Genomic DNA, 91,294 nt, shown 5'->3' with positions numbered 1-91,294 from the left:
TAAAGCTGCAGATGATTGATGCTGGCAACGTATCGCTTGCTTTAAAACAATTAATAGTTGCTTGATCAAACGTCTGCAAGATGGACAATCATCCTTCCTGCAGGCGCCTTCACAAGATACCTGCGCATACTTTCAAAGATCGAGGGAAGTGGCCTCAGCGCCGCTCCCATGTGCTGCGAAGTTTCCTTCGTAGCGAGCCGCCCATTATGCCAGACTTTTTCAGTCCGTCAACACCTTCGTTCGATCATCTCGTTCGGCGGTGGTGGGCGCCCTGTTGTCGCTGAAGCCCCTTGGTGGCGACCCCTGCGACGGGGGAGGAGAAGTATGTCCCTATTCCCATCGTTTGTGAAGGGGGTGTGGCGATTTTTTTCACCGGATGTTGCATCCGTTCATCCGTCGCGCTGCGGGAGGACCGCCCGAAGAGCAGCCAAGCGTGGGCTTGGCTCTACAAGAGCATAAGGAAGGGCCGGCTGCGCCGGCCCTTCCTTTGTCTCAGGCAGCGACCAGGCGTACGCGGGCGAAGGTGCGCTTGCCGACCTGCAACAGGCCTTCGAAGCCCGGCTGCAGCACCTGCTGGCCGTCTTCGACCACCTCACCGTCCACCTTGACCGCGCGCTCCTTGAGCTTGCGGTTGGCTTCGGAGTTGCTCGGGGTCAGGCCGGCCGCGGTCAGCAGCGCAGCAATACGCAGGCCTTCGACCGGGATCGCCACGTCCTGCAGCGGCAGCTGAGTGATATCGCCCTGCCCGGTCACCGCCGCTTCCCAGCCGGCGATCGCCTGCTCGGCCGCTGCGGCGTCGTGGAAGCGGGTCGCCAGTTCACGCGCCAGGCGCAGCTTGACCACGCGCGGGTTCAGGCCGCCATTGGCCACCTGCTCGCGCAGCTGCACGGCTTCGGCCTGGCTGATGTCGAAGGACAGCAGCTCGATCCAGCGCCACATCAGGGTGTCGTCCACCTTCATGGTCTTGGTGACGATGTCGATGGCCGGTTCGCTGATGCCAATGTAGTTGCCCAGCGACTTGGACATCTTGTTGACGCCGTCCAGGCCCTCCAGCAGCGGCATGGTCAGCACCACCTGCGGCTTCTGGCCGTGGTGCTCCTGCAGGCCACGGCCCATCAGCAGGTTGAACTTCTGGTCGGTACCGCCCAGCTCCACGTCGGCCTCCAGGGCCACGGAGTCGTAGCCCTGCACCAGCGGGTACAGGAACTCATGGATGGCGATGGACTGCTGGGCGGCGTAGCGCTTGGCGAAGTCGTCGCGCTCGAGCATGCGTGCCACGGTGTGCTGGCCGGCCAGGCGGATCATGTCGGCCGCGCCCATCTTGCCGAACCACTCCGAGTTGAAGCGGACTTCGGTACGGCTGCGGTCCAGCACCTTGAACACCTGCTCCTCATAGGTACGGGCGTTGGCCAGCACGTCCTCGCGGCTGAGCGGCTTGCGGGTGAGGCTCTTGCCGGACGGGTCGCCGATCATGCCGGTGAAGTCGCCGATCAGGAAAATGACCTGGTGGCCGAGGTCCTGGAACTGGCGCATCTTGTTCAGCAGCACCGTGTGGCCCAGGTGCAGGTCGGGCGCGGTGGGGTCGAAGCCGGCCTTGATCCGCAGCGGGCGGCCCTCCTGCAGGCGCGCACGCAGATCCTCGAGCTTGAGGATCTCGTCGGCACCACGGCCGATCTGGGCAAGGGCTTCTTCAATCGAGGACACGTGACTACTCCCGGCAACGCCGATTCTTGTGTGGGGTGTTAAAGCAAAGTTAACCCGATTGGCTTCACAAAAGCCAATGGGCACAAGGGTTTGACGCGGTTTTCTCAGGTGTCTATGGTAACCGGCGATCAGGCCCCCGCTCCCGGGCCACCAGGAAAAAACCGCCGATGCACAATTCCGAACAAGGGCGCGCACGCAAGCAGCGCTTCCAGGAACGCCTCCACGTCCTGCACGACAACGCCCTGCATCGGAAGCTCAGGCAACATCTTCCCGCCGCCTTCAACGAGCGCTGGACCCGGCGCCATTGGATGCATGCCAGCCTGTTCGCGACCATCGGCGCCCTGGTGGCGACGATCGTGCCGGGCTTCTCGCACACCATCGACGCCCCCTTTGCCGACAGCCATACCAGCCTGGCACTGCCGTTGCCGCCGCTGGCCATGGCCCGCCAGCAGCAGGTGCCCGGTGACAGCTGGCAGGTGCTGCGCGTGGAACGCGGCCAGACCCTGAGCGATCTGTTCGACAAGGCCGGTATCCCGGCGACCACCCTGCACCGGGTACTGGACCACCCGGGCGCGCGCGAGGCGCTGACCAAGCTTCGCCCGGGCGCCGAGATCGCCTTCGACATGCCGCTGTCCGGCGACCTGCGCAGCATCCGCTTCGACCGCGATGCCGACAACCGGGTGGAGCTGAGCCTGGCCGGTGACGACATCAAGGAGAAGGTGACCAAGCGCGAGACCTCCACGCGCACGGTGGTCACCAGTGGCGAGATCACCAGCTCGCTGTATGCCGCGGCCCGCCGCGCCGGGCTGTCGCCGTCGGCGATCGCGACGATGACCGACGACATCTTCAAGTACGACATCGACTTCTCGAAGGACCTGCAGCCGGGCGACCGCTTCAGCGTGGTGATGGATGAAACCTGGCGCGAAGGCGAGAAGGTGGACACCAGCAAGATTCTGGCGGCGACGTTCACCACCGGTGGCAAGACCTATTCCGGCTTCCGCTTCGACCGCAACGGCAAGTCCGAGTACTACGACATCAACGGCCGTTCGCTGAAGAAGAGCTTCATCCGCATGCCGATCCCGTTCGCGCGGCTGAGCTCGACCTTCGGTGCGCGCAAGCACCCCGTGCTGGGCAAGATGCGCATGCACAAGGGCGTGGACTACGCCGCGCGCACCGGCACCCCGATCATGGCCGCCGGCGACGCCCGCGTGCAGTTCGCCGGCGTGCAGCGCGGTTACGGCAACGTGGTGATCCTCGACCACGGCCGTGGCCACACCACCCTGTATGGGCACATGTCGCGCTTTGCGAACATCAAGACCGGCCAGCGGGTGGCCCAGGGCACGGTGATCGGTTATGTCGGCTCGACCGGCCTGGCCACCGGCCCGCACCTGCACTACGAATTCCGCGTCAACGGCGAGCACCGCAACCCGCTGACCGTGACCATGCCGCCGCCGGAGCCGCTGAAGGGCGCCGAGCTGGTCGCCTTCCGCGCGCAGACCGCGCCGGCGATGGCCCGCATCCAGGGCATGGAGAAGCTGATCTACGCCGATGCCAGCCCGGCACCGACCAGCCGCGACGAGGCCGCCCCCGAGGTGGCCAGCGCCAAGGACAAGAGCAGCGCCGGCCGCAAGCGCGGCTGAGCCCCTGCGTTGACGAAGAAGGACGCGGCAGCACAAGCTTGCCGCGTCCTTTTTTTATGCCCGCCATGAACACGACTGCCGACACTGACGCCCCCCTGTACCTTGGCCTGATGTCGGGCACCAGTGCCGACGGCATCGATGCCGCGCTGGTGCAGTTTCCTGCCGGCGGAGGCTGCCGTTTCGTGCACGGCCTGACCGCCCGCTGGGAGCCGGTGCTGCGTGCACGGCTGGTGGCGCTGGGCGAAGGTGGTCCACTGGATTCGCTGGAGGAGCTGGGCGAGCTGGACGCCCGGATCGCGATCAGCTTCGCCGGGGCCGCCAACCAGCTGCTGGCCGAGGCTGGCGTGGACCGCAGCCAGGTGCGCGCGATCGGCTCGCATGGGCAGACCGTGCGTCACCGGCCGCTGGCCGACCCCGCCTTCACCGTGCAGCTGGGCGACGGCAACCGCATCGCCGAGTTGACCGGGATCACCACGGTCTCCGACTTCCGCCGCCGCGACGTGGCGGCCGGGGGCCATGGTGCGCCACTGATGCCGGCCTTCCACCTGACCATGCTGGGCACGGCCGACGAAGACCGCGCCGTGCTCAATCTGGGCGGTATCGCCAACCTGACCCTGATTCCGCGCGAAGGTGCGGTACGTGGCTTCGATACCGGCCCGGCCAATGCGCTGATGGATGCCTGGTGCCAGCGCCACACCGGCCGGACCTTTGATGCCGACGGCGCGTACGCCGCCAGCGGCGCGGTGGACGAGGGCCTGCTGGCGGGCTGGCGCTCGGACCCGTGGTTCGCGCTGCCGCCGCCGAAGAGCACCGGCCGTGAGCAGTTCCACCTGGCCTGGGCCGAGGCGCACATGGCCGAGGGCCAGTACGCGGCGGCCGACGTGCAGGCGACCCTGCTGGAACTGACCGTGGCAACGGTGGCCGATGCGCTGCTGGCGCAGCAGCCGCAGACCCGCCGCCTGCTGGTCTGTGGCGGCGGGGTGCGCAACCGGCAGCTGATGAAGCGCCTGGCGGCGCGGCTGCCGGACGTGCAGGTGGAATCCAGCGCCGTGCACGGGCTGGACCCGGAGTACGTGGAGGCAATGGGCTTCGCATGGCTGGCGCAGCGGACGGTGGACGGGCTGGCCGGCAACCTGCCAAGCGTGACCGGAGCTAAGGGCCCGCGGATCCTGGGTGCGATCCACCTGGCGTGAGGTGGCGCCATCCACGCGTGGCGTGGATCTACCGGGCAGCCGGACGTGGACTCGTCTCTACAGCATTGCGGCGCGGCCGCTAATCGAAGCCCTGCCCTGCGGGCAAGGCCTGCAGGGCGGCAATGGCATCGGACAGGGCATCCACTTCCGGATCGCCGAAGCCGGAGCGGACTTCCAGTTCACTGCTGAACAGGCCCTGCTCCAGCAAGGCGGCACAGGTCTGTTCGTGGGTCAAGCCGCGGGCGACCGCGACGCGTTTGATACGTTCCAGCAGCAGCGGGTCCAGATCCCGCAGCACAACGTCGGCCATGCTCACTTCCCCGTTCGCAAGGCACCGCCCCCTCGGCGCGTCGGGGCGATGATCCCGCAGACCGGGCGGGCAGGCAATCAGGTCGAGCCGGCGGCCTGGCGACGGCGCTGCTGCAGGATCAGCAGGGCGCAGAGGATCACCACCGGGATCGCCACCAGCGCGGTACCGACGAAGAACAGCGCGTAGCCTTCCAGCAGCGTCCGGCCCTGTGCGAGCGTCTGTACCGACCACCCCGAGAGCCCCTTGAGCGCCTTGCCGGGCATCGCGTAGAACGAGCTGAGCAGCGCGTACTGGGTGGCGGTGTATCCGATGCTGGTCAGGCTCGACATATAGGCGATCAGCGCCGTTCCGGCGAAGCCGCTGGCGAAGTTGTCGATCGCCATGGCGACGGCGAAATGGGTTGTGTCCGGGCCGGAATAGGCCAGCCAGGCAAACGCCAGGTTGGAGGCCGGCCCCAGCACAGCGCCTACCATCAGCGCCGCCAGCACCCCCCAGCGGACCGAGACCAGGCCCGCTGCGGCAATACCGACGAAGGTCGCGACCAGCCCGACCGAGCCACGCACCGCGCCCACGGTGTCCTCGTCCAGGCCGAGATCGACGTAGAACGGGTTGGCCATCGGTCCCATGACGAAGTCGGCCATGCGATAGACGCTGATGGCCACCAGGATCAGGATCGCGCCGCTGCGATGCTCGCGGACGAAGGCGATGAACGGTCCCGCTACGGCGTCGAACAATCCGCGCGGTGTCCACAGCGAGGTCGCCTGCGCCTGCACGGCAGCCACTTCCCGCGCGGGTTCGCGGGCCATGACCACGGCCACCACGCCAAGCGCCATCAGCACGGCCATGATCTCGTAGGAAACCTGCCAGCCGACACGGGCCGCGATGATCAGGATCAGCGCATCGGTGACCAGCAATGCAGTGCGGTAGCCCAGTGCCGAGGATGAGGTCAGCAGTCCAAGCTGCTCGCTGTTGTCAGCACTTTCAATGCGCCAGGCATCGATGACGATGTCCTGGGTGGCCGAAGCAAACGCTACGATCACGGCCATCACGCCGAACACGACGATGTGCTGCCAGGCGATACCCAGGAACTGGATCTGGCCCCCCTTGGGCTGGACCAGCGCCATGCCGACCAGGCCCACCACCACGACCAGCTGCGACAGCAGCATCCAGCCACGGCGGCGGCCAAAGCGGCCGAACAGAGGCACGTCGGTCTTGTCGACGATCGGTGCCCACAGGAACTTCATGGTGTAGGCCAGCCCGACCCATGACAGGAAGCCGATCGTACTCAGCTCGATGCCTTCCTTGCGCATCCAGAAGCCGAGCGTGTTGCCCACCAGATAGATCGGCAGGCCGGAACTGAAGCCGAGCAGCAGCATCGCCAGCACCTTGCGCTGGCTCAGGTTGGACAACACCTGCTGCCACGGTCGGCGCGGCTTGGCAGCCTCGGTCACAGGTCGTAGTCCACGGTGAACGGGGCGTGGTCGGAGAAGCGCTCGTCGCGGTAGATCGAGCAGCTTCGCAGGCGGTCACGCAGGCCCGGGGTGATGAACTGGTAGTCGATGCGCCAACCGACATTGTTGGCACGGGCGGCGCCGCGGTTGCTCCACCAGGTGTAGTCCTCTCCGGTGGGGTTGAGCAGGCGGTAGGCATCGGCCCAGCCGCGACCGGCGGCGACATCGGTGGCCTGGCCGTGGTCGGCGCAGAGGGCGTTGAGCCAGTCGCGTTCCTCCGGCAGGCAGCCGGAATTCTTCTGGTTGGACTTCCAGTTCTTGATGTCCAGCGCCGAACGCACGATGTTCCAGTCGCCGCACAGCACGTAGTCGCGGCCGCTGCGCGCCCACTCCTCCAGGATCGGCCGCAGCCATTCCATCACTTCGAACTTGAAGCCCTGGCGCAGGTCGCCCGAGCTGCCGGACGGGATATAGAAGGAGACCACGCTGAGGTTGCCGTAGCGTGCCTCGATGTAGCGGCCTTCGTCGTCGAACGGGGCCCAGCCCAGCGACGTGATGACCTGGTCCGGCTCGCGCTTGCTGTAGATCGCCACGCCGCTGTAGCCCTTCTTGGTAATGGCGTCGCGGTAGAAGCAGTGGTGGCCGTCCGGGCGGAACATCGGGTCGCTCAGCTGGTCTTCCTGGGCCTTGGTTTCCTGGATGCACAGGACATCGGCATCCTGGGCACGGAACCAGTCGAGGAAGCCCTTGGTCGCGGCGGAACGGATGCCATTGGCGTTGAAACTGATGATGCGCATGCGGAAGACCTACGGCGGGAAACCGGGCAAGCATACCGGTTGACTGCAGGGCTGCGCAGTCCGCCGGGTGGGCCCGCCAGCGCCTTCACACGGGGCCGGACGAGCGCGAAACGCCCAGCTGGATTAGGATTTGTGCTCCAAATGAAGATGAATCGAGTTTTGATGAGCGACCACCGCCACCGTTTCCTGCAGTTGGCCCTGACCGCCGACGCCCTTCGCTTCGGCCAGTTCACCCTCAAGTCCGGCCGGCTGAGCCCCTATTTCTTCAACGCCGGGCGCTTCGACTCCGGCTCGCTGCTGTCCCAGCTCGGCGCGTGCTATGCCGATGCCATCGATGCCAGCGGGATCAAGTACGACGTGGTGTTCGGCCCGGCCTACAAGGGCATCCCGCTGGCCACCGCGATGGCCTGCGAGCTGGCCCAGCGCGGCCGCGACCTGCCGCTGTCGTTCAACCGCAAGGAAGCCAAGGACCATGGCGAGGGTGGCCAGCTGATCGGCGCCGACATGCAGGGCAAGCGCGTGCTGATCGTCGACGACGTGATCACCGCCGGTACGGCGATCCGCGAAGCGCTGGGCATCATCCGCGCCGCCGGTGGCACCCCGGCCGGCATCGTGGTGGCACTGGACCGCCAGGAGATCGCTTCGGAGACCGACCGCCGTTCTGCCGCGCAGTCGGTGGCCGAAGAAGCCGGTATCCCGGTGATCGCCGTGGCATCGCTGGCCGATCTGCTTGATTTCGCCTCCGGCAACCCGGAACTTGTGGGTTACCGGCAGCCGCTGGAAGCCTACCGGGCCCAGTACGGCGTTCGTTCGATCCGCTGACCGACCCAGGGGAAAGGTCATGTCCCGAGTTCCTGCTGTCCTCTTCGCCGGCCTGCTGCTGGTCGTGCCGTTCACCGTACCGGCGCAGTCGCGCGACAGCGGCAAGGCGGAAAAGAAGCTGTACTGCTGGAACGAGGGCAAGGAGCGGATCTGCAGTGATTCGCTGCCGGCCGACGCGGTCAACCATGCCCGCGAGGAATTCAATGCGAGCACGGGCCTGCGCAATGCGCAGGTCCAGCGCGCGTTGACCGACGAGGAGCGTGCCGCTGCCAGCACCGCTGCGCAGCAGCAACAGCTGGACCTGATGGCCGAGCAGACCCGCCAGCGCACCGAGCAGGCCATGTTGTCCACCTACGGCAGCGAGGCCGACCTGCGCCGGGTGTTTGCCGAGCGCCAGGAAGTGCTGGACAACAACCTGAAGACAGCCGAGTACAACGTCACCAGCCTGCGTGAGTCGCTGGTGGCGCTGCTGTCGGCGGCGGGAGACCGCGAGCTGGCCGGCGCCAAGGTGGCCGACAAGCAGGCCGAGGCGATCCGCAAGCGGCATGCGCAGCTGCAGGCGCAGCAGCGCCTGCAGGCCGGGCTGGTGCAGCAGCAGCAGGCGTTGAAGGCCGAGATCGACAGCACCCTGCAGCGCTATCGCGAGCTGAAGGGGCTGGTGCCGGCGGACGCTCCGGCGGGCTGACGGCGCTGACTCCGCCGGGCATGGCCCGGCGCTACCCCGGGCCTGGTTACGGGTTGGCCCACGGAATTTATGCACTCTTTACGCGTCGGCCCGGTCCGGCGCGTAGTGCGTTTATGGGGGGTAGGACGACGATGGCGGCCTGAGGTGGAGGGGTTCCACCAGGACGCTATTGCAATGTCCCCCTGGCTGTCGTTGTTGTGTGGCGTGCTGGTGCTGGTTGCCGCCGCCTATCTCCTTTATGTCGTGCTGCGGCCCGAGTCGTTCTGAGCGGAGCCGGCCATGACTGAGATGCTTGTGATTATTGCCGCCAGCCTGCTGCTGGCGTGGCCGCTGGGCCTGTACCTGGCGCGCGTGATGCGCGGCACGCCGATGAAGGTCGACGTGCTGTTCCACTGGATCGAGAAGCCGCTGTACAAGGTGCTTGGCGTCGATCCATCGCGCGCCATGTCCTGGCGCGGCTATGTGCTGGCCTTCGTGCTGAGCAACGTGGTGGTCGCGGTGCTGACCCAGGCGGTGTTCATGACCCAGGCCTGGTTGCCGTTGAACCCGGACCAGATCCCGAACATGCGCTGGGACACCGCGCTGCACACGATGATCTCGTTCCTGACCAACACCAACCAGCAGCACTATTCGGGCCAAGCGCAGCTGTCCTACTTCTCGCAGATGACCGGCATCACCGGCCTGCAGGTGGTGACGCCGATGATGGGCCTGGCGCTGGCGGTGGCGACGCTGCGCGCGTTGTTCTCGCGTGCGCCGCAGGCTGCGGCGGCCACCGGCAGCGGCGATGACCGCCAGGTGGCGGTGGGCAACTACTACGTGGACGTGGTGCGCCTGTGCGTGCGCTTCCTGCTGCCGCTGTGCCTGGTGTGGACGCTGGTGCTGACCAGTCAGGGCGTGCCGTCGACGATGGCCGGTGGGCCACAGGCCACGCCGATCGATGCCAGCGCTGGCATGGCCGAACAGAAACTGCCGTTGGGACCGGTGGCGGCGATGGTCGCGGCCAAGCAGCTGGGCGCCAACGGCGGCGGCTGGTATGGCCCGAACAGCAGCTTCCCGCTGGAGAACCCGACGCCGCTGTCGAACGCGCTGGAGATCGTCGGCATCCTGCTGGTGCCGATGGCGGTGATCTTCATGATCGGCGCGTTCACCGGCCGGCGCCGCTTCGGCGCCCTGGTGTTCAGCTGCATGCTGGGCATGTCGCTGCTGTCCACCGGCGCGATGATGTGGAGCGAAGGGCATAGCGCCAGCGCCGCCACCCCGCTGCTGATGGAAGGCAAGGAAGTGCGCTTCGGCGCCGATGGCACTGCGCTGTGGGCGGCGGTGACCACCCAGGTCTCCAACGGCTCGGTCAACGGCATGCACGATTCGCTGGCGCCGCTGAGTGGCGGCATCGCGATGGTCAACATGCTGGTCAGCGCGATCTGGGGCGGCATCGGTTGTGGCCTGCAGCAGTTCATCGTGTACCTGCTGCTGGGTGTGTTCCTGGCCGGGTTGATGACCGGGCGCACGCCGGAACTGTTCGGCCGCAAGCTGGAGACGCCACAGGTGCGCCTGCTGGCCCTGCTGGTGCTGCTGCAGCCGATCACCCTGCTGGTGTTCACCGCGATCACCCTGGCCGTGCCCGGCCTGGCGGGCACCTCCAATCCCGGCTTCCATGGCATCAGCCAGGTGTTCTACGAGTATGTCTCGGCCTATGCCAACAACGGTTCGGGCTTCGAAGGGCTGGGAGACGCCACGCTGTGGTGGAACCTGAGCTGCTCGCTGGTGCTGCTGCTGGGCCGCTTCCCGCTGCTGATCATCCCGCTGGTGGTGGCTGCACAGCTGGCTGCCAAGCGCCAGGCGCCGGAGTCTGCCGGCAGCCTGCAGATCGAAACGCCGACCTTCGCCCTGACCCTGGTCTCGGTGATCGTCATCCTGACCGTGCTGCAGTTCATGCCGGCGCTGGTACTCGGCCCGATCGCCGACCACCTGAGCCTGGGACTGCACTGAGGACACCGCAATGAGTACCCATGCAAGTTCAACCCGTAGTTCCCTCGCACCGCGCCCTGCCCTGCTGGATGGCGCAGGCCTGCGCCGTGCCCTGGTCGAGGCAGTGCGCAAGCTGTCGCCGATGCATCTGGTGCGCAGCCCGGTGATGGCGGTGGTGATGGCCGGCACGATCGTGGCCGCGATCGTCACCCTGACCGGCAATGCGCCGCTGGGCTTTGGCCTGGCGGTGACCGCGATCCTGCTGGTGACCGTGCTGTTCGGCAATTTCGCCGAAGCCGTGGCCGAAGCACGTGGCCGTGGCCAGGCCGCATCGCTGCGCCGCGCCCGCCAGGACCTGGTGGCGCGCCGCCTGGCCGCACCGCAGCCGGGTGCCGCGGAAACCCAGCTGCCAGCCGCCGAGCTGCGCCCGGGCGACCATGTGATCGTCAGCGCCGGTGAGCTGGTACCGGCCGATGGCGAGATCGTGCAGGGCCTGGCCACCATCAACGAAGCAGCGGTGACCGGCGAATCGGCACCGGTGCTGCGCGAGGCCGGTACCGACCGTTCCGGTGTGATCGGCGGAACCAAGGTGCTGTCCGACCAGATCATCGTGCGGGTGACCGCCGAGCCGGGCCACAGCTTCCTGGACCGGATGATCGCGCTGGTGGAAGGCGCCAACCGGCAGAAGACGCCGAACGAGATCGCACTGACCCTGCTGCTGGCGGCGATGACGCTGACCTTCCTGGTGGTGGTGGCGACGCTGCCGGCCATTGGCGCAGCGGTAGGCGTGCAGGTTGACCCGCTGCTGCTGATCGCGCTTCTGGTCTGCCTGATCCCGACCACCATCGGCGGCCTGCTGCCGGCCATCGGCATCGCCGGCATGAACCGCGCGTTGGCCGCCAACGTGCTGGCCAAGTCGGGCAAGGCGGTGGAAGTCGCGGGAGACGTGGACGTGCTGCTGCTGGACAAGACCGGCACCATCACCTACGGCGACCGCCAGGCCAGCCACTTCCATCCGTTGGCCGGTATCGATGCCAGCCAGCTGCGTGAAGCGGCGCTGTTGTCCTCGCTGGCCGACCCGACCCCGGAAGGCAAGTCGATCGTGCGCCTGGCGCGCGAACAGGGCTGCGCCACCGCCGAACCGGACCACGCCGAGTACCTGGCGTTCAGTGCGCAGACCCGCATGTCCGGCGTGGATCTTGAACATGGGCGGCAGATCCGCAAGGGTGCCGCCGATGCGATCCGTGCCCACGTACAGGCGCTGGGCGGCAATGTACCGGCTGAACTGGCCGGCCGCGTCGAGCAGGTCGCACGCAACGGTGCCACCCCGCTGGTGGTGGCCGAGGGCCGCCACGTGCTGGGCGTGATCGAACTGTCGGACGTGGTCAAGCACGGCATGCGCGAGAAGTTCGCGCAGCTGCGGGCGATGGGCATCCGCACGGTGATGATCACCGGCGACAACCCGCTGACCGCCGCCGCGATCGCTGCCGAAGCCGGTGTCGACGACTACATCGCCGAGGCGCGACCGGAAGACAAGCTGGCGCGCATCCGCCAGGAGCAGGCCGGTGGCCGCCTGGTGGCGATGGTCGGTGACGGTACCAACGACGCCCCGGCACTGGCCCAGGCCGACATCGGCCTGGCGATGAACTCCGGTACGCAGGCGGCGAAAGAGGCCGGCAACATGGTCGACCTCGATTCGGACCCGGCCAAGCTGCTGGCAGTGGTGGAAGTAGGCAAGCAGCAGCTGATCACCCGCGGCGCGCTGACCACCTTCTCGCTGGCAAACGACGTCTCCAAGTACTTCGCGATCCTGCCGGCGCTGTTCGCCGCGGCCGTTCCGACCATGGCTGCCTTGAACGTGATGCAGCTGTCGAGCCCGCGCAATGCGGTGCTGGCGGCGCTGATCTTCAACGCCCTGGTGATTCCCGCCCTGATCCCGCTCGCCCTGCGTGGCGTGCGCTTCCGCCCGGCCACCGCAACGGCGCTGCTGCGCCGGAACATGCTGGTGTACGGCCTCGGCGGCGTGCTGCTGCCGTTCGCAGCGATCAAGGTGATCGACCTCCTTCTTGTCCTGGTATTCGGCGCATGAACCGTTCTGCTTCCACCTCCACTTCCCTGTCCCGCGAACCGAAGGCCGAGGCCCGGGTGGCCAGCCTGCAGGACGGCGCCAGCTGGCGCCCGGCGATCGGCCTGGGCCTGGCCACCCTGCTGCTGGCCGGTGCGGTCTACGCCGGCATCGCCACCGGCTTCGCCGGCCTGGCCTACCCGACCCAGGCCGAGGGCAGCCTGCTGCGCGATGGCAGCGGTCAGGTGCGCGGCTCGGCGTGGCTGTCGCAGCCGTTCGCCGGTGACGGCTACTTCCAGGCACGTCCGTCGGCGGCCAACTACGACCCGATGGCGGCAGCCGGTTCCAACCTGGCGCGCAGCAACCCGGCGCTGGCCGAGCGTGTTGCCGCCAGCACCGCGGCGGTGGCCGCACGCGAAGGCGTTGCCCCGGCGCAGGTTCCTGCGGACCTGGTCACCCAGTCCGCCGGCGGCCTGGATCCTCAGCTGTCACCGGCTGCAGCGCAGTTGCAGGTAGCTCGCGTGGCGCGTGCCCGTGGCCTGCCGGTGGAACGCGTGCAGGCACTGGTGCAGGCGCATACCGAAGGTCGCCAGTGGGGCCTGTTCGGCCAGCCGCGGGTGAACGTGGTGACGCTGAACTTCGCGCTGGACCACGCGGCCAAGGCGCCGTGATGCCGGCCTGCACCGGCTGCGCGCACAATGGCACCCATGACTGATGCGCGTACCCGCCAGGCCGATGCCCTGGTCGAAGGCCTGCAACGCGAAGCCGGCGGCAAGCTGACCGTGTTCCTCGGCGCGGCGCCGGGCGTGGGCAAGACCTACGCCATGCTGACCCGCGCGCAGGAACAGCTGCGTCGCGGCGTCGACCTGGTGGTCGGGTTGGTGGAAACCCATGGCCGTGCCGATACCCAGGCGCTGCTGGAGGGGCTGCCACAGCTGCCGCTGAAGGACGTGGCCTACCACGGCCATGCCCTGCAGGAGATGGACCTGGATGCCGTGCTCGCACGGCATCCGGCCTTGGTGCTGGTGGACGAACTGGCCCATCGCAATGCACCCGGCAGCCGCCACGAACGGCGCTGGCAGGATGTGATGGAGCTGCTGGACGCCGGCATCGACGTCTGGACCACGGTCAACATCCAGCATCTGGAAAGCCTCAATGACGTGGTGATGCGCATCACCGGCGTACGCGTGAGCGAGACCGTGCCGGATGGGGTGCTCGACCGCCTGCACGACATCGTGCTGGTCGACCTGCCGCCGCGCGAGCTGATCGCGCGCCTGCAGCAGGGCAAGGTCTATGTGCCCGAACAGGCCGCGCAGGCGCTGCAGGCGTTCTTCTCGCCGGCCAACCTCACCGCACTGCGCGAGCTGGCCATGCAGGAGGCCGCCGACCGCGTCGACAGCAGCCTGCGTGAAGCGCGCGCCGCGCGCGGCGAGAGCAACCTGCCACTGCGTCGTGGCGTGCTGGTGGCCATTGATGGCGGCGGTCAGAGCGAGTACCTGGTGCGGGTGGCGCGGCGCATCGCCGAACGCCGCGATGCGCCGTGGACGGTGGTGACCGTGCAGGGCCGACGCCAGGACGAGGCGACCCGGCGCGAGATCGATGCTGCGTTCGCCCTGGCACGCCGCCTCGGCGGCGACGCCGAACTGCTGCATGGATCGAGCATCGCCGATGCCCTGCTCGATCACGCCGCGCACAACGGCGTGTCGACCCTGGTGCTCGGCCGGACCCGCGAACGTCCACTGGCGCGGATGTTCAACCGCACCCTGACCCAGCAGCTGATCCAGCGCGGCGCGCATTACGAGATCACCATCATCAGCACCCCGCAGGCACGTGCGCGCTCGCGCCGCGAGGGCCTGCTGCCGCCGATGCGCGGCATCAGCTACGAACCGGTGCAGGCGCTGATCGCCACCGCGCTGGCCTGTGCGGTGGCATGGCTGGCCGAACGCTGGGTCGGCATGGCCGACCTGTCGATGGTGTTCATCGTGGCGGTGGTGCTGGTGGCCGCACGCACGCGCGCCAGCGTGGCGGTGATGGCGGCGATCCTGTGCTTCCTCGCCTACAACTTCCTGTTCATCGCACCGCGCTTCACCTTCGCCATCGGCGCGCGCCAGGGCGTGATCACCGTGTTCCTGTTCCTGGCCGCCGCGCTGGTGGCCGGACGCCTGGCCTCGCGCCTGCGCATGCAGGTGATTGCGCTGCGTGCGGCGAATCGACATGCGCGTGCGCGCCAGCAGCTGGGACGGCAGCTGGCCAGCGCGGCCGGCAACGGCGAGGTGGCGCAGGCGGGTCGGCATGCACTGGAACAGGCCATGGACGTTCCAGCGTGGCTACGGATCGGCGCCGATACCGCAACCGGTGGCCGCAGCCAGCCGGGCGATACCGACTTGGCCGCCGCCGATTGGGCACTGCGCCACGGCCAGCCGAGCGGGCGCTTCACCGACACCCTGGCCGGTGCGCAATGGTGGTTCCTGCCGCTGCTGGATGGCGAAGACCGCGCCATCGGCGTGGCGGGCCTTTACCTGCCCGGCGCACAGGCGCGCCTGCTGCCCGAGCAGCGGCAGCTGGCCGAGGCGATGGTCGATGACATCGCCCAGGCCGCGCTGCGCACGCGGCTGGTGGCCGAACTGGAGCAGGCCCACGTCAGCAACGAGACCGAGCGGCTGCGCTCGGCCCTGCTCTCTTCGGTGTCACACGACCTGCGCTCGCCGCTGGCGGCGATGATCGGTTCGGCCGACAGCCTGGCCAGCTACGGTGCGGCGATGGATACGGCTGATCGCCGTGCCCTGCTGGACACCATTCTGGTCGAAGGCGAGCGGCTGGACCGCTACATCCAGAACCTGCTGGACATGACCCGGCTCGGCCACGAAGGGTTGAAGATCAACCGCGACTGGATCGGCGTGGACGAGCTGATCGGCTCGGCGGCGCGGCGCCTGCAGCGCTACCAGCCCAAGGTGCGGCTGGAGCTGGATATTCCGGCCACGCTCGCGCCGATCTGGGTACACCCGGCGCTGGTTGAACAGGCGGTGTTCAACGTGATGGAAAACGCGGCCAAGTTCTCGCCACCCGATGCCGCCGTGCAGGTGCAGGCGCGCGAACTGGACGGACAGCTGCGCATCGATGTGATCGATGCCGGCCCCGGCATTCCCGATGACGAGCGCGCGCGCATCTTCGACATGTTCTACAGCGTCGAGCGCGGCGACCGTGGCCGCCACGGCACCGGCCTGGGCCTGACCATCTGCCAGGGCATGGTCGGTGCGCATGGCGGCAGCGTGCAGGCGCTGCCCGGACGCGACGGTCGCGGTACCCTGATCCGCATCACCCTGCCCCTGCTCAAGCCAGCCTCCCACGATGAGCCCGACTCCGATTGACGCCAGCGCGCCGGCCCCGCGCGTGCTGGTGATCGATGATGAAACCCAGATCCGCCGGTTCCTGGACATCAGCCTGCGCGCGCAGGGCTACCAGGTGCGGCAGGCGGCCACCGGCCAGGAAGGCCTGCAGCTGGCGGCCAGCGAGGACATGGACCTGGTGATCCTGGACATCGGCCTGCCGGACATGGAAGGCCACGAGGTGCTGGAGCAGCTGCGGCAGTGGAGCCAGGTGCCGGTGATCATGCTGACCGTGCGCGCCGGCGAGGCCGAGAAGGTGCGGGCGCTGGACACCGGCGCCAATGACTACGTGACCAAGCCGTTTGGCACGCAGGAACTGATGGCACGGGTACGTGCGCTGCTGCGCACGCGCAGTGTGCCCAGCGACGGCACACCGCCGGTGTTCGACGACGGCCATCTGCATGTGGATCTGGTGCGCCGTGAAGTGGCACTCGATGGCGAGCCGGTGGCACTGACCCGCAAGGAGTACGCGCTGCTGTCGCTGCTGCTGCGCAATGCCGGGCGGGTGGTGACCCAGCCGCAGATCCTCCAGGAAATCTGGGGCCCGACCCACCAGCACGACACCCATTACCTGCGCATCCTGGTCGGCAAGCTGCGGCACAAGCTGGGCGATTCAGCGCTGGATTCACGCTACCTGTTCACCGAGCCGGGCGTGGGCTTGCGTTTCAAGGGGTAATAGATCCACGCCATGCGTGGATGGACATCATCGAAGCCGGAAGAGCATCCACGCATGGCGTGGATCTACCGTGTCGACCAAGGTCGACACCCACCAGCAGCGGTCCATGCCGTTCCGACAGATCGCGGAAATCTGTCGAAGGCGGGGTGGGTCCGGTTGCGGGGGCGTGAGCCGCATGGATGCGGCGACCGAGCTTACATGGACGTACTTGCAGCGTCCCCCGTAACCGGACCCACCCCGCATCCCTCGGATAGCCGGCCTTTGACGTTGACGTTGACGTTGATTCGGCGGGTGCCGGGCGCAGCCCGGCCTCACCTCAGAACCCCAGCGGGGTGTCGCCCAGCACCGGCTGCAGCTGGCTGCGGAACAACGCCTGGATGCGTTCCAGTGCCGCCTCGTCGTTGCCCTCGAAGCGCAGCACCAGCACCGGCGTGGTATTGGAAGCACGCACCAGCCCCCAGCCATCGGGGAAGTCCACGCGCAGGCCGTCGATGGTCGACAGGCGGCCGCCCACATAGGGGTTGTCCGGCGACTGTGCCGCCGCCACCAGCATCGCCACCAGCGCATGCGGCGTGCCTTCGGCCACCGGCACCTTCAGTTCCGGCGTGGCCACCATCTCCGGCAGCTCGGCCAGCACCTCGTCCGGGGCTTCCTCGCGCTGCGCCAGGATCTCCAGCAGTCGCGCGGCGGCATACAGGCCATCGTCGAAACCGAACCAGCGCTCCTTGAAGAAGAAGTGGCCGCTCATCTCGCCGGCCAGCTCGGCATCGGTCTCGCGCATCTTCGCCTTCATCAGCGAGTGCCCGGTCTTCCACATCAACGGGCTGCCACCATTGCGCAGCACGTGATCGGACAGCTTGCCGGTGCACTTCACGTCGTAGATCACCATCGCGCCGGGGTTGCGCATCAGCACGTCGGCGGCGAACAGCATCAGCAGGCGGTCGGCATAGATGATCCTGCCTTCGCCGGTGACCACGCCCAACCGGTCTCCGTCGCCATCGAAGGCGACGCCGAGGTCGGCGCCGAAGCGCTTGACCGTCTGCACCAGGTCTTCCAGGTTGGCCGGCTCGCTCGGGTCGGGATGATGGTTGGGGAAGGTACCGTCGACATCGCAGTACAGCGGGATGACTTCGGCGCCGATGGCTTCCAGCAGCTGTGGTGCAAGCGCACCGGCGACGCCGTTGCCGGCATCGGCCACGACCTTCAACGGGCGGTCCAGCTGCACGTCGTCGGCGATGCGCTGGATGTAGTCGGCACTGACATCGCGCTGCTGGTAATCGCCCGGCTCGGCCGCCTGCGCCAGGCGCCCCTCGACGATGCGCTGGTAGAGATCGGTGATGGCATCGCCTGACAGCGTCTCGCCGCCGATGACCACCTTGAAGCCGTTGTACTCGGGCGGGTTATGACTGCCGGTGACCGCCACGCAGGTGCCGGTACGCAGGTGGAAGGCAGCGTAATAGACGACCGGCGTCGGTGCCAGGCCGATGTCGATCACCGCGCAACCGGTGCGACGCAGGCCCTCGGCCAATCCCGCAGCCAGTTCCGGGCCGGACAGGCGGCCATCACGGCCGATCACCACCTCGCGCAGGCCCTGTTCCAGCGCCACGGTACCGATGGCCTGGCCGATCAGCGCGGCGGTCTTCGGCGTCAGTTCGCTGCCGACCACGCCACGGATGTCGTAGGCGCGGAAGATGCCGGCGGCCAGTTCCCCGGCAGGGACCGGTGGTGGCGGCGGCGCAGTGTCCGCGGCGCTGGCGGCGGCCACCGGTGGCGGCGCCATCTGCAGGCTCTCGCTCAGGGTCGGGCCATGATCCGCTTCCGCCACGGCCGCACGGCGCGGCAAAGGCAGCGACTTCGGCAGCCGGCCGCGACCCACCACCAGCAGCACGGCGATGAACGCCAGCAGCAGCGCGACGATGGCACTGGCCAGCGAACCCAGGCCCAGCGGACCCGCTTCGACATTCGGTACGGCGGCCACCAGCCGCAACGGCGTGCCCGGAACCGGGCGCGCCAGCGCTTCGGCGCTCTCGGCCAGGCCAGCGTCGCCCTGGGCAACGAGGTCATGCGTGCCTTGGCGCAGGCCCAGGAAACCGGTGGACGGGGCGCTCACCTGGTCCAGCGGCGAGGTCAGCCGCAGCAATGGCTGGCGCACGTAGAGCACTGCCGGGCCAAGGCTGCCCAGCTGCACCGGAGCCGCCAGACCCAGGCGATTGCCACCTGCATCGCGGACCACGCGCAGGCCAGGCTTGCCCTCGGCCAGCGCTTGTTCCAGCAGGGCCAGGCGTGCGTAGCCGAAGGTGGCCGGGTCGGCATAGGCCGTGGCCAGATCGGCGGTCAGCACGTCAGCCTGCTCCACGCCGGTCCAGCTCTCGCGCACGGCCAGCGCCGCTGCCGCGGCGTCACCGGCCTGCAGTGCCTGCTGCACGCGTTCGTTCTTCAACTGCTGCTGCAGCTGCTTCAGCTGGCCGGCTGCCGCCTCCTGCAAGCCCTGCACGGCCTGGTCACGCGCTTCTTCCAGCGCCTGGCCGTTGGCCTCCTGCCGCCATTGCTGCACCGCGCTCCATCCGAACCAGCCGGCCAGCAGGACCAGCAGCACCCCCAGTAGTGGCGCACTGCGTCCCAACGACCGTTCCCGCTGCCCTTCCCCGATGCCGCTCATCAATGTCCCCCGTCAACGCACCCCGGTATGGCCGAATCCACCCGTTCCCCGCACGCTGTCGGTGAAAGTATCCACCACCTGCAGGCTGACGCGGGCAATCGGCACGACCACCAGCTGCGCGATGCGATCGCCCGGCTCGATGGTGAAGGCCTCGCGGCCACGGTTCCAGACGCTGATCAGCAACGGGCCCTGGTAATCGGCGTCGATCAGGCCGGTGCCGTTGCCGAGCACGATGCCGTGGCGGTGGCCCAGCCCGGAACGCGGCAGGATCACCGCGCACAGGTGCGGATCAGCGATATGGATGGCCAGGCCGCTGGGCACCAGCGCGGTGTCGCCCGGCTGCAGGGTCAGCGCGGTATCCAGCGCCGCGCGCAGGTCCATGCCGGCGCTGGCTTCGGTGGCGTAGGCGGGCAGCGGCCAGCTGTCGCCGAAACGCGGATCAAGCAGCTTGACCTGCAGCGGTTGGGAAGTGAAAGCCTGGGTCATGCCTGGAGTCTCCGCGCGATCAGCGCCAGCAGTTGTTCGGCCAGCTCGCGCTTGGAGGTGGCCGGGAATACCTGTTCACCGTCCTGCCAGAAGGCCGTGGCGGCATTGTTGTCGCTCTCGAAACCGCCGCCACTGATGCCGACCTGGTTGGCGATCACCAGGTCCAGGCGCTTGTCGACCAGCTTGCCACGCGCATATTTCTCCACGTCGTGGGTCTCGGCGGCGAAGCCGACCACCAGCTTCAGCGACTGCGTCTGTGCAGCGACTTCGGCGAGGATGTCCGGCGTGCGCACCAGCTCGATCACCAGCGACTGGCTGTCGGCGGTCTTCTTCAGCTTCTGCGGCGCGACCTGGCGTGGCGTGTAGTCGGACACCGCGGCGGCACCGATATAGATGTCGGCCGGCAACGACTTCAGCACGGCATCGCGCATCTGCGCGGCCGAGCGCACGTCCACGCGCTGCACGCCGGCTGGCGTCGGCAGCTGTACCGGACCGCTGACCAGCACCACCTGGGCGCCCATCGTCGCGGCGGCCGCGGCCAGGGCAAAGCCCATCTTGCCGCTGCTGCGGTTGCCGACGTAGCGCACCGGATCGATGTCTTCATAGGTCGGGCCAGCGCTGATCAGCAGGCGAAGGCCCTGCAGCGCGCGGGTTTCCGGTGCGACAACCGCCGCTGCAGCACTGCCATTGGCAGCCAGCGCGGCAACGATGTCGCCCGGTTCGGCCAGACGGCCGGGACCGGATTCGCCTTCGGCCAGCGGCCCGTCGACCGGGCCGATCACCTGCGCGCCGCGCTGGCGCAGCAGGGCGATGTTGGCCTGGGTGGCCGGATGCAGCCACATGCGGTGGTTCATCGCCGGGCAGATCGTCAGCGGCGCGGTACTGGCCAGGCACAGGGTGCTGACCAGATCATCGGCGTGGCCCTGGGCCAGCCGGGCCAGCAGATCGGCGGTACCCGGGGCGACCACGATGCGGTCGGCCCAGCGGGCCAGCTCGATGTGGCCCATGGCCTGTTCGGCCGCGCTGTCCCACAGCGTGGTGCGGGTGGGCTGCCCGGACAGGGCCTGGAAACTGAGCGGAGTGACGAACTGCTGTGCTCCGGCGGTCATCGCCACCTGCACCTGGGCACCGGCGTCGCGCAGGCGCCGCACCAGTTCCAGGGCCTTGTAGGCCGCGATCCCGCCTCCGACGCACAACAGCAGTTTCTGACCTTCCAGCGCGCGGGCCGGCGCGGGGGAAGCGTTGGGGGAGTCAGCCACCTGGAATTCCTGTGCAAACGAGGGCGCTAGCTTACCCGATGGTCGGTAATGTCCCGGTGCAGGGCGCACATAGCGGGCGGCTATCAGCAGATGGAGTCCGTCTCCGTTGACCCGGGATTCACCCGGTACCAGTTTCGGACCTTTCCTATACCTCTACGGGTCTGCGCTTTTGCAGAATCAGGCATTGGCTGCCGCCCGCCGTGGCCTGTCCGACCTTCGAGGAGCCGCGTGCATCCGCGCATCATCATCGCCGACGACCATCCCGTGGTCCTGCATGGCATCCGTATCGTGCTGCAGACCTACCTGATGGACATCGTCGGCAGTGCGCGCGACGGCGCCCAGCTGCTGGAGCTGGTGGATCACCACGACTGCGATGCGGTGCTGACCGACCTGTCGATGCCGGGTGCCGGTCCGGACGGTCCGGAGCTGATCGACGCGCTGCGCATGCGCCGCCCTGGCCTGCCGGTGGTGGTGCTGACCGGCGCCCGCCATCCCGGCCTGCTGGACAGCCTGCTGCGGGAGGGTATCAGTGGCCTGGTCGACAAGTGCGCCGATTTCGCCGAACTGCCCCACGCGCTGAACGCCGCGCTGGCCGGGCAGGTATTCGTCTCCCAACAGCTGCGCCACCACCTGCAGGCGCGCGACCTGCTGTTTCCACGTCAGCCGGCGCCGTTGTCGGCACGCGAACAGGAAGTGCTGGAGCTGCTGGCAGCCGGCCTCAGCGTGAACGAAGTCGCCGAGCGCTGCGGGCGCAGCCCGAAGACCATCAGCCGGCAGAAGGCCGAAGCCAAGCGCAAGCTGGGCCTGCAGAACAACCAGGAACTGTTCGACTACCTGCAGACCCGGCGCGGCTGAGGCAACCTCCGACCCCAGTCCGCGGCATGCCCCGATGGGAGCCACCGCAAGGTCTGGCGATGATGGGCCATGCCCATCCATGACTGGCCCGAACAGGAACGCCCCCGCGAGAAGCTGATCGCGCGCGGGCCCACGGCACTTTCCGACGCCGAACTGCTGGCCCTGTTTCTCGGCTCCGGGTTCGGTGGCCGCGATGCCGTGCAGACCGCGCGCGACCTGCTGCAGGCGCACGGCCCGTTGCGGGTACTGCTCGACCGCCCCGCAGCCGAGCTCGCCCGCCTGCCCGGGCTCGGCCCGGCACGCAGTTGCACGCTTGCTGCCGGGCTGGAACTGGCCCATCGCTACTTGGCGGCCGAGCTGGAGCACGGCGAGGCGGTTGGCAACAATCCGGCGGCGGTCGGCCGCTACCTGCAGCACCGGCTGCGTGGCCAGGCCCGCGAGGTCTTCATGGCCCTGTTCCTGGACAACCGCCACCGCCTGATCGCCTGTGAAGAGCTGTTCCACGGCACCATCAACGCCGCACCGGTCTACCCCCGCGAAGTGGTGCGGCGCGCCCTGCTGCACAACGCGGCGGCGGTGATCCTCAGCCACAACCACCCTTCCGGCGATCCGGAACCCTCCAGCGCCGATACCCGCATCACCGACGAACTGCAGCAGGCGCTGGCGATGGTGGACGTGCGCCTGCTGGACCACTTCGTGGTCGGCGAGGGCCGTCCCGTTTCATTTGCTGAACGGGGTCTGCTATCCCCGCCCCAGCCGCGGCTGTTCGGCTGAGCGCGGCCCTTCAGGCGCCATCGGCCGCCCCCACAGGCATGTTCTGGTCAGCGTGGGCGCGGGTATCTGCGCTAAAATGGGCGATTCCGCCGCTCATTCTCACAGCAGGCCTCGTGAAAAATCTCCTCCGCGCCCTGATCAGCCAAGGCATCGAAGCCTTGCGCGCCAATGGCACCCTGCCCGCCGACTCCCTGCCGCCGGACTTCGTGGTCGAGCGCCCGAAGACCCGCGACCACGGCGACTTCGCCACCAACGCCGCGATGCTGCTGGCCAAGGCCGCGCGCAGCAATCCGCGCGCACTGGCGCAGGCGCTGGTCGAGGCGCTGCCGCGCAGCGAGGACGTGAGCAAGGTCGAGATCGCCGGCCCCGGCTTCATCAACTTCCACCTGGCCCCGGCCGCGTACCAGCGCGAAGCCGCGTCGGTCATCAAGGAAGCCCACGACTACGGCCGCAACCTGTCCGGCAATGGCCGCACGGTGGGCGTGGAGTACGTGTCGGCCAACCCGACCGGCCCGCTGCATGTCGGCCATGGCCGCGCGGCAGCGATCGGCGACTGCGTGGCGCGCGTGCTCGATGCCAACGGCTGGAACGCCAAGCGTGAGTTCTACTACAACGACGCCGGCGTGCAGATCGAGAACCTGGCGCTGTCCACCCAGGCACGGATCAAGGGCATCGCGCCGGACCAGGACGGCTGGCCGGAAGGTGGCTACCGCGGCGAGTACATCGCCGACGTCGCACGCGCCTACATGGCCGGCGCCAGCGTCGACCTGGAAGGCAGCACCGTGGTCGGCGCCAAGGACCCGGACGACATGCAGGCGATCCGCCGCTTCGCCGTGGCCTACCTGCGCAACGAGCAGAACCTGGACCTGGCCGCGTTCGGCGTCGACTTCGACATCTATTTCCTGGAAAGCTCGCTGTACGCCGACGGCAAGGTAGCCGAAGCGGTGGCCAAGCTGCAGGCGTCGGGTCATACCTATGAAGAAGGTGGCGCGCTGTGGCTGCGCAGCACCGACTTCGGTGACGACAAGGACCGCGTGATGCGCAAGTCCGACGGCACCTTCACCTACTTCGTGCCCGACGTGGCCTACCACCTGTCCAAGTGGCAGCGCGGCTACGAGCGCGCGATCACCGAGCTGGGCGCCGACCACCACGGCTCGCTGGCCCGCGTGCGCGCCGGCCTGCAGGCGATGGAAGTGGGCATCCCGCAGGGCTGGCCGGAATACGTGCTGCACCAGATGGTCACCGTCATGCGTGGCGGCGAGGAAGTGAAGCTGTCCAAGCGTGCCGGCAGCTACTTCACCCTGCGCGACCTGATCGAGGAAGCCGGCCGCGATGCCACCCGCTGGTTCCTGATCGCGCGCAAGCCCGATTCGCAGCTGACCTTCGACATCGACCTGGCCCGCCAGCAGAGCAACGACAACCCGGTGTTCTACGTGCAGTACGCGCATGCCCGCGTCTGCAGCCTGCTGCGCCAGGCACAGGAGAAGGGCCTGGTGTACGAGCAGGGCAACGGCCTGGCCAACCTCGGCCGCCTGGCCGACGACGCCTCGCTGCTGCTGATGAACGAGATCTCGCGCTATCCGGAAGTGGTGGAAGCGGCCGGCGTGGCGCTGGAACCGCATCTGGTGGCGCAGTACCTGCGTGAATTGGCGCACGCGTTCCACACGTGGTATCACGGGACGCCGGTGCTGGTGGAAGATGCCGCCGATCGCAACGCCAAACTGACCCTGGCCTGTGCGGCGCGCCAGGTACTGGCCAATGGCCTCGAACTCCTGGGCGTCAGCGCCCCGGAAAAAATGTAAGCATCAGGAGACGCAGTACACATGGCAGCACGACGCGGCAAAAGCCAGGCACGACGCAACAGCGGCAGCCAGGGCACCCCCGGATGGGTGTGGCTGGTGGCCGGTGTAGCGATCGCGGCCGTGGTGTTCCTGGCGGCGCCGAACCTGTTCAAGGGCGAGGGCGATGGCTTCCTGCGCGCCGGTCCGCAGCCGAACCCGAACGCGCAGCCGGCCCCGGTCGCCGATGCCGACAGCGATGTCGGTACCCAGCCAGCCGCGCAGCCGGCTGCGCCGAAGCAGGCCGAACCGGAAAAGCCGGCCGCCACCCAGTACGACTTCTACACCCTGCTGCCGGGCAAGGAAGTCGAGATGTCCGACGCCGAACTGGCCGCCAGCGCGCGTGCCGAAGACCAGCGCCGGGCCAAGGCCGAAGCACAGCGCGCGCAGGCGGCACTGGAAGGCAAGCCGGTTCCGCCGGCGACCACGACCGCACCGGCACCGGCGGCCACCGCCAGCGTGTCCAGCACCGCGCAGGTGACCGCCACCAGCCGTCCGCTGCCGGCACCGCTGAGTGAACGTCCGGCTGCGGCAACGCCGCCGGCCAGCACGGCCTCGACCAGCACCGCCGCCGCCACGCCGGCAGCGCGCGCGGAAACCGCAACGGCAACGGCGGGTACCCCGGCCACTGCCGCACCCGCGGCCGCCGACAACGCCCGCTATATCCTGCAGGCAGGCGCCTTCGGCGCCTCCGGCGATGCCGAAGCAACCAAGGCCAAGCTGGCGATGATGGGACTTGCGGCACGCGTGGAGTCAGCACAGATCAACGGCAAGACCGTGTACCGCGTGCGCATGGGGCCGTATGGCAGTGCCGGTGAACTGTCCGAAGCCAAGCAGAAGCTGGATGGCACCGGCCTGCAGGCGATGGCGATCAAGGCCCAGTAAGCCTGCCGCTGTGAATGAAAAAGCCGGGCATTGCCCGGCTTTTTCTTGTTTCTGCAGAGTCGAGCCATGCTCGACTCTACAAACGGCGGTCAGCCTTCGCGGGCGACCTGGAAACCGGCGAAGGACTGGCTGACCGGCATCAGTTCCAGGCGATTGATGTTCAGGTGCGGCGGCAGGCTGGCCACCCAGAAGATCTGTTCGGCGATGTCTTCGGCGGTCATCGGGTTGGCGCCGTTGTAGAGCTTGTCCGACGCCGCCTGGTCGCCGTGGGTGCGCACCACGGTGAACTCGGTTTCAGCCATGCCTGGCTCGATCGTGGTCACGCGCACGCCGGTGCCGTGCAGGTCCGAACGCAGGCCCAGCGAGAACTGGCTGACGAAAGCCTTGGTGCCACCGTAGGCGTTGCCACCCGGGTACGGGTAGACGCCGGCCACCGACGAAATATTGATGATCGCGCCCTTGCGCTCCACCAGCTGCGGCAGCAGGCGGTGGGTCAGGGTCACCAGCGCGGTGATGTTGGTGTCGATCATCGTGGTCCAGTCCGACAACTTGGCGCTCTGTGCCGGCGCGGTGCCCTGCGCCAGGCCGGCGTTGTTGACCAGCAGATCGATCTCGCCAAAGGCCGGCGGCAGTGCCAGCAGCGCCGCTTCCATCGCAACCGGATCGCGGATGTCGAAGGCGGCGGCATGCACCACGTCCTTGCCGTAGCGATCGACCAGCGGCTGCAGGCGTTCGCCGCGGCGGCCCGTGGCGATCACTTTCCAGCCGGCCTGGGCGAAGCGGTGGACGGCGGCGGCGCCGAAGCCGGACGTGGCGCCGGTAATCAGGACAGTGCGGGTCATCAGGCAACTCCAGGGGGAAAAACCGGACGCCCATTCTGGCACCGTCGGCCCGCCCTTGCGTTGTCGATGCCGGCTGACCACGCCCGAGGCGTGCGCGGCTCAGCGCACGCGGAATACCCGGGCCTTGGGCAGGTCTTCGTCGACCTGCAGGAACCAGCGCCCGGCAATTCCTGGAACAACGGCGATCTGCGGCGACTGCAGCACCTTGCGCAGCTTCATCTGCCCCTTCATCACCTGCCATTGCTGGCCGTTATCAAGGGTGAACAGCGTGCCGGGCTGCCAGCCTGCGACCTCTCCGACCACGCGTGCATTGACCGGTCCTTCTTCCAGGCCCAGATGCATTGCTGCCGGTGCCGGCACATTGGCAGGCAGCGGCGCAGCGGCGGGGGCCACCGCTGCCGTCGGCCCGGTGGCCGCGCGCTCTGCCTCGCGCAGTACCCGGTTCAGCGCCTGCAACTGCGCTGGACTGAGCCCGACCTCGGCCAGTTGAGATGCACTCAGGCGCCGCTCGACGGGTACGAAGCGGTCCTGGGCGAAGGCAGCGAAGCTGCTGGCGAGCAGCAGTGCGGAAAACAGATACCGGCGCATGCAAGGGTCTCAGCGAACGAGTGCCCACGATGCTGCAGTTCGATGACAGTCCGGTGACACGCCAGGGGCCGGTACAATGGGCCATGATCAACAACGATGTCCTGCGCAGCGTGCGCTATTCCCTGGACCTGGGCGACCACCACGTGGTGACCCTGTGCCAGATGGCCGACCCGGCCTTCGCCGTGGATCCCGAACAGGTGAAGGCCTGGCTGCGCCGCGAGGACGAAGCCGGCTTCGAAGCGATGAGCGACAGCGCGCTGGCGCACTTCCTCGATGGCCTGATCGTGCACCTGCGCGGTCGCGACGAGAGCCAGCCGCAGCGCGCGGTGGAAACCCGCATCGACAACAACCTGGTGCTGAAGAAGCTGCGCGTGGCGTTCCAGCTGCGCGACGTCGATCTGATGGAAATCTTCGCCAGCGCCGGTTTCAACGTCTCCAAGTCGGAAGTCGGTGCGCTGTTCCGCCAGCCCGGGCACACCAACTACCGGCGTTGCCTGGACCAGATGCTGCGCAACTTCCTCAAGGGCCTGAGCCTGCGCCTGCGCGGCTGAGCACGGCCTCGACGAACGCCCGCGCCGCCGGTGTCGGCAGCCGCTGCCAGACCAGGTGCACGCGGCGGGTCGGGGTTGGCTGCAGCGGAATCCGCACCACGCCCTGGAAGCCTTCGGCAATCAGCGCCGGCACGATGCCAACCGCCAGACCATGGCGGACGAAGCGCTCGACCAGTTCCATCAGGTTGACCTCGAAACGCACTGTGTGCGGCAGGCCAGCGGCGACGAAAGCATCGTCGGTCTGCCGCCGCGCACCGGTGCCGCGCGGGAAGTCGACCAGCGCCTCGTCCTGCAATTCGGTCAATGGCAGCCGCTTGCGCCGGGCCAAGCGGTGCGACGGCGCCAGCACCGCCACCAGGTCTTCTTCCTGCAGCATCTGGTGGCAGACCCCGTCCAGGCCGGCCGAGGGCGCCAACCCCACCAGTGCAACATCCAGGTCACGCGACTGCACCTGCGCGATCAGGTCCTCGCTCTTGTCCACCCGCAACTGGAATTCCACCTGCGGGTGCGCCTGCTGGAACGCGGCCAGCATCGCCACCACATCGATATCGGTCAGCGAGGAGATCTGCCCGATCGCCAGCAGCCCGCGCACCTCGCCACTGACTGCGGCCACGTCGGCGCGCAGGTGGCGCAGGCTGACCAGCACCTGGCGTGCGTGCACCAGCAGCGCCTCACCCGCTGCCGTCGCCCTCACCTGCCGCGGCAGGCGCTCGAACAGCGGCGTGCCCAGTTCCTGCTCCAGGTAGGCAATCTGGTGGCTCAACGCGGACTGCACCACATGGCAGCGTTCGGCGGCACGGGTGAAATTGCCCTCCTCGGCCAAGGCAACGGCAAACTCGAGCTGTTTGAGATTCATCCAACTATCTCGTTTCCAGATGGCATGGATGATGATGATTCATTTCCATCATGGCCGCAGCAGGTGGACACTGTGCCCCCCGCTTCCTGGAACACCGCGTGAGCCCGTCCCTCCCCCCTCTGCACCGCTGGCAGGTGCTGCTGATGTCCGTGGCTACCGGCGTGGCCGTGGCCAGCAACTACTATGCGCAGCCACTGCTGCACACCATCGCCGACGCCTTCGGCGTACCGTTCGGCCAGGTCGGCATGGTCGTTACCGCCGCGCAGCTGAGCTATGCCGCCGGCTTGATCCTGCTGGTGCCGCTGGGAGACCTGTTCGAACGCCGCCGCCTGATCGTGGTGATGAGCCTGCTGTCGGCCGGCGGGCTGGTGATCAGCGCCTGTGCACCGTCGCTGACCTGGTTGCTGGTCGGCACCGCTATCACCGGCCTGTTCTCGGTGGTGGCACAGGTGCTGGTGCCGTTCGCCGCTACGCTGGCGGCGCCGGAACATCGCGGTCGCGTGGTCGGCGCGCTGATGAGTGGCCTGCTGCTGGGCATCCTGCTGGCGCGCACCGTGGCCGGCCTGCTTTCCAGCCTGGGCGACTGGCGCCTGGTGTATGCGATCGCCGCTGCCACCCTGGTGCTGACCGCACTGGCATTGCAGCGCGGCCTGCCGCGGTTCCACCACAGCGCCGGCTTGGGCTATTTCGCATTGCTGCGCTCGATCGGCGTGCTGTTCGTGCAGGAACCGGTGCTGCGCCAGCGTACGCTGCTGGGCGCCTGCAGCTTCGCCATGTTCGCGATCTTCTGGACCCCGCTCGCGTTCCTGCTGGCACAGCCGCCGTATGCCTACAGCGACGCCACCATCGGGCTGTTCGGGCTGGTCGGTGCGGCCGGTACGCTGGCGGCCGGCCTGGCTGGCCGCATGTCCGACCGTGGCCAGACCGGGCGCGCCACCGCCATTGCACTGCTGCTGTTGCTGCTGTCGTGGCTGCCGCTGGGGCTGTCCGCACACTCGCTGCTGGCATTGCTGGTGGGCGTGGTGGTGCTGGACCTGGCCGCACAGCTGTTGCACGTCAGTAACCAGAACCTGATCTACGCACTGCAACCGGCGGCACGCAACCGCCTCAATGCCGGCTACATGACCGGCTATTTCATCGGCGGTTCGCTGGGTTCGCTGCTGTCTGCGCAGGTCTACCAGCGCTTCGGCTGGACCGGCGTATGCGTGGCCGGCGCTGCCGTGGCTGCGCTGGCCCTGCTGCTGTGGCTGCCCGGCGCGCTGCGCGCGCGCCAGGCGTCGCTGGCCGACTAGAAGCTGCCCTGCAGCGCCAGCTCCCATCGCCCACCGGCGTTGCCGGGGAACAGGCGCTTGGCTGCGCTGTCCGTGTCATGCACGGTGGCGCGCAGTTCCCATGCCGGGGTCAGCGAGGCGATGGCACTGAGCTGCCCATGCAGGTAGTCCGGGCCCTGGGCGGTGGCCAGCCAGTACTGGCCCACCGCTGCTTCCAGGCGGAGGCGTTCGTGCAACGGCACACGCACACCCAGCTGGGCATAGGTACCGCGATGGCCACCGGCCAACGCATCGTTGGAATGGGCGACCTGCAGCCAGGCGCGCTGCTTCCAGGTCACCGTGGTGTTGAGCTCGGTCCAGTCCAGCGCGCGGCCGGTGCCCGGGTACACGTAACGGGTCAGGTTGGCATCCAGGCTCCAGTCCGGTGCCAGTGCGCCGGACCAGCCCGCCACCAGGTCGAACTCGCTGCGCGCGCCATTGTCCGGCTTGAACGAAACGTTGGACCCCCACGCGCTGGCATACCAGCCCGATGGGATCGAGACCTTCGCGCCAGCCTGCACCGCCGGGTCGCCATCGCTCTGCGAGCTGCCACGCCATACGTAGTCACTGGTCAACGCCGCACTGCCACTGACCTGCACCTGTGCCTGCGCGCTGCCGATCCCGAGCAGCCCTGCCAGGGCGGCCACCAGCGCCGCCATCATCCCCTTGCTGTTCACTGCACTGTGTTCCTCGTCGAAGGCGGTCACGCCGCCGGGAACGCAGTGTCGAGGCGAGGGCCGTAACGGATCGAGGGTGCTGCCGGGCCCGTGGCGCAAATTCGGCGTAAATCCCGCGGATCGGGGCCACATGCCAGCAGCGCGGTATCATGGTGCCCTGTTTCCAGGAACCAACCGCGTGGACGCCATCCTGACCCCGGTATCGATCGGCGAGCTGATCGACAAGATCACCATTCTCCAGATCAAGGCCGAGCGCATCGACGATGCGGCCAAGCTGGCCAACGTGCGCACCGAGCTGGACGGCCTGCTGCCGTTGCTGCAGCAGCTGCTGCACGCACAACCGGCACTGGCCGCGCTGAAGCAGCAGCTGAAGGTGATCAACGAGCGCATGTGGGACATCCAGGACCAGCTGCGCGACAAGGAAGCGGCCCAGGTGTTCGACGATGCCTTCATCCAGCTGGCACGCGGTGTCTATGGCACCAATGGCGAGCGCGTGCAGGTGAAGAACGAGATCAACCGCGTGGCCGGTTCGGCCCTGGTCGAAGAAAAGCAGTACCAGGGCGAGTAACCCCGCCTCAATCAGCGTCGATCAGATGGCGGAAGCGGAACAGCTCGCCATCGTTGCGGATGCCCAGCTTGCGGTAAGCCGCTCGCTTCTGCGTGCTGATGGTGCTGGCCGCACGCCCACTGCGGCGTGCCATCTCGCCGGTGCTGCAGCCGCGCAGCACCCACTGCAGGACAGCGCGTTCGCGCGTACTCAACCGTGGTGAACGCATGGACTGCTGGCGCTGTCGGCGGGACTGGTTCAATTGTGCACGCAGCTCCGGCGGCACGAAGCGCCCGCCGCGGGCAACCACGCTCACCGCGCGCAGCAGCATCTGCGGCGCGCAGGCCTTGGACAGGAATCCGCGCGCACCGGCCTGCAGGGCCAAGGACACGACACCCGCGTTGCAGTGTGCGGACAGCACCAGGATCGGCACTGCCGGCCAATGTCGTGATACGTGCCGCAGCAGTTCCAGGCCTTCCCCGCTGTCACCGATCGGCAAGGCGTCAACCAGCAGCAGATCGATCGCAGCTGCCTGCTGCTGCAGGCGCTGCAGCAGGTCACCGCTGCGGCCATAGCTTCCATCGACCTGCAGGCCCGTCTGCCGGGCCAGCAGTTCCTGCACGCCATGCCGCAACAGTGGATGCGGATCCAGCAGCAACAAGCGGCAGGGAGAATCGCGGGGCGAGGGAAACGGGGGCATCGTTGCATTCCTGCAGGACAGGCCACTCACCCTAGGGCGCAGCCGACGCCTGCGGAATCCAATTCGTTGCAATGCCGCCCGTCCACCTCAACACGGTCAGGTAGCGTTTGCCCAGCCGGAAACGCAACAGGCCCGGCATGGGCCGGGCCTGTCGAGGCATCTTCAGCGCGCAGGCGCGCCGAGGAAGCAATTACCAGCTGAAGCGCGGGCCGACGGTGTATTCCTTGTCGCCGTGGCGGTTCATCTTCAGCTCGCCGTTCAGGCCCCAGTTCTGGTTCAGCTTGACCTGACCACCCAGGCGGCCGTACCACTGGCCGTCGATGTCGACGCCGTGCTTCTTGGCGTAGTCTTCGTAGCCGACCATGCCGTAGACCTCGGCGTGGGCACCGAAGGCGGTACGGATACCGGCTTCAGCGCTGTAGCCGTTGAAGTCCAGGCCGTGCTTGCGATCGAACTTCTGGTAGGCAACGCGGGCAACGAAGTCGGTCGACGGAGCGATTTCGACGTTGTAGCCGGCACCGACCTTCCACTGGTCAACCTTGATGTTGGTGTGGTCGACTTCCTGACGGCTGTATTCACCGAACGCGTGGAAGTTCGGCAGGAAGCCGTAGGAACCCTTGACGCCCCAGCCGTCAGCCTTGATGCCATCGACGTCGGTCTTGGCGTAGTCGGCTTCAGCGTAGTTGTACGACAGGTTCTCAGCAGCCGAAGCGGTGAACGGCAGGGCAGCGGCCAGGGCCAGAGCAATCAGCGAATTCTTCATGGGGGTACACCTTTACTTTCTTATGGTGTGCAGCAGCGCCAGGGCGCCATCGCATCGGGAATGTAAATTCTCCGTTATTCGCCACAACGCTCCCTGAAAACAGTGGTCTTCGCATTGCTGAATTTTTGGGCTTGATTCAGGCTCCGTCTGGCATACGCGCGCGGCGCGCGTGCATCTGTAATCCTTCGACGATTGCAACAGGAGGTTGCCTTGCTCGTTTCCGATCCGCTGCGGACGTGTGTCCGCGCCGCTGTCTTTGCCTGCATTGCCCTCTTGTCGCCACACACTGCACGTGCGCTGCAGGCGACCGACTACCAGCGCGCCGAACGCGTGCATGACAGTCATCTGCGCGGTGCGCTGCGCAATGCTTCGGTCCTGCCCCACTGGCTGGCCGATGGACGATTCTGGTACGAGCGCGAAGACACTCAGGGCCGGCGCCAGGCGGTACTGGTCGATCCCGTCCAGGCGACACGCCAGACCCTGTTCGAACCCACTGCGCTGGACGCTGCGGTTGCACCGCTCGGTGCCAGCGGGCCACGCCTGCGCCTGGCCAGCGTGCAGCAGGCGGACGATGGCCTGCGCCTGCGGTTCAGCGGAGAAGTGCCCGTCGATTGCCAATGGCCGCGCTGGCAATGCACACGTTCACCGGATGCGCGGCCGCCGGCCGATACACTGCCTTCGCCCGTAGGCGATGCGTGGCTGCAGGTGCGCGACAACAACCTGTGGCTGCAGTCGCCTGGCACGGTGCCACGGGCACTGACCCACGGCGGAGAAGCCGGTAACGGCTATGGCGTGCTGCCGGACTTCGCCCTGCGCGGTATTCCACGCCGTCAGGGCCGAATGCCGGTGCGGCCGTTCGCGATTGGCTGGTCTGCGGACGGGCGCTACGTGGCCGGCATCCGCTACGACGAACGCGCGCTGCAGGACTACCCCTATCTGGAAAGCAGCCCGACCCACAGCGCGCGGCCGCGCGTGCATACCGTGAAGCTGGGGGTGCTGGGCGATGCACAGCAGGTGCGCGACACCCTGTTTGTGGTGGATACCCGCAGCGGCAGGCAGCATGACATCGCGCTGCCCGAGGGCTGGAACACGCTCAGTGAGGCCGGCATCCTGGGTTGGGACGGCGATCGGTTGTATGCCGTGATCGCGCACTTCGGCACACCGCGCAGGCTGCGCCTGGTGGAGATCGATGGCAACAGCGGTGCACTGCGCACGGTTCTGGAAGAAGCCAGCGACACCCGCCTGCAGCTCAACGTGTATTCCTACAACCGGCCAGTGGTGGCCATCCTGCCCGGGGAGGACACCGCCGTGTGGTTCTCGCAGCGCGATGGCTGGGGCCACCTGTACCGGGTGCGCCTGTCCGATGGCAAAGTGCTGCGCCAGCTCACCCGCGGCCGCTGGGTGGTGCGCGACCTGCTGGGTGTGGACGCTGTCGGTGGCTGGGCGTACTTCAGCGCCGGTGGCGTCGACGCGGGCGATCCTTACGTGCGCGGCCTGTACCGGGTATCGCTGCAGGGAGGGCCGATCCAGCGCCTGGCCGCCGATGGCTACGACCACATGGCCGATGCCGGTACCGGCGCGCTGTTCGGCGGGCGCGCACCCCAGGCGCTGTCGCCCAGTGGTGGCTATCTGGTGGATACCGTTTCCCGTCTCGACCAGCCACCACGCACCGTGCTGCGGGCCAGCGATGACGGTCGCGAGCTGCTGGTGCTGGAAGCGGCGGACAACCGGGCAGTGCTTGCTGCGGGGTGGCGCCCACCGCAGCGCGAACGTCTGCTGGCCGCCGACGGGCGCACGCCGATCTTCGCCACCGTCTACCTGCCCCGCGACTATCGCGATGACGGCAGCTTCCCGGTGATCGATGCGATGTACGGCGGCGCCTTCATCAGCAATGCCCCGGTGACCTACGCCGAGGCAGTGTCCGCGCTGAATCCGGTGTCACGGGCCAGCCTGGCCGAGCTTGGCTTCGTGGTGGTCAGCATCGATGCGCGCGGCACCGGCGGCCGCGACAAGGCCTTCCATGACAGCAGCTTCCTGCACGGCGCCGATGTGCAGCTGGATGATCATGTGGCCGCGCTGCGCCAGCTGGGCGAACGCTACCCGGGCATCGACCTGCGGCGGGTCGGCATCTACGGGCATTCGTTCGGCGGTTACAGCGCGGCGCGGGCATTGCTGCGCTACCCGGCGTTCTACAAGGTGGGCGTGGCCTCGGCCGGCAGTCACAATTTCCAGGGCATGTACGGCGGCGCCCTGCACGGCATGGACCGGCTGTTCGGTGGCGTGCTGCCAGCCACGGCCATGACCGATGGCGTGCCGGCGCCCTTTGCCGGGCTCGACAACGCAGCGCTGGCCGGCAACCTGCGCGGGCATCTGATGCTGGTCTATGGCGAGCTGGACGAAAACGCACCGCCGGCGCTGACCCTGCAGCTGGCCGCCGCCCTGAACAAGGCCCAGCGCAGCTACGACCTGCTGTACCTGGCCCGGCAGGACCACGAGCTGTTCCGCAACGACGCCACCTACACGCACCGCATGTGGGACTACTTCGTACGCCACCTGGCCGGCCAGCAGCCACCGGATACGGTGCTGGCACCGCTGCCCGGTGGCCCGGGCTGAACGGGCGCCCAGAGGATGTCGATCCCCGACGCCCTGGTTCGTCGTGTACTTGAAGGCCGTGCATGCGGCACGGTCCATCCGGAGGCAGGCAATGAGCTACATCGATGGTTTCGTCCTGGCGGTGCCCACCGCCAACAAAGAGAAGTTCCTCGCCCATGCACGCACAGGGGATCCCGTTTTCATCGAGTACGGCGCGCTGCGCGTGGTCGAGTGCTGGGGTGACGACGTACCGCACGGCAAGACCACCGACTTTTTCGGCGCGGTGAAAGCCACGCCGGACGAGACGGTGGTGTTTTCCTGGATCGAATGGCCGGACAAGCCGACCCGCGACGCCGGCATGAAGAAGATGATGGAAGACCCAAGGTTTGATCCGGCGACGAATCCGATGCCGTTCGACGGCGCGCGGATGATCTACGGTGGCTTCGTGCCGATCTACGAACTGACCCGCTGAACCGGGCGGACGTGCTCAGCGCGCGTCCGTTCCATCGCTGGCGGAGGCATGGCCGGCGCCCAGTGCGGCGCCGGCGCCGAGGCCCACACCGCCCATGCCGGCCCCCATTCCGCCACCGCCGCCACCGCCCGCACGACCGCCCTTGGCATCGCCGTCGTTGCGGCCCTTGCCACTGGCACTGCCCGGCCGGGTCGGCCCCTGCGGTGGTATCTGCAGGTCGGCCGGAATCGGCGCCAGGTCCAGCGCTTCGCGCACGAAGTCGCGCAGCGAGACAACCAGTTCGTGGGTATGCACCGGTCGCCCCTGTGCAAGATCGTTGGCAGCGCGCGCAGCCAACCGCACCTGTTCGTCGGTGCCCAGCAGCAGGATGTCCGACAGCGCCGCTTCAACGGCATCGCGGATGCGGCGCGCGCGATCCGAGCGGGGTTCGGCGATGCCTTCGGCATCTTCGCGCTGGCGCAGGTCGCGGCGATGGCTGGGATCCACGCCCAGTTCGCCGGTGAACGAACCGCCCAGGGTCTTGTAGGCCGCCATCAGCGTGCGCAGCCGTTCGTTGATCTGCCGGTTCTCGCGTTCGCGGCGCTGTTGCAGGGTCTGCATCACCAGCAGGCGGATACCCACGCCCAGCAGGGTGATCAGGACCAGGCCGGCCAAGGTGGACAGCACGCCCTGCCAGGAACTGAAGTCGATACCGCGCATGCCCGGGGCTCCAGCGGAAAGAACCTGCATCTTGCCCCGGACAGTGTCCCGGAAACGCGAAAGGCCCCACCACCCGGTGGGTGGCAGGGCCTTTGGTCACGGCGCGATTACTTGCGCTTGGCGGCCTTGCGCACGGCCTTCTTGGCCGGAGCCTTCTTGGCGGCGACCTTCTTCAGCGGGGCAGCCTTCTTGGCAACCGTCTTGCGGGTAGCGGCAACCTTCTTGCCAACTGCCTTCTTGGCAACGGCGGTCTTCTTGCCGACAACCTTCCTGGCAGCAGCGGTCTTCTTGCCGACGGCTTTCTTGGCGACGGCAGCCTTCTTGCCGACAACCTTCTTGGCGGCGGCGGTCTTCTTGGTGGCGACCTTGCTGGTGGCGGCAACCTTCTTGCCGACAACCTTCTTCGCAGCCACGGCCTTCTTGCCAGCGACCTTCTTGGCGGCGACGGTCTTCTTGGCCACAGCCTTCTTGGCGGTGGCGACCTTCTTGCCGACCACCTTCTTGGCGGCCGCGGTCTTCTTGGCAACGGTCTTCTTGGCGACGGCGGCCTTCTTGGTGGCAGCCTTCTTCACGGTGGCGACCTTCTTGCCGGCAGCCTTGGTGGCGGCCTTGGTGGTCTTCTTGGCAGCGGCGGCCTTCTTGGTCACAGCCTTGCCTGCAGCGGCCTTCTTCTTGGCCACTTCCTTCTTCAGGGCAGCGGCTTCGGCCTTGGCGTTCTTCTTGGCCGCTTCCAGCTTCTTCTTGGCGTTGGCAACAGTCTTGCCGACCGACTTGGCAGCCTTTTCGGCCTTCTTGGCAACGGTCTTCTCGACCTTGGCCACGGCCTTCTTGGCCTTGGCAACGCGGGTACCGGCAGCCTTGGTGGCGCGCTTGACGGTCTTCTTGACCGACTTCACTGCGTCTTCGGCAGCGTGGGCGATGGTCTCGCCAACGTTGGTGGCGGTTTCTTTGACGTTCTCGACAGCGTCGGTCACGACCGACACACCATTACCGTTGCTCATGTTGCCCTCCTGGGGGCCTTAAGTATCAAAACGGGGCGATGCTATACCGACATTGACGATCGTGGAACGGGGCATGCGCCACCAATCGCATCTGCTGCGACGGCGATGGTGTAGTCGACCATCCCTGCAGGCACACCGTGTTTACAGGAAACCCCTTTTTTTCAGTACTGCGCCGCATGATCCGCGTCGTGACAGGCATTGGTTGTGTGCACCCGCCCGGATGCCGCGGAGGGCATGCAATATGGCGCGTCGCGGCACCGGGATGCGCAGAACTGCGCAAGTATCGTCCTGTATCCGCGCGACCTGCGGCTGACGTCCGCACACTGCCGGGCGCCGCCTCCGCTGTCGTCACCGGCCCAGCGCCGGTCGTCGCGATCCGCGTTCCCGGCGCGCGGTTTTCATGGCGCATTTATCCAGATCGCGACACACTCATTCAGCTTGTTTTACCGTAGAGCCGAACCGCCCCCATTCCCGCCAGCGAACCGACTCCCATGCGACCGCTACCTACCCTGCTCACGCTCGCAATCGCCGCCGCCTTCGGTGGCTTCGTTGCCACCGGCATCAACGCCCACCTGGACAACCGTGCCGACGCCGCTCCGCTTCCAGCGGTGGTGCCGACCATGGCGGCACTGCCAGCCGCAGTGGCCGGGCAGCAGGTTCCGTCACTGGCACCGATGCTGGAGAAGGCGATGCCGGCCGTGGTCAGCGTCAACACCAAGCAGGTGGTGCGCGTACGCAATCCCTTCTTCAACGACCCGTTCTTCCGCCGCCTGTTCCCGGACATCCCGCAGGAACGCATCAACGAATCGCTGGGCTCGGGCGTGATCATCGACGCCAGGGAGGGCCTGGTGCTGACCAACCACCATGTCATCGACAACGCCGATGACGTACAGGTGACACTGGCCGACGGGCGCACGGTCAAGGCCGAATTCCTCGGCTCGGACCGCGATACCGACATCGCGCTGATCCGCATTCCGGCGCAGAACCTGACCGACATCAAGCTCGGCAACAGCGACCAGTTGCGGGTGGGCGACTTCGTGGTGGCCATCGGCAATCCGTTCGGCTTCAGCCAGACGGTCACTTCGGGCATCGTCTCGGCGGTGGGCCGCAGCGGCATCCGCGGGCTGGGCTACCAGAACTTCATCCAGACCGACGCGTCGATCAACCCGGGCAACTCGGGTGGCGCGCTGGTCGACCTGCAGGGCCAGCTGGTCGGCATCAACACTGCCAGCTTCAACCCGCAGGGCAGCATGGCCGGCAACATCGGCCTGGGCCTGGCGATTCCCTCGAACCTGGCGCGCAGCGTGGTCGACCAGCTGGTCAAGCACGGCGTGGTGGTGCGCGGCACGCTGGGCGTGGAAAGCCAGAACCTGACCGCGCAGATCGCGCAGGGCCTGGGCCTGGGCGAAACCCGCGGTGCGCTGATCACCCGTGTGCTGGCCGGTTCGGCGGCCGCCGCCGCCGGCCTGAAGCCGGGCGACGTGGTGGTGTCGGCCAATGGCCAGCGCGTGGACAGCGCCGAAGCCCTGCACAACGTGGAAGGCCTGGCGGCGGTCGGCAGCCCGATGACGCTGGACGTACGCCGCGAAGGCAAGCCGCTGCAGATCAAGGCGACGCTGAAGGAACAGGCACGCGCGGTCACCGGCGACAGCCTGGACCCGCGCCTGGGCGGGGCCACCTTCGTCGACCTGCCCGAGTCGCTGCGCCAGTCAGGCGCCAGCGGCGTGCTGGTCAGCGAGGTCAAGCGCGGCAGCCGCGCCGCCAGCAACGGCCTGCAGCAGGGCGACATCATCACCGATGCCACCGTCGGTGAATTCGCCGACCTGGCCAGCTGGCGCGCCAACTTCCAGCAGCGCCCGCCGACGCTGGTGCTGCGCGTGCTGCGCAACAATGGCCAGCAGCAGGGCCAGCTCGTGATGCGCTGATCGCCCTGCCGTAACACCCCCTATACCCCGGCAATGTTATTGCTGTCAGTCCAGGTCGGCACCGCCGACTCCCGTTCCCCCATCGCAACAGGAGTGATTCGATGAGCCCCACCAATACCGAGAACCTGAAGGAACACCTGGGTGAAGCCGGTTCCCACCTGAAGCAGGCCGCTACGGCCGCCGGCGGTGCGATCAAGGGTGCAACCGGTGCAGCGACCGACGAGCTTCGCATCGGCAAGGCCAACGTCAAGGCTGAATTGTCCGACAGTGCACTGTCCGGCCTGGCCGCCGCCGAGTTCGGCGGTGCCGCCGCCAAGGAACAGGTCGATGCGCTGATGGACAAGGGCAAGGACCTGATCGACAGCGCCGCCGAACTGATCCGCGAACGTCCGCTGGCCTCGTTCGGCGTCGCCTTCGCAGCCGGCTGGATCATCGCCAAGCTGGCCCGCGGCAGCAGCGACAAGTAAGCCGCAGCGTGAGCGAAGACAACACGCAAGCGCCTGATCCGGCGGCCACCCCGCCGCTGGATGAGAGCATCCGCCAGGTCGGCGCGGCCGGTCGTGCCGCTGCCGATTCGGCCAAGCACACGCTGCGTTCACTGCGCCGGCTGGCCTCGGCCGACTTCGCGCTGGCGCGCAGCGCATTCGGTCGTGCGCTGGCCTGGGCCGGCGTGGCGATCGTGTTTGGTGCATCGGCGTGGCTGCTGATGGCTGCCACCCTCATCGCGCTGCTGCAGAGCTGGGGCCTGAGTTGGCTGCAGGCCCTGCTGATCACCTCGCTGCTGAGTCTGGCCGTCACCGGCTATGCGATCTGGCGGGTGTCCTACTTCTTCCACCACACCGGCATGCACGCCACCCGGCGTCAGCTGTCACGCCTGGGCCTGTTTGACGAACCCAGCGAAGACGACCCTGATGCCGGCGTGCAGCTGCCCGAGGGCAAGCCATGAAGTTCGGCGCGCTGCAGCGGCGGGTAAAGCGCTGCGAACAGGTGGTGACCGTGCGCCTGGGCGAGACGCAGGACCACTGGTCCACCCTCGGCCAGGTATGGCGACAGGGCTGGTCGCCGTTGCGCATCGTGGTGGTCGGCCTGGCCGGTGGCTTCATCGCCGGCAAGCTGGAGGTGCCGGGCAAGGTCAACGGTGCCCGCTGGCTGCAGATGGTCGGTTCGGTCTCGAACCTGTTCGCCAGTGCGCAGGCGGCGTTCGCCACGGCGATGGCGGCGCAGGCCGCGGCCACCGCCGACGATGCGGCCGAAGAAGCCGACGATGCCAGCGAGCAGGCACAGGCAGCGGCCTCCGCTGCCGGAGCACGGCCGGCACCGGCGCCACGCTCCGTGCCGGAGCCAGAACCGGACCTGCGCGGACCGCGTCCGGCCGAAGCGGCCACCGAGCTGTCCGAACGTTGATCCATGGAATCCGCCGCGCCGATCGCGGCCGGCGGATAATGCGCTCCCCTTTCCGGTTGATGCGTCGATGAGCGAGTCCCTCCTGTCCCCGCCACCGGCCGGCCCCGACCAGCCAGAGGCCGCGCTGCCACCACCGTCGCGCCCGCGCGGGCCGATGTCGCTGGTGGTGCTGGCGACCCTGGCGGTGGGCTACACGCTGTGGGCCGCGCAGGACATCATCCTGCCGGTGCTGCTGGCGATGTTCTTCGCTCTGGTCGGCAACCCGATCCTGCGCCTGCTGCAGAAGCTGTGGATTCCGCGCGCGCTGGGCGCACTGTTGATCCTCGGCGCCGGCCTGGGCGTGACCGGTTCGCTCGCCGTGCAGCTGATCGGCCCGGCGATGGAATGGGCGCAGGAAGCCCCACAGCAGCTGCGCAAGGTCGCCCGCCAGGTGCAGGACCTGACCAAGCCGGTGCAGCAGGCCAACCAGGCGGCGGAAAACTTCGCCCGTGTGGCCGGTGGTGACAGCAACCACAAGGTGCAGGTGATCCGTACCCAGCTGGACGACCCGTACCGCATGCTGACCCGTGCACCGCGGCTGGCTGCCTCGGTGTTGGCCGTGGTGCTGCTGACGCTGTTCTTCATGATCTACGGGCAGAGCCTGCAGCGCGCGGCGATCGCCCTGTTCCCCAACCGCCAGCAGCAGCGCTTCACTACGGACATCCTGCGTTCGATCGAACGCGAGGTCTCGCGTTACGTGCTGACCATCAGCGTCATCAACACTCTGGTCGGGCTGGTGTTCGCCGGCGTGCTGATGCTGCTCGGTATCGGCCTGCAGGAAGCGCTGCTGTGGGGCACGGTGGCCGCGCTGCTGAATTTTGCGCCGTATGTGGGTCCGTTGATCGGCGTGGCGCTGATGCTGTTGATGGGCTTCGTCGAGTTCCGCGACCCGCTGCAGGCCCTGCTGCCAGCGGCCGCCTACCTGGGCCTGCACACCCTGGAAGGGCAGATGGTGACCCCGATCGTGCTGGGCCGTCGGATGAAGCTGTCGCCGCTGGTGCTGATCCTGGCGCTGATGGTGTTCGGCTGGGCCTGGGGCATGATCGGGCTGCTGCTGGCGGTGCCGCTGCTGGTGTGCATCAAGCTGGTGCTGGCACGCCTGGACGGCATGCAGGGCTGGGCACGCCTGCTGGAATGAAAGCCCGCGCGGGCAGGGGTAGAATGGCGGGGTGAATTTCCCCGTCCAAGCCATCACCCTCGACCTTGACGACACGCTGTGGCCGTTCGCTCCGATCGGCGCCCGCATCGAACAGGTCCTGCACGCCTGGATGTGCGAACACAGCCCCGCTACCGCCGCGATGTATCCGGTGGAGGCGATGCGCGAACTGCGCGAGCGGCTGTACCACGCCCATCCGCACCTCCACCACGACCTGAGTGCACTGCGCCGGCTGACCCTGCACGAAGCACTGCACACCAGCGGTGCCAGCCTCGATCTGCTGGAGCCTGCATATGAAGTGTTCTACGCCGCGCGCAACCAGGTGGAGTGCTATCCCGATGCGATCGACGCGCTGGCGCGCATTGCCGCACGGGTACCGGTGGCGGCGCTGAGCAACGGCAACGCCGACCTGGAGCGGATCGGCCTGGCCCATCATTTCGCCTTCCAGCTGGGTTCGCGCGAACACGGCGCGGCCAAGCCCGAAGCCAGCATCTTCCATGCCGCGTGCACCCGCCTGGGTGTGGCACCGGCACAGGTGCTGCACGTCGGCGACCATGCCGACATGGACGTGGCCGGGGCGATTGCCGCCGGCCTGCGCGGCTGCTGGATCAACCGCGACGCAGCCACCTGGACCCATCCGCAGCTGCAGCCGGACCTGCAGTTCGACACCCTTACCGGCCTGGCCGACTGGTTGGATGCCAACCTCGACGCCGCCGCACCCCGGAGTACCTGACGCATGAGCGAGATCACTGGTTTCACCGCCGACACCGCTGCGGCGCTGCCGTTGTACGTGCTGGACCGCGAGCAGTTCGCCGCCTGGAAGGACAGCCAGCCGGCTGCCACGCAGGCGTGGCTGGCATCGCAGGGCTTCAACGCCGGCGCCCACAGCGTGGCACTGCTGCCGGGCGCCGATGGCCTGGCCGGTGCCGTGATGGGCGTGGGTGATCGTGCCGATGCCTACAGCTATGCGCATGCGCCGCACGCGCTGCCGGAAGGCAGCGTCTGGCAGCTGGCCAATGAACTGCCGGCCGCCGAACTGGCGCTGCTGCAGCTGGGCTGGGGCCTGGGCAGCTACCGCTTTGACCGCTATCGCAAGCGCAACCGCGCACCGGCGCAGCTGGTGGCCTCGCCGACCGGCGAAGTGGCCGACCTGATCGCCGCCAGCCTGCGCGTGCGCGACTGGGTCAACACCCCGACCGAAGACATGGGCCCGCAGCAGCTGGAAGACGCCGCGCGCGCGCTGGCCCATGCACATGGTGCGCAGGTCGAGGCGATTACCGGCGACGAACTGCTGAAGCAGAATTTCCCGGCCATCCACGCCGTGGGCCGCGCTTCGCACCGTGCGCCGCGCCTGGTCGTGCTGCGCTGGGGCAGGGAAACCGACCCGGCACTGGTGCTGGTCGGCAAGGGCGTGTGCTTCGATACCGGCGGGCTGGACATCAAGCCGGCCGACGGCATGCGCAACATGAAGAAGGACATGGGCGGCGCCGCGCACGCACTGGCCCTGGCCGGCCTGGTGATGGCGCGCGGGCTGCCGGTGCGCCTGACCCTGCTGGTGCCGGCAGTGGAAAACGCGATCGGCCCCGATGCGTTCCGTCCGGGCGAGGTCATCGCCACCCGCAAGGGCCTGAGCGTGGAGATCGACAACACCGACGCCGAGGGCCGCGTGATCCTGTGCGACGCATTGACCTTCGCCGGTGAGCAGAAACCGGACCTGGTGCTGGACTTCGCCACCCTCACCGGTGCCGCGCGCATCGCCCTGGGCCCGGACCTGCCGGCGCTGTTCAGCAACGACGACACGGTGGCCCAGCAGTGGCTGCAGGCCGGTGACGCGACCCGCGACCCGGTCTGGCGCATGCCGCTGTGGCGCCCCTACCTGCGCTACCTGAGCAGCGGCATCGCCGACCTGGCCAACGCCGGTTCGCGCATGGCCGGCTCGGTTACCGCCGCGCTGTACCTGGAACGCTTCCTGGAAGACGGCCAGCGCTGGGCGCATCTGGACGTGTATGCCTGGAACGACGGCGAGCGCCCGGGCCGTCCGGCCGGTGGCGAAGCGCTGGCGCTGCGCTCGGCGTGGGCGATGCTGAAGCAGCGCTACAGCTGATCGGGTGGGTGCCGACCGTTGGTCGGCACCCCGTCCCCGGAAAATCTGACGAAAAATTGAATTTCGGCCCCGGCCGGGTTCTGCGAGGATGTGTGGGTCGACCACCCACACGCTCCGTGAAGGCAGGACTCCGACCATGTCGCTCTTCCGCTACACCCGCGCTGGCCAGACGCCTGGCGCGCCACGCAAGCATTCACCCCTGCTCTGGATCGCACTGATCGCACTCATCCTGGGTGCGGTCGCGCTGGCCTTCGCCTGGCTGGCCGGCTGGATTGGCGGCCGCCTGACCGCGCAGCGCTTCACCGACACCATCGAAGCCACCGGCCCGGCACATCCCGGGTTCCGCCGGGCGCACAGCAAGGGCATCTGCGTGAGCGGCTGGTTCGAACCCAGTGCACAGGCCCCTACCCTGTCCAGTGCACGGGTGTTCTCGCAGCGCCGCGTGCCGGTGATGGGCCGCCTGTCGATCGGCGGCGGTGATCCCTACGGCGCCGACAACACCGCGCGCGTACGCAGCCTGGCGGTGCAGCTGGTCAGCGATGACGGCCAGGAATGGCGGATGGCAATGAACAGCTTCCCGTTCTTCGCGGTGCCCGATGCCGAGGCGTTCTACGAGCAGACGCGCGCCTCCATTCCCGACCCGGCCACCGGCAAGCCCGACCCGCAGAAGATGGCCGCGGTGCTGGCGAAATACCCCAGTGCACAGGCGTTCCAGCAGTGGGCCAGGACGGCACCTTGGACCAGCAGCTGGGCTGACACCACCTTCAACAGCGTCAACAGCTTCTGGTTCACCAACGCGCAGGGCCAGAAGCGCGCGGTGCGCTGGCGCTGGCAGCCGCAGGCGCCGGTGGTGGAGATGGATGCGGAAACGCGCAAGCAGGCCAGCGTCGATTTCCTCAGCCAGGAACTGCAACAGCGCATGGCCAGCGGCCCGGTGCGCTGGAACCTGGTCGTCACCACCGCCGAGCCCGGTGATGCCATTGATGATCCCTCGGTGCCGTGGCCCGAGTCGCGTGATCAGGTGGTGGCCGGCGTACTCAGCCTGGACCGCATGCAGTCGCAGGAAAAAGGCGCGTGCGGCCAGATCAACTTCGATCCGCTGATCCTGCCCAGCGGCGTGCGCGGCAGTGACGATCCGATCCTGGCGGCCCGCTCGGCGGTGTATTCGCAATCCTTCAACCGCCGCGAGCGCGAGCGCGCCAGCGGCAACGTCGAGCAACCGAAGGAGGCCGCACGATGAGCACCGGCAACGGCCACTTCAACCTGCTGGCGCGGATGCTGCACTGGACCATGGCGCTGATGATCATCGCCATGCTGTTCATCGGCGTGACCATGGTCGCCTCGCTGCACCTGCGGCCGATGCTGATCGACCTGCACCGACCACTGGGCATCGCGATCCTGCTGCTGGTGCTGCTGCGCCTGTACAACCGGCTGCGCCATCGCCCGCCGCCGCTGCCGGCGGATCTTCCGGTATGGCAGGTGATGGCGGCCAAGGCCTCGCACTGGATGCTGTATGCGCTGATGCTGGCGATGCCGTTGATCGGCTGGGCGATGCTGTCGGCCGGCGGTTACCCGATCGTGCTGTGGGGTGGCCTGCACCTGCCGCCGATCGTGCCGCACACCCCGGCGTTGTATGCCGCGCTGCGCAATGCGCACAGCTTGTTGGCGTATGTGTTGTTCGCCACGGTGCTGATGCACGTGGGTGCGGCGTTGTTCCACCTGTGGGTGCGGCGGGATGGCGTGTTCCAGGCGATGGCGCGCGGGAAGGATTGAGCGGATTCGCCGGGTGTTCCCGGCGGATTGTTTCCGCGACTGCGGAGGGGTGTCACTTTCTTTGCGCGCAAAGAAAGTAACCAAAGAAACGCTCCGCCGGCCGCGAGCCGGCGTGCTTCGCACGCCGGTGCCCTGCGCTCCTCGGTCCGTCGAGGGACGGCGCGGGAACTCGCTGCGCTCAGACACCCGCACCTCTTCGCCCTCGCCGGACCTCCGGTGCTCGGCTCGCTTGAAGGCGGACTGGAAGGTCAAGATCAAGAGCAACAGCATCCACGCATGGCGTGGATCTACTGGGTGCAGCTGTGGCTTTTGACGTTGGGTCCGCCTTCTAGCGAGCCGAGCATCGCAGGGGAATCAGGGGCGTAGAGGCGCCGGTGTTTGAGCGAAGCGAGTTCGGCGCCGTCCCCTGATTCCCCGAGAAGCGCAGGGAACCGTCGCGTAGCGACGGCTCGCGCTCTGGCGGCGTGTTTCTTTGGTTACTTTCTTGATGGCGCACATCCATGTGCGCCACCCTACGGGCCGGCTACGCCGTTCCACGCTGCTCCTGCAGCGTGGTGCACGAGCAAAGAAAGTGACACCTCTCCGCAGGCGCGGTAACAATCCGCCGGGCAGCGCCCGGCGCTACCAGTGCGTCGGCGCACGCCCCTACAACCACCCCTTCTGCCGCGCCAGCCGGTACGCCTCGATCCGGTTGGCCACGCCCAGCTTGCCGATGCACTCGGACAGGTAATTGCGCACCGTGCCATGCGACAACCCCAGCTGCTCGGCAATCTCGCTGGCGGTACGGCCCTCGCCCGCCAGCCGCAGCACGCGGCGTTCGCGGTCGGTCAGCGGGTCGGCCTGCGACCACGCATCCAGTGCCAGCTGTGGGTCGATCGCGCGGATGCCCTGTTTCACCTTGCGCAGGGCATCAGCCAGGTTCTCGGCCGGTGCGTCCTTCAGCAGGTAGCCCAGCACGCCCGCTTCCAGCGCGCGGCGCAGGAAGCCGGCACGGGCGAAGGTGGTCACGATCACGACCTTGATCGGCAACTCGTGGCGGGCGATGCGCTGGGCCAGTTCCAGCCCGGACAGGCCAGGCATTTCGATGTCAGTGACCAGAATGTCCGGCTGCAGCTGCTGCAGCATGCGCCACGCCGCCTCGCCGTCGGCAGCGCTGCCCAGCACCTCGATGTCCGGCTCCAGGCCCAGCAGCGCCGACAATGCACCGCGTACCATCGCCTGGTCTTCGGCCAGCAGGATGCGGATCATGCGGCACCATCCCGTGCCAATGATGCTGACGACAGCGGCGTGGTCGCGGCCACCAGTGGCACGCGCACGGTCACTAGGGTGCCTTCGCCGCGCGGCGACTGCAGTGACAACTGGCCGCCCAGCGCCATCGCCCGTTCGCGCATGCCACACAATCCGTTGCCCTCGGCCTGTACGCCACCGCGGCCGTCATCGCGTATCTGCATCACCAACTGTCGTTCCTCAAGCATGAAATCCACCTGCACCCGGGTCGCCTGTGCGTGGCGCACGATGTTGGTCGCAGCCTCGCGCAGCACCAGCGCCAGCCCACGTTCCACGTCGACCGGCATCGGCGGCGGCAGTGTGTACTGCAGGTGTACCTGCTGGCATTCCAGCAGCAGCCGCGCCGAGGCCAGCTCGCCAGCCAGGTCGCTGGCGCGGATGCCGGTCACCGCACTGCGCACCTGGGCCAGCGCCTCGCGGGCGATCGCCTCGGCTTCGCCGATCTCCTGCCGCGCGCGCGCGTCATCACGGTCGTACAGCTTGCGCGCCAGCTCCAGCTTCAGCGTGATCAGCGACAGCGTGTGGCCCAGCAGGTCATGCAGATCGCGGCCGATGCGCTCGCGCTCGGCGGTAGTGGCCAGCCGCCGCACCTCGTCCTGGGACAGCTGCAGGGCAACGTCCCGTTGATGGCTCAAGGCCTCCACGTTCACCACCAGGCCGACGATGAACGACACGGCCGGCATCCACACCATGGCTTGCCACGGATAACCGACGTAGAGCGCAGCGCCGCAGAACAACAGGTTCAGGCCGGTGAGCTGCAACAGGTACACCCACCAGCCGCCACGGCTGCTCATGCGGATCATCACGCAACCGAAGACGAAGTAGCTCAGTCCCGACGGATACCACGGCAGCAGCACCAGAGCCATCAGGATCATGCCCAGCGCATAGCGCCATGCGTGATGCCGTGGCGCCAGCATCACCTTCGCATAGAGCAGCAGGAACAGCGGATAGCTGGCCACGGTCAGCAGCAGCCAGCGCACCGTGAAGCCATTGCCGAGCACCGGGGTGAGGAAGATCCAGACCGACCACAGCAGGTGGATCGCACCGCTCCAGGGCGACTTGCCACGCCGCAGCAGGTCGGCCACCGCCGAGTCCGGCGCGGGGCGCAGCAGGGACGCAAGCCAGCTCGACGACACGGAAGAATCCAGGCGGGAATGATCGCTGCCGATCATGCCAGTTCAGCCGATCCGGCGCAGGCGGCGGCGCGCCAGCAGCAGCGCCACCACCGTGACCGCCAGCAGCACCAGCAGGTGGCCAGCCATGCCGCCCACCGACGGCAGCCCGACCACCGGCAGCGCCAGCTGCGCCAGATGCCAGGTTGGCCACAGCGGTGCCATCATCGAGAACACCTTGGGCAGCGCCGACAACGGCAGCCACAGGCCCGACAGCAGGGCCAGCGGCAGGTAGACCAGGTTGACCATCGCCGGCGCCGCGCTGGCACTGACATGACTGCCGATCAGCAGGCCGATCGCGCCCAGCGGCAGCGCTGCCAGGCCCGCCACCGCCAGCAGCTGCAGCATCTGCACTGCCTGCAGCTGCACGCCACCCAGCGCGCGCGCCACCCCAATCAACAGGGCGGCTACCAGCAACGCGAACATCACGGCCATCGCCAGTCGCGCCAGCAACGGTGCCGCCGCCGGCATCGGCAGCGCTCGCTTGAGGGTCAGCAGGCCGCCTTCACGGTCCAGCGCCAGCTGCACGCCGAAGCCGAACAGGGCCGGGGCCATCGCACCGAACACGCAGTAGGTGGCCAGCAGGTAGAGCGGTGCATGGCCGCGGCCCAACAGCACGCCGAACAACAGGTAGAACAGCACCGGGAACAGCAGCGAAGGCACCGCGAAGGCGGGTGTACGCCAGGCGCGGCGCAGCTCCGCCACCAGTTCAGCGCCGTACGGGCGCAAGGCCTGGCGCCACGCCGATACCGGCGCGGGTGTAGTGCCGGTACGGGTCATCGTGTTCATGCGGCCTCCCGGGTCATGTCGAGGAAAGCGTCGGCCAGTGCCGCGCCCTGTACTTCCAGCTCACGCAGCTGTGCATCGGCGGCCAGCAGGCGCGCCACCACCGGCTCGGCCGGGCTCGCCAGCAGCTGCAGATGCTCGCCGTCACGCTGCACCTGCTGCACGCCCGGCCATTGCTGTACGTCTTCAACAGTCAGCACGCTGCGGCAGCGGATGCGGCGCGGCCGATCGGCCAGGCGCAGCTCGCTCAACGGTGCATCGGCCAGCACCCTGCCCTGCTCCAGCACCACCACCTGCTGCGCCAGCGCTTCGGCCTCTTCCAGATAGTGGGTGGTCAGCAGCACGCCGCAGCCTTCGGCCACCAGCTGCCGGATCGCCTGCCACATCGCCTGCCGCGCCTGGATGTCCAGGCCGGTGGTGGGCTCGTCCAGGAACAGCACGCGCGGGCGGCCACACAGCGCGATGGCGAACTGCACCGCGCGCTGCTGGCCACCGGACAGCTGACCGTAGCGACGGCCTGCCAGTGCCTGCAGGCCTGCGCGCTGCAGCACCTCCTGCAACGGCATCGGGTCCGGATAGCAGGCGCTCGCCTGCGCCACCAGTTCGTCCACCTGCAGCATCGGCGGCAGGCTGGTGCTCTGCAGCATCACACCCAGGCCGAGGCGGCTGCTGCGCTGCTGCGGGTCGCCACCGAGCAGCTCGACCTGGCCGGCATCGGCGCGGCGCAGGCCCAACAGCACGCTGATCGCGGTACTCTTGCCGGCACCGTTGCGGCCCAGCAATGCCAGCACCTGGCCAGCGCGGACCTGCAGGTCGATGCCCTGCAGGGCGGTATGGTCGCGGTAGCGCACCTGCACCTGCTGCAGGCGGGCCAGCGACGGGGCGATCGGATCCATGGGCGGTACCGGTAGCGGGGACGTTGCCATCCTGTGCCGCCGTGGTCACATTTCGCAGTTGCCGCCGTCAGTGTCATCGGATGACAGCTGTCACTGCCGTCATCGCTGTGCCTGCCTTCATGCTGTGCCGCACGCTCCACCGCCGGAACCGCCGCCGTCCGCGCTTCCGGCCATACCCGCCCGAACGCCTGTGATGGAACGAATGAACGCTTCTGCCGAGCTGTTGAAGGAACTCCGTATCGACCGCAAGTCGCCGCCGCCCGCCTCCGGTGGTGGCAGCAATGGCGGTGGCCGTCGTTGGCTGTGGATCGCGATCATCGTGGTCGTGCTGCTGATCGCCGCTGCCGTGGCCTTCCTGTTCGGCCGCGCGCCGGCCGTGGAGGTGGAAACCGCGCCGGCGGTGGCCATCCAGCAGGGCAGCGCCAGCAGTTCGGTGCTCGATGCCAGTGGCTACGTGGTCGCCCGGCGCATGGCCACGGTCTCGGCCAAGATCACCGGCAAGGTGCGCGAGGTGATGATCGAGGAAGGCATGCGGGTCGAAGCCGGCCAGGTGATGGCCACCCTGGATCCGATCGATGCCGATGCGCAGCGCAGCCTGTATGCCTCGCAGTTGCAGGCCGCGCGCAGCCAGGTGGCCGGGCTGGAGGCACAGCAGAAGCAGGCCGCCGCCGAAGCCAGCCGCCTGCAGGCGCTGGTCGGCCAGCAACTGGTGTCACGTTCGCAGTACGACCAGGCCGTGGCCCAGCGTGACAGCCTGCGTGCGCAGCTGGAAACGGCCCAGCGCAACGTCAAGGTCGCCAACGACCAGCTGGCCATTGCCGATCTGGGCGTGGACAACAACATCGTGCGCGCGCCGTTCTCCGGCGTGGTCACCGCCAAGGCCGCGCAGCCGGGCGAAATCGTTTCGCCGCTGTCGGCGGGCGGTGGTTTCACCCGTACCGGCATCGGCACCATCGTCGACATGGACTCGCTGGAGATCGAAGTCGAGGTCGGCGAGGCCTTCATCGGCCGCGTGCAACCGAAGATGCCGGTGGAAGCCACGCTCAACGCCTATCCGGAGTGGAAGATTCCGGGCGAGGTCATCGCCATCATCCCCACTGCCGACCGCGGCAAGGCCACGGTGAAGGTGCGCGTGGCGCTGAAGGTGAAGGACCCGCGCATCGTGCCGGAGATGGGCGTGCGGGTCAGCTTCCTGGAGCAGGCGCAGCCGCAGGCGGCCGCCAAACCGCAGGGCGTGCGCGTGCCGGCTGGCGCGGTGGTCCAGCGCGAGGGCGCCTCGGTGGCCTTCGTACTGGGCGACCAGAGCCGCGTGCAGCAGCGCACGGTCGAGGCCGGCCAGGCGATGGGCAAGGACCGCCAGATCCTCAAGGGCGTCAGCGCGGGTGAGTCGGTGGTGGTGAACCCGCCGGACACCCTGCGCGATGGCGCCAAGGTGCAACAGAAACAAGCGCAGTAACGGCCTGGCGCCCATGGGCGCCGCCGGCAACACCGCTCGACGCACGCCTGCGGCCACCGCAGGTGCGCTTCCCCGTTTCCCGCCTTCCGTGGAGAACCACCCATGTCGACCCTGGTTTCACTGCGCAACATCACCAAGACCTACCAGCGTGGCCCCGAGAAAGTGCAGGTGCTGCACGGCATCGACCTGGACATCGCCAGCGGCGACTTCGTCGCGCTGATGGGCCCGTCCGGTTCGGGCAAGACCACCCTGCTCAACCTGATCGGCGGCCTGGACAACCCCAGCGGCGGCGAGATCAGCATCGAAGGCGAGCGCATCGACCAGATGAGCGGCGGCCAGCTGTCGACCTGGCGCAGCCACCACGTCGGCTTCGTGTTCCAGTTCTACAACCTGATGCCGATGCTGACCGCGCAGAAGAACGTGGAGCTGCCGCTGCTGCTGACCCACCTCAATGCCGCGCAGCGCCGCCGCAATGCCGAGATCGCGCTGACCCTGGTCGGCCTGGCAGACCGCCGCAGCCATCGCCCCAATGAACTGTCCGGCGGCCAGCAGCAGCGCGTGGCGATCGCGCGGGCGATCGTCTCCGACCCGACCTTCCTGATCTGCGACGAACCCACCGGCGACCTCGACCGCCAGTCCGCCGAGGAGATCCTCGGCCTGCTGCAGCAGCTCAACCGCGAACACGGCAAGACCATCATCATGGTCACCCATGACCCGAAGGCCGCCGAGTACGCCACGCACACGGTGCACCTGGACAAGGGCGAGCTGGCCGACGCGCCGCTGGCCCACTGACGGAGGCCACGGCGATGAAATACTTCTCGTTGGTGTGGGCGCAGCTGTTCCGCAGCCGCACGCGCACCTTGTTGACCCTGCTGTCGGTGGTGGCCGCGTTCCTGCTGTTCGGCATGCTCGACTCGGTGCGCGTGGCGTTCTCGTCCGGCGGCAGCGTGGAAGGCGCCAACCGCCTGGTGGTGGCCTCGCGGCTGTCGATCACCCAGTCGCTGCCGATCCGCCTGGAAACCCAGATCCGCCAGGTGGCCGGCGTGCGCGACGTGGCCTACGGCATGTGGTTCGGCGGCATCTACCAGGATCCAAAGAACTTCTTCCCGAACTTCTCGGTGTCGCCCAACTACTTCGATGTCTACCGCGAGCTGCAGATCGATCCGGCACAGCTGGAGGACTGGAAGCAGACCCGCACCGGCGCCATCGTCGGCGAATCGCTGGCCAAGCAGTTCGGCTGGAAGATCGGCGACACCATCCCGTTGCAGGCCACGATCTTCCCGCGCGGCGGCAGCAACGACTGGCCGCTGGAACTGAAGGGCATCTACCGTTCCAAGGACCGAGCGCTGGCGGCCAACGAAGAACGCCAGTTGATGATGAACTGGAAGTACTTCGATGAATCCAACGACTACATCAAGAACCAGGTGAGCTGGTACACGGTGACGCTGGACAACCCGGATCATTCCTCGCGGGTAGCGCAGGCCATTGATGCAATCTCGGCCAACTCCGACCACGAGACCAAGACCCAGACCGAGTCGGCGTTCCAGCAGGCCTTCGTCAAGCAGTTCGCCGACATCGGCATGATCGTCACTTCAATCATGGGCGCGGTGTTCTTCACCCTGCTGCTGCTGACCGGCAACACCATGGCGCAGGCCGTGCGCGAGCGCGTGCCGGAGCTCGCCACGCTGAAGACGCTGGGCTTCAAGGACAGCACCGTGCTGACCCTGGTGATGGTGGAGTCGGTGCTGCTGATCGGCCTGGGCGGCCTGATCGGCATGGGCCTGGCCGCACTGATCCTGCCGGCGATCGGCCCGAAGAGCATGGGCATGCTGCCGCCACACGTGCCGACGCCGACCTGGCTGATGGGGCTGGGCCTGATCGTGGTGATCGGCATCATCGTCGGGTTGTTGCCGGCGCTGCGTGCCAAGCGCCTGAAGATCGTCGACGCACTGGCCGGCCGCTGAGGAGGACACCGACATGTTCAAGAGCAAACTCAAGAAATGGCTGGGCAACGGCCTGACGGTGCTGCTGCTGGTGATCGGCCTGGTGCTGTGGATCAGCCTGCCGTGGTTTGGCGTGCTGGCGGTGGCCGTGCTGGTGGCACTGTGGCTGCTGCTGACCCGTGGCGGACGGTTGGCGCTGGCCGCCACCCGCATCGGCGTGGCCAGCCTGCCGCAGCGCTGGGGCGCGTCCTCGGTGATCGTGGTCGGCATCGCCGGCGTGGTCGGCGTGCTGGTGGCGATGCTGGCGATGGGCGAAGGCTTCCAGGCCACGCTCAACAACACCGGCGACGACACCACCGCCATCGTGCTGCGCGGCGGCTCGCAGGCCGAGACCAACTCGGTGATCACCCGCGAGCAGGTGCCGACGTTGTCCACCCTGCCCGGCATCAGCCGCGATGGCGAAGGCCGGCCGCTGCTGTCGCCGGAGCTGTCGCAGGTGGTCAACCTGGTGTCGAAGTCCGACGGCACCGACGTCAACGCGCAGTTCCGCGGCGTTGGTCCGCAGGCCTGGGCCGTGCATGACAAGGTCAAGATCATCGAAGGCCGCAAGTTCGCAGCCGGCCTGCGCGAGATCGTGGTCGGCCAGGGTGCCAAGGGCCAGTTCCGCGACATGGACGTGGGCAGGACGCTGACCCTGGGCAACCAGACCTGGACCGTGGTCGGCGTGTTCGCCACCGGCGATGCGCACGATTCGGAGCTGTGGACCGACGCCGATACGCTGGCCACCACCTACCAGCGCAGCGCCTGGCAGTCGATCAGCGTGCGTACCGATGGCAAGGCCGGCTTCGAGCAGTTCAAGGCAGCGGTCGCCGCCGACCCGCGCCTGAAACTGGACGTGGAAACCACCCGTGTCTACTACAGCAAGCAGGGCGGCGGGCTGACCAAGCTGATCGACATCCTCGGCAAGGTGATCGGCACGATCATGGCGGTGGGTGCAGTGTTCGGCGCACTCAACACCATGTACGCGGCCGTGGCCACCCGTGCGCGCGAGATCGCCACCATGCGCGCGATCGGCTTCCGCGGCCTGCCGGTGGTGACGGCGGTGATGCTGGAGACCATGCTGCTGGCGTTGCTGGGTGGCCTTCTGGGGTGTGCGGTGGCGTGGCTGCTGTTCAATGGCTACAGCGTATCCACCATCGGCAGCAACTTCAGCGCGGTGGTGTTCAAGTTCCACGTGTCGCCGGAACTGCTGTGGACCGGACTGAAATGGGCGCTGGGCATCGGCCTGGTCGGCGGCCTGTTCCCGGCGCTGCGCGCGGCACGTTTGCCGATCACCACGGCGTTGCGCGAAACCTGAGCATCACGCAGCGGTGGAATGCGCATCACGCAGGGGGACGGAGCGAAGGCTCCGTCCCTTTTCTTTTGCGCGTCATCCACGCTTGGTGGTGAGCCAGGACGTCCAGTAGATCCACGCCATGCGTGGATGGATGCCGGCGCACGCGCACGGCTACAGATTGCGGGAAATACGCCGCTATCGATGCCTCTGCCCATCGCAAGCGCAACGCGCGTGACGTCGCGCACATCCCATCTGTGGATTGTTGGTTGCGATTCATTTTCGCGCACATCCGCGGCGCAGAGGCAAACAGTTACGAATGGAAACATTCTAGAATCGCCCCCCCACGTTGGTTTGCAGCACCCCACGCGTCCATAGAACGGGCGCTTGTTTTTCCTGAAACACGAGATTTCACGGATGTCCCTGAAAACCAATCCGCTGCGCAACGCGATCGTCATCGCGCTGGCCGCCAGCTGCACCACCCCCGCCTTCGCACAGAGCGCCGGCGATACCCCGACCAACCTCGATCGCATCGAAATCACCGGCTCGCGCATCCGCCAGGCCAGTGTCGAGACCGCACAGCCGGTCGTCGCGCTCAGCCGCGCCGAGATCGAGAAGAAGGGTTACATCAACGTCGCCGACATCCTGCAGGACGTCACCGCCGCCGGCGCACCGAGCCTGAGCCGCTCGTCGTCGCTGAGTTCTTCGCGCGACTTCGGCGGCACGTACGTCAGCCTGCGCAACCTCGGCCCGGAGCGCAGCCTGGTGCTGATCGACGGCCGCCGCATGGGGGTCAGCGCCGGTGGCTACTCCGACCTGGCTTCGATTCCCTCGGCGATTGTCGAGCGCGTGGAAGTGCTCACCGATGGCGCGTCCGCGCTGTACGGCTCGGACGCCATCGCCGGTGTGGTCAACATCATCACCCGCAAGAACTTCGACGGTGGCGAAGCCGGCGTCTACGTCGGCCAGTACGGTGAAGGTGACGGCCAGAAGCGCTCCTACAGCGCCACCTTCGGCAAGACCTTCGACCGCGGCTGGTTCAGCGTCGGCGCCGAGCGCACCAAGGAAGACGAGATCCTCGGCAGCGAGCGCGAGTTCAGCCGTTACCCGGGTGGCCCGCGCCATCCCGACGACGTCAAGGCACTGAACCAGACCACGCAGTGGGGCAGCGTCACCGTCGACGGCAAGTCGCTGACCGTGGGCCCGGGCGGCGACCCGAGCCAGAAGGGCAATTTCCACACGCCCAATCCGGCCGATGGTGCCAACACCAAGACCAACATGAGCCTGCTGAGCGGCCTGGAGCGCACTTCGGTGTTCGCCAACGGTGGCTTCTCGATCACCGATGACCTGCGCATCGTGGCCGACGCGCTGTACAGCAAGCGCGAGTCGACCAAGCACCTGGCCGGCTACCCCTACTCGGTGTCCACCGCACAGGCGCGCAACGGTTCCCGTGCTGCCCTGTCCAAGGACAGTGCGTTCAACCACTGGGGCCAGGACGTGCTGTTCTCGCACCGCACCGAAGAAATGCCGCGTGCGACCGAGAACAACCTGGACACCAAGCGCGCCAGCATCGGCCTGGAAGGCAGCTTTGAAACCGGTTCGCGTTACTGGGACTGGAACGTCAGCTACATGTACAACCGCAATGAAGGCGAGCGCATCGGTACCGGCAGCATGTACCAGCCGCATGTCGACCTGGCGGTCGGCCCATCCTTCATGGATGGCACCGTGGCACGCTGCGGCAGCCCGGGTGCAGTGATCGCCGGCTGCGTGCCGTGGAACCCGGCCGCGCCGATGGGCTATGCAGGCCCGGGCTCGCTGAGCAACCAGGACGTGCAGGACTACCTGTTCACCCGCTTCGTCGACAAGATGAAGAGCACCACGAAGGTCGCCAGCGCCAACATCTCCGGTTCGGTGTTCACCCTGCCGGCCGGCGACGTGATGGCCGCGATGGGCTTCGAGCACCGCAACGAAGAAGCCAGCTACACCCCGGACCTGATGGTGCAGAAGGGCCAGATTGCCGGCACCACCGGCCAGCCGACCCGTGGCGACTACTCGCTCAACGAGGTCTACCTGGAGCTGCAGGTACCGCTGCTGGCCGACATGCCGTTCGCGCGTGAACTGTCGCTGGACCTGGCCGGCCGCTACACCGACTACAACACCTTCGGTTCGACCACCAACAGCAAGTTCGGCCTGAAGTGGAAGCCGATCGACAGCCTGCTGGTACGCGCGACCTATGGCACCGGCTTCCGTGCGCCGACTGTGGACGACCTGTACGGCGGTGCGGTGAAGAGCCGTGATTCGTTCACCGATCCGTGCGATACCTCGTTCGGCATCGCTGCCAGCAGCGCGACCGTGGCCGCACGCTGCCAGGCGCTGAAGGTGCCGGCGGACTTCCGCCAGCAGACCGCGTCGGAAGGCAACGTCGCCAACCGTCCGGGCCAGCAGGGCATCGCCGATTTCGACTCCGGTTCCAATGCGAACCTGAAGCCGGAAACCGCCAAGACCTGGACCGTGGGCCTGGTGTACAGCCCCGAGTTCGTGCCGGGCCTGGACGTCAGCCTGGACTGGTGGAAGATCCGCATCGACAACGCGATCGTGGGTGAGTCGGCCACCGACATCCTCAACCAGTGCTACGTGCAGGGCGTGGATTCGGCGTGCGGCCGCTTCACCCGTTCCACCAGCGCCAAGACGCTGGGTCAGGTGACGTCGCTGGACCGCTCGCTGGTCAATGCGGGCTACCGCGAAACCGCCGGCTACGACTTCAGCCTGCGTTACCGCCTGCCGGAAACCGCGTTCGGCCGCTTTGCCGCCACCTGGAACACCACCTACACCGACTACCTGGAGCAGCGCAACGACAGCGCCGCCACCACGCCGGTGGAGCAGAAGACCGGCTGGCAGGGCAACTTCCGCGTGCGTTCGACCTTCAACCTGGATTGGCAGTACGGCGACCTGGGCATCGGTTGGACCGCCCGCTACTACTCGGGCATGAAGGAAGCCTGCTCGTATGACCTGGCCGGTGGCCCGGACTGCAACATGGCCGGCTTCGTCTCGCCGTACACCGATGCGCAGCCGAGCCGCAAGGTGGGCTCCAACACCTTCCACGACCTGCAGGTGCGTTACAGCCTGCCGTGGGACGGCACCGTGTCGCTGGGCGTGAACAACGTCTTCGACCACCAGGGTCCGATCATGTACAGCCAGCCGAACAGCAGCTTCACCTACTACGGTGGCTTCGACATCGGTCGTTTCATGTACATGAAGTACCAGCAGCGCTTCTAAGCCTGCAACCGCGTTCCCGCCACCGCCATCTCTCTCTCCTGGCGGTGGATGGAAGCAGAACGGCGCCCTTCGGGGCGCCGTTCTTTTTTGGGTGGAAGCGGGTCGGATCCCTTCGCCCTGCGAAGGGCTCTGACCCCACGCGACGGATAGAACAGGGTCAGAGCCCTCCGCGTTGCGGAGGGATCCGACCCCGCAGCCCCGCCGGCGCTAGCGCTTGGCGCGCATCGTGCGGATGTTGTCACCGACGAACAGGATCAGGCCGGCCCAGATCGCGGCGAAGCCGATCGCCTTGGCAGTATCGAACCCTTCGTGGAAGAAGAACACGCCCAGCAGCAGCTGCAGGCTCGGCGCGATGTACTGCAGGATGCCGACCAGCGACAGCGGGATGCGCTTCACGCCGTAGGCGAAACCGATCAGCGGCACTGCGGTCACTGCGCCACCGAAGACCAGCAGCAGGTCATTGCGCCAGCCCCAGCCATGGAAGAACGCGCCGCCATGGCCGTTTTCCGCCCAGATCGCGAAGGCCAGCGCCGGCAGGAACAGGTACATGCTCTCCACGCCCAGGCCGGCCACCGGATCGACCGAGACCAGCTTGCGCAGCAGGCCATACAGGCCGAACGAACAGGCCAGGCCCAGCGCGATCCACGGCGGCGTACCCGCGTCGATGGTCAGCCAGGCCACGCCCACCGCCGCCATCGCCACCGCCACCCACTGCAGGCGCCGCAGCCGCTCCTTCAGCACCAGCACGCCCAGCAGCACGTTCACCAGCGGGTTGATGAAGTAGCCCAGGCTGGTCTCGATCACATGGCCGGCGTTGACCGCCCAGATGTACAGGCCCCAGTTGAAGGCGATGGTCAGGCTCGACACCAGCAGGATCGGCAGCGCGCGCGGCTGCGCGGCGATCTTCTGCCACCAGCCCAGGCGCGAGCTGATCAAGAGCCAGCCCAGCACCATCACGGTGCTCCAGATGATGCGGTGGGCGATGATCTGGAACGAGGGTACCTCGTTGAGCAGGTGCCAATAGACCGGCACCAGGCCCCAGATCACGAAGGTGGATGCGGTAACCAGCAGGCCCCGGCGTTGTTCTTTCTCGTCCATGCTCACTTCTTTCTCGTCCTTGCCATTGTCAGCACCACCACACCCAGGAGAATCACCGCCATCGCCAGCAGGTCGCGCCAGCCGAAGCGCTCGCCGTTGAGCAGCGCGCCCAGCAGCACCGCGATCACCGGATTGACGTACGCATAGCTGCCGGCCAGCGCCGGCCGCACGTTCTGCAGCAGCCAGACGTAGGCGGTGAAGGCAACGATGGAACCGAACACGCACAGGTAGGCCATCGCCAGCAGGCCACCGGTATCGGGCAGCGTGGTCGGGCGCTCGCCGACCGCCAGGCCGATCAGCACCAGCAGCACGCCACCGCAGATCATCTGCCCGGCGGCGGTCATGAACGGGCCCGGCAGGTCCAGGCCGCGCGCCCACACCGAACCGAAGGCCCAGCCGATCGGCGCGATCAGCAGCAGCACCAGCCCGGTCGGCGAGGCCGTCAGGCTGCTGCCGGCGTTGAGCCAGACTACGCCGAGGAAGCCGATGGCGATGCCCAGCCACTCACCGCGGCTGGCATGCTGCCCGCGCAGCGCCGAGAACAGCGCCATCCACAGCGGCACCGAGGCCACCGCTGTCGCGGCCAGGCCCGAGGACACCTCACGCTCGGCCAGCACCACCATGCCGTTGCCCAGCACCAGCATGGTCACGCCCATCACCACCAGGTTGCGCCACTGCCGCAGGGTCGGGTTCGGCATCTTCCAGAACAGGCGCAAGGCCAGGAACATCAGGCCACCGGCAATGATGAACCGGCTGCCGGAAACCATCGTCAGCGGCAGCGCGCCGCCGTGCAGGGCCTTGGCGATGCCCAGGTAGGTCGAGCCCCAGACCACGTAGACCAGCAGCAATGCCAGCGCGACAAGGCCACCCCGGGGGGCAGCCGCAGACGAAGAGGGGGGAACCGACATGACACACCAGGGAGCCGGGGGAAGGCGGATTCTAGGACGTTTTGAGTATGGTCCGGCACCCCGGACGGTGGCACGCTGTCATCCATCCATGCACCCTGCTCTGGTCTGCTACCCCGTGTTGACGGCCGATGCAGTACCAAGAGGGCTGCCCGGCCGCGCCGCCCCAAGGCCGGGCGCCGTTTTCCCTGCGCACGGACGCGCCGCATCGAGGATTCCCACCCAGATGAGCACCACGTCCCAACCTGCCGTACCCGCGAACGACCGCGCCGCCCTGCGGCGGTCGATCTCCAACACCCTCAAAGGCTCCGCCGGCAACCTGGTGGAGTGGTATGACGTCTACGTGTACTCGGTGTTCGCCGTGTACTTCGAATCGCAGTTCTTCTCGCCGGACGACAAGAACTCCACGATGTACGTGTGGGCGATCTTCGCCGCAACGTTCCTGATGCGCCCGATCGGCGCCTGGTTCTTCGGCCGCTTCGCCGACCGCCACGGCCGCCGCCTGGCGCTGACCGTCTCGGTCACCCTGATGGCGCTGTGCTCGTTCCTCATCGCCATCACCCCCACCGCTGCCAGCATCGGCATCTGGGCCGCCGTGATCCTGCTGTTCGCACGCCTGCTGCAGGGCTTCGCCACCGGTGGCGAGTACGGTGCCAGCGCCACCTACATGTCCGAGGCCGCCATTCCCGGCCGTCGCGGCTTCCTGTCCTCCTTCCACTACGTCACCCTGGTCGGCGGCCATGTGCTGGCCCAGCTGACCCTGCTGCTGATGCTGACCTTCTGGGGCAAGCCGGAGATCTCCGAGTGGGGCTGGCGCATCGCCTTCGGCATCGGTGGCATCGCCGCGGTGGTGGTGTTCTGGCTGCGCCGCGGCATGGACGAATCGCTGTCGGAGTCGTCCATCGAAGCCGCACGCGAAGGCAAGGCACAGAAGTCCGGTTCGATGTACGAGCTGTTCGTGCACCAGTGGCGGCCGCTGCTGCTGTGCTTCCTGATCACCGCCGGTGGCACCGTGGCCTTCTACACCTACTCGGTGAACGGCCCGAAGATGATCCAGAGCGCCTTCGCCGGCAACGACCCGATGACCGGCACCCTGATCAACCTGGGCGTGCTGGCGTTCCTGATGGTGCTGCAGCCGGTCGGCGGCTGGCTGTCGGACATCATCGGCCGCAAGACCCTGCTGGTGTTCTTCGGCGTCGGCGGCGTGCTGTACAGCTGGTACCTGATCACCCAGCTGCCGCACCAGCATGACGCCACCCTGGCCTTCCTGACCCTGGCCATGGCCTTCGTCATCCTCACCGGCTACACCTCCATCAACGCGGTGGTGAAGGCCGAGCTGTTCCCCACCCACGTGCGTGCACTGGGCGTGGGCCTGGGTTACGCGCTGGCCAACTCGCTGTTCGGTGGCACCGCCCCGCTGCTGTACCAGGGCGCGCTGAAGACCGGCCATGTCGACTGGTTCGCTATCTACGTAACCGCCACGATCGCGGTATCGTTGGTGGTCTATGTGTTCTTCCTTACCAACAAGGGCCCGAACTGGCTCGACGGCACCCGCAAGTAAGCGCGTTGCCGTAATTGCGGCCACCGGTGCAATGCCGGTGGCCGCTGCGTCTCCCGCCACGCCACTGATGTGGATCGCGGCGACGCTGGCCGCAACCACGGCACTGGCCTGGCTGCTGCGCCGCCCCAACGCACAGGCCGCATGGCCACGCATCGGGTTCGGGATCGCCCTGCTGGTGTTCTGCTCCGCGCTGGCGCTGCAGCTGGCGGTGGACCTGGGCAGCGGCCACAGCTCGCTGCAACTGCGCCTGCATCGCGGCATCAATGCAGGGTCGCCGGTTGGCCTGCGCACGATGGTGGCGTGCTATCTGGCAGCGCTCGCTGCCGCCGGCTGGGGCGCATGGACGCTGCTGCGCCGGCGCAGGTAGTGCCGGCCGCTGGCCGGCAATCCGCAATCCGCAATCGGCAATCGGCAATCGGCAATCGGCAATCGGCAATCGGCAATCGGCAATCGGCAATCGGTAGAGTCGACTGTTGGTCGACTGCTCTCTCTGTCGGCACCGGAAAACCCGCGCTGCGCGCGATAGTCGACTGGCAGTCGACTCTACCCCCGGCGAAATGACATGACACCCCGCCGGTCCCGAGCCTCAGCGGCGGGCCGCTTCGCTCTTGTCGCGCGCGCCGCGGAACTCCGATTCCTTCTCCCACGTCGGCCAGCGGCGGCTGTTGGCCAGCTCGGCACCCAGGTCGTAGACCAGCAGAGTGTCAGCCGCGTGGCCGCTCGGATCCCAGCTCGGGGTCCAGGCATCGCAGGCCTGGTGGTAACAGTCGGCGAAATACTTCTCGCGCAGCGCGCGGCCGGCTTCAACACCGCCGTCCAGCTTGTCCAGGCCCGGGCCGATGGTGATCGCCGGCACGCCCAGGCGGGCAAAGGCGAAGTGGTCGGCGCGGTAGAAGAAGCCGGCCTCCAGGTTCGGGTCCGGGCTGTAGCTGCGACCGCGGGCCTTGGCCACGCGTTCCAGATCGCCTTCCAGCGACACCCGGCCCTTGCCCCACGAAGCGATGTCGCGGGTCGGGCCATCCGGGCTGAACATCTCGATGTTCAGCACTGCAGCGGTCTTGTCCAGCGGCGCCAGCGGATGCGCGGCGTAGTAGCTGGCGCCCAGCAGGCCCTTCTCTTCGGCGGTCAGTGCCACGAAGTACAGCGTGCGCTGCGGCTGCGGGCCGGCGGCGAACACGCGGCCCAGCTCCAGCACCGTGGCCACGCCGGTGGCGTTGTCGATCGCACCACGGCGGATGCGGTCGCCCTTGGCGTCGGCTTGGCCGATACCGAACGCATCCCAGTGCGCGGAGAAGATCACGGCCTCGTCGGCGTGTTCACCACCGGGCAGCTTGGCCACCACGTTGCGGGTGACCACCTGCTCGCGCTTGAGTGCGAAATCCACGCTCAGCTTCGCGTTGTCCAGTGCCACCGGGCGGAAGTCGGCACGCATCGCCTTGCGCTTCTCGGCATCGAAGTCGAGGCCGGCGTCGGCGAAGATCGCCTCGGCAAGTTCGCGCTGCATCCAGCCACGCAGCGGCGTGTGCTGCGCCATCGCCTCGGCCTGGCCGCGTTCGATGTCGAACAGCGGCGAGGTGCCCGAGCTCTTCACAGTGGCCCAGCCATAGGCGGCCGGCGCGGTCTCGTGCACGATCAGCACACCCTCGGCACCACGGCGCGCGGCTTCCTCGAACTTGTAGGTCCAGCGGCCGTAGTAGGTCACCGCCTTGCCATCGAACGCGCCCGGCGCATCGGCTTCGAAATCGGCGTCGTTGATCAGCACCACGGCGATCTTGCCGTGCAGGTCCACGTCCTTGTAGTCGTTCCAGTGGCGTTCCGGTGCGTCGATGCCATAGCCGACGAACACCAGTGGCGCGTCTTTGATCTGCACGCGCTTGCGCGGCTGCAGGCTCTGCAGGGTCACGTCCACGCCGTTGGCCAGCGCGCGCTTGCCCTGCTTCAGCGACAGGCTGGCCTTGGCCGGGCCGTCCAGCTGCGCGCGCACCAGCGGCACCGGCTGCACCCAGCTGCCATCCACGCCACCCGGCTGCAGGCCGTAGCTGCGGAACTGCTCGATCAGGTACTGCACCGTGCGCTCTTCGCCCTCGGTGGCCGGCGCGCGGCCCTCGAATTCATCCGATGCCAGCACACGCACGTGCCGCGACAGTGCCTGCGGATCGATGCCGCCACCCGGCAGGTCGTTGGCCGCATGGGCCAGCCCGCCGACGAACAGGCAGGACGACAGCAGCAACACGCGCATCGGATTCACGGCAGTACCACGGCTAGCTTGGAAGTCACCAGAGTGTAACGTGGTCGTGACACCACGGCGCAACCTGGGCCCACGTCATCCACGCATGGCGTGGATCTACCTGCTGATGCGGTCCAGCCAGCAGGCCAGGCCCTGCGCGTTGAGTTCGATGTCCATCGCCAGAACAGCGATCACCGCCGCATCGTCCAGCGCACAGCCATGCAGCTGTGCACGTTCCAGGTACAGCGCCTGCAGCGCGGCCAGCAGGCAGCGGTGGCGGTCGGGGCGGCCATCGCACTGGCGGCCGATGGTGGCCATCGCATCGATCTGTTCGAACAGGTCGTTGGCCAGTTTCTGCACCTGCTCCACGCGGCCGTAGTGGGTCAGGTACATCGCCTGCGGGCCATAGCCCAGCATGCGCTGGATCGAGGCCTTCATCGCTTCCGGGTCGAACTGCACCGGCGACGAGGTCGGGAAGATGAAGGCCCCCTGCGCGCTGTCCAGCTCGCGGTAGGAAATGCCGAAGGTATCGCCGGTGAACCAGCTGCGGCTGCGCGCATCCCACACGCAGTAATGGTGCAGTGCGTGGCCCGGGGTGTGCAGCAGCACCAGCTCGCGGCCGGCCAGGTCGATACGGTGGCCGTCCTCGGCCACCACCACACGATGTTCGGGAATGGCCTCGATACGACCATAGCTGCGCGCGATTTCCTCGGCACCGTACACCGCCGTGGCACCGGCAATCAGCCGGGTCGGGTCGATCATGTGCGGCGCACCGCGCGGGTGCAGCACTGCCTTTGCGTTGGGCAGCTGCTGCATCAGCAGGCCGGCGCCGCCGGCGTGGTCCAGGTGCACGTGCGTGAGCAGCAGCCAGTCCACCGCGTCAACGGCCAGACCCGCGGTGGCCAGCGCCTGCAGCATCGCCGGCACCGACAGGCCGGTGCCACAGTCGACGAACGCGGCGCGGTCGTTTTCAACGATCAGATAGGCCGCGTCGAAGTCGGGACGCTGGAAGCCGGTATCGATGGTGTGGATGCTGGGGTCGGCGATCATCGGCACGCACCTGGCAGGATCGGGAACAGACGCCCATGGTAGGCGCGCGGGCGGTCCGGGTTCGATGCGGCTTTGGTCGGGTAGTGCCGGGTTGTGGCCGGGTAGAGTCGACTGTCAGTCGACTGTCGCGCGCAGCGCGGGCTTCCAGAAGAGCAGTCGACTCACAGTCGACTCTACCAAGGGCAAGCGCAGGCAAGGGCAAGCGCAGGCCAACCAACCGCAGGTCCATCGGGTGCGCAAGGGCCAGGTTCAGCGCAATGCGAACCGCGGCCGCAGCAGCAGGGCCAGCACCAGCACCGCCAGGAATGCGCCGTAGGCGTACAGCACCGCCAGTACCTGCGGCCAGATCGGGCCGGCGCCGGGCTGTGCCAGTCCAAGTCGATACCCCCACAGCATCGAGACGATGCTCAGGGCGAAGGCCAGCAGCAGGGTGGAGCCATCGAACAGGCGCCGCCGCGGGGTGCGCGGCTGGCGCGGGAACAGCCAGTACAGGCTGCCCAGCAGCAGGAACCAGGGCAGGAACAGCAGCAGCGACAACCAGGCCATCGCAGACTCCATGTCATCGCGCCTGAGGCGCGCGGACATCATGCCATGACCTTCGTTCGCGGGTAGGGCCGGCCGCTGGCTGGCGTTTTCCTATGCAGTGCCGTGGTAGTGCCGGTCGCTGGCCGGCGTTTTCCTATGCAGTTGCCGTGGTAGTGCCGGCCGCTGGCCGGCATTTCCTATGCAGTTGCCGGCCAGCGGCCGGCCCTACCCTTACGCTTCGCGCAGCATGGCCAGGGCCGCCAGCACGGCGTCCACTTCGGCTTCCAGCTTGAACAGTTCGCTCTGCAGCTGGTCACCCTGCTCCGCCTGCTTGATCACGGCAATCAACTGCCCCGCGTCGCGCGGCGAATCGAAGCCTTCGCTCTGGATCAGCAGCGTGCCGTCACCGGCGGTCAGCTTGAAGTAGAAACGGCCGTCCTTCTCGCGGTACTGCTTGAACTGCGGCGGTGCCACGCGGGCCACGCCGGCGTCCTCGCTGGCGATATCGCCTGCGGTGGACAGGTCACGCAGGCCCACCGCATGGCGCAGCTCGTCCAGCAGCGGTGCCGCCAGCTGCTCGCGCAGCTGCTGGCCACGGCGCTTGAGCAGCGCCTCGATCTTCTCCGGCTCGGCCATCAGCGCGTTGTAGCGCTCGCGCAGCGGCGACAGCTCGCTGTCGATGCGCTCGAACAGCTGCTGCTTGGCGTCACCCCAGCTGATGCCGGCGGCGAACGCCCTGGCGAATTCGGCGGTCTGTTCCGGGGTGGCGAAGGCCTGGTACATCTGGAACAGCGCAGAGCCCTCGGTGTCCTTCGGCTCGCCAGGTGCGCGCGAGTCGGTCAGGATCGAGAACACCAGCTTCTTCAGCTCCTCGCGCGGCACGAACAGCGGAATGGTGTTGTGGTAGCTCTTGCTCATCTTGCGGCCATCCAGGCCCGCCAGCGTCGCCACCTGCTCGTCGATCACCACGTCCGGCAGCGGGAAGTACTCCTTGCCATACACGTGGTTGAAGCGCTGGGCGAAGTCGCGCGCCATCTCGATGTGCTGGATCTGGTCACGGCCCACCGGTACCTGGTTGGCCTTGAAGATGAGGATATCTGCGGCCATCAGCACCGGGTACATGAACAGGCCGGCGCTGACGCCTGCGTCCTCGTCCACGCCTTCCTCGCGGTTCTTGTCCACCGCCGCCTTGTAGGCGTGCGCGCGGTTGAGGATGCCCTTGCTGGCGATGGCGGTCAGGAACCACATCAGCTCGGTGGTCTCGCGGATGTCGCTCTGCCGGTAGAACCACACGTGTTCCGGGTCCAGGCCACAGGCCAGCCAGCTGGCCGCGATCTCCAGGGTCGCGCGCTGGGTGCGCTGCGGGTCCTGGGACTTGATCAGGCTGTGCAGGTCGGCCAGGAAGAAGAAGCTCTCGATCCCCGGCGCGCGGCTGGCCGCGATGGCCGGACGGATGGCGCCAACGTAGTTGCCCAGGTGGGGCGTGCCGGAGGGGGTGATGCCGGTAAGGACTCGGGTGGTCATGACTGCGTGGGGTAACCTTCGATGAACGGGGCCAGTTTACCTTGCACGCCACCAACCCCGTCAGGGCCTGCGGCGCGTTCATTCACGCAACCCCGCTGGAGACACCCGATGAAACGCCTGCTGCCCCTGCTGTTGATCCTGCCCCTGGCCGGCTTCCGCCCCGCCCCGGTGCCGCCGCCGGCCTACGAGGGCGGCCCCGTGCGCATGTCTCTGGTCGACCGCGACCGCGGCACCGAATTGCGCAGCTACCCTGCCGAGGGCCAGCGCTGGGTGGCCGGCGAGCGCGGCCACCGCTACGCCGTGCGCCTGTACAACGACAGCCCGCGCCGGGTGCTGGTGGTGCTGTCGGTGGACGGCGTCAACGCCATCTCCGGCGAGGATGCCGATCCGTCGCAGACCGGCTACGTGCTCAACCCCGGCCAGCGCGCCGACATCACCGGCTGGCGCAAGAGCCAGGATGAAGTGGCGCAGTTCGTGTTCAGCAGCCCCAGCGGCAGCTATGCCAGCCGCACCGGTCGCCCGGACAACATCGGCGTGGTCGGCGTGGCGGTGTTCGAGGAAGCGCGCCGCTGGCGTCCGGATCCGATCCTGCGCCGCAGCCTGCCGCTGCCGGCACCGGCCCCGACGGCCGAAGCGGCGGCCGATGCCAGCGCCAGCAACAGCCGCATCGAGGGCTATGCCAGCAAGTCACAGGCCCCTGCGCTGGGCACCGGCCACGGCGCACGCGAGAAGTCGTCGGTACGCGATACCGACTTCGAACGCGCCAGCCGCAGCCCGGCGCAGGTTCTGCAGCTGCGCTACGACAGCGCCCGCAATCTGCGCGCGCGCGGCATCCTGGTCGATACACCGCCGTCGCGCCTGCCGCGCGAACCGCAGGCGTTCCCCAACCGCTATGTGCCGGACCCGCCGGCGCGTTGATCGGCCGCCCAGACAGCACAACGCCCGCAACCTCTCGGTGCGGGCGTTGTGCCGTGGGGGAAAACCGTAGCGCTTACTTGTAGTCCGGGTAGTCCTTGCTCACGGCATCCTGGAACTCACGGACTTCCTTCTCAGCGCGATCCTTGGCCCAGCCATAACGTTCCTGCAGGCGGCCGGCCAGATACTCGGCATTGCCTTCAGCCACATCGAAGTCGTCGTTGGTCAGATCGCCCCACTTGGCCTGGGCCTTGCCCTTCAGCTGCGACCACTTGCCGGAAATGATGTCTTTGTTCATTGCTGGGAGTCCTTGGTTGCAACGGCGTTCTTACCGTGGCTACAGCTTCGCGCAGCGGCTGTTGAGCGCCGGTCAACCGACCATGAAAGCACTGCTCACCTGCTTGAATGGTTCACTACGCTTCGACACGTACGCTGCAGAAAAACGCGCAAGAAAAAAGGCCGGGGAGGTCCCCCCGGCCTTTTTGCTTTCCGTTCCACTTCAGGCTCAACGGCCCTTGGCGGCATCTTCAACCTTTTCGCCAGCCTTCTGCACGTCCTTGCCGGCACCGGCAACGGTGTTGCAACCGGCCAGCAGGGCCACCGAGAACATCGACAACAGCATCAGGGCAACTACGCGCTTCATGGGCTTCTCCTTGGGTTCGCCGCTATACCGCTTCATTCGCGGATGGGGTTCGGTCGCTCGGCGGAAGGAGCCAATGCCACTGCCGCCGCGTGATGTGCAATCTGGCGGCAGGGGCGTGGAGCGGGTGTGAACGGATCATCGATCCGTTCAGGCGGAGAGCTCAGTCGCGCATCAGGGTGGACTTGCCGAACAGGCTTTCGACCAGGTCCACGGCCAGTTCGGCGGTGGCATTCTGCTTGTCCAGCAAGGGGTTGAGCTCGACGATGTCCAGCGAACCCATGCGCCCGGTGTCGGCAATCATCTCCATCACCAGCTGCGCCTCGCGGTAGTTCACCCCGCCCGGCACGGTGGTGCCGACGCCCGGTGCGATGCTCGGGTCGAGGAAATCCACATCGAAGCTGACATGCAGGTGGGTGTTCTCGTCGATGCCCGCCAGTGCTGCCTCGACCGCGCGCTTCATGCCGTTCTCGTCGATGTAGCGCATGTCGTAGACATCCACCTTGTGGGTCTTGATCAGGCGCTTCTCTTCCGGGTCCACCGAACGGATGCCGATCTGGTGCACCTGGATGGGGGTGATCGCCGGTGCGCTGCCGCCGAGGTGGGTCAGCGCCTTCGGGCCGAGGCCGCACAGGCAGGCCACCGGCATGCCGTGGATGTTGCCCGATGGAGTGACATCGCTGGTGTTGAAGTCCGAATGCGCATCCAGCCACAGCACGCGCAGGGTCTTGCCCTGCTCGCGGCACCAGCGTGCCACGGCAGTGATCGAACCGATGCCCAGGCAGTGGTCGCCGCCGAGCATGATCGGCATGCGGCCGGCCTGCAGTTCGGCATAGCTGGCTTCCATCAGCGCGTGGTTCCACGCCACCACTTCATCCAGGTGGCGGTAGCCTTCCACCGGCGCGGTCCACGGATTGCGCGGACCATCCAGGTTGCCCAGGTCGCGCACATCCACGCCGCGCGCCTCGAGCGCTTCCGGCAGCCCAGCCACGCGCAGCGCTTCCGGCCCCAGCCGTGCACCGCGATGGCCCGCACCCACATCGGTGGGAACGCCAATCAGCGATACGGAAATGGGATGGGCCATGGGTGCCTCCTGCGGGGGAAAAAGAAGCACAGTCTAGCCAGAGCTGTGTGACACCACTCGCGGCGGTGCAGCAGGGCCATTGCATGGCATGATGCCGCGCGGTCCCGACCACCTTTCATGGAAGATTGCGATGTCGCCCTTCATCAACACCGCCTGGCCACGCTTCTTCATGGGCGCGCTGCCCATCGCCGCTTTTGCGGTTCTGTTGAGCAGCTCGATCGATGCATCGCCGTACCGCTGGCTGATGCAGGCGACGCTCCTGCTGGTGCCGCTCTCGACCCTGGTATTCCTCGGGTTGGGTTGGCAGCGTCTGCGCAAAGCACACGCCGAACACCCGATTCTGAAAAGCGAGCTGCCCCGTGTGGCGACGGCATTGATCGGCAACGTGAAGCTGGCGGCGCTATGGTTCGGCCTGACCTTCGTTGGCATGTTCACCCTGATGCTGGCGTGGGTGTTGCTGTATAAGTCCTGCGGCTGAAGCCTGCCCCAACCCGCTGCGCGCTCAGCGTCCGCGGCGGCGAACCGGCGTCAGGCTCTGCACCTGGCCGTTGTTGCGCATCATGCACAGGAAGCGGCCGTCGGGATAATCGATGATCAGTTCCTGGTAATCGCTGCCCACCGGCATCTGGGTGACCAGGGCGCCCTGCGCGCCCTTGCGCACATTGCAGGCCCCCAGTGCGGTATCGCCTGACGGCGCCGGGGTGGTCACCGAAGACACATTGCGGAACACCGCGCGGCAGCCGCCATTGACCCACACCGAGTGCCGCGACAGGCCCCAGTTCTTGCCTTCCTCGCAGCGGGTGCGGCTGAGCTGGCGCACGATCTCCACATTGCCACGGGTATTCAGATCGCACGACACCTGCTGCTGGCCGGTGGATTCGCAAGTGACTTCGCGCGGTAGCGCGGCATCCCCGGTGGCAGCGTCGCCAGGGCGGGCGCTGTTTGTGGCGGGCGCGGGCGCACCACGGCTGCTGACCTGGCAGATGCCAGTGGCGCCGCCTCGGCCGGTGTAGCTGACCTGCGGCGAGCCGTCATCGTTGCGGCTGATCGACAGGGTGATGCCGCTGTTGGCATCGCGTGCTTCGAAATAGCGGTCGTTGAAACGTTTCAACGCCGTCTCGCGGCCTTGCACGTAGACCGGACCGCCTTCGTCGGCGTGCACATCGATGCCGCCCGGGCAGCTGGCGTTGAAGAACGGTACCGCGGCCATGGCTGGGACCACGAAGGCGGTGGATACCAGTGCGACGGTGAGCGACAGGGCATGGCGACGCATGTGCGGATCCCGAAGGGGCCCAGGATGGGCGTGTGGCGGCAGTATGCGGTGGAGCGCTGCGGGCTGTCCGTGAGGAATATCAATTTCCGGGTAGCGCGCGTGGGGATTCATGTCTGGTAAGGTGTTCTGGAAGCCCTGCCGGGGAAGTTAAGCCAGCTTTACTTCCTGGGCCATGAAAGGCCCTGCGACAGCAATGACGCACCAGGATTCATCGTTGGTTGCAGCCCCGCGCGAAATGTCGCTTCTGGCATTGCAATGCTCGAAACGGGCCAAACGCGATAATTCATTTTTCCTTTCAGATCACCCGATGCCATCGAAACAAACGACTGGCAGGCGGTGATTTCACGTGCGCATGATGAATCGCCACCTGCGAGGGTGGCCGGGACTTCCAAGCCCGTGTTGTCAACGATGTATACGCCAGCCGGCGTCGTCCTCCCAAGTACGGCGCCGGCTGGCAATCCGTTAGCCGATCGACGGCGGGCGGTGCGTGGGGGCCTCGTGCCCGCCGATTCGTTGACCCGGTCTTGGAAGCCACGCATCGCCCGCCACCCTCCTCGGGTGGCACCTCTGTTCCCGACGAGGATGCCCGCATGCCCAAGGCCCATCACCCGTACCTGACCGCCACCCTGGGCGAGGCTGCCCTGCGCCTGCCGCCCGAACTGGCGCAGCCGTTGGAAGCCGCTTTCGCCGCCGCCAACGAGGCCCCTGCGCCGATCAACCTGCCCGGATGCCTGCAGCGCATCCGCGCCGGTGATGCCGCCGACGGACAGCCGTGGACGGGGCCCGCCAGCACACCCGGCCAGGCCGTGGCCGCCGCACGCCGGGATCGCGCCGCAGTCGGCCTGGTGTCGTTGTTGGAGCCGTATCACGCCGCAGAGCGCGTGCGCGTGGACGGGGAAGAGAAGGACGATATCGGCGATGGCACGCGCGAAGGGCTGATGCTGGCCTGTCGGGGGCTGGCGGAGTATGTGGCGTTGCAGGTGGGCGGGGCTCAATAATGCGGAACATTGGCGTCTCCAACGCACAGATTCAACACGCCGCAACCCCGACGAACGAATCAGGCAGACCCGCTGCTGGAATGAGCACACCCTACCCAAACCTGAAACCTGTCCTCGTTGAGCTGCGGCTGGACGAAGTGGATTCGCGCGGCGGCGCTGTTGCCGAGATGATCGCCTCCACCGCGCGCCCCATGGCGCTGTCCATAAGCCCTGAACTCATGTGGTACAGCTTCGTGCTGAATGACAGAGCCATCGCCCGGATCCGTCCTGGAACGCGGGCGAATTGCACAATCTCATTCATCAATTACGAAGGTGCGAAGGAGGTGTTCACTTGTGGCACGTTGGCCGCCTTCGGAGACGGATCATCAACAAAGGGTTGATCCGCATCATCCGGTTTGATTGAACCTGTTCGCGCCGAATGCCTTGATCTGGCAACGGCAGACGCGTGAGGCATCAATGCGCAGCGTGGCACACAAGCTGCTTCGAGCCAGAATGGCCAAACGACTCCTCCTTTGCCGCGTCATTGAGTTGACTCACCGGCTTGGGACGAAAAAACCGCCGAAAGGCGGTTTTTTCATGCTTTTCCGTGCGCTTTACGTCCAGCGACGTGCCAACGCATCAAGGTCCGCACGTACGCTCATGCAGCGCTGGCATGCAGGCGCACACCCAGGGCACGAGTCACCTTCAGGATGGTCGAGAAATCAGGGCTGCGCTCGCCAGACAGGGCACGATACAGACTCTCCCGCGACAGGCCCGCCGCACGTGCGACCTTGCTCATCCCTTGGGCACGCGCGATATCGCCCAGCGCCTTGGCGATGAATGCCGAATCGCCGTCGCTTTCTTCGATGCATGCATCGAGATAGGCCGCCATTTCCTTCGGTGTATGAAGGTGTTCGGCCACATCAAATGCTTCGAGTTCAACTTTCTTCTTGATAGCCATGATGGGACAGCTCCAGTACTTCGGTATTGAGTCGTTTCGCCTACAACCAGTTCGATGCTCGCAGGGCACGCGCAATCTCCTTGGCCTTCTCTATATCGCGCTGTTGCGAACCCTTGTCGCCTCCGACCAGAAGAATCACCAACTGCCTGCCCCGCTGGGTGTAGTACACGCGGTAACCGGGTCCTGCATCGATACGCAATTCAGAAACGCCATCCGCCAGATAGCGGTGATCACCAGGATGGCCTTCAGCGAGCCGACCGATACGGGCCAGGATGCGAGCGCGTGCGGTTACGTCCTTGAGAGCGTCAATCCATGTCGCGAACTGACGGGTACGCTGGATCTTCATGGAGAAATGTAGCCTACTGGCTACATACTTTCAACAATCAGGTTCAACAATCAGGATCGCGCGCAGGGAAGTGCAGAGCGACGCATCACACGCCGCGAGGGAGAACAGCGGAGAAGGAAGGAGGGGGGGCGGGATCGGCGCCCGACTGGCCAACGCGCAGCCGCTGCAAAAAGAGATTGGCAGATGCCCATTGGTGCGCTTATCCAACCCAAATAGTCGAATCAAGCTATTGATATTTAATTAATTTACTAAGAAGAACACGTGATAAAACCCCCTATTGCACCCCCAATTGGCCTGGATGTAGTTGGACGGTAATGGACGACTGCACGAGGTCAGCACCTCCTACCTCATCCACTCAATTTCCTTACATCGCTAGTGCGGCTGCTAAACATCGGAGCGTTCGCGCGGCCTCGCCATAGTAGGAAGCGGCCAACACCATCTCCGTAGTCACTTGGCGGGTTCTCCACCGCCAACGAGGCATCCGCCTACCGGCTTCCACACATATCGACCTCCATGATCGCCGCAATGTACGGCCTGGAAATGGCCACTGAAGCCGGAGCAATTCAGCCCTCACCTAGAGCGTGGTGCAAGCACGGATGGCATCGAGAAGTCCGCGGGTGCTTGCTTGATTCACGCACACCACATTGAAGGACACCGGGGGCACGACCCCATGGACATCCTCGACGAGTTGGCAATCACCTCGCCAACAAGCCTCTCAGGGCGTCTTTCCACACTCGGCGCGATCACCGAGGCAACCTTCGACGTCCCGATGGCGACGGCAAGGCACCCGCGTCGTCCTTCCATCCGGACAGCCTCGTGGTGCTCGACTACAAGCCGCAGTGAAAGCCACGGGCCGGACCCGTCATGAAGAACCCCGGATGCCACGCTACGGTTCGCGCCCGCCTCGATCCTATCGGCTGATGTCGCGCAACCGCGTCTCCGGCATCAGCCACAACGCCAACAGGCCGCACACCAGCGCCAGTGCCGTCGGATAGATCAGCCCGGCAAAATCGCTGTGATAGTGGACGCTCACCGCGGCCGTGGCCAACGGCATGAAACCGCCGAACCAACCGTTTCCCAGGTGGTATGGCAGGCCGATGGCGCTGTAGCGGATGCGGGTGGGGAACAGTTCCACCAGATAGGCCGACGCCGGGCCGCAGACCAATGCCACCGGCAAGGACAACCACCACAGCACCGCCAGCGCCGGCAGCCAGGCCAGCTCGGGCCGCACGCTCGCGGCCAGCAGGCGGAAGGCCGGCAGCAGCGTCGAGGCGGCCAGCAGGAAGCCGGTGATGATGACCGGGCGCCGGCCAATCCGGTCGGACAGCCAGCCGGCCAACGGGAACAGCGGTGCGGCCAGCAGCAGCGCGCACATCATCAATCCGCCGGCCGTACCGACATCTAGGCCCAGCGGCCGCTGCAGGAACACCAGCGGGAAGTACTGGCCCGCGTTCCACACCACGCCCTGCGCCGCGATCATGGTCGCCAGCGCCAACAGCATGGCCTTGACATGCTCCCGGTTGCTGAAGGCCTCCTTCAGCGGCGAGACCGCTACCCTGCCCTCGCGCTGCAGCTTCTCGAATGCCGGCGATTCGGCCAGGTGCAGGCGCATGTACACCGACAGCGCCAGCAGCAGCACCGAGGCCAGGAACGGCAGCCGCCAGCCCCATTGCTCGAACGCGGCCTCGCCCAGCGCCCCGCGGCAGACCGTGATGGCGCCCAGCGCCAGCAGCAGTCCGAGAGTGCCGGTACCCATCACCAGCGACGTGTTGAGTCCACGCCGCGCCGGCGCGGAATGCTCGGCCACGTAGGTCGCCGCGCCGCCGAACTCGCCGCCCACGGCGATGCCCTGCAGCAACCGCAGCGCCACCAGCAGCACGGGGGCCAGCAGACCGGCCTTTTCGTAGGTGGGCAAAGCGCCGATGCCGATCGTGGCGATGCCCATCAGCACGATGGTGACCAGGAAGGTGGGGCGACGGCCGATGCGGTCGCCCAACCGGCCGAAGACCAGCGCACCCAGCGGCCGCACCACCCAGCCGGCGCCGAATACCGCCAATGCGGACAACAGCCCGGCAGTCTCATGTCCGGGCGGGAAGAACTGGCGATCGAACACCACCGCCAGCGAGCCATATAGAAAGAAGTCGAACCACTCGAACACGGTGCCCGCCACCGCCGCGGCGATGGCACGGGCGCCCTGTCGCGGTGCGGCGTCCGCGCCCATCGGCTCAACGTCCGCCAAGCACGAAGACCTCGTGCGCGATCGGCGCGTCCACTACCGCGCGTGTCCAGCGGATGTCGCTAACCAGCGCGCCAGCGTAGTACAGCCGTACCCGGCCCGGTTGCTGGAACCGGGGCTGCGGCACCATGTAGAAGTCGCTGTAGATGCGCTCGTGCCAGCCGCGCGGCGTGGCGAAGTCGACCTTGCGCACGGTGTGGTCGGTCTGGTCGATCCAGAACATCGTGTTGCCGCCGCCCGGGTCGGTGACGCGGATCGTCCATGCCGCGCGCCCTTCCACCTGGTCGTCGGCCATGCGCGTCAGCACGAAACCATCGTCAAGCGCGAAGCGGATGATGCCGAAGCCGAAGTTCTCGCTCCATTCGCGCGAAGCCTCGGCCTGTTCCACCTTGCCCTTGTCGTTCCAGGTGTCCTTGCCGTCGTAGCTGATCTGGTACAGCGTGGCATCGCCGTTGCGCGCGTCGAGCCGGAACTTGCCATTGGCGCCATGCGCGGCCTGGTTCCAGGCCGGGAACTCACGCCACATCTCGTAGTGCGACACCTCCTTGCGGCTGGCGGCGGTGCCGTCGGCGTACAGCACCGCGGTACCGGTCAGGTGCAGGGTGCTCGGACGTTTCCAGCTGTCGCCGCCCGCGGCGGCGTGGGCCATCTGCACGATCCGATGCGCATCCAGCGGTTCCTCGGCGGCGACGCCGGCGGCCAGCGACAGTCCGCACAGCAGGACGAACAACGGCAACAACATGCGCTTCATTCGGTCTCTCCTCTATTGGATGGAGTCGGGTGGAACGGTTGCCTGCACCACGCCAGTCGCCTGCAACGTGGCCACGGTGCTTTCATCGATTCCGAGCGCCTCGTCCAGCACCTGGTGTGCTGGCCCAGCACCGGCGCCGCCTGCCGGTACTGCAGCGGCGTGGCCGAGAACTTCAGCGGATTGCGCACCATCGGCACCGTGCCGCCGGCGGCGTGCGGCAGGTCGATGCGCAGTCCGCGCGCCCGTACCTGCGCATCGTCGAATACCTGGTCGATGCGGTTGACCGGATTGGCCGGCACCACCGCCGCTTCCAGCGCAGCCAGCCAGCGCGCGGCGGGACGCGTGCGCAGCCGCCGCTGCAGCAGCGGCACCAGCTCCGCACGGTGTGCCACGCGCGCGGCATTGCTGGCATAGCGCGGATCGGCCGCCAGTTCCGGGGCGCCGATCACCGCGCACAGGCGCGCGAACTGGCCGTCGTTGCCGACCGCCAACATGAAATGACCATCCGCGGCCGGCATCACCTGGTAAGGCACGATGTTCGGATGCGCCGTGCCCTGCCGCTCCGGCACCACGCCGCCGACCAGCCAGTTGGAGGCCTGGTTGGCCAGCCAGGCCACCTGCGTATCCAGTAGGGCCAGGTCGATGTGCTGGCCCTGCCCGGTACGTTCGGCGTGGCGCAGCGCGGCCAGGATCGCCGTGGCCGCATACATGCCCGTCATCAGGTCGGTGGCCGCGACGCCCACCTTCTGCGGACCACCGCCCGGCGCACCATCCGGCTCGCCGGTCACGCTCATCAATCCGCCGATGGCCTGGATCGCCGCGTCGTAGCCGGCGCGCTGCGCGTATGGCCCGTCCTGGCCGTAGCCGGTGATCGAGCAGTACACGAGTGCCGGGTTCACTGCGCGCAGACTGGCGTAATCCAGCCCGTACTTCTCCAGGCCGCCGACCTTGTAGTTCTCCACCAGCACCTGGCACTGCGCGGCCAGCGCCCGGATCAGCGCCTGCCCTTCCGGCCGGGTGAAGTCGATGGCGACCGAACGCTTGCCGCGGTTGGCGCACAGGTAATACGCCGACTCGGCGGTGTCGTCGCCATCGGCATCCTTCAGGTAGGGCGGCCCCCAGCCGCGGGTGTCGTCGCCCACACCGGGACGCTCGACCTTGATGACGTCGGCGCCGAAGTCGGCCAGCACCTGGGTCGCCCACGGCCCGGCCAGGATGCGCGACAGGTCGAGCACGCGGATGCCTTCGAGCAGGTTCATCGCGCCCACCATGCGTTGCAGGCATCGGGGATTGCCGGCTGCCAGGCCATCGCCTGCTGGAAGGCGTCGGCCAGTCCGACCAGCGTGTATTCCCCGCCGATGCCGCCGACCAGCTGCATGCCCACCGGCAGTTCGCCAGCGGTGACCGGCAACGGCAGCGACAGCGCCGGATTGCCCGCCATGTTGGCGTAGGCGGTGAGGTCGGCCTGGCTGGCCGGCACCGATGTGCCGAAGGCGAAGGCGCGCTGCGGCGCGGTCGGCATCGCCAGCACGTCGCAGCCTGCCAGCCACTGCTGCAGCTGCACCTGCGCGCGATCCACCCGTTGCGAGGCGGCCGCCAGTTCCACCGCGCTGCGGCCCTCGGCCCAGCCCATCAGCTTCGCCAGCAAGGGCGAGAAGCGGCTGCGGTCGCCGGCCCAGTCGTCGGCATGTTCGACCAGCAGTTCGGCCTCGCACATCAGCAGCCCCGCGCGCCGCGCGCGGCCGGACGCGAAGGCCGGCGCCGGCAGCGGCTGCAGGCGGTGGCCAAGCGCGGCCAGCAGGCGCAGCCCTTCCTCGAACGCGGCCTGCACGTCGGCGGCAATCCCGGCGTCGTCGCCGAAATCGACCACGCCGATGCGCAGCGGGCCTTCGCGCGAGCAGGCGGTGCAGACGCTGGCCGAACTGGGTGTTGGCGCGATCATCGCCCGTTCGTTCGCGCGCATCTTCTATCGCAACGCGCTCAATCTCGGCGTGCCTGCACTGGTCTGCGCCAACCTGGAAGCAGCGCGCGGCGACGAGCTGGAGGTGCGCCCGCTCGAGGGCCGCATCCTCAACCACAGCACCGGCCGCGAATTCGCGTGCGAAAAGATCCCCCCTGAGCTGATGGACATCGTCGCCGGCGGCGGACTGATGCCGTGGCTGGAACGCCGGATGGCGGCGGAGCGCCGCGCATGACCGCACCGCACCAGGGCATCGTCCACGCCACCGTACTCGCACCAGACCTGCAGGCATTCTGCGTGGCCTACATCACGCAACTGGCGATGGGTGTGCAGCAGCAAGGTACGCTCGACGCCGCCGATGCCGTGGCGCTCGACCTGCCGGACCTCGCCGGCGCTCCCTTGGCCTGGCTGACCAACAGCGCAGGCCAGCCGGTGCTGCGGGTGATCGAGGACCGCAAGGCAGCAGCCTACGAGCCCATGTTCCATCATGGCTGGCTTTCGCTGGAAATACTGGTCGGCGACATCGACGCGCTTGCGGCGGGCCTGCATGCGCCGTTTCGCATGCTCGGCGCACCGACAGACCTGGAACTCAGCGATGCCATCCGCGCCGCACAGGTATTGGGCCCTGCCGGCGAACTGCTCTACCTCACCCAGGTCAAGGCCGCGGTACCGCCGTTCGATCTGCCGATGACCCAAGACGCAGTCGCCACGCCTTTCATCGGCGTGATCAGCACGCCCGACCGCGCGGCCTCGCATGCAGCCTGGTCAGCCCTGCTCGGCACCCCGGGCTGGATGTTCGATACGAAGATCACCGTGCTCAATCGCGCCCACGGCAAACCTTTGCAGGGCCAGTATCCGGTAGCAGTGGTGCCGATGCCCGGACAATGCCTGGTCGAGATCGACCAGGTCGAGCTGTCGCCCGATCATGCGCAGCGCAGGACCGGCCTGTACAGCCTCTGTCTGTGCCTGCCCGAGATGGACGACTCTGTTCTTCATGCCGCCGGTTGGCGACACCTGTTCGGCAGCAAGGGACGCCGTGGCCTGCGTGGTCCGGCCGGAGAACATGTCGAGCTGCTGCGTCCGGATGTGGGCCCAAGTTGAATCGCGCCTGCCTCTACTGAACTGCCGGTCAGTCGACAGCTGTCCTCCAGAAATGCCGGGATACCCTCAAACGGGGGCCATCCCGGCGAAGCCTTATTGACCAGAGTCACTGAGCCACAGGCTCATCAACCCGGCGCGGCTGCGGACGGAGAACTTCCGGAACAGGGAAACGACATGCTGGTGGGTGGTCGAGACGGCCAGCCCCAGTTGCTCGGAAATCTCCTTCTCCGAGGCCTTGGTCAACAGAAGCCTGAGCACCTTGCGTTCGGTCGGCGTCAGTGACGATTTGGCGATCAGCGACCCCTGGATGATCATCAACTGCCGGTGGAACCATTTGATTCCACGCAGCGCATAGGAAAGCAGCGCCACGTCCCGGTCGCTGAACGGCGCATGGGAATGGAAGCCGAAGTGCGACTCGGCGTCCGCATTGATCGGAAAGCCGATCCAGAGGGAATCCATTATTCCGAAGCGCGCGAAATGGCTGCGGTAGAACGGACTGTCGAACCATTCCGGAGGCATGTCCCTGCGTAACCCGTAGGCGCGGAAGCTCCCGACATTCCGCATTGCCAGCATGAAATGGGGGTCGGCTTCGATGCCGCGATTCCAGAGTTCCTGGATTTCCTTGAACGCACCGCTGTTGGAAGGAGAGTCGATGGGGTAGAGCAGCTGCGTGACCGGTATGCGCCAGCCCTCAAATGGATCGAGGCAATCCGGCTTTGCGCCTAGGCATATCGCCCCGTTCCAGGTCGAATTGAAGGCGCCCGTCATGTGGCACAGCCTGCTTTGAAGATGCCTGCATGCCACCTCGGCGCGGTCTGCGCCAAAGTCGGCCAACTCGTCCCACAGAGTGTGTATTGCGTCTTTCTGTTCCTGATTTAGCATCTTCTCTTTGCAAGATGTTGTTCGAATGGGTATCAGCCCGGAGCCCCCCCTACTGATCAGTGGGCACACTTCGTCTAGCCGACACGTCCCCCGCCCAAACTAACCAGACTGTGTGATTTGCGAATAGAAGACTAATCAGTAGGGGTGATGAATATTTATTTCCCCGCCATCCTTTTCGCACCTCAATTCGACCCTGTACTGGCCGATAGTAACGGAGCGCCGCGGGTACCTCGCATCTCTCGCCATATGCTTGACTTCAAGGGTCCATGACGTTAGCCAAGCCGCTCCAGCAACAGCCGATGAACAGAATTCCCATTACAGATTTCCGACGTTGTTATTGCCACGCTGCCCACTGCGTACCGGCCGCAAGGGGAATAGCCGTATCAATTCGCCGCGAGCAGGCCGTGTATCGCTGCCTGGCTTCGTCATTCAGCCACCCTTTGTCATTTCAGGAACACCCACCCTCGCCCATGTGGGCGTAATCCGCGTCCGGCCCGCAGGCGTCGCATGCAAGCCTCCGGCCACCGCCCAGGACTCCCCAAAAAAGGTTTGAAATGTCTTCCATCAGGAATCTGAAAGTTGGATCGCGATTGGCGGTCGGCTTCGGCACGCTGTTGCTGTTGCTCATTTCCATGCTGGTTGTCGCCTTGTACGGCAACAAGCTCAAGTCAGACCAGTTCAAGTATCTGACCGACATCAACATGGTGAAGATGCGCCTGTTGAACGAGATGCTCGACACCAACAACGCGGTGTTGATGCATCGCCGGCTGATGCTGATCAAGCGCGGCGACGGTCTCGACAAGGATGCGGCGCAGACCCGAGAGCTCGCCCGCAAGTACGATGAAATCTGGGGCCAGTACATCAAGATCCCCCGCGATGCGGCCGGAGACCGGATGGTCGCGGAGATTGAAGCGGCCCGCCAGCTCGCCATGGCACCGACGCAGGAACTGGACGACTTCATGCAGGCGGGAGACTTCGATGCGGCCATCCAGGTCCTTCTCGGCAAGCTGCAACCACGCGCCGTCGCGTGGAACGAAAGCATCGCCAACCTGCTCAAGCATCAGGTTGAGCTGACCCGCAAGAGCAGCGACGAATACTACGACACCGAGAGCTGGACCAGCAAGCTCTCGCTCGGCATCGGCCTGCTGAGCATCGTGCTCGGCGTCCTGTTGGCCCTGCTGATCACCCGCAGCCTGACCCGCCCGCTGGCCAGCGCGGTGGCCGTGGCCAACGGCATTGCCGCCGGCCGTCTGGACAACAGCATCGACCTGTCCGGCAAGGATGAAGTCGCCGACCTGCTGCGCGCCATGCAGCACATGCAGCGCCAGCTGCAGTCGGTGATCGCCGCACAGGGCGAGATGGCCCGCCAGCACGAAGCCGGCAGCATCAGCTACCGCATCGACGCCTCGCCATTCACCGGCGATTACCGGCGCATGATCGATGAAAGCAATGCACTGGTAGGCCAGCACATCGGCGTGAAGCTGCGGATCATCGAGGTGATGAAGCGCTACGCACGCGGCGACCTGTCGGTGGACATGGACCGCCTGCCCGGCGAGAAGGCCGCCATCACCCAGGCGATGGACGAGACCAAGGCCAGCCTGTCGGCGATCAATGCCGAGATCAAGCGGCTGGCCAGCGCCGCAGCCGCGGGCGATTTCAGCGTGCGCGGCGGTGCCACACGCTTCGAGCACGACTTCCGCGACATGGTGGCCGGGCTCAACCGCCTGATGGAAACCACCGACGGCAACCTGTCCGAGGTCTCCGCGCTGCTGCAGGCCATCGCCCGCGGCGACCTGACCGCGCGCATGCACGGCGAGTTCCAGGGCGTGTTCGCGCGGATGCGCGACGACGCCAACGCCACCGTGGCGCAGCTGACCTCGATCGTCGGCCGCATCCAGCAGGCCGCGGCCAGCATCAACCTGGCCGCCTCGGAGATCGCCACCGGCAACAACGACCTGTCGCGCCGCACCGAGCAGCAGGCCGCCAACCTGGAGGAAACCGCCGCCTCGATGGAGGAACTGACCTCCACCGTGCGCCAGAACGCCGAACACGCGCGCCAGGCCAACCAACTCGCCCAGGGCGCGGCCGGCGTCGCCTCGCAGGGCGGCCAGGTGGTCGGCCAGGTGGTCACCACCATGGCCGACATCGAGGCCTCCTCGAAGAAGATCGCCGACATCATCAGCGTGATCGACGGCATCGCCTTCCAGACCAACATCCTGGCGCTCAACGCCGCGGTGGAAGCGGCCCGTGCCGGCGAACAGGGCCGTGGCTTCGCCGTGGTCGCCTCGGAAGTGCGCACCCTGGCGCAGCGTTCGGCCGGTGCGGCCAAGGAGATCAAGGAACTGATCGAGGACTCGGTTGAAAAGGTGTCCGAAGGCGCGACGCTGGTGCATCAGGCCGGCACCACCATGGGCGAGATCGTCAGCTCGGTGCAGCGGGTGACCGACATCATGGCCGAGATCTCCGCCGCTTCGCAGGAACAGAGCGCCGGCATCGAGCAGGTCAACCAGACCGTCACCCAGATGGACGAGGCCACCCAGCAGAACGCCGCGCTGGTCGAGGAAGCCACCGCCGCCGCGCGTTCGATGGAGGAGCAGGCCACCCAGCTGGCCGAGGCAGTATCGGTGTTCCGTACGGGGACCAGCAGCGCCAACGCCAACAGTCGGCCCGCCAACCGCCTCCTCTCCCGCCCTGCCGCAGCACCCCGTGCCCCCGCGCTGAAGCTGGCCTCCGCCCCGCGTCCCATGAAATCGGCGATGGCCACAAGTGCCGAAGAGTGGCAGGAGTTCTGACACCACTCTCCACCAACAGGCCCGCGCTCGCGGGCCTGCTTCATTCCCCTTGATCGAGCGGATAGGCGTATGCGCAGGAATCTTCCAGTAACCGGGAATGAGATCGTTCTTGGCGATGGCTGCACCATCGTTTCGAAGACGGATATCAAAGGTGTCATCGAGGAAATCAATCAGGACTTCCTTGACATCAGTGGCTTCACCACCGAAGAGCTGGTGAACAAGGCCCATAACATCGTCCGTCACCCGGACATGCCGGAACTGGCGTTTTCGGATCTCTGGAAAGACCTGAAAGCCGAGCGCCCCTGGGTCGGCATGGTCAAGAACCGCTGCAAGAACGGCGACCACTACTGGGTCGAGGCGCACTTCTCCCCGCGCTATGAAGACGGCAGGCTGATCGGCTACATGTCAGTGCGTCGGAAGGCGACACGACAGGCAATCCAGGAAGCCGAAGCAGCCTACGCCAGGATCCGGAATGGCGAACCGGGCCTTACCATTTCCCACGGCAGAGTGGTCAAAGCCACGTGGATGCCACGCCTTGCTCGTCGGTTCAACCTGTTGCTCCGGCGCAACCACGTCCAGGTCGCGATGCAGTTGCTTGCACTGGCGGCAGTGGGAATGCTTGGATTCTGCCTGGCGCAGGGGAGCGCCTGGTTGGCGCTCCCCTGCGGCCTGCTCGCGGGCGTGCTGGGCTACGCGCTTATTCGGGAAACACACCGACGCAGCCGACGGCTGGCCGCGCTCGCCAGCTCAGTGCGCTCCATTTCCGAAGGCAACTACACTGCCTCGATCGATATCCTCGGCGACGGCGAGATCAGCAACCTCGCACGGTCGATCAAGGCCATGCAGGTGCGGCAGGGTTATGAAATACAGCAGATCAAGCAGCAGTCCGCAGCCAATCTACGCATCCGCACCGCGCTGAACGAGGTCACCACCAGCGTGATGATCGCCGACGCCGACCTCAACATCATCTACGCCAACCAACCGCTGATGGAGATGCTGGGCAAGGCCGAACAGGACATGCGCCACGATCTTCCGAACTTCGACATGAAGACGCTGATCGGCAGCAACATCGACATCTTCCACAAGCATCCGCCGCACCAGCGCAAGCTGCTGGGCGACCTGCGGGGCACCCACCGCGCGCAGATCACCGTCGGCGGACACGTGATGCGCCAGATCATCAACCCCGTCAATGATGCCGATGGCAAGCGCGTCGGTTATGTGGTGGAGTGGGCCGACCGCACTATCGAGGTACAGATCGAGAAGGAGGTCAGCGACATCATCGTCGCCGCCTCGCGCGGCGACCTGTCCGGCCGTATCCGGCTGGAAGACAAGAGTGGCTTCCTGCTGCAGATCTCCGAGCAACTCAATGGCCTGCTGGCGGCCATCGGCAGCAGCGTCGAGCAGGTCTCCAACGTGCTTCGCGCGCTCTCGCAGGGCGACCTCACCGTGCAAATGGAGGGCGACTACCGCGGCGTGTTCGCCGACATGCGCGACGACGCCAACGCCACCGTCATCCAGCTCACCGGCATCATCGACCGCATCCAGACCGCGGCGTCCAGCATCCACCGCGCGGCGGCGGAAATCGCCACCGGCAACAATGACCTGTCGCACCGCACCGAGCAGCAGGCCGCCAATCTGGAGGAAACCGCTGCCTCGATGGAGGAACTGACCTCCACCGTGCGCCAGAACGCCGAGCACGCCCGCCAGGCCAACCAGCTGGCGCAGGATGCGCATGGCGTGGCCTCCCAGGGCGGCGACATCGTCGGCAAAGTGGTCACCACCATGTCGGCCATCGAGGCATCGTCGAAGAAGATCGCCGACATCATCAGCGTCATCGACGGCATCGCCTTCCAGACCAACATCCTGGCCCTGAACGCGGCAGTGGAAGCCGCACGCGCTGGCGAGCAGGGCCGCGGCTTCGCTGTGGTCGCTTCGGAGGTGCGTACGCTGGCCCAGCGCTCGGCCGGTGCTGCCAAGGAGATCAAGGATCTGATCGGGGATTCGGTCGGCAAGGTGTCCGAAGGCTCGGCGCTGGTGCACCAGGCCGGCTCCACCATGGGCGAGATCGTCAGCTCGGTGCAACGCGTGACCGACATCATGGCCGAGATCTCCGCCGCCTCGCAGGAACAGAGCGCCGGCATCGAGCAGGTCAACCAGACCGTGGTGCAGATGGACGAAGCCACCCAGCAGAACGCCGCGCTGGTGGAAGAAGCCACCGCCGCCGCCCGTTCGATGGAGGAGCAGGCCAACGAACTGGCCTCCGCGGTAGCAATGTTCCGCACCACCCCCGCCCAGGCGGCACCGACCATACGGCCGATACTCAAGGCTGTGCCGCAACCGCAAGCATCATCCCGCGCACGCCCAACCCCGTCGGCCTCCACCACTACCAACAATAACGAATGGCAGGAGTTCTAGATCCCCGCTTGGGAGAGTGCCACTCCAGCCACTCCCAATCCGGAAGTGAGCCCTCCGTCGATGAACATGCAACGTCCGATGAAAATGCGACTTCAAAGCAAGATGCCCCGGTCAGGCATACAACAGGGGAGCGGGAATCTTCCGGTGGCACAATCCCGGCGGGGCCTGCCCCTCGTTGGTGCGCTTCTGGTGCTGCCAATGCTGGTCACCCTGTACGGACCGCGTGTCGACCTGCTCGGTCCGCATGCCGGCACGCTGCCGGCGCTCCACTTCGCACTGGAGATGTTCTCGATAGTGGTATCGCTGCTGGTGGTCATCGCGTCCTTCCAGACGCTCGACACGCACCGACCGCCATTGGCCAACAGCCTGATTCTGGTGTTTACAACAGTAGCGACGCTGGACTTCCTGCATGCGCTTTCCTATAGCGGCATGCCGTCCCTGCTCTCGCCCAACGGCATGTCCAAGGCGATATTCTTCTGGCTGTCCGGACGCATCGCGGAGTTGATCGGCTTCGTGTTGCTGCTCAGCGGGCTGGTGCTGAGGGGCCCCCACGGCCTGTGGCTTCTGCTTGGCATCGTCGTGAGCCTGCTGATGGCATTGCTGGAACCTCAGGCCGGGCAATGGAAATCGGCATTGTTCACCGAAGGGCTGGGAGGCATGCCGGTGAATGCCCGCCTGGGCCTGGCGTTATGCGCCGGCTATCTGCTGATGGCGGCCTGGATGGCGCGGGCGACGACCGAGCGCCCGCTGTTCACCGCCCTCGCCAAGGCCAGCTTCATTCTGGGAATCGGCGAGCTGGGCTTCATCCGCTGGAGCACCCCGACCGAGGCAGGCGTGCTGCTGGGGCATGTCTACAAGGTGCTGGCTTATCTATGTGTTTTCCGGGGCATCTACCTCGCTTCGATGCGCCTGCCCTACGAGGAAATGGTGGCATCGCGCCGGTGTCTGGCCAGGAAGGAAGCGGAGTACCGTTCACTGGTGAACAACATGCCCATCGGGCTGATGCAGCTCGATGGCCACCTGCGCCTGTGCTTTGCCAGCCCGACGGTCGAACGGAGCCTGGCCCATCCATTGGAGAGCATCCAAGGGAAACATATCAGCGAGGTCTTGCCGGCGGAGGTTGCGGCGAAAATCATTCCTGGCCTGCTGAGCGCCTTGGGCGGCGAACGGACGGAGCAGGACTATGACCTGGACTCGGCCGCAGGAGAACAACTGCACCACAGCTTCATCGCCGTTCCCGACCGCGACGACAACAATGCGACAAGAGGCGTTCTGGCCTTCTTCCAGGACACCACCGAGCGCACCCGCGCCCAACAGCAGCTGGACCTGGCCGTGCGCGAGACCAGCGAGCTGCGTGCCGCGCTGGACGCGCACGCGATCGTCGCGATGACCGATCACAAGGGGGTCATCACCCGGGTCAACGACAAGTTCTGCCAGATCTCGCAGTATTCGCGGCAGGAGCTGATTGGCAGCAACCATCGCATCATCAACTCCGGGCGGCATCCCAAGACCTTCTTCAAGGAGATGTGGGCCACGATCGGCCGCGGCAGAGTATGGAGCGGGGATATCTGCAACCGTGCCAAGGACGGCTCGTTCTACTGGGTACAGACTACGATCGTGCCATTGCTGGGCGAGAACGGGCGGCCTGCGCAGTACATCGCCATCCGCGCGGATATCACCCAGCGCAAGCTGGCCGAGAAGGAGGCCCGGCGGCTGGCCTACCACGATGCCCTGACCGGACTGGGCAACCGGCGGCTGATGATGGAGCAGCTCACTCTCGCTGCCGAGCGGGCACAGCAGGTGCACAGCTTCGGCGCACTGGCGATGATCGACCTGGATCACTTCAAGGAGATCAACGACACCCAGGGCCACCCGCAGGGTGACAGCCTGCTGCAGCAGGTAGCCGCCCGCCTGAAGGAAGCGGCCCGGCCCGACGACGTCATCGTGCGGCTGGGAGGCGATGAGTTCTGCGTGCTGTTCCATAACCTGGGTCCCACGTCGAAGGATGCCATCGCGCGCGCTGCGGACATCAGCGAGCGTATACGCAAAACTCTGGCCGGTCCCTACCGGCTGGGAAACACGGTGTTGAACGTCACCGCCAGCATCGGCATCACCATGATCCACAGCGGCTACGATGCCAGCGAACTGATCCAGCGCGCTGATCAGGCGCTCTACAAGGCCAAGGAAAGCGGCCGCAACGCTCTGCAGTTCTTCGACGCGCACCTGCAGGCCGAGATGGCAAACCGCAGCAACCTGCTGCGCGATCTCCGCCGCGCCATCGAGGACGAGCAGCTACGCCTTCACTACCAGCCCATCGTTGACGTGGAGATGCGCGTGACCGGTCACGAGGCGCTGCTGCGCTGGCAACACCCAAATCTTGGCATGGTGCCGCCGGACGTCTTCATTCCATTGGCCGAGCAGGTCAACGTAATCCTGCCGCTCGGCATCTGGGTGCTGATGACCGCCTGCCTGCAGATCAAGGACTGGGCGGACGACCCAGTCCGCTCGCAATGGAGCATTTCGGTGAACGTCAGCGCACGCCAGCTCCACGACCCCGACTTCGTCTCCAGCGTGGAAACCGTGCTTGAACGTACCGGAGCCAATCCCCGCAACCTGCGCCTGGAACTGACTGAAAGCATGCTGCACACCAACCTGGACGCCGTGATCGGGAAGATGCAACTGCTGCGCAAGCGCGGAGTGCGCTTCTCGCTTGACGACTTCGGCACCGGGTACTCCTCGCTGAGCTATCTCCGGCAACTTCCGGTGGAGCAGCTCAAGATCGACCGATCGTTCGTACGGGACATCCAGAACAACACGGACGACATGGCCATCGTCAAGATGATCCTAGCGCTGGCGGCATCGATGGGAGTGGAGGTCGTGGCCGAAGGCGTGGAGACCGAAGCACAACACGCCCGGCTGCTCAGCTACGGCTGCCAGAAGTACCAGGGTTACCTGTTCGGCAAGCCGGCCGAAATCCATTGAGCGAGGCCGGATCGCAAGGCATGGCGGCGGCGCCACTGTCCCAGCTCTGTACATGCCTACGGCCGTGATTGGTGATGCTTACCCAGCGCAGAGAGCCATTGCCTATGTTGCGGAAGGCGCCGTTGGTATTGGCTTTTCCCAAGGTGCTCAGGCCGCCGCCGTCTTCCAGATCCAACTCCAATGTGCTGATGCGGAGATTACCATTGGCCCAGAGGTTCGCGGTATGGGGATCAGGGTCCGCCGTGTAACCTGGAAGGAGACCGCCGACGTTCGCGGCGCTGAATACCACAGTCAACACCGCTGCCGACTAGGGCCTGTTGTCACAAAGCGCGGGACCGCCAATTTCTATCAGATCGCGCCGCTGGTGCACGTGCTGGTGATGAGCTACGGTCTGGCGCTGCGTCTGCGTCAGCTGCAGTACGACAAGGCAGCCGCCGAGCAGAAAGTCACCGTCGCCACCCGTCGTTCGGAAGAGCAACGACAGCTCGTGGCGATGCTGTCCCACGAGTTCGGCAACCCTCTTGCGGCCATTGACCGCGCCGCGCAGATGATCCAGATCAAGACGCCGGGGCTTGCGTCATCGGAGGTGCAGCGGCTGGCACAGATCCGTAGCAACGCGGCGGCGCTTTCCGGCTTCGTCGATCATTTCCTGATGACCGAGGCGCCGGATCATGGTGCGCTTGCGGTATCGCCTGTGTCCTGGTCCATCCGTGGCCTGCCGGAAGATGCAGTCCAGCGGCAGGGCGAGGTGGCGAGCGGGCATCTACGCCTGGGCGAATGCTCGGATGGCGACTTTTCCCTCGATCCCACGCTGGTGGGAGTCGCCGTCGGAAACCTGCTGGCCAACGCTCTTCGGTACTCGCCACCACAAAGCAAGGTGGAGCTTGCCGCGACGCTGGATGACGCAGGGCTATGCATCCGGGTAGCGTACCAAGGCCCCGGCATGAGCCAAGGCGAGCTGGACAGGCTCGGTACGCCCTATTTCCGGGGAACTGCCTCGTTGGGGAAGAAGGGCGACGGATTGGGGTATCACTTCACCCGGCGCATCGTGGAAGCCCATGGAGGCCGCCTGACGGCCCGTTCCAGCATCGGGTCAGGACTGGAGGTTGAGATATTCCTGCCAGATCGCCCGTAGCTCTGGGCAGGCAACGCCACTGACGTAGCCGACCAATGGGAAGATTTGCGCAACAACGACCGAACTTATCGCCCTTGCCCTCCCTTTCAATCATTCCTGCTTGGGGCATGTGCGGGGAAGTCAAAGCAATAGCAGCACTCTGTAACAACTGGAGCCAAAAACGCAATGGCATTGCACAAAGTAGAACCAAGCACATACACCCCACGCTTCGACTTCACAGGCAACAGAGACATGGGTGGCACGCAGACTGCAACGATCAAGGATTTGATGAACGAGCTGGTCTACGAAAGCACAACGACCACACGTGGTGAATCACTCAATGTGGGTGGCATGCAGATGAGCATCCGCCAACTGGAACCCGTCCTCAGACTGCTTCGATCTATCTCAGGAAAGGCTCTAAAGAGTATTTCTGAAGAGCACCCGATCGCCGACATCAAGACCATAAAGACGCTTTACAACTATAGCTACAACAGCGGTACACATTTGATCAGCCTGCTTGAGCCACCCGGCCACAATTCACAGGCCATACTCAACATACTCACATCTTCCCCCACAAAGGAAAGTGAGACACTTCTTGAGGTAAAGCGTCGCATTACCAGTGTTCTAGAGACTGACCTCTCCGCAGAAGAAAGGGAAAGCATTGGATCCATCCTCGGCTCTCACGACACCCCTCACGTACATTGGCGGGACACAAACGAGGCGATCGACAAAGTCCTCCTCACTCGTCTTCATATAGATAATGACCAGGAGATATTGCTTAAGGCGGATGCATACCTGATTGAAAAGACAAAAGAGTTCATGAGCGCTTTCATGCCCATGAAGCGCGATCAAGAGCTATACCTGGCGGCCCATACCCACCTCCGAGCTCTTGAATTCATGCACCATTTGCAGTTCGAAATCACTACGAATCGCGCCATCCCAAATGACAGGACCATAAACAACATGCAGATTGACTTCAGTCATATCTGCAAAAATATTCCACCTGCGCAAGGTGTGACCATTCAAGCGCACACGCCTTTCATGTCCCTGAGTGAGGTTCCGGCATTCTGCATCAAGAATGCATCGGAGGTTGCACGCCTTGTGTCGGCGGCCACTGGCTTCACCTACAACAAAAGAGACATCCTCACTGGAAAAGACGCTACCAGAGCACTGGTTTCCCTAGCCGTGTACTTGGCACTCTCCAAACTTCCCAGTGATGAAAATCCGAATCCGATTGGAATCGTACATATTGTCGCCGCCTTCTGCTCCGTTCTGCACCAGCGGAAGATGAAGTCGAAGCCAATGACATCCAGGCGATACAGTTCCAGGCTAATTTCACCACAAAAGCAGCTGGATGCCTTCATCGCACGCAAGGAAAAGAAGCTATCACCAGCCGCATCTTTCATCTATGGTGAAAGAACACTTTGGTACACCCACGCCCTACTCGGAAGAGCTCACGCGACGCGTTCTCACAGACCATTGCAGACTGAGCAGGCGAAGCTTCTCAAAGAGATCTATTCATCACTGGACCCTGCTCGGATTAGTGAGCTCATCAATGCATATCGCGATCACATGGTTAGATCTGCCCATGACTATGTAGCGATGTATGGCCGGGCAGAAGCGATGTACGAGTGGGTTCATGGCCTACGACGAGAATAGAGGTATGTAAATTTCCACTCTATCACTCCTATCTTTATGGAGATGGAACATGCAGTCCGATGGCACAGATTGAATAATGAACGAGTGCAATGGATAAAGGGGAGGATTGCGCACGCGCACTTACCTTTTCTCCCAATACAGGCGGAACGGACCGCACCCCATCTCCACGGCAGCCGGCAAGAGCGATCTTGCCGGCTTTTTTTGTCCATAGAGAAACGGTGATACACTGATGGCAAGCTTCCACTACAGCATCAAGAGCGGGAAGAAGGGCAGTGCACGCAGACATGCCAACTACATTGATCGACAAGGGACGCACAGCGCTCGTGCAGACCTGATCCACTCAAGCCACGGAAACATGCCGAACTGGGCCGAGGGTGATCCCGGCCTGTTCTGGGCCATGGCAGATCGGCACGAACGGGCCAACGGCGCGGCCTATCGCGAGCACGAGATCGCATTGCCGAACGAACTGAGCGCGCTGCAGCTAATTGACCTTGCGGAGCGACTGGTTGTGAACTTGGTCGGAAGCAAACCGTACCAGTACGCTATCCACGCACCGGAGGGGAAGCTGGGTGGCATCCAGAATCCCCACGTTCACTTGATGTGCTCGGACAGGATTCCGGATGGTGTCGGCCGAGCGCCGGAGAAGATGTTCGCGCGCTACAACGGGCGGCAGCCGGACGCAGGGGGGTGCCGCAAGGACAGCGGAGGCCGGAGC

At 66.6% G+C, this 91,294-nt stretch carries 83 protein-coding genes and 1 pseudogene (1 of these 84 running past the window's edge); 48 read left to right on the top strand and 36 right to left on the bottom strand.

The annotated features are described in order from the left end of the window. Positions 1 to 492 precede the first annotated feature (492 nt). The gene (gene tyrS, locus AC5P9L_RS17050; protein ID WP_005407778.1) at positions 493 to 1,704 is read right to left on the bottom strand and encodes a tyrosine--tRNA ligase; all 1,212 of its coding nucleotides are present in this window, start codon (positions 1,702 to 1,704) and stop codon (positions 493 to 495) included. Positions 1,705 to 1,871: 167 nt separating this feature from the next. Here tyrS and AC5P9L_RS17045 point away from each other — a divergent pair, with 167 nt between their 5' ends. Continuing rightward, the gene (locus AC5P9L_RS17045; protein WP_111118142.1) at positions 1,872 to 3,344 is read left to right on the top strand and encodes a M23 family metallopeptidase; all 1,473 of its coding nucleotides are present in this window, start codon (positions 1,872 to 1,874) and stop codon (positions 3,342 to 3,344) included. Between the two features lie 65 nt (positions 3,345 to 3,409). Then, positions 3,410 to 4,537, top strand: coding sequence for an anhydro-N-acetylmuramic acid kinase (locus AC5P9L_RS17040; RefSeq protein WP_114618816.1), 1,128 nt, complete (start codon positions 3,410 to 3,412; stop codon positions 4,535 to 4,537). A gap of 79 nt (positions 4,538 to 4,616) precedes the next feature. Here AC5P9L_RS17040 and AC5P9L_RS17035 read toward each other — a convergent pair whose 3' ends face one another. The 3 genes from AC5P9L_RS17035 to AC5P9L_RS17025 form a co-directional block, all read right to left on the bottom strand. After that, a complete protein-coding gene (locus AC5P9L_RS17035; RefSeq protein ID WP_114618813.1) occupies positions 4,617 to 4,847 on the bottom strand; it encodes a hypothetical protein in 231 nt (76 codons plus the stop codon). Between the two features lie 77 nt (positions 4,848 to 4,924). Next, positions 4,925 to 6,298 (bottom strand): AmpG family muropeptide MFS transporter, encoded by a 1,374-nt coding sequence (locus AC5P9L_RS17030; RefSeq protein ID WP_005412009.1) that lies wholly within the window; start codon positions 6,296 to 6,298, stop codon positions 4,925 to 4,927. Next, a complete protein-coding gene (locus tag AC5P9L_RS17025) occupies positions 6,295 to 7,095 on the bottom strand; it encodes an exodeoxyribonuclease III (protein ID WP_024956358.1) in 801 nt (266 codons plus the stop codon). The genes AC5P9L_RS17030 and AC5P9L_RS17025 overlap by 4 nt, the downstream gene beginning before the upstream one ends. 162 nt (positions 7,096 to 7,257) lie before the next feature. On the opposite strand from AC5P9L_RS17025, the gene pyrE reads away from it, so the two are divergent. The 8 genes from pyrE (at position 7,258) to AC5P9L_RS16985 (ending at position 16,697) form a co-directional block, all read left to right on the top strand. Next, the gene (gene pyrE, locus AC5P9L_RS17020; protein WP_005407772.1) at positions 7,258 to 7,917 is read left to right on the top strand and encodes an orotate phosphoribosyltransferase; all 660 of its coding nucleotides are present in this window, start codon (positions 7,258 to 7,260) and stop codon (positions 7,915 to 7,917) included. Between the two features lie 19 nt (positions 7,918 to 7,936). Then, a complete protein-coding gene (locus AC5P9L_RS17015; RefSeq protein WP_005407771.1) occupies positions 7,937 to 8,602 on the top strand; it encodes a hypothetical protein in 666 nt (221 codons plus the stop codon). A 174-nt stretch (positions 8,603 to 8,776) separates the two neighbouring features. Beyond that, positions 8,777 to 8,869, top strand: a complete 93-nt coding sequence (locus AC5P9L_RS17010; protein ID WP_005407770.1) for a potassium-transporting ATPase subunit F — start codon at positions 8,777 to 8,779, stop codon at positions 8,867 to 8,869. Positions 8,870 to 8,881: 12 nt separating this feature from the next. Beyond that, a complete protein-coding gene (kdpA, locus tag AC5P9L_RS17005) occupies positions 8,882 to 10,591 on the top strand; it encodes a potassium-transporting ATPase subunit KdpA (protein WP_099473509.1) in 1,710 nt (569 codons plus the stop codon). A gap of 10 nt (positions 10,592 to 10,601) precedes the next feature. Next, a complete protein-coding gene (gene kdpB / locus AC5P9L_RS17000) occupies positions 10,602 to 12,659 on the top strand; it encodes a potassium-transporting ATPase subunit KdpB (protein ID WP_043035171.1) in 2,058 nt (685 codons plus the stop codon). After that, complete coding sequence (gene kdpC / locus AC5P9L_RS16995) at positions 12,656 to 13,306, top strand: potassium-transporting ATPase subunit KdpC (protein ID WP_043035172.1); 651 nt, start codon at positions 12,656 to 12,658, stop codon at positions 13,304 to 13,306. Before kdpB ends, kdpC begins: the two co-directional genes overlap by 4 nt. A 36-nt stretch (positions 13,307 to 13,342) precedes the next feature. Next, a complete protein-coding gene (locus AC5P9L_RS16990) occupies positions 13,343 to 16,003 on the top strand; it encodes an ATP-binding protein (RefSeq protein ID WP_012478919.1) in 2,661 nt (886 codons plus the stop codon). Further along, entirely contained in the window at positions 15,984 to 16,697 is a 714-nt protein-coding gene (locus AC5P9L_RS16985) for a response regulator transcription factor (RefSeq protein WP_005412001.1), read from the top strand. Before AC5P9L_RS16990 ends, AC5P9L_RS16985 begins: the two co-directional genes overlap by 20 nt. Positions 16,698 to 17,013: 316 nt before the next feature. On the opposite strand, the gene AC5P9L_RS16980 is transcribed toward AC5P9L_RS16985, so the two are convergent. The 3 genes from AC5P9L_RS16980 to coaBC are packed head-to-tail and all read right to left on the bottom strand — an operon-like array spanning position 17,014 to position 21,101. Next, a complete protein-coding gene (locus tag AC5P9L_RS16980) occupies positions 17,014 to 19,356 on the bottom strand; it encodes a phosphomannomutase/phosphoglucomutase (protein WP_049459890.1) in 2,343 nt (780 codons plus the stop codon). Between the two features lie 12 nt (positions 19,357 to 19,368). Beyond that, positions 19,369 to 19,842 (bottom strand): dUTP diphosphatase, encoded by a 474-nt coding sequence (dut, locus tag AC5P9L_RS16975; RefSeq protein ID WP_005411999.1) that lies wholly within the window; start codon positions 19,840 to 19,842, stop codon positions 19,369 to 19,371. Further along, a complete protein-coding gene (gene coaBC, locus AC5P9L_RS16970; RefSeq protein WP_005411998.1) occupies positions 19,839 to 21,101 on the bottom strand; it encodes a bifunctional phosphopantothenoylcysteine decarboxylase/phosphopantothenate--cysteine ligase CoaBC in 1,263 nt (420 codons plus the stop codon). The genes dut and coaBC overlap by 4 nt, the downstream gene beginning before the upstream one ends. A gap of 228 nt (positions 21,102 to 21,329) precedes the next feature. On the opposite strand from coaBC, the gene AC5P9L_RS16965 reads away from it, so the two are divergent. The 4 genes from AC5P9L_RS16965 (at position 21,330) to AC5P9L_RS16950 (ending at position 25,453) form a co-directional block, all read left to right on the top strand. After that, positions 21,330 to 21,956: a response regulator gene (locus AC5P9L_RS16965; protein ID WP_033834997.1), complete on the top strand. Its 627-nt coding sequence runs from the start codon at positions 21,330 to 21,332 to the stop codon at positions 21,954 to 21,956. Positions 21,957 to 22,025: 69 nt separating this feature from the next. Further along, positions 22,026 to 22,730 (top strand): RadC family protein, encoded by a 705-nt coding sequence (gene radC / locus AC5P9L_RS16960; RefSeq protein WP_005407759.1) that lies wholly within the window; start codon positions 22,026 to 22,028, stop codon positions 22,728 to 22,730. A gap of 113 nt (positions 22,731 to 22,843) precedes the next feature. Further along, complete coding sequence (argS, locus tag AC5P9L_RS16955) at positions 22,844 to 24,532, top strand: arginine--tRNA ligase (RefSeq protein WP_012478915.1); 1,689 nt, start codon at positions 22,844 to 22,846, stop codon at positions 24,530 to 24,532. Positions 24,533 to 24,553: 21 nt separating this feature from the next. Continuing rightward, positions 24,554 to 25,453, top strand: a complete 900-nt coding sequence (locus AC5P9L_RS16950; RefSeq protein WP_088436379.1) for an SPOR domain-containing protein — start codon at positions 24,554 to 24,556, stop codon at positions 25,451 to 25,453. Between the two features lie 89 nt (positions 25,454 to 25,542). Here AC5P9L_RS16950 and AC5P9L_RS16945 read toward each other — a convergent pair whose 3' ends face one another. Both AC5P9L_RS16945 and AC5P9L_RS16940 read right to left on the bottom strand, forming a co-directional pair. Next, positions 25,543 to 26,295, bottom strand: a complete 753-nt coding sequence (locus AC5P9L_RS16945; protein ID WP_005411994.1) for an SDR family NAD(P)-dependent oxidoreductase — start codon at positions 26,293 to 26,295, stop codon at positions 25,543 to 25,545. A 99-nt stretch (positions 26,296 to 26,394) separates the two neighbouring features. Then, entirely contained in the window at positions 26,395 to 26,883 is a 489-nt protein-coding gene (locus AC5P9L_RS16940; protein ID WP_005407755.1) for a hypothetical protein, read from the bottom strand. Between the two features lie 83 nt (positions 26,884 to 26,966). On the opposite strand from AC5P9L_RS16940, the gene AC5P9L_RS16935 reads away from it, so the two are divergent. Continuing rightward, positions 26,967 to 27,434: a YehS family protein gene (locus AC5P9L_RS16935; protein WP_005411992.1), complete on the top strand. Its 468-nt coding sequence runs from the start codon at positions 26,967 to 26,969 to the stop codon at positions 27,432 to 27,434. Here the strand turns inward: AC5P9L_RS16935 and AC5P9L_RS16930 are convergent. Further along, complete coding sequence (locus AC5P9L_RS16930; RefSeq protein WP_005407753.1) at positions 27,403 to 28,290, bottom strand: LysR family transcriptional regulator; 888 nt, start codon at positions 28,288 to 28,290, stop codon at positions 27,403 to 27,405. The two genes, AC5P9L_RS16935 and AC5P9L_RS16930, sit on opposite strands and share 32 nt — an antisense overlap. A 143-nt stretch (positions 28,291 to 28,433) precedes the next feature. Here AC5P9L_RS16930 and AC5P9L_RS16925 point away from each other — a divergent pair, with 143 nt between their 5' ends. Further along, positions 28,434 to 29,582: an MFS transporter gene (locus AC5P9L_RS16925; protein WP_333482945.1), complete on the top strand. Its 1,149-nt coding sequence runs from the start codon at positions 28,434 to 28,436 to the stop codon at positions 29,580 to 29,582. Here AC5P9L_RS16925 and AC5P9L_RS16920 read toward each other — a convergent pair. Then, positions 29,579 to 30,277: a TorF family putative porin gene (locus tag AC5P9L_RS16920; protein WP_033833600.1), complete on the bottom strand. Its 699-nt coding sequence runs from the start codon at positions 30,275 to 30,277 to the stop codon at positions 29,579 to 29,581. The two genes, AC5P9L_RS16925 and AC5P9L_RS16920, sit on opposite strands and share 4 nt — an antisense overlap. 130 nt (positions 30,278 to 30,407) lie before the next feature. Here AC5P9L_RS16920 and AC5P9L_RS16915 point away from each other — a divergent pair, with 130 nt between their 5' ends. Next, positions 30,408 to 30,845, top strand: coding sequence for a DUF6165 family protein (locus AC5P9L_RS16915; RefSeq protein WP_423159926.1), 438 nt, complete (start codon positions 30,408 to 30,410; stop codon positions 30,843 to 30,845). 7 nt (positions 30,846 to 30,852) lie between these two features. Here the strand turns inward: AC5P9L_RS16915 and AC5P9L_RS16910 are convergent, their stop codons facing one another. Together AC5P9L_RS16910 and AC5P9L_RS16905 are read right to left on the bottom strand one after the other, a co-directional pair. Continuing rightward, on the bottom strand, positions 30,853 to 31,524 hold the full coding sequence (locus tag AC5P9L_RS16910) for a response regulator transcription factor (protein WP_005407749.1): 672 nt from the start codon (positions 31,522 to 31,524) through the stop codon (positions 30,853 to 30,855). Positions 31,525 to 31,714: 190 nt separating this feature from the next. Then, positions 31,715 to 32,287, bottom strand: a complete 573-nt coding sequence (locus AC5P9L_RS16905; protein WP_005407747.1) for an OmpO family porin — start codon at positions 32,285 to 32,287, stop codon at positions 31,715 to 31,717. A gap of 210 nt (positions 32,288 to 32,497) precedes the next feature. On the opposite strand from AC5P9L_RS16905, the gene AC5P9L_RS16900 reads away from it, so the two are divergent. Beyond that, positions 32,498 to 34,900, top strand: coding sequence for a S9 family peptidase (locus AC5P9L_RS16900; protein ID WP_227415866.1), 2,403 nt, complete (start codon positions 32,498 to 32,500; stop codon positions 34,898 to 34,900). Positions 34,901 to 34,991: 91 nt separating this feature from the next. Continuing rightward, positions 34,992 to 35,351, top strand: a complete 360-nt coding sequence (locus AC5P9L_RS16895; RefSeq protein ID WP_005407745.1) for a DUF1428 domain-containing protein — start codon at positions 34,992 to 34,994, stop codon at positions 35,349 to 35,351. Between the two features lie 15 nt (positions 35,352 to 35,366). Here AC5P9L_RS16895 and AC5P9L_RS16890 read toward each other — a convergent pair whose 3' ends face one another. Together AC5P9L_RS16890 and AC5P9L_RS16885 are read right to left on the bottom strand one after the other, a co-directional pair. After that, positions 35,367 to 36,050, bottom strand: a complete 684-nt coding sequence (locus AC5P9L_RS16890) for a hypothetical protein (RefSeq protein ID WP_227415867.1) — start codon at positions 36,048 to 36,050, stop codon at positions 35,367 to 35,369. Positions 36,051 to 36,157: 107 nt separating this feature from the next. Then, complete coding sequence (locus tag AC5P9L_RS16885; protein ID WP_033833595.1) at positions 36,158 to 37,051, bottom strand: hypothetical protein; 894 nt, start codon at positions 37,049 to 37,051, stop codon at positions 36,158 to 36,160. 491 nt (positions 37,052 to 37,542) lie between these two features. Here AC5P9L_RS16885 and AC5P9L_RS16880 point away from each other — a divergent pair, with 491 nt between their 5' ends. The 9 genes from AC5P9L_RS16880 to AC5P9L_RS16840 all read left to right on the top strand — a co-directional run bounded on the left by AC5P9L_RS16880 (position 37,543) and on the right by AC5P9L_RS16840 (position 45,452). Beyond that, positions 37,543 to 38,976 carry a Do family serine endopeptidase gene (locus tag AC5P9L_RS16880; protein WP_012478904.1) on the top strand — a complete coding sequence of 478 codons (1,434 nt, stop codon included), beginning with the start codon at positions 37,543 to 37,545 and terminating at the stop codon, positions 38,974 to 38,976. Between the two features lie 101 nt (positions 38,977 to 39,077). After that, entirely contained in the window at positions 39,078 to 39,443 is a 366-nt protein-coding gene (locus AC5P9L_RS16875; protein WP_004153835.1) for a hypothetical protein, read from the top strand. An 8-nt stretch (positions 39,444 to 39,451) separates the two neighbouring features. Then, on the top strand, positions 39,452 to 39,922 hold the full coding sequence (locus AC5P9L_RS16870; RefSeq protein WP_005407741.1) for a phage holin family protein: 471 nt from the start codon (positions 39,452 to 39,454) through the stop codon (positions 39,920 to 39,922). After that, positions 39,919 to 40,380 (top strand): hypothetical protein, encoded by a 462-nt coding sequence (locus AC5P9L_RS16865; protein ID WP_005411983.1) that lies wholly within the window; start codon positions 39,919 to 39,921, stop codon positions 40,378 to 40,380. The genes AC5P9L_RS16870 and AC5P9L_RS16865 overlap by 4 nt, the downstream gene beginning before the upstream one ends. A 67-nt stretch (positions 40,381 to 40,447) precedes the next feature. Continuing rightward, a complete protein-coding gene (locus AC5P9L_RS16860; protein ID WP_005407739.1) occupies positions 40,448 to 41,557 on the top strand; it encodes an AI-2E family transporter in 1,110 nt (369 codons plus the stop codon). Between the two features lie 31 nt (positions 41,558 to 41,588). Further along, positions 41,589 to 42,308 carry an HAD family hydrolase gene (locus AC5P9L_RS16855; RefSeq protein ID WP_049441851.1) on the top strand — a complete coding sequence of 240 codons (720 nt, stop codon included), beginning with the start codon at positions 41,589 to 41,591 and terminating at the stop codon, positions 42,306 to 42,308. A gap of 3 nt (positions 42,309 to 42,311) precedes the next feature. Then, a complete protein-coding gene (locus AC5P9L_RS16850; RefSeq protein ID WP_012478900.1) occupies positions 42,312 to 43,679 on the top strand; it encodes a leucyl aminopeptidase family protein in 1,368 nt (455 codons plus the stop codon). Positions 43,680 to 43,815: 136 nt separating this feature from the next. Further along, positions 43,816 to 44,919 (top strand): catalase family peroxidase, encoded by a 1,104-nt coding sequence (locus AC5P9L_RS16845; protein ID WP_076739070.1) that lies wholly within the window; start codon positions 43,816 to 43,818, stop codon positions 44,917 to 44,919. After that, a complete protein-coding gene (locus AC5P9L_RS16840) occupies positions 44,916 to 45,452 on the top strand; it encodes a cytochrome b (protein WP_076739071.1) in 537 nt (178 codons plus the stop codon). Before AC5P9L_RS16845 ends, AC5P9L_RS16840 begins: the two co-directional genes overlap by 4 nt. 645 nt (positions 45,453 to 46,097) lie before the next feature. Here AC5P9L_RS16840 and AC5P9L_RS16835 read toward each other — a convergent pair. Genes AC5P9L_RS16835 through AC5P9L_RS16820 form a run of 4 tightly spaced genes read right to left on the bottom strand, consistent with a single transcriptional unit; the run spans position 46,098 to position 49,593 of the window. After that, positions 46,098 to 46,700, bottom strand: coding sequence for a response regulator transcription factor (locus tag AC5P9L_RS16835; protein WP_005407733.1), 603 nt, complete (start codon positions 46,698 to 46,700; stop codon positions 46,098 to 46,100). After that, a complete protein-coding gene (locus AC5P9L_RS16830; protein WP_227415868.1) occupies positions 46,697 to 47,911 on the bottom strand; it encodes a sensor histidine kinase in 1,215 nt (404 codons plus the stop codon). Before AC5P9L_RS16830 ends, AC5P9L_RS16835 begins: the two co-directional genes overlap by 4 nt. Positions 47,912 to 47,917: 6 nt before the next feature. Beyond that, complete coding sequence (locus AC5P9L_RS16825; RefSeq protein WP_165711192.1) at positions 47,918 to 48,700, bottom strand: ABC transporter permease; 783 nt, start codon at positions 48,698 to 48,700, stop codon at positions 47,918 to 47,920. Continuing rightward, positions 48,697 to 49,593, bottom strand: coding sequence for an ABC transporter ATP-binding protein (locus AC5P9L_RS16820; protein WP_005407730.1), 897 nt, complete (start codon positions 49,591 to 49,593; stop codon positions 48,697 to 48,699). The genes AC5P9L_RS16825 and AC5P9L_RS16820 overlap by 4 nt, the downstream gene beginning before the upstream one ends. 202 nt (positions 49,594 to 49,795) lie before the next feature. On the opposite strand from AC5P9L_RS16820, the gene AC5P9L_RS16815 reads away from it, so the two are divergent. The 5 genes from AC5P9L_RS16815 to AC5P9L_RS16795 all read left to right on the top strand — a co-directional run bounded on the left by AC5P9L_RS16815 (position 49,796) and on the right by AC5P9L_RS16795 (position 57,601). Beyond that, the gene (locus AC5P9L_RS16815) at positions 49,796 to 51,049 is read left to right on the top strand and encodes an efflux RND transporter periplasmic adaptor subunit (protein WP_005407729.1); all 1,254 of its coding nucleotides are present in this window, start codon (positions 49,796 to 49,798) and stop codon (positions 51,047 to 51,049) included. 102 nt (positions 51,050 to 51,151) lie between these two features. After that, positions 51,152 to 51,841, top strand: coding sequence for an ABC transporter ATP-binding protein (locus AC5P9L_RS16810; protein ID WP_004137569.1), 690 nt, complete (start codon positions 51,152 to 51,154; stop codon positions 51,839 to 51,841). Between the two features lie 14 nt (positions 51,842 to 51,855). After that, a complete protein-coding gene (locus AC5P9L_RS16805; RefSeq protein ID WP_005407727.1) occupies positions 51,856 to 53,013 on the top strand; it encodes an ABC transporter permease in 1,158 nt (385 codons plus the stop codon). A 13-nt stretch (positions 53,014 to 53,026) separates the two neighbouring features. After that, on the top strand, positions 53,027 to 54,349 hold the full coding sequence (locus tag AC5P9L_RS16800; RefSeq protein WP_005407726.1) for an ABC transporter permease: 1,323 nt from the start codon (positions 53,027 to 53,029) through the stop codon (positions 54,347 to 54,349). 393 nt (positions 54,350 to 54,742) lie between these two features. Beyond that, on the top strand, positions 54,743 to 57,601 hold the full coding sequence (locus AC5P9L_RS16795; RefSeq protein WP_111189583.1) for a TonB-dependent receptor plug domain-containing protein: 2,859 nt from the start codon (positions 54,743 to 54,745) through the stop codon (positions 57,599 to 57,601). A gap of 207 nt (positions 57,602 to 57,808) precedes the next feature. On the opposite strand, the gene rarD is transcribed toward AC5P9L_RS16795, so the two are convergent. Together rarD and yedA are read right to left on the bottom strand one after the other, a co-directional pair. Continuing rightward, the gene (gene rarD / locus AC5P9L_RS16790; RefSeq protein ID WP_012478888.1) at positions 57,809 to 58,705 is read right to left on the bottom strand and encodes an EamA family transporter RarD; all 897 of its coding nucleotides are present in this window, start codon (positions 58,703 to 58,705) and stop codon (positions 57,809 to 57,811) included. Further along, entirely contained in the window at positions 58,702 to 59,607 is a 906-nt protein-coding gene (yedA, locus tag AC5P9L_RS16785) for a drug/metabolite exporter YedA (protein ID WP_043035189.1), read from the bottom strand. Before yedA ends, rarD begins: the two co-directional genes overlap by 4 nt. A gap of 223 nt (positions 59,608 to 59,830) precedes the next feature. Here yedA and AC5P9L_RS16780 point away from each other — a divergent pair, with 223 nt between their 5' ends. Continuing rightward, complete coding sequence (locus AC5P9L_RS16780) at positions 59,831 to 61,165, top strand: MFS transporter (RefSeq protein ID WP_010486964.1); 1,335 nt, start codon at positions 59,831 to 59,833, stop codon at positions 61,163 to 61,165. Positions 61,166 to 61,232: 67 nt separating this feature from the next. After that, the gene (locus tag AC5P9L_RS16775) at positions 61,233 to 61,532 is read left to right on the top strand and encodes a hypothetical protein (protein WP_111189598.1); all 300 of its coding nucleotides are present in this window, start codon (positions 61,233 to 61,235) and stop codon (positions 61,530 to 61,532) included. A 219-nt stretch (positions 61,533 to 61,751) separates the two neighbouring features. Here AC5P9L_RS16775 and AC5P9L_RS16770 read toward each other — a convergent pair whose 3' ends face one another. From AC5P9L_RS16770 to AC5P9L_RS16755, 4 genes are all read right to left on the bottom strand, one after another. Further along, entirely contained in the window at positions 61,752 to 63,404 is a 1,653-nt protein-coding gene (locus AC5P9L_RS16770) for a M28 family metallopeptidase (protein WP_099484558.1), read from the bottom strand. Positions 63,405 to 63,509: 105 nt separating this feature from the next. Next, positions 63,510 to 64,442, bottom strand: a complete 933-nt coding sequence (locus AC5P9L_RS16765; RefSeq protein WP_099484559.1) for an MBL fold metallo-hydrolase — start codon at positions 64,440 to 64,442, stop codon at positions 63,510 to 63,512. Positions 64,443 to 64,691: 249 nt separating this feature from the next. Continuing rightward, complete coding sequence (locus tag AC5P9L_RS16760) at positions 64,692 to 64,988, bottom strand: hypothetical protein (RefSeq protein ID WP_099484560.1); 297 nt, start codon at positions 64,986 to 64,988, stop codon at positions 64,692 to 64,694. Positions 64,989 to 65,198: 210 nt separating this feature from the next. Next, positions 65,199 to 66,491 (bottom strand): tryptophan--tRNA ligase, encoded by a 1,293-nt coding sequence (locus tag AC5P9L_RS16755; protein ID WP_111198434.1) that lies wholly within the window; start codon positions 66,489 to 66,491, stop codon positions 65,199 to 65,201. Between the two features lie 108 nt (positions 66,492 to 66,599). Between AC5P9L_RS16755 and AC5P9L_RS16750 the strand changes: the two genes are divergently transcribed. Then, a complete protein-coding gene (locus tag AC5P9L_RS16750; RefSeq protein WP_227416082.1) occupies positions 66,600 to 67,409 on the top strand; it encodes a hypothetical protein in 810 nt (269 codons plus the stop codon). Between the two features lie 73 nt (positions 67,410 to 67,482). Here the strand turns inward: AC5P9L_RS16750 and AC5P9L_RS16745 are convergent, their stop codons facing one another. The 3 genes from AC5P9L_RS16745 to rocF form a co-directional block, all read right to left on the bottom strand. Continuing rightward, positions 67,483 to 67,704: a CsbD family protein gene (locus AC5P9L_RS16745; RefSeq protein WP_004153772.1), complete on the bottom strand. Its 222-nt coding sequence runs from the start codon at positions 67,702 to 67,704 to the stop codon at positions 67,483 to 67,485. A 207-nt stretch (positions 67,705 to 67,911) separates the two neighbouring features. Next, positions 67,912 to 68,049 (bottom strand): entericidin A/B family lipoprotein, encoded by a 138-nt coding sequence (locus AC5P9L_RS16740; RefSeq protein WP_005407710.1) that lies wholly within the window; start codon positions 68,047 to 68,049, stop codon positions 67,912 to 67,914. 160 nt (positions 68,050 to 68,209) lie between these two features. Next, positions 68,210 to 69,130: an arginase gene (gene rocF / locus AC5P9L_RS16735; RefSeq protein WP_005407709.1), complete on the bottom strand. Its 921-nt coding sequence runs from the start codon at positions 69,128 to 69,130 to the stop codon at positions 68,210 to 68,212. 130 nt (positions 69,131 to 69,260) lie between these two features. Between rocF and AC5P9L_RS16730 the strand changes: the two genes are divergently transcribed. After that, positions 69,261 to 69,608 carry a hypothetical protein gene (locus AC5P9L_RS16730; protein ID WP_005411961.1) on the top strand — a complete coding sequence of 116 codons (348 nt, stop codon included), beginning with the start codon at positions 69,261 to 69,263 and terminating at the stop codon, positions 69,606 to 69,608. A 24-nt stretch (positions 69,609 to 69,632) separates the two neighbouring features. Here the strand turns inward: AC5P9L_RS16730 and AC5P9L_RS16725 are convergent, their stop codons facing one another. Then, entirely contained in the window at positions 69,633 to 70,403 is a 771-nt protein-coding gene (locus AC5P9L_RS16725; RefSeq protein WP_005411960.1) for a DUF3011 domain-containing protein, read from the bottom strand. Between the two features lie 590 nt (positions 70,404 to 70,993). On the opposite strand from AC5P9L_RS16725, the gene AC5P9L_RS16720 reads away from it, so the two are divergent. Beyond that, complete coding sequence (locus AC5P9L_RS16720; RefSeq protein WP_043035194.1) at positions 70,994 to 71,401, top strand: hypothetical protein; 408 nt, start codon at positions 70,994 to 70,996, stop codon at positions 71,399 to 71,401. 80 nt (positions 71,402 to 71,481) lie between these two features. Further along, positions 71,482 to 71,781, top strand: coding sequence for a hypothetical protein (locus tag AC5P9L_RS16715; protein ID WP_005407704.1), 300 nt, complete (start codon positions 71,482 to 71,484; stop codon positions 71,779 to 71,781). A gap of 257 nt (positions 71,782 to 72,038) precedes the next feature. Here the strand turns inward: AC5P9L_RS16715 and AC5P9L_RS16710 are convergent, their stop codons facing one another. The 6 genes from AC5P9L_RS16710 to AC5P9L_RS16685 form a co-directional block, all read right to left on the bottom strand. Further along, positions 72,039 to 72,341 carry an addiction module antidote protein gene (locus tag AC5P9L_RS16710; RefSeq protein ID WP_005407703.1) on the bottom strand — a complete coding sequence of 101 codons (303 nt, stop codon included), beginning with the start codon at positions 72,339 to 72,341 and terminating at the stop codon, positions 72,039 to 72,041. 40 nt (positions 72,342 to 72,381) lie between these two features. Then, the gene (locus tag AC5P9L_RS16705) at positions 72,382 to 72,687 is read right to left on the bottom strand and encodes a type II toxin-antitoxin system RelE/ParE family toxin (protein ID WP_005407702.1); all 306 of its coding nucleotides are present in this window, start codon (positions 72,685 to 72,687) and stop codon (positions 72,382 to 72,384) included. A 910-nt stretch (positions 72,688 to 73,597) separates the two neighbouring features. Next, on the bottom strand, positions 73,598 to 74,926 hold the full coding sequence (locus AC5P9L_RS16700; RefSeq protein WP_161771416.1) for an MFS transporter: 1,329 nt from the start codon (positions 74,924 to 74,926) through the stop codon (positions 73,598 to 73,600). Continuing rightward, positions 74,913 to 75,674 (bottom strand): LolA family protein, encoded by a 762-nt coding sequence (locus AC5P9L_RS16695; protein ID WP_161771418.1) that lies wholly within the window; start codon positions 75,672 to 75,674, stop codon positions 74,913 to 74,915. The genes AC5P9L_RS16700 and AC5P9L_RS16695 overlap by 14 nt, the downstream gene beginning before the upstream one ends. Continuing rightward, positions 75,671 to 76,933 carry a CaiB/BaiF CoA transferase family protein gene (locus AC5P9L_RS16690; protein ID WP_197586404.1) on the bottom strand — a complete coding sequence of 421 codons (1,263 nt, stop codon included), beginning with the start codon at positions 76,931 to 76,933 and terminating at the stop codon, positions 75,671 to 75,673. Before AC5P9L_RS16690 ends, AC5P9L_RS16695 begins: the two co-directional genes overlap by 4 nt. Next, positions 76,930 to 77,616 carry an amidase family protein gene (locus AC5P9L_RS16685; protein ID WP_161771420.1) on the bottom strand — a complete coding sequence of 229 codons (687 nt, stop codon included), beginning with the start codon at positions 77,614 to 77,616 and terminating at the stop codon, positions 76,930 to 76,932. Before AC5P9L_RS16685 ends, AC5P9L_RS16690 begins: the two co-directional genes overlap by 4 nt. Here AC5P9L_RS16685 and AC5P9L_RS16680 point away from each other — a divergent pair. Next, on the top strand, positions 77,579 to 77,869 hold the full coding sequence (locus tag AC5P9L_RS16680; protein WP_161771422.1) for a 3-isopropylmalate dehydratase small subunit: 291 nt from the start codon (positions 77,579 to 77,581) through the stop codon (positions 77,867 to 77,869). The genes AC5P9L_RS16685 and AC5P9L_RS16680 overlap by 38 nt on opposite strands. Before the next feature lie 62 nt (positions 77,870 to 77,931). Beyond that, a complete protein-coding gene (locus tag AC5P9L_RS16675; protein ID WP_161771423.1) occupies positions 77,932 to 78,735 on the top strand; it encodes a hypothetical protein in 804 nt (267 codons plus the stop codon). A 93-nt stretch (positions 78,736 to 78,828) separates the two neighbouring features. Here AC5P9L_RS16675 and AC5P9L_RS16670 read toward each other — a convergent pair whose 3' ends face one another. Continuing rightward, positions 78,829 to 79,503, bottom strand: a complete 675-nt coding sequence (locus AC5P9L_RS16670; protein WP_161771425.1) for a response regulator transcription factor — start codon at positions 79,501 to 79,503, stop codon at positions 78,829 to 78,831. Positions 79,504 to 80,171: 668 nt separating this feature from the next. On the opposite strand from AC5P9L_RS16670, the pseudogene AC5P9L_RS16665 reads away from it, so the two are divergent. The 7 genes and pseudogenes from AC5P9L_RS16665 to AC5P9L_RS16635 all read left to right on the top strand — a co-directional run. Further along, positions 80,172 to 80,939, top strand: a pseudogene (locus AC5P9L_RS16665) (MCP four helix bundle domain-containing protein); the annotation flags it as partial. Continuing rightward, positions 80,925 to 82,409, top strand: coding sequence for a methyl-accepting chemotaxis protein (locus AC5P9L_RS16660; RefSeq protein WP_495230676.1), 1,485 nt, complete (start codon positions 80,925 to 80,927; stop codon positions 82,407 to 82,409). The pseudogene AC5P9L_RS16665 and the gene AC5P9L_RS16660, both read left to right, overlap by 15 nt. A 69-nt stretch (positions 82,410 to 82,478) precedes the next feature. Beyond that, positions 82,479 to 84,824, top strand: a complete 2,346-nt coding sequence (locus AC5P9L_RS16655) for a methyl-accepting chemotaxis protein (RefSeq protein WP_161771029.1) — start codon at positions 82,479 to 82,481, stop codon at positions 84,822 to 84,824. Between the two features lie 198 nt (positions 84,825 to 85,022). After that, entirely contained in the window at positions 85,023 to 87,806 is a 2,784-nt protein-coding gene (locus tag AC5P9L_RS16650) for a bifunctional diguanylate cyclase/phosphodiesterase (RefSeq protein ID WP_171968829.1), read from the top strand. Positions 87,807 to 87,858: 52 nt separating this feature from the next. Beyond that, positions 87,859 to 88,941, top strand: a complete 1,083-nt coding sequence (locus AC5P9L_RS16645) for a sensor histidine kinase (protein ID WP_161771027.1) — start codon at positions 87,859 to 87,861, stop codon at positions 88,939 to 88,941. A gap of 165 nt (positions 88,942 to 89,106) precedes the next feature. Beyond that, entirely contained in the window at positions 89,107 to 90,579 is a 1,473-nt protein-coding gene (locus AC5P9L_RS16640) for a hypothetical protein (RefSeq protein ID WP_161771026.1), read from the top strand. A gap of 229 nt (positions 90,580 to 90,808) precedes the next feature. Continuing rightward, positions 90,809 to 91,294: the 5' portion of a MobA/MobL family protein gene (locus AC5P9L_RS16635; protein ID WP_161771025.1), read on the top strand. 243 nt of this gene lie beyond the right edge of the window; the window shows 486 of its 729 coding nt (coding positions 1-486); its start codon is at positions 90,809 to 90,811; its stop codon lies beyond the right edge, outside the window.

Source organism: Stenotrophomonas sp. YJH_SMC_64, from assembly GCF_059371375.1.
This window is presented reverse-complemented; position numbering and strand designations above follow the sequence as displayed.

Excerpts from the sequence above, each read along its gene's own strand:
- AC5P9L_RS16695 (WP_161771418.1), bottom strand. The coding sequence starts at position 75,674 with ATGAAGCGCATGTTGTTGCCGTTGTTCGTCCTGCTGTGCGGACTGTCG.
- AC5P9L_RS16805 (WP_005407727.1), top strand. The coding sequence starts at position 51,856 with ATGAAATACTTCTCGTTGGTGTGGGCGCAGCTGTTCCGCAGCCGCACG.
- AC5P9L_RS16720 (WP_043035194.1), top strand. The coding sequence starts at position 70,994 with ATGCCCAAGGCCCATCACCCGTACCTGACCGCCACCCTGGGCGAGGCT.
- AC5P9L_RS16660 (WP_495230676.1), top strand. The coding sequence starts at position 80,925 with ATGCAGCACATGCAGCGCCAGCTGCAGTCGGTGATCGCCGCACAGGGC.
- AC5P9L_RS16985 (WP_005412001.1), top strand. The coding sequence starts at position 15,984 with ATGAGCCCGACTCCGATTGACGCCAGCGCGCCGGCCCCGCGCGTGCTG.
- AC5P9L_RS16705 (WP_005407702.1), bottom strand. The coding sequence starts at position 72,687 with ATGAAGATCCAGCGTACCCGTCAGTTCGCGACATGGATTGACGCTCTC.
- AC5P9L_RS17040 (WP_114618816.1), top strand. The coding sequence starts at position 3,410 with ATGAACACGACTGCCGACACTGACGCCCCCCTGTACCTTGGCCTGATG.
- AC5P9L_RS16820 (WP_005407730.1), bottom strand. The coding sequence starts at position 49,593 with ATGGATCCGATCGCCCCGTCGCTGGCCCGCCTGCAGCAGGTGCAGGTG.
- AC5P9L_RS16740 (WP_005407710.1), bottom strand. The coding sequence starts at position 68,049 with ATGAAGCGCGTAGTTGCCCTGATGCTGTTGTCGATGTTCTCGGTGGCC.
- AC5P9L_RS16710 (WP_005407703.1), bottom strand. The coding sequence starts at position 72,341 with ATGGCTATCAAGAAGAAAGTTGAACTCGAAGCATTTGATGTGGCCGAA.
- AC5P9L_RS16880 (WP_012478904.1), top strand. The coding sequence starts at position 37,543 with ATGCGACCGCTACCTACCCTGCTCACGCTCGCAATCGCCGCCGCCTTC.
- AC5P9L_RS17015 (WP_005407771.1), top strand. The coding sequence starts at position 7,937 with ATGTCCCGAGTTCCTGCTGTCCTCTTCGCCGGCCTGCTGCTGGTCGTG.
- AC5P9L_RS16915 (WP_423159926.1), top strand. The coding sequence starts at position 30,408 with ATGCCAGCAGCGCGGTATCATGGTGCCCTGTTTCCAGGAACCAACCGC.
- AC5P9L_RS16765 (WP_099484559.1), bottom strand. The coding sequence starts at position 64,442 with ATGATCGCCGACCCCAGCATCCACACCATCGATACCGGCTTCCAGCGT.
- AC5P9L_RS16685 (WP_161771420.1), bottom strand. The coding sequence starts at position 77,616 with ATGATCGCGCCAACACCCAGTTCGGCCAGCGTCTGCACCGCCTGCTCG.
- AC5P9L_RS16775 (WP_111189598.1), top strand. The coding sequence starts at position 61,233 with ATGTGGATCGCGGCGACGCTGGCCGCAACCACGGCACTGGCCTGGCTG.
- AC5P9L_RS16755 (WP_111198434.1), bottom strand. The coding sequence starts at position 66,491 with ATGACCACCCGAGTCCTTACCGGCATCACCCCCTCCGGCACGCCCCAC.
- yedA (WP_043035189.1), bottom strand. The coding sequence starts at position 59,607 with ATGTCGGTTCCCCCCTCTTCGTCTGCGGCTGCCCCCCGGGGTGGCCTT.
- AC5P9L_RS16760 (WP_099484560.1), bottom strand. The coding sequence starts at position 64,988 with ATGGCCTGGTTGTCGCTGCTGCTGTTCCTGCCCTGGTTCCTGCTGCTG.
- AC5P9L_RS16815 (WP_005407729.1), top strand. The coding sequence starts at position 49,796 with ATGAACGCTTCTGCCGAGCTGTTGAAGGAACTCCGTATCGACCGCAAG.
- AC5P9L_RS16810 (WP_004137569.1), top strand. The coding sequence starts at position 51,152 with ATGTCGACCCTGGTTTCACTGCGCAACATCACCAAGACCTACCAGCGT.
- AC5P9L_RS16770 (WP_099484558.1), bottom strand. The coding sequence starts at position 63,404 with ATGCGCGTGTTGCTGCTGTCGTCCTGCCTGTTCGTCGGCGGGCTGGCC.
- AC5P9L_RS17025 (WP_024956358.1), bottom strand. The coding sequence starts at position 7,095 with ATGCGCATCATCAGTTTCAACGCCAATGGCATCCGTTCCGCCGCGACC.
- AC5P9L_RS16980 (WP_049459890.1), bottom strand. The coding sequence starts at position 19,356 with ATGAGCGGCATCGGGGAAGGGCAGCGGGAACGGTCGTTGGGACGCAGT.
- kdpA (WP_099473509.1), top strand. The coding sequence starts at position 8,882 with ATGACTGAGATGCTTGTGATTATTGCCGCCAGCCTGCTGCTGGCGTGG.
- rocF (WP_005407709.1), bottom strand. The coding sequence starts at position 69,130 with ATGGCCCATCCCATTTCCGTATCGCTGATTGGCGTTCCCACCGATGTG.
- AC5P9L_RS17010 (WP_005407770.1), top strand. The coding sequence starts at position 8,777 with ATGTCCCCCTGGCTGTCGTTGTTGTGTGGCGTGCTGGTGCTGGTTGCC.
- kdpC (WP_043035172.1), top strand. The coding sequence starts at position 12,656 with ATGAACCGTTCTGCTTCCACCTCCACTTCCCTGTCCCGCGAACCGAAG.
- AC5P9L_RS16950 (WP_088436379.1), top strand. The coding sequence starts at position 24,554 with ATGGCAGCACGACGCGGCAAAAGCCAGGCACGACGCAACAGCGGCAGC.
- AC5P9L_RS16835 (WP_005407733.1), bottom strand. The coding sequence starts at position 46,700 with ATGATCCGCATCCTGCTGGCCGAAGACCAGGCGATGGTACGCGGTGCA.
- AC5P9L_RS16990 (WP_012478919.1), top strand. The coding sequence starts at position 13,343 with ATGACTGATGCGCGTACCCGCCAGGCCGATGCCCTGGTCGAAGGCCTG.
- radC (WP_005407759.1), top strand. The coding sequence starts at position 22,026 with ATGCCCATCCATGACTGGCCCGAACAGGAACGCCCCCGCGAGAAGCTG.
- AC5P9L_RS16655 (WP_161771029.1), top strand. The coding sequence starts at position 82,479 with ATGCGCAGGAATCTTCCAGTAACCGGGAATGAGATCGTTCTTGGCGAT.
- dut (WP_005411999.1), bottom strand. The coding sequence starts at position 19,842 with ATGACCCAGGCTTTCACTTCCCAACCGCTGCAGGTCAAGCTGCTTGAT.
- AC5P9L_RS16780 (WP_010486964.1), top strand. The coding sequence starts at position 59,831 with ATGAGCACCACGTCCCAACCTGCCGTACCCGCGAACGACCGCGCCGCC.
- AC5P9L_RS16935 (WP_005411992.1), top strand. The coding sequence starts at position 26,967 with ATGATCAACAACGATGTCCTGCGCAGCGTGCGCTATTCCCTGGACCTG.
- AC5P9L_RS16745 (WP_004153772.1), bottom strand. The coding sequence starts at position 67,704 with ATGAACAAAGACATCATTTCCGGCAAGTGGTCGCAGCTGAAGGGCAAG.
- AC5P9L_RS16830 (WP_227415868.1), bottom strand. The coding sequence starts at position 47,911 with ATGATCGGCAGCGATCATTCCCGCCTGGATTCTTCCGTGTCGTCGAGC.
- AC5P9L_RS16930 (WP_005407753.1), bottom strand. The coding sequence starts at position 28,290 with ATGAATCTCAAACAGCTCGAGTTTGCCGTTGCCTTGGCCGAGGAGGGC.
- AC5P9L_RS16750 (WP_227416082.1), top strand. The coding sequence starts at position 66,600 with ATGAAACGCCTGCTGCCCCTGCTGTTGATCCTGCCCCTGGCCGGCTTC.
- AC5P9L_RS16890 (WP_227415867.1), bottom strand. The coding sequence starts at position 36,050 with ATGCGCGGTATCGACTTCAGTTCCTGGCAGGGCGTGCTGTCCACCTTG.
- AC5P9L_RS16945 (WP_005411994.1), bottom strand. The coding sequence starts at position 26,295 with ATGACCCGCACTGTCCTGATTACCGGCGCCACGTCCGGCTTCGGCGCC.
- AC5P9L_RS17035 (WP_114618813.1), bottom strand. The coding sequence starts at position 4,847 with ATGGCCGACGTTGTGCTGCGGGATCTGGACCCGCTGCTGCTGGAACGT.
- AC5P9L_RS16840 (WP_076739071.1), top strand. The coding sequence starts at position 44,916 with ATGAGCACCGGCAACGGCCACTTCAACCTGCTGGCGCGGATGCTGCAC.
- AC5P9L_RS16865 (WP_005411983.1), top strand. The coding sequence starts at position 39,919 with ATGAAGTTCGGCGCGCTGCAGCGGCGGGTAAAGCGCTGCGAACAGGTG.
- AC5P9L_RS16905 (WP_005407747.1), bottom strand. The coding sequence starts at position 32,287 with ATGAAGAATTCGCTGATTGCTCTGGCCCTGGCCGCTGCCCTGCCGTTC.
- AC5P9L_RS16925 (WP_333482945.1), top strand. The coding sequence starts at position 28,434 with ATGTCCGTGGCTACCGGCGTGGCCGTGGCCAGCAACTACTATGCGCAG.
- pyrE (WP_005407772.1), top strand. The coding sequence starts at position 7,258 with ATGAGCGACCACCGCCACCGTTTCCTGCAGTTGGCCCTGACCGCCGAC.
- AC5P9L_RS16650 (WP_171968829.1), top strand. The coding sequence starts at position 85,023 with ATGCTGGTCACCCTGTACGGACCGCGTGTCGACCTGCTCGGTCCGCAT.
- AC5P9L_RS16645 (WP_161771027.1), top strand. The coding sequence starts at position 87,859 with ATGCCTACGGCCGTGATTGGTGATGCTTACCCAGCGCAGAGAGCCATT.
- AC5P9L_RS16875 (WP_004153835.1), top strand. The coding sequence starts at position 39,078 with ATGAGCCCCACCAATACCGAGAACCTGAAGGAACACCTGGGTGAAGCC.
- AC5P9L_RS16940 (WP_005407755.1), bottom strand. The coding sequence starts at position 26,883 with ATGCGCCGGTATCTGTTTTCCGCACTGCTGCTCGCCAGCAGCTTCGCT.
- AC5P9L_RS16670 (WP_161771425.1), bottom strand. The coding sequence starts at position 79,503 with ATGACGGGCGCCTTCAATTCGACCTGGAACGGGGCGATATGCCTAGGC.
- AC5P9L_RS16910 (WP_005407749.1), bottom strand. The coding sequence starts at position 31,524 with ATGCCCCCGTTTCCCTCGCCCCGCGATTCTCCCTGCCGCTTGTTGCTG.
- AC5P9L_RS16715 (WP_005407704.1), top strand. The coding sequence starts at position 71,482 with ATGAGCACACCCTACCCAAACCTGAAACCTGTCCTCGTTGAGCTGCGG.
- AC5P9L_RS16860 (WP_005407739.1), top strand. The coding sequence starts at position 40,448 with ATGAGCGAGTCCCTCCTGTCCCCGCCACCGGCCGGCCCCGACCAGCCA.
- AC5P9L_RS16730 (WP_005411961.1), top strand. The coding sequence starts at position 69,261 with ATGTCGCCCTTCATCAACACCGCCTGGCCACGCTTCTTCATGGGCGCG.
- kdpB (WP_043035171.1), top strand. The coding sequence starts at position 10,602 with ATGAGTACCCATGCAAGTTCAACCCGTAGTTCCCTCGCACCGCGCCCT.
- AC5P9L_RS16690 (WP_197586404.1), bottom strand. The coding sequence starts at position 76,933 with ATGAACCTGCTCGAAGGCATCCGCGTGCTCGACCTGTCGCGCATCCTG.
- AC5P9L_RS16825 (WP_165711192.1), bottom strand. The coding sequence starts at position 48,700 with ATGAACACGATGACCCGTACCGGCACTACACCCGCGCCGGTATCGGCG.
- AC5P9L_RS16800 (WP_005407726.1), top strand. The coding sequence starts at position 53,027 with ATGTTCAAGAGCAAACTCAAGAAATGGCTGGGCAACGGCCTGACGGTG.
- AC5P9L_RS16725 (WP_005411960.1), bottom strand. The coding sequence starts at position 70,403 with ATGCGTCGCCATGCCCTGTCGCTCACCGTCGCACTGGTATCCACCGCC.
- AC5P9L_RS16640 (WP_161771026.1), top strand. The coding sequence starts at position 89,107 with ATGGCATTGCACAAAGTAGAACCAAGCACATACACCCCACGCTTCGAC.
- AC5P9L_RS16850 (WP_012478900.1), top strand. The coding sequence starts at position 42,312 with ATGAGCGAGATCACTGGTTTCACCGCCGACACCGCTGCGGCGCTGCCG.
- AC5P9L_RS17045 (WP_111118142.1), top strand. The coding sequence starts at position 1,872 with ATGCACAATTCCGAACAAGGGCGCGCACGCAAGCAGCGCTTCCAGGAA.
- AC5P9L_RS16885 (WP_033833595.1), bottom strand. The coding sequence starts at position 37,051 with ATGAGCAACGGTAATGGTGTGTCGGTCGTGACCGACGCTGTCGAGAAC.
- AC5P9L_RS16895 (WP_005407745.1), top strand. The coding sequence starts at position 34,992 with ATGAGCTACATCGATGGTTTCGTCCTGGCGGTGCCCACCGCCAACAAA.
- AC5P9L_RS16795 (WP_111189583.1), top strand. The coding sequence starts at position 54,743 with ATGTCCCTGAAAACCAATCCGCTGCGCAACGCGATCGTCATCGCGCTG.
- AC5P9L_RS16845 (WP_076739070.1), top strand. The coding sequence starts at position 43,816 with ATGTCGCTCTTCCGCTACACCCGCGCTGGCCAGACGCCTGGCGCGCCA.